Raw genomic sequence first — 115,033 nt, 5'->3', positions numbered from 1 at the left:
GATTGTGCGCCGGCCACGCCGCATCAGGAACAGGATGCGGCGGTGGCCAAGGCCGATCAGATGCTGCGCGGCAAGCATGGCGCCAGAGCGATTGCAGGGCGTCACGCTCGAATGGCGCATCGAGGGATCGTCGCCGTTGACGAGCACGATCGGCTTAGCGAAGCCGGCTGTCAGCGTCAGCACATCGTCATCGTCCAGCGTCAGAAACAGGCAACCGGCGACGCTGTCGTCGCGCTCGGATTCACGCAGCAGCGCGATTTCGTCCTCGGGCGCCGAAACCGGCCGGGTCACCAGTTCGACGCCCAGCAACCCGGCACGCTCGTTCAGTCCATCAAGGACATGGTAGGTGAACTGATTGCGGGCACTGTCCACCATTGCCACGCTGCTTGCGGCCAGGATGACCTTGCGGCCGGCAACCGAGGCGGGAATGGCGTAGTTCATCGACTTCGCCGTTTCGATGATCCTGGTGCGAAGCTCATCCCTCACGCCGCCGACGCCGCTCAGCGCACGGGAGGCGGTGCTGACCGACACGCCGCAACGCGCCGCGATCTCCTCAAGTCGAATGCGGCGGCTGGGGCGGCCGCGCTTGCCCTGGATATTCATCCGCTTCGTTATCTCCGGCAAAGTCATCCGATTAATGCAAAAAATTTTCAGATTGCGCAAGAAAAATGGCTGTGAAACAGTTCTGATGAAGCGGGAGAAACGGGAGGAGTGATGCCGCTATCGGCCGAACGCCTGAATTCCGCGCTTGCCAGCCTCGTGGCGGGCATGACCGGCTTGCGTCATGACGGGCGGTTCCATGAGCCTAATCTCGACGGCACGCCGGGCGACTATGTCAGCTTCGACAGCTGGGAATGGCCACAAGGCGTGGGGCTCTACGGGCTGGTTCGGCTGTGGGCGCAGACCGGCGACGATCGGCTGCTGCAGACGATCGAGACCTGGTATGATCGACGCATCGCTGCCGGTCTCCCGGCGATGAACGTCAACACCACCGCGCCTCTGCTGGCGCTAAGCGAATTGTGGCGACGGCGGCGCCAGCCGCGCTTCGAGCCGGTCCTGCGCGAATGGGCCGAGCAGGTAGTCATCGCCTTGCCGCGGACGCCCGAAGGCGGTTTCCAGCATGATGTTTCGGACCGGGTCAACGACGACGAATTGTGGGACGACACGCTGTTCATGGTGGCGCTGTTCCTCGCATCCTACGGCCAGGCTGCCGGCCAGCGTCGCTTCGTCGAGGAAGCAGAAAGGCAATTCCTGGTTCACGCCCGTTATCTCGCTGACCCGGCATCAGGGCTGTGGTTTCACGGCTGGACGTTCGCGGGACGGCACAATTTCGCCCGTGCGCGTTGGGCGAGAGGCAATGCCTGGATTACCGTCGGTATTCTCGAACTGGTGGAGTTCGCCGAAATTGCACCTTCGGTCCGAGCCTATCTGCTCGGCGTGCTGGACACGCAGATCAACGCCCTGCTCGAGGTGCAGGCAGGTTCGGGCGCATGGCACACTCTGCTCGACGACCCGATGTCTTACGAGGAGATTTCCGCCACGGCCGGCTTCGGCTACGGGTTGATGAAGGCCGCGCGGCTCGGAATCGGCTCGACAGAGTGCCGTGCCGCCGGCCTCCGCGCCTTGGAAGCCGTGGTGGCCAACATCGATGACAAAGGTGTGGTGGCGAACGTGTCCTATGGCACACGCATGGGCGCCGACCTGCAGTTCTATCGCGATATACCCATCCATCCGACGGGCTACGGGCAGGCGCTGGCCATTCTGTGCCTGACCGAAGGGGCGCGGCATCTGCAGTCGAAGGTGGAGGCGGCGTGATGCGGACGCTCTATGGCGCGTCGCCGGGCGATATTGCCGGCATGGACACGGACCGGCTGAGGGCCGAGTTCCTCGTCGACGGCTTGTTCCGGCCTGGCGCGATCGAATTCGTCTACACCCATGTCGACCGCATGATCTTCGGTGGCGCGATGCCGCTGGCCAACCCGCTGGCATTCGGCAACGGGGCCGAAGTCGGCACCCCGCTCTTCTTTGACGCGCGCGAGATGGGCATCGCCAATCTCGGCGGCAATGGCACGGTCGCGGTGGACGGCCGGCGCTTTCACGTGGCTAACCGCGACATCGTCTATGTCGGACGTGGAGCGCGTGAGGTGACGCTGGAGAGCGACGATCCGGAGAGGCCGGCACGCTTCTACATGAACTCGGTGCCGGCCGGCGCCGATGTTGCGCACCGTCTCATCGTCAGCAGCGAAGCCAGGCCGCTTGTGCTCGGCGAGGAGGCCCGCGCGAACAGGCGCACGCTGCGTATGTACATCCATCCCGAAGTGGCCCCGTCCTGCCTCTTGCTGATGGGGATCACCGACCTCGCGCCGGGCAGTGTGTGGAACACCATGCCGCCGCATCTGCATGAGCGGCGCATGGAAGCTTATTGCTATTTCGACCTCGCCGAGGCCGACCGTGTAATCCATCTGATGGGCCGGCCAGACAAGACGCGCCACCTGATGGTCGCTGACGGCGACGTCGTCCTGTCGCCTGCCTGGTCTATCCATATGGGTGCCGGGACCGGCCCCTATGCCTTCGTCTGGGGCATGACCGGCGAGAACCAGGCCTACACCGATGTCGATCCAGTTGCCGTGAAGGATTTGCGATGAGCGAGGCCGCGCAAAGCGTTCGGACGGACTTTACGCTGCGCCGGCCGCTCATGGCGGGGCAGCCAATCGTCTATTGGCGGCTCGGGTCTATCGCCGAGCAACGCTACGACGTGGCCGACCAGCCCATGCAAGGCGAGATGGATCCCTTCTTCTTCCTGACCAAGCACAAGAATTTCATTCCCCATGAATATCCGTGCCGCGCGCAGTTCGCAGCGGAACGACGCGGCAAGCGACCACAGGTCAGCGCCGAATTCGGCGCCGAGCGCATCTGGCTGCCCTTCGCCTCGCCGCGCATCGACCTATCGGGCTTCTGGTTCCGGCCGACGGTGCTTGGAACCTGGGCCGAGACCACCATCGAGGCGGCCTCGACTGGCGAGGCGCTGGTGCGGCTGCGCACATGCGGCGGCGCCACACTCTTTGCCAATGGCGAGGAAGCCGGCTGGATGGCGCCCTACGGCCGCAATCTGGAAAGTGCAGAGCATTTCAAGATCGCGCTGAAGGCCGGCCGCAACGACGTCCGGATATGGTTCGACGATCTCGCAGAGCGCGACGCCCGCTACTATTTCCAGCTCGATTATCTATCCGGTCCGGCTGCTTCGGTGGCACTGCCGATCGAAGTCGAGAGCGGCGTTGCCGATGCGATGGAAGCAGCCCTTGACGACATGCATTTCGACCGTCCCGCCTATGACGGCGGCGAGGTGGCGCTCGTCACCGGCGTGGCCCTGCCGCGCGACGCGCAAGTCGAGATCGAGATCGAAGGCGATTTCATGTCGATCGAGACGCCGGTGCGCTTCGCCTTCGATCTGCCGGCGGGCCAGACGCGGCTGCCGATCGCCGATACCGAGCAGCTGCCGGCCGACTTTCGCCATTTCAAGGTGGCGCTGACGGTCGCAGACCATTCCGTATCGCGTGTCTTCGGCGTCGAGATATGCCACGCGCGCCGTCAGGGCGATGCGCCGGAAACGCTTACCGCGCGTATAGATGAAGCCCTGCGCGAGGTCGCCGGTCACGCCGAGGCCGACACCGTGCGCGCGCTGGCGCGCCTGGCGATCGGGCGGCAGGGCGCCGAGACCGACGCCATGATCTCCGGCACGCTGCCGGCGATCGAGGATTGTCACGATTGCGCCGACTTCATCCTGGTGCCGCTGCTGTGGTGCCGCAAGGCCTATGGCGATCGGCTGGAAGCGAGCCTGCGCGCGCGCGTCGACAACGCCATCCTCGGCTATCGCTACTGGATGGACGAGCCCGGCAATGATGTGCAGTGGTACTTCTCCGAGAACCACGCGCTGCTCTTCCACACCGCCGCCTATATTGCCGGGGGCCTGTTGCCTGATGTGCGGTTCGTGCGGTCGGGCCGCCTTGGCCGCGAACAGTCCGCGGTTGGAGCCGCGCGTGTACGCGCCTGGCTCGACCATTTCGAGGCATGGGAGATGGCCGAGTTCAACTCGGCGCCTTATTTCCCGATCGACCTCAAGGGCCTGTGCGCGCTCTACGCGCTGGCCCCGGACAAGGACATCGCCGAACGTGTCGGCAAGGCAATCATACGCCTGCTTGAACTCGTCGCCCGCTCGGCGCACCGCGGCATTCTCACCGGGGCGCAGGGCCGCTCCTATGAGCACACGCTGCGCGCCGCGCGTTCCCTGGAATTATCCGGCATCTGCCGCATGCTTTGGGGCAAGGGCAATTACGGCATGCGCTTTCACGCGCTGCCGCAGCTGGCACTCTGTCTGCGGGATCACGATTTGAGCGTTCCCGATGGGTTGGCTGCAATTGCTTCCCTCACCGACGATACGGCGTGGGAATGGACTTTCGCGCAGGGACAAGACCGCTTCGCGCGGCTCTACCACTATAAGACGCGCAACCATGCGATGGGCAGCGCCGCTGGCTACCGCTGGAACCAATGGGGCTATCAGGAAACCGTCATTCACGCCCGGCTGGGCAAGAATCCGGATGCGCAGATCTGGATCAACCACCCCGGCGAAGTGCTGCAGTCGGGATATGGCAGACCATCATATTGGGGCGGCTCAGGCACTTTGCCCCGGCTTCACCAATACCGCGACCTCGCCATAGTCAGCTTCTCCTGCTCGGATGAACAGCCCGACTTTTCACACGCCTGGTTCCCCGCAAGTGCCTTCGATGCCGTGCAAGTGGGTGGCGATCGGGCGCTCGCGCAATCTGGCGACGCCTTCGTCATGTTGAAGACGGATGTTCCGCTCACGCAGGTCGTGGCCGGCCCGACCGCCGGCAACGAGTTGCGGGCGGCGGGACGCAGGACGACATGGATCGTCCGCCTCGGTGATCGGAATGCCAATCTGCCGGCGCTCGACGCGTGGGCGGGCGCCTTTGCCGGCCTGTCTGTGCGGTCGGGTCCAGACGGCGAGTTGACCGCCGAGGATCCGGAGTACGGCACGGTGCATTTCCTGGCCGACGCAAGGATTGTGGCTGAGGGACGTACACTCGATCCGGCCAATTGGACCGTGCGCGGTGAGGCGATGCGCATGAAGCAAAGAGAGTAGGGAGGAAATCGGCTGCGACGCTCAAGAGGAGAGGGCGTGGCCGCTTGAACCATCGGGGCGCCGCCCCGCTAAAGGAGGAGACCAAGCATGAATAAGACCCGCACTTTGCTGGCCGCGCTATCGGTCAGTCTGCTCGCATCGACCAGCGCGTTTGCCGGTGACGTGCGCATCATGTGGTATTCGGACGGTGTCGAGGGCGATGTCATCCAGGACATTCTGAACCGCTTCATGAAGGACAATCCCGAGATCCACGTCACGCTCGACAACGTCGCCTACAAGGTGATCCAGGAGCAGCTGCCCATCCAGCTCGAAGCCGGCCAGGGGCCGGACATCGCTCGCGTCACGAACATCAAGGAGCTTGCCCAGCACTGGCTCGATCTCAGGCCACTGGTGGCCGATCCGAAATACTGGGAGGCCAATTTCGCTGACACGCTGGACTGGATGCGCCCCGATGGCTCCAACGCCATCCCGGGTTTCATGACCCAGCTCACGCTCACTGGCGGCTTCGCCAACAAGACGCTGTTCGAACAGGCCGGCGTGCCGCTGCCCGGTGACAAGGCGACCTGGGACGACTGGATCGCCGCCGCCGCCGAGGTGGCGAAGAGCCAGCAGCTTCCGGCTGCCTTCGCCATCGACCGTTCCGGTCACCGCATTTCGGGTCCGAATGTCTCCTTCGGAGCGAACTATATAGGCCCCGATGGCATGCCGGCGAAAGTGGACGACGGCACCAAGGCGTTCGTCGGCAAGCTCGTCGACTGGACCGCCAAGGGCCTGATGCTGAAGGATACCTGGGTGTCGGCGGCAGGCTCGACCTATCGCGCGGCCGCCGACGACTTCATCAACGCCCAGATCCCGTTCTACTATTCGGGCAGCTGGCAGGTCGCCAATCTGTCGACCAAGATCGGCGATAGTTTCGACTGGGTGGCAACCGGCTCGCCCTGCGGTACCGCAGGATGTTCGGGGGTGAAGGGCGGCGCGGCGCTGGTTGCCATCAAATACACCAAAAATCCCAAGGACGTCGCCAAGGTCATGGATTATCTGGCCCGTGAAGACGTGGTGAAAGAATTCAGCGAGCGCACGCTGTTTCTGCCCGCGCACAAGGGCGTCGTAGACAAGGGCGGGCTGAAATGGGTCTCGGCCGACAAGAACGTCGGTCCGGCGCTCGACAAGTTCGTCAAGGCGGCGGGTGAAACCCTGCCGGCGGCCGATGCGCTGCCGCCGTGGAAGTGGGCCAACGCTTACTTCGCCGCGCTGGTGACGCGCGTCAGCCAAGTGATGGCCGGCGAACTCAGCCTCGACGATGCCTGGGGCAGAATCGACCAGGATATCGCCGACAAGGTTGCCGAGGCGAAGTGACCGCCGCCGCGACACTGAAGGCATGGACTGGCGCCGCGCTCGCGGCGCCGGTCGTCTGGCTGGCATCGATCGTCAACGTGCCGCTGAAGTTCTGGCAGCGCGCGACGGGCACCGGTGGCATGGCCGCGTTCTTCCTCGCGCCAAACATGGCGATCTTCGGCATTTTCGTCCTGGTGCCGATGATCATCAACTTCTTCTATTCGGCCACGTCGGGAACGGCCTACTTCCTGCAGGACCGAACCTATGTGGGGCTCGAGCAATACCGCCGCCTGCTCGATTGCGGCAACTACCTGGACACTGCCACTTGCCACGAGGATCTCTTCTGGAAGGCCGTGCACAATACGGGCCTGTTCGTCGTCGTGCAGGTGGCGCTGATGACGGCCGTGTCGATGGCGACAGCGTTGATCCTCAACCGCGAGATCGTCGGGCGCAGCTTCTGGCGCGCGGTGTTCTTCTTTCCGGTGCTGCTGTCGCCCGTCGTCACCGGCCTGATCTGGCGTTGGATCCTGCAGCGCCAGGGCCTGCTCAACCTGATCGTCCATGATCTGGGCGGCGAGCCGCACAACTGGCTGACGGACCGTTTCTGGGCCTTCACCGCCGCCGTCAGCGTTTCGGTCTGGGCACATATGGGCTTTTACACGCTCATCCTGCTTGCCGGATTGCAGGCGATCCCGCGCGACCTTTACGAAGCGGCCGAGATGGACGGCACGAAGCCGGCGCGGGTGTTCTGGCGCATCACGCTGCCGCTGCTGATGCCGAATCTGCTTGTCGTCATCGTACTGACGCTGATCCGCGCCGTGCAGATCTTCGACGAAGTCTATGTGCTGACGGGTGGAGGGCCGGGAACCTCGACCCTCTATATCACGCAGTACATCTATGAGATCGGCTTCGCCTCCCTGTTGCGCAATCCGGGGCTGGCTTCGGCGGCTTCGATCCTGATGGGGTTGGTGCTGGTCGTGCTCACCTTGGTTCAGCTGCAGGTCGGACGCCGGGGTGAGCGGAAAGGAGCCCGCGAATGAGCCGGGTCGTGACATTCCTGACCCGCCGGCGCGGCGGTCGCGGCTGGCACTGGACGGATATCGTGAGCTGGCTGTGGCTGCTCGGCGGTGTTGTCATCATGTTCGGCCCGGCCGTCTGGCTGGTGGGTTCGTCATTCAAGACGCCGGCACAGCTCGCCGAGTTCCCCCCGACCATAATGCCTTATGTCAGCCAACAGGCGACGGTCGAAGGCTACGACAAGCCGCTGGCCCTCTACAGGGTGAAGCTGCCGGATGGTTCGAGCAAGGTGCTGGCCGAGGTGCGGCGCATCGGCATCATGGCGCAGATGGTGGACCCGCAGGCGCCGAAGGATGTCGTCAAGATCAACATCGCCGACCGGCAGCCGGTGCGCGAAATCGGCTTCGCGACGGAGAACTACACCGAGCCCTTCGTCCATTTCGACTTCCTGCGCTATCTGCGCAATTCGATTTTTGTGACGGCAATGGCGACGCTGATCACGCTGCTCACCAATTCGATGGCCGCATTCGCCTTGTCGAAATACAAGTTCCGCGGTCGCGATCTGACGATGCTTGTTATCGTCGGTACGCTGATGGTGCCGCTGTCGGTCATCCTGGTGCCGCTCTATTCGGTGGTGGGCGCCGTTGGGCTGCTCGATTCGCTGTGGGGCGTGATCTTGCCGACCGTGGCGACGCCAACCGGCGTCTTCCTGCTGCGCCAATACATGCTGACCATCCCCGACGAGCTGCTCGATGCGGCTCGCATGGACAATGCTTCCGAATGGCAGATTTACTGGCGCATCGTATTGCCGCTTGCAGCACCGGCGCTCGCCGTGCTGGCGATCTTCTCGGTCGTCTGGCGCTGGAACGACTTTCTGTGGCCGCTGGTGGTGCTGTCGCGCAAGGAACTCTACACACTCCAGGTCGGCCTCAATACCTATGCCGGCCAGCTAAACGTGCAGTGGCACTACATCCTGGCGATGACCGTGGTGACGATGATCCCCGTCGTCCTCGTCTTCGTCTTCCTGCAGCGTTACATCACTTCCGGCATTGCCGGCACCGGGCTGAAGTGAGGATGTCATGGGACGGATAACGCTGACCAACATCGATCGCGCTTACGGCAAGATGAAGATCTTGCACGGCATCAACCTCGACGTCGGTGACGGCGAGATGCTGGTCCTCGTCGGCCCGTCGGGTTGCGGCAAGTCCACGCTGCTGCGGCTGATTGCCGGGCTCGATCGACCGACCGACGGCAAGATCGAGATCGACGGGGTCGACGTCACCAACGTTTCGGCCGCGCAGCGCGGTCTGGCAATGGTGTTTCAGTCTTACGCGCTCTACCCGCACATGAGCGTGCGCCAGAACCTCGCCTTTGGCCTCGAAAACATCCGTATGCCCAAAGCCGAGATCGACGCGCGGATCACGGAAGCGACGCGCATGCTGGAAATTGCTCCCTATCTAGACCGCCGGCCCGGTCAACTGTCGGGCGGCCAGAAGCAGCGCGTGGCAATCGGCCGTGCGGTGGTGCGCAATCCGACCGCCTTTCTACTCGATGAACCGCTGTCCAACCTCGATGCCGAACTGCGTATCACCATGCGCGCTGAACTGGCGGGCCTACACCGGCGGCTGGCAACCACGATGATCTACGTCACCCATGACCAGATCGAGGCGATGACGCTGGCGGACCGCATCGTGGTCATGCGCTCGGGGCGGATCGAACAGGTTGGCCGGCCGCTCGATCTCTACAACGCGCCGGCCAACCTGTTCGTCGCCGGCTTCATCGGCGCGCCGCGGATGAACCTGCTGCCGGTGAAGGTGCGTTCGGCAAGCGGCGCCGAGGTGCGTGTCGAAGGTCCAGGCGGGCTCTCAGCCTCGATCGCGGCCGATGGGGTCGCGCTGAAACCGGGAGACGACGCGACGCTTGGCATCCGGCCACACGACATCCAACTTTCGAATGGCAGCAAGGGATCGGTGGAAGCGCGTGTAATGCTGGCCGAGGCGTTGGGACCGGAAACCGTTGTCCACGCCACCATTGCCGGCGACAGCAAACTGATCGCCGTTCTCAAGCAGCAGGGCGTTGAAACGCAAGGGCCGCCGATCAACCTCGCTCTGCCGCCGGAGCGCATGCATCTCTTCGATGCCGCCGGGCTGCGCGTTCCACAGCGTTAGCCTCACGCGAGGCCATCGTTAGGGGCCTCGTAGTGGCGATATCTCCGCGCAATACATGGATTTCCATGAGATGCAGCCGAGGCATGGCGGAACTAGATTTAGGCGGTGAGTTCGCCTGTCCAGATATTGAAAACAAGTGCTATATCAAGCGCTGACGGTCCCCAGGCTTTTTTGTCCGACAGGAGAAGCCAATGACACCAGCGTCCAACTCACTTGGCGAAATCGACCCCGAAGCAACGCTTGCGCTGCAAATCATCGAGAGCATGCCCGGCCACGCGTGGGCAGCCGATGCCGCCGGAAGATTCACCTATGTCAGCCCAAACACCCTGGCGTTCCTCGGCAACACGCATGAGGATCTCAACACTTCCGAAGACGACGATGAGTTCGGCTGGCGTCGAGCTGTCCATCCCGACGATTATGATCCTGTAGCCGCCAGATGGCGGCATTGCCTCGAAACCGGCGATCCCTATGATACCGAGCATCGTCTGCGGCGCGCCGATGGCGTCTATCGCTGGTTTCGAAGCTCAGGACGACCTTTTCGCGATAGCCAGGGGCGCATCATTCAATGGTACGGCACGACAATAGACATTGAGGATCAGAAGCGGGCCGAGTCAGCATTGCGCGACCGGGAGGGGGAACTCTCGCAGCTCGTGGATATGGTCCCGAGTCACATCTGGCGGCTCGATCCCGACGGCGAGCCGATCTTCTTCAATGGGCGCATGGTTGACTTTCTTGGCCTCGACGTAGCGGATCTGGACCGACCGGGCATGAGCCGGCTGGCGGCGATGATACAGGCCGCCGTTCATCCGGACGACGCGGCAGCATTCGGCGATGCACTCCGCGGTTGCTTCGCTACCGGTGCGAGCTTCGCCATGCGCTATCGCCTGCGCCGTGCCGATGGCGTCTATCGCTGGATGTCGAGCCGGGCGGAGCCGATGCGCGATGACGCCGGCCGCATCGTCCAGTGGTATGGCCTCTGTCACGATATAGACGATCAGATGCACGCCGAAGCGGCGTTGCGGCAGAGCGAGCAACAACTTCGGCACATGATCGACGCCGTGCCGGTCCGTATCTGGAGCGTGATGCCGACCGGCGGGCCGGTCTACTTCAACAAGCGATACCAGGACCATTTCCGCTCCGTTATCGCCAACTTTGACGCGCTCGGCGAGCCGGGAATCGAAACGTTGCTGTACGAGGTGATTCATCCCGAAGATGCTCCCGAGGTGCAGCGCACGTTGCTGAGTTGTTTCGAAACTGGCGGCGGCTCCGCGATGCGGTTTCGCTGGCGCGAAAAAGACGGCACCTATCGCTGGGCTGAGTGCAGGGTCGAGCCGCGGCGCGATGACGACGGAACGGTCGTGCAGTGGTACGGGGTTTCTCTCGACATCGACGATGAGGTGCGCGCGCAGGCGGCGTTGCGCAAAAGTGAGCGGCGCCTTCAGCAGCTTATCGACACCGTGCCCGCTTTGATCTGGAGTACGACACCGGAAGGGACGCCATCCTACGTCAACAAGCGGTTCACCGATGTAACCGGGGCCACGCTCCATGACATCACGGCCCCGGACGGCTCGCCGTCGCTGAGCGTCATCCACCCAGACGATATCGACACCGCACGGCAGGCGATCCGCCATTCATTCGCAACGGGCGTGCCTTACGTTCAGAGATATCGCCAACGGCGGGCCGACGGCGGCTATCGCTGGACCGAGACTCGCGCCGAGCCGCTGCGCGACGAAGATGGCAGCATTCTCCAATGGTACGGTGTGAGCGTCGACATCCATGACCTGGTGACCACGCAAGCGGCGTTGCACGACCGGGAACGAGAGCTCTCGCAACTCGTCAACATGGTTCCGAGCTACCTCTGGCGGCTGTCTCCCAACGGTGAGCCGACCTTCTTCAACAAGCGCCTGATAGATTTTCTCGGCCTGGACATAGCGGACGCGGAAAAACCGGACATGAGCCTGCTGGCGGCCTTCATTGCCACCGTCGTCCATCCCGACGATGCAGCCAGCCTGAAGGAAGCACTCGACAGCTGCTTTGCCACCGGCGAGCGCTTCTTCATGAGGTATCGCCTACGCCGTGCCGATGGCGTTTATCGTTGGATGGAGGGCCGCGCCGAGCCGCTGCGGGATCACGGCGGACGCATTGTCCAGTGGTACGGTCTTACGCACGACATCGACGATCAGCTGCGCGTCGAAGCGGCGCTGCGCGAGAGAGAACGCGCTCTCTGGCAGCTCGTTGAAACGCTGCCGGCAATGATCGATTGCGCCGCGCCAGATGGCGAACCGATATACCGCAGCCAGCAGCTCCGCGAATTCCTCGGATACAATCTTGAGGAATTGGACGAAGCGGGAAAGTCGCGGCTGGCTGGCACACTCGACGCCGGTGTTCATCCCGACGACCTGACAGGCGTCAAAGAAAGATATGCCCATTGTCTGTCCACAGGCGAGCCGTATGCGCGACGGCACCGTCTGCGGCGCTTCGATGGTGAATATCGCTGGGTCGAGACGCGTGCCGCGCCGATGCGCAATGCCGAAGGCGCCATAGTGCAATGGAACGTTATCTGCCTCGACATCGAAAATGAGGTGCGGACACAAGAGGAGCTTCGACTGGCACAAGAGAGACTTGCGCGTGCGAGTCAGGCGGCGAGCCTTGCCGAACTCTCCGCATCCATCGCTCATGAGGTGAACCAGCCGCTGGCCGCCATCGTCGCCAACTCGAACGCATGCCACCGTTGGCTGTCCGCCGAGCCCCCGAACGTCGAGCGCGCGAAGATCACGGCCGAGCGCATCATCCGCGACGCCAATTCGGCGGCGGATGTCGTCAGCCGCATCCGTGCCTTGTTCAGACCTTCGCTTGAAATGAGAACCAGTACGCCGATCCCCAGCGTCGTTGCGGAAGCCCGTGACCTTATGGCCGAGGAAGCCATGCGGCGTCGCGTTCGCATGGACATCGACGTCGAAAGCAACCTTCCGCTGGTTGCGTTCGATCGCGTCCAGATCCAGCAGGTCCTGGTCAACCTCATTCGCAACGGCATGGAGGCGATGGACACCACCGCGGGCGACAAGGTTCTTGGGATGCGCGTGCACCGGATAGAGGACACGATCCAGACCGAGGTCAGCGACCGAGGCCCGGGTATCGAACGTCCTAACAAGATATTCGAGCCGTTCTTTACAACGAAAGGGAACGGGATGGGCATGGGGCTCGCGATCTCCCGTTCGATCATTGAGTCTCACGGCGGACGCCTTTGGGTGGAAAATAGCGTGCCGCGTGGGGCGACATTCATCTTCACTCTCCCGGTTGAAGCGAAAGCTGCGCAATAAGTCGGGCGACACCTCGGCCACCGGCGGCGCTCAGTAAGCGCTTGGTTTTTCGGCTCTCGGTGAAGGGGCGCCGCCGCCCCGTGCAATGCATGGATTTCCATGAGGTGCGGTTGGGGCGTGGCGGGATTAGGGTGGCGACGTGAGTCCGTCAGCCCAGTCCAGCTATCAAGAACAAGTGCTACACGAAGCGCCGACAATCTCCAGATTTTGTTTGTCCGTCAGGGGCACCCGATGACGATAGCGCCCAACTCACTTGGCGAGACCGATTCCAACGCAACGCTCGCGTTAACGCATGAGTTGGACCGATCCGGACCGGGAAGTGGCCGACCTTTCGCGACGAATGAACCGGGCCTGATTCGCGGCAACATGATCAGCGATCTTGAAAGAGGCAGGTTGTCGCGCGTCTGGTCGCACCGTCCTCAATTCTTGCATCTGGGGCTTTTTATTACGGCCTATGTCCTGGGCTGCGGCTTCGCCCAGTCGCTCGCAATCATACCTGGAACAGGGATTTCCATTTGGCCTCCGAGCGGGCTTTTCATCGCTACGCTTGTCTTCGCCTCCAGGTATAGCTGGCCGTGGTGGGTGCTGGGGGCCTGTGTGGCAGAACTGTTCAGCAACTTCTTGTGGTTCCACACTCCGCTGCCCGCGGCCTTCCTGATCTTTGCCGGCAACGCTCTTGAAGCGGTGACCGGCGCATGGCTTGTGAACCAGACCTGCAAGCGCCCAGTTCGGCTGGAAACGTTGCGGGACGTCCTCGCATTCGTCGTACTGGCCGCTGGAGTTGCGCCGGTTGCAAGCGCCACGGTCGGAAGTGCGGCGCTTGCGTGGTTTGGCATACAATCGCAAAGCTTTGCGACGGCTTGGCCGCTGTGGTGGATCGGAGACGCGACAGGAGTCCTGATCGTAGCGCCACTGGCGCTGGTCGTGTTCCAGAACTGGCGCGGCAAGGCGCAGCTCTCGGCAGCGCGGTGGATGGAAGCTTGCGTCCTAGGGCTGATCTTTCTTGGGATCGCCGCCCTTTCCTTGAGCGGCTATCTGCCGTTCGCCTACATCATCATGCCGCCTCTTCTTTGGGCCGCGGTGCGCTTTGAGTTCCGAGGCGCCGCCGTAGCATTGACCGTTCTCGCTCTGATCACGGCAGTATTCACGATATCCGGCGCCAGCCAATTTGCCGGCGATCCCGAGTCCCAGAAGCACAACCAGATCATGCTGCAGCTTTTTCTGGGCATCTCTGCATTTTCGGCGCTCGTCGTGGCCGCCATTTCCAGGCAGCATCAGGCGGCGGTGCTCACTTTGCGCCAAAGTGTGGAGACCTTGCGGGAGCGGGAGCGAGAACTCTCGTTGCTGGTCGAAATGATCCCCGCTCACATTGCCCGCATGGCGCCCAACGGCGAACCAACCTTCTTCAGCAAGCGCACGACAGACTATATCGGCCTCAACGACATCGCGGGCTGGGACAAGCCGGGCACGAGCCGCCTGGCGACCGTAGTCGCGGCAGCCGTCCATCCCGACGATGGACCCAGGATGAGAGAATGGCTCAGCCGCTCACTCGCCACCGGCGAACCCTATCCCATACGGTATCGCCTGCGTCGCGCTGACGGTGTCTACCGCTGGAGGGAGGGCCGCGCCGAGCCGCTGCGGAACCAGAGTGGAGCGATCGTCCAATGGTACACGGCCAGCATCGACATCGACGATGAGGTGCGCGCGCAGGAGGCATTGCGCGACCGGGAGCGGGAGCTCTCGCAGCTTGTCGACATGGTTCCGAGCCACGTTTGGCGCCTGACGCCGGACGGCGAGCCGACCTTTTTCAACAAGCGAATGGTCGACTTTCTCGGCCTTGACGTAACGGATTTGGACAAACAGGGCATCGGCCGGCTGGCGGCGATGATAGCGGCCACCGTCCATCCGGACGACGCAGCAGCATTCGGCGACACGCTCAGTCACTGCCTTGCTACCGGCGAGCGCTTCTCCATGAGGTATCGCCTGCGCCGCGCCGATGGCGTCTATCACTGGATGTCGAGCCGGGCAGAGCCGATGCGCGATCACGCTGGCCTGATCGTGCAGTGGTACGGCCTCTGTCACGACATAGACGATCAGATGCAAGCCGAAGAGGCGCTGCGGCGGAGCGAATTGCAGCTTCAGCAGATGATCGACGCTGTGCCGGTCCGCATTTGGAGCGCGGTGCCGACCGGCGGGCCGGTCTACTTCAACAAGCGATACCAAGACCATTTCCGCGCCGTCATCGCCAATGTCGAAACACTCGGAGAGCCGCGCATCGAGGAATTGCTGCAAGAACTGGTTCATCCCGAAGATGCTCCCGAGGTGCTGCGCACGTTGCTGACTTGTTTCGAAACAGGCGGCGGTTCCGCGATGCGGTTTCGTTGGCGCGAAACAGACGGCTATCGCTGGGCGGAGTGCAGGGTCGAGCCGCGGCGTGATGAAGACGGGGCGGTTGTGCAATGGTACGGGGTTTCCCTCGACATCGACGAAGAGGTGCGCGCGCGGGAAGCGCTGCGACAAGCCTCCGACAAACTCGCGCAAGCCACTCAGGCTGCAAGTCTCGCCGAGCTTTCCGCTTCGATCGCGCACGAGGTGAATCAGCCGCTGGCCGCGATCGTCGCCAATTCCCATGCATGCCACCGTTGGCTGGGCGCCGTCCCGCCGAACGTCGAACGCGCGAAGATTACGGCCGAGCGCATTATCCGGGACGCCAATTCGGCGGCGGACGTCGTCGGCCGCATCCGCGCGCTGTTCAAGCAATCCACCGAGACGAGGACCAATGCCGCGCTCAGCAGTGTCATCGCAGAGGCACGCGACCTCGTGACCGAGGAAGCGATGCGGCGGGGCGTTCGCATCAGCGTTGATGTCGAAAGCGACGTTCCGCTAGTCGCGCTCGATCGCGTCCAGATCCAGCAGGTTCTGGTCAATCTCATTCGCAACGGCATCGAGGCGATGGACTCTGGTGCGGATGACGGAGTTATCAGCATCCGCGTGCGCCATATCGGGGATGTTGTCCAGGCCGAAGTCAGAGATCGCGGCCGGGGCGTCGAGTTTCCCGACCGGATATTCGAACCGTTCTTTACCACGAAAGAGCAAGGGATGGGCATGGGACTGGCGATCTGCCGTTCGATCATCGAGTCGCACAGCGGGCGTCTATGGGTCGAGAAGAACGAACCACGTGGAGCGACGTTTATCTTCACGTTGCCGGTTGAAATGGAAGCGGCGTCATGACGACGGACGGCCAAATTGTCTTTATCGTAGATGACGATGAACGCATCCGGGAGGCGCTTAGTGAACTGCTGGCCGCACATGGCCTGCGTGCCACAGCGTTCGGATCGGCGGGCGATTATATCCGCGCTGACAAGCCGGACGTCCCTGCCTGCCTCATCCTCGATATCGAGTTGCCGGATATTAACGGCCTCGATCTGCAGCGACAGATTGCCGAGGGCGATCATCCGCCGATCGTTTTCCTGACAGGACATGGCGATATCCCGTCCTCGGTGCGTGCGATCAAGCACGGCGCCGTGGATTTCCTGACCAAGCCCTTCAGCGATGCAGACCTCATGGCCGCAATCCATGCGGCGATTGCCCAGGATCGGGTACAGCGATCGGAGCGCGCCGAGCTGGGCGTGTTGAAGCAACGTTATCTTGAGTTGACGCCGCGCGAACGTGAGGTGCTGCCGCTGGTGGTCAGCGGCCTGCTCAACAAGCAGGCCGCCGCTGAACTAGGGATCAGCGAAGTTACGCTGGAAATTCATAGAAGGAACGTCATGCAGAAGATGATCGCGGCGTCGCTCGCCGACCTAGTGCGCATCGCCGAGCGATTGGGAATACCGATCACGCACTCGCGCCGGGCAGGGGGGAGCTGAGGGTGAGCAAGCGGAGGCCTGTCGTTGCGATTGTCGACGATGACCCAAGACTGCTCGAGTCGCTGGAGGACCTCTTGGAGTCCGCCGGCTATGTGGCCCGCAGCTTCTCGTCGCCGGGGGCATTGCTGGTCAGCGGCCTGTCTGGATTGGACATGCTCATCACCGACATCGGGATGCCCGGCATGGACGGCTTTGAACTTCGTGACCTGGTCAAGAAGGCGCGTCCGGACCTGCCTGTGTTCCTGATCACCGGTCGCCACGAGATAGTGGATCAGCACCGCGCCAAGGGCATTGGCGGGCTTTTCTGCAAGCCCTTCGATGGCCAGGCCCTGCTTGCGGCGATCGGCGATGCTTTACGCAACCCAAAAACGGAGCCTAAACATGACAGTTGACCAATTGCCATTACGGAGATCGACGCCGTCATCACAGCAGCGGAGGGCTGAAGCCGAGCAGCCGCTGGTCATTATTGTTGATGATGATGCCTCTGTTCGGGAGGCGCTGTCGGAATTGATCCTGTCGGCGGGTTTCCTGCCGGTCAGCTTTACCTCGACCCGCGAATTGCTTGACGCCGATGTGTTGGAAGGTCCCGGCTGCTTGATCCTCGACGTGCGCATGCCAGGGACGAGCGGTCTCGATCTGCAGCATCATCTTGCGAAAAACGGCAACCCCAAACCCATCATCTTCCTGACCGGACATGGCGATATCCCGATGACTGTCCAAGCGATGAAGGCCGGCGCCGTGGACTTTCTCACCAAGCCGGTGCGGGATCAGACCCTGCTTGACGCGGTGATCACGGGCATTGCGGTGGACGCCAAGCGGCGGGCGGATGCGGTGATCGTCAAGCGCAATGTAGAGCGGGTCGAGACGCTGACGCCGCGCGAGCGCGAGGTTCTGCGAGAAGTGGCGCGCGGACGCCTCAACAAGCAGATCGCCTTCGACCTCGGCATCAGTGAAGTGACGGTCAAGCTGCATCGCGGCAATGTCATGCGCAAGATGGAGGCCGCTTCCATCGGTGAGCTGATCAGGACATGGGAAACGCTGCCCGCGCCGATGCGCCAGGCCTAGAATTTGGCACAAGCCCATCCATGCCCCATCCAATAGGATCGCCCGGCGCGCCCGGCTGCTTCAGGCTGCGGGAAATTGCTACCTCTGCGCGCCCAGGCCTTCCTGCTGTCGGTACGCTCGTGCTGGTGCGGGTGATCCTGATGTACATCGGTGGTCCTGTTGGGTGTTTCGCGGCAAGGCCCGCGCCAACATCGGTTACCATTGAGCGGCGCTCCTTGGCGGCCCAGCCTGACCGACAAACTCGCAACATTCCATGCAACAACAACTGACGCCGGCCATGCCGCGGCGGTCCCCGCGCCGCTACCCAAGCCTAAATTGACGTGTGTCTATAAGAGCTTGCCTTGGCCCGCCCCTATCCTCGGCGTGCCTGCCCTGCACCTTGGCATCGTATGACAGATGCTTCGGTAGAATAGGTTCGCGGCCCGGATCGGTGCATCCTGTTCCTCGCAAGCCATCACGACCGTCGCGTTTCTACCGCTCCTCGCTCGCTCCTCCCCGAACGCGACCGCACAGGCCGACTCGACGGTCGTGATGGTGAGCAGGATGTTCAGAGCACATGGATGGACATGATGAACAAAGACGGACTTTTCTCCGTCGGCGGATCTCGCCGCGATGTCTTGTTGGCAGGCCTGATCTCTACGGTAGCCAACGGACTGCCCCGCGCTGCTTCGGCAACGAGCCGAAAACAAACGCTTTCCTCTTCCCCCTCAATCAAAGGAACCAAGACGATGAGCACCATCACGACCAAGGACGGCACCGAAATCTACTACAAGGATTGGGGCAAGGGTCCTGTCGTCACATTTTCGCACGGCTGGCCGCTGAATTCCGACGCCTGGGACGGCCAGATGCTCTTTCTTGCCCATAACGGCTTTCGCGTCGTCGCGCATGACCGGCGCGGCCACGGCCGATCGAGCCAGGCGACGTCCGGCAACGACATGAACGGCTATGCGGACGATCTTGCAGCCGTGATCGAGGCGCTGGATCTCCGGGACGCCACGCTGGTCGGCCATTCCACCGGAGGAGGCGAGGTTGCTCGCTATATCGGACGGCACGGGACGAAGCGGGTGGCCAAGGCTGTTCTTATCGCCGCTGTTCCGCCGATCATGGTGAAGACGCCGGCCAATCCGGAAGGCCTGCCGATCGAGGTATTCGACGGCATAAGGGCTGGCCTCGTCAAGGATCGTTCGCAGTACTACCGCGACCTCGCACCGTTGTTTTATGGCGCGAACAGGCCGGGCGCCAAGGTTTCCCAGGGGACTCTGGATCAGTTCTGGCTCTGGAGCATGCAGGCGGGTCTCGTCAACGCGTACGAAAGCGTCAAGGCGTTCTCCGAGACCGATTTTACCGAGGACCTCAAAAAGTTCGACGTACCAACCCTGGTCCTGCATGGCGAGGACGACCAGATCGTCCCCGTCAAGGACTCGGCAGTCAAGTCGGCCCGATTGATCAAAGGCGCAAAGGATATCTATTACCCCGGCGCGCCCCACGGGATCACGGCCACACACCAGGATCAGGTCAATGCTGACCTGCTCGCCTTCATCAAAGGATAGTACGCCCTCAGACACGACCGCATGTTGTCCGCACTTCCTTGGAGCCGCCGATGACCACCTTTGGCAATATTTCGCGCGCCCTGAACAGCATTTCAGGTGGCGCGCCAGGTCAAACCTTGTGCGCTCGCATAGCCGAGCGGTGGCCTGAATGCCGGTCTGTCGGCTCATGTCCCGGATTGTGGAACCGAACCACTGCGCCATCGAGTTAGAGCGCTGGCAAAGGCGGCAAACATATGCTGCGACAGGGCTGCCATTCGGGCAACTGCGCCTGTGCAGCGCGGAGGCGATCGCTGGCGTTCGACACTACGTCGCGCTGTCGGGGGTCGCCGCCGCGCCTTGAAGGCCAAAGCGCTCTCGATGACGTCAAACTGGCTAATCGCCGGGAGTTTATCAATCGGTAGCCGTTTGCGATTGCCGCTCATTTTGGCGGTCTCAATTCGGCGTGAAATTTTCTTGGCCAGCAGTTGCGACCATCGCAGCAGCACCGGCACAATTTTTCGAAGGCAGGAACGACATGGGCGCACTCTCAGGTAAGATCGCGGTGGTCACCGGCGGAAACAGCGGGATCGGACTATCGGCTGCTAAAATCTTTGCGGCCGAGGGCGCGCAAGTCGTCATTACCGGCCGCCGGCGGCAGGCGGTCGAGGAAGCGGTCGCACAGATCGGGGCAGGCGCGCTGGGCATTCAGGGAAATGTGGCCGACGTGTCGCACCATGACGAGGTAGCGCAGCAGATCCGCCAGAGGTTCGCGGCGCTCGACATCTATATGGCGAACGCCGGCATAAACACCATCACGCACTCGGCCGACGTCTCCGAGGCAGAATATGATGCGCAATTTGCCGTTAACACGCGAGGCGTCTTCTTCGGCGTCCAGAAGCTGATTCCGATCATGCGGAACGGCGGCGCAATCATCCTCACAGGCTCGCTCGCCAGCGAGAAGGTCCTGGATGGTCATGCTGTATACGCGGGCTCGAAGGCGGCCATAAATGCCTTTGCGCGCGCTTGGGCGATCGAACTGAAGTCTCGCGGCATCCGGGTCAACGTGCTCAGCCCAGGTCCGGTGGATACGGCTATTCTCGATAAGCTAGGTATACCGTTTGAGCAGCGCGGGCTGTTTGAAAAGGCGATGGCGGAGGCAATACCCCTGGGCCGGATGGGGCAGCCGGAAGAGCTGGCAAAAGCTGCTCTGTTCCTTGCCTCGGACGCGAGCAGTTTCGTCACGGGCATCAATCTGCGGGTGGATGGCGGGATGGCAGTGCTCTGAGCCATGACTGCGAGATCGCGCCAATAGACTGCCGGTTATCGGCTGAGCAATCGGTCTTCCTCACGAAAATTTTTTGGGAAGCTGCCGCACGACTCGCGCCAAATAGGTCGGAGGCGACACGTTTTGTCGACGTGGCGCAAATTGAGCCACGTAAATAGCAAGTCGCATTGCAGGGATCGACGCGCAAGAGAAGTCGGATCGCCAGGTCTCGCCACGGCGGCAGCGGCGTCTTGCAAACACAGCTCTCCGGCCGCGCGCCCTCAGTGTCTGTTCCGGCGTCCGCCGACAATGCACACCCGGCATAGATACCTCAATTATGCTGCAGGGCACCTGATCTCCCCGGTGACCTACCCTGCACCTTGGCATTGTATGACAGACCCTTCCGCACAATAGGTTGGCGGGCAGCGTCGGCGCATTCTCTTGAGCATTGGTCACCACAGGCCACACGGGAGAAAGCAAATGCGAAACATAACTCGAGCCCTGGCGCTCACCGCAGCGCTGGCCGCGTCGGGCGGCGGGATGGCGCAGGCCGCCAATTCTCAGCCCAAGCCGACGATCGTACTGGTGCACGGCGCCTTCGCGGAATCGTCGAGCTGGGACGCAGTCATCACCAAGCTCAGTAAAGACGGTTATGTAGCGATAGCCGCAGCTAATCCGCTCCGCGGCGTTGCCAGCGATGCGAAAGCAGTCTCAGCCATCGTCCGGTCGGTTTCCGGGCCGGTCGTGCTGGTGGGGCATTCCTACGGCGGGCCTGTCATCACCGAGGCCGCCAATGGCAATCCCAACGTAAAGGCGTTGGTCTACGTGGCGGGTTTCGCGCCGGATACCGGCGAATCGAGCCTTACGTTGTCCAGCATGTTTCCCGGCAGCACCTTGGGGAGCGCGCTTGCTCCGGTAGCGTTGCCGGACGGCGGGCAAGACCTCTTCATCGAGCCGGCCAAGTTCCGCGCCCAGTTCGCCGCCGACGTTCCGCAAGAGCAGACTTTGCTGATGGCTGCCACTCAACGTCCTGTTGCGCAGGCGGCTCTGGCTGAAACCTCGGGCGTCGCCTCATGGAAGACGCTGCCGTCCTACATGATCTACGGCTCGGATGACCGCAACATCCCGGCAGCCGTCATGAGCTTCATGGCCAAGCGTGCGCACGCGGTAAAGACCGTCGTCATCGAGGGTGCGTCCCACGCGCTCATGGTTTCGCATCCCGACGAGGTCACGTCACTCATCGAGGATGCTGCTGCATCGGTCAGTCAGTAGCAGGCTGGAAGCGCCTGCATCCGATCGAGCAACGAAAATAAACACGCAACACCAGGAGACCAGACATGAAGATCGTCGTCATCGGCGGAACCGGGCTGATCGGTTCAAAGACCGTGGAGAGGCTGCGAAATAAAGGACACGACGTGCTTGCGGCGTCGCCGAATTCGGGCGTCAACACCGTTACGGGAGAGGGTCTGGCGGCCGCGCTTGCCGGTGCGCAGGTCGTCGTCGACCTGGCGAACTCGCCGTCGTTCGAGGAAAAGGCTGCCCTGGAGTTCTTCGGGGCATCCGGGCGTAATCTTTTTGCCGCCGAAACGGCCGCCGGCGTCCGTCATCACGTGGCGCTGTCGGTCGTCGGTACCGACCGGCTGCAGGGCATGGGCTATTTCCGCGGCAAGTTGCTTCAGGAAAAGCTGATCAGGGAATCAGGAATTCCTTACACCATCGTTCACGCCACTCAGTTCTTCGAATTCACCGCCGCCATCGCAAACACGGGCGCCGTCGGGGATACCATTCATATGTCGCCGGCCTACTTCCAACCCATGGCGGCTGATAATGTTGCCGATGCGATGGCGGACGTCGCGCTTGCCGCGCCGTTGAACGGCATGATCGAAATTGCCGGCCCGGAGCGTGTTCGCATGAGCGAACTTGTCGAGCGCTTCCTGAAGGCCACCAACGACCCGCGCAAAGTCGTCCCGGATCCCGGCGCGCTCTACTACGGCCAAGTGGCAATCGACGACCGAACGCTGGTGCCCGGCGAGAATGCGCGCATCGGCGCCGTGCGTTTCGATGATTGGCTCAGCCGATACACGCCACCGAAATAAGCAATCACCGGATAGGCCATTCTCACAATAAGGAGACCAGACATGATCAGAACACTTCTCTGCGCCGCGCTCACCGCCGCTTCCGTCACCGCAGCAATGGCCAATGACGCCGCCAGCGTGAAGCTTGTCTACGACCAGGCCCTTCCAAACGTGCCCGGCAAGAGCATGAAGGCCGTGCTCGTCGAGTACGCGCCGGGGGGTACGTCGCCGGCCCATACCCATCCCAAATCCGCGTTCATCTATGCCACGGTTCTGGAGGGGGCGATCCGAAGCCAGGTCAACGATGGGCCGGTGAAGACTTATCGCGCCGGCGAGAGTTTCTCCGAATTCCCGGGCGACCGTCATGCCGTCAGCGAAAACGCCAGCAAGACGGAAGGCGCTCGTCTGCTTGCTATTTTCGTCGTTGACACCAGCGAGACGGAACTGACGACGAACGCGAAATGAAATCGCGGCCCCCGGACCATCGTATGCGAAAGGACGGTCAGTGACATGAATTCGATCGCCAGCCGCACACTTGCAGGGATTTCGGTCCCCGATACACCGCTTGTTGGCCGAGCGATCGAACATGCCCGCCAGCGATGTGAGCCCTACCTGTTCAACCACGTTGTCCGATCCTGGCTTTTCGCGGCCCGGATCGGACAGATTCAGAATATCCAGCACGACGCGGAGGTTGTTGCCGTTGCAACCCTGTTGCATGACGTCACGCTCAATGAGGACTTCGCCGGGCCGCGCCGTTTCGAAGTGGAAGGCGCCGATCTTGCCCGCACCTTCGTTCGGGAAGGCGGCTTCGACGAGCGGCGCGCCCAATTGATCTGGGACAGCGTCGCCCTCAACTCGACGCCGTCGATCGGCCTCTACAAGGAGGCTGAGGTGGCGCTGTGCACAGCCGGCATCTGCCTCGATGTCGTCGGCTTGCAATACAGCCTCGTTTCGTCAGCCGAGATTGCAAAGATCGTTGGCGAATTTCCGCGCCTCGGGATGAAGCGGCGGATGACGCGATGCTTTTGCCATATCGCCGAGGTCAGGCCGGAAACCACCTACGACAACTTTGCCCGGGACTTCGGCGAGCGCTTTGTTTCAGGCTACAAGGCGACTTCGGCAGTTGATCTTGTGATGAACGCTCCCTTCGAAGCGTGAACGCAGTTTCGATCCAGGTTCAATCGACACCGGTCGGTTCAGCCTCGCCCTTCAAGTGACCCAAACGCTGTGCGCCTGTCGCATGCCTGCGGCAAAGCGAATTGCCGAGGGCAGCGTTCCACCGCTTCCTATACTTCGGTTTAGGCGCGCCGACCTATTGAATGGCAATACATATCATCGGGCACGATAGTAACAATTTGGCTCACCGATCATCCTTACGCTGCAATGGATTGCAAACACCTCAAGGAGATAAAGTAATGAATATTGCAGCGTCACCGGTCGCTCCGAAAGGAAAAGCCGCCGCCCAACGCGCGAGTTATGCTGAGCAGTCGCCCGAACTTCTGAAGAAATTTATTGAATTTCTTGGTGCGACGCGAGAGGGGTCGATCGAAGAGCCAATCCGGGATATTGTTGCCGTCCGAGCCGCGCAGATGAACGGGTGCACCTTCTGCCTCGATATGCACGTCAAACAGGCGAAGATTCATGGCGAGCGCGAACTGCGCCTTTACCACCTGGCAGCCTGGCGGGATTCGACCTTGTTCGTTCCTCGCGAGCGTGCAGCCTTGGCATGGACGGAAGTCTTGACGAAGTTGCCCGAGCAGGGTGTCCCGGACGAGATCTACGATCGGGTCAGGTCGCAGCTTTCCGAGAAGGAAATCTCCGATCTGACCTTCGTTGTCATGGCGGTCAACTCTTGGAACCGTCTGAACATCGGCTTCAAACCCGTCCCGGGCTCGGGCGATGCGAAGTTTGGCCTGAGCAAAGCAGCGCTGAGCTAATCTTTGGAATGGGTCAGAATGGCGGTTGTTTGTGAGCCATTCTGAGCGGCCGGGCAAAGTCGCCGAGCTCGGCGACCAACACTGGAACCGATCTCAGCCTCCCGGCCACGGCCGCGAGGCGCTCTCAGGAGGGCGTCATGCGCATTGACAGTCTGCATCCAGTAATATCGGCCCGTCTCATGGTGGTCGATGTCGACGCTCCACTCCGCAGTGCGGCACTCTCACTTTCCAGGCCCGCAATAGGCCTGGTCGTGGTGTGTCACGGCAGTGGGGAGGCGGCAGGCGTGCTGAGCAAGTCCGACCTTGTCCGCCATCTGGCCAATTCAGGGTCAACAGAAGCGGCGATTGCGGCATTGATGAGCCGGTCCATCGTGTCCTGTGGTCCCGATGATGATCTTCATTCAGTCTGGCAGACCATGGCCGCGCAAGGCCTGCAGAATGTGCCGGTGCTCGGGGCTGACTCGAAACCGCTAGGCGTCCTCGATATCCGTGATGCGATGAAGGCGCTCTTTAAACAAGAGGAACTGCAGGAACGGCTGCTTGCCAACTACATCAGCGGGATCGGCTATCAATAGAGCATGGTCTCGCGATTGAATATACGGAAGTATGCATCGGCGTCTTCTTAGATATAGTAGAAAATAAAGGTCGTAAATTATAGCGTATTGGAGCAAATAGGTGACGACTTAGCCAGCGGGGAATGAAATGTTTCGTCCGGACATAAAGGAAGATGTCTTCGACGGCCCGCCCGATGGCCCTGGCAGTGGTATGTCCGTGCAAATGTCGACGGTCGGCATCGTCCATGACCTGGGCAATCTCATTCAGGTCGCCTCGTCGGCGTTGAACCACCTGGCCCGCGATCCGAACATCCAAGCGGCTCCGGCACTTGGGCCTGTAATTGCCGGCGCCAAAACGGCTTTGGAGCGGGCTGGTGGCCTTGTCCGGCAAACCATCAGCCTGGCCCGAGAGAGCCACGCTGAAATCGAATACACAAACGTAGGTGCTTGCCTGGCTGAGATCGAAACCCTCGTACGGAGCGCCTTGGACGCCAATTTCGGTCTTGAGCTTCGGGTCGGGTCCGACCTGCCTTTGGTGCGATGCGATCGCTTTGGATTGCAAAATGCGGTTCTGAATCTTCTGTTCAACGCGCGCGATGCAATGCCTGACGGCGGTTTCATCTCGATCGATGCCGGCTTGGCCTCTGAAAACTCCGCCGCCAGTCAGGTAGATATCCGTGTCGCGGACAACGGTATCGGGATGACCAGCGAGACGATGGTCTGCGCCTTCGATCCGTTCTTCACCACCAAAAGCGAAGGCCTCGGCGGCGTCGGATTGCCGATGGTGAAGCACTTTGCCGAGCAATCAGGCGGAAGCATCGATATTCAGAGCACACTTGGGGCAGGCACGACCGTCACTCTGCGGTTGCCTGCGATGCGATAGCGGCCCCGCCAATCTGCCTCCGGTGATAAACGTGACATACAATCGAGAGATAAAGATGGATGCACAAGTCGTCGAAAACGTCCAACAGCATCGTTTCGAGCTGCCGATCGCCGGCGATAGGTTTGCGGCGGCCTATTATCGGCTCGAGGGCGGGAAGGTTGCGCTGATACACACCGAAGTCCTGTCGGAATTTTCCGGACAGGGGATCGCGTCGCAATTGGCCCAAGGGACCTTCGAACTGCTCCGCAAAACCGGCCGTAAAGCGATCTTGAAATGTCCCTTCATGAGCCGCTTTTTCGCCAAGCACCCGGACTATGCAGATGTCGTCGGCGGCTAGTCATGGGCACGAATGTTGAGGGTTTCCCAAGGATCTATCCAAATGCCTGACGAGTATGATTTGCAGAGGTTCGTCAGCGCACAGGATCCGGTCTACGACGACGCGCTGGCCATTCTACGTCGAGGGATGATGTGCACTCCCTACATGGAGTTCATTTTCCCAAGGTTGGCCACAAGGCAAAGTGGTGCAGCGCCTGAGCCATATGCAATCACATCGCTCGACGAAGCCAGCGCCTATCTCTCATTTCCGATCCTCGGACGCCGTTATCGGGAATGCGTTGGCACCCTGCAACGGCTCTCCGGCCTGAGCGCTCGCGCTGTCTTCGGTGAGGTTGATGCGAAGAAGTTGCACGCGTCCCTCACGCTGTTTTCCGAAGCAAGCAACGACGAGTTTCTGCTCGAGACAATCTTCGACGTCTGGTTCGACGGTTTGCTCGACGAGGAAACGATGAACGATCTCTACTTGATGTCGTAGTGGTCTGCTCGTGCCAGCGGCGTAAAGCCGTCGCGGCGCAGAGGTCACCATCCGCTGCCTTATCATGCGGTGCCATTTCGAAACCGTGACCTGCGTCGAATATAGCGGGGCCGAAATGGTCGAACAGGACGAAGGGCCCGATCATGAGGCGATTCGAGGAGGGCAATACGCGCCCTACCTTCAGTCCGTCCGCAAAATCAAGGATAGCCGGCTGGATCGATGCCTGTGATATCGCTTTGGCGGATGGTCATGGATCTCTGTCCTTCTGCATGCCTTGTCAGCCAGGTGCTCGAACGCGCTTGAACGGAGCGGCTCGAAAGACCGTCTGAATGGCTTTGAGGAGCGCGAATTTGGAGCTCGTGTGATGCTGTCCCGCGATGCCGCTTTCATTAGAAGCCGACACCCTCATCGACAGGATCGCGGCAAGATCTTCGGCCATTTCGGGCCGGTCGTGCAGCAGCGGTGCAAAGCTTTCCTGGTCTATCTCGTAAACCGTGACAGGGGTCATTGCCCGCAAACTCGACATCTCGCCAATGCCGGCGAGCAAGCCGGTCTCGCCGAAGAAATCGCCAGGTGCAAGCCGGCCGATCTCCTGCAGTTGATCGTCGTCCTCGCCAATTTGCCGGACGATGACGCCCGTCCGTACGATCATGAGCGACGGCAGCATCTCTCCCTGTCGTGCGATGATCTCGCCCTTATGGTAGGTGTGAACCGAGGCCGCTTTGGCGAGCGACTCCTGCTCGGTACCCGTCAGTGCCGAGAACACCGGTATGGAATTGATAAGCTCGATCGGGGTGAAGCCTTGCGAGGCTGCCGTCTCGTCGCTCGGCCGGTTGGTCATGGCAATCGAGCCCGAAAGTGGCTGCGCCAGCAGCATGCCGGTCGACTTTGAATGGCGATAAATGAGATCGAAGATGTCGTTCCGAGCGGCACTTCGCTGGTCAATACTTGCGACGCGAAACGACAACTCGATCTCGATAGCTGCGGCATCCAGGCTTCTGATGGTAACCGAAGGCGAAGGGTCCTGGAGGATTGAATTGCAGCTCAGCAAGACAGTGCGCATGAGATCTACGATGATCGCCGGCGTCTTCGTTGGCGCCACCTTGACGGTGACGGCAAGTCCATGGCTCTCGTCCGGACCACTTAAATTTGTTACCCCGATCTTGGCGAGAAGGCTGTTTGGCAGCGCGACGACATTGTGGGTCGGGGTCAGGAGTTGGGTCGACCGCCAGTTGGTCTCGACAACGCGGCCTTCGGTTCCGTCGCCCAGAATGATCCAGTTTCCAAGCACGTAAGGGCGGCCGAGGTTAAGCGCGATCCCCGAGAATACGTCACCAAGCGTATTCTGGAGCGCCAGTCCCAGGATGACGGCAAACACGCCCGACGTGGCAATGAGCGTTCCGACCGGCACTGCAAAGACGAACGCCAGGATCGACAGGAACATTCCAGCATAGACGATGCCGACCACGACGTCCTGCAGGAGACGTGCCTCGCGCGGCTTTCGCTCAAAGACGAGATAGATACGGACAAATCCGATCAGCGCCCAGGCAAGGTGAACCCACCAGAGCAGCTTGACCGAGCCGATGAGGATCGCTCCTCCGGTTGTCTCGTTGTCCCCTGCGGCCTCGTACGGCACGACGCGCAGGTGGAGAACCATGGCCGACATCGCGACGAAAAAGGCGAGTTGGACGACCAGCTTCGCATTGGCGAAGCGTCTGGGGATGAGAGACCAAACGACGATCCCGGCGAGGCCGAGCAACACGATGTAGACCAGAGGAGAGTTCCACCAGTTCATGAACAATCACCGCAATGCCCAGTTCAACGTTTGGTCTCCGGCCCGGCGATCGGGCCTCTGCCCCTGGCCTTGCCTTTTTCGAGCACTGCTTCGGTGATCGAATTCGGCAGCCGTCGCGGCTTTTCGATCAGCCCGAGCACCGGCATGGCGATGATGAAGAACGCGAAATAGTAAAGCGTCGCCAGTTGGGACATCACGACGTATGCGCCTTCCGCCGGCCGGGAGCCGAGCCAGCCGAGAAAGAGGGCATTGGCAACGAACAGCCAGAAGAGCACCCTGTACCAGGGGCGATAGACTGCCGAGCGCACCTTCGAGGTGTCGAGCCACGGCACCAGGAACAGCACCGCGATCGAGCCGAACATCGCGAGCACGCCGCCGAGCTTGGAATCGATCGGCCCGATATTGAACGTGATGGCCCGCAGGATCGCGTAGAACGGCAGGAAGTACCATTCCGGCACGATGTGGGCCGGCGTCTTCAGCGGATTGGCGATGCTATTGTTGTCGGGATGCCCGAGATAGTTCGGCAAGTAGAAGACGAAGTAGGCGAAGAAGAACAGGAACACGAGGATGCCGAAGGCATCTTTGACGGTCGCATAGGGCGTGAAGTCCACGACATCGGTTTTCGATTTGACCTCGATGCCGGTCGGATTGTTCTGGCCGACGACGTGAAGCGCCCAGATATGCAAGGTCACCACGCCCGCAAGCACAAATGGCAGCAGGTAATGCAGCGCAAAGAAGCGGTTCAGCGTCGGATTGTCGACCGCGAAGCCGCCGAGCAAAAGCTGCTGGAGCCAGTCGCCAACCAGCGGAATGGCCGTGAAGAAGTTGGTGATGACAGTAGCGCCCCAGAACGACATCTGTCCCCAAGGCAGCACGTAGCCCATGAAGGCCGTCGCCATCATCAGCAGGAGGTTGGTGCAACCGAGCACCCACAGCAGTTCACGCGGCGCCTTGTACGAACCATAGTAGAGCGCGCGGCAGATATGGATGTAGACGGCAATGAAGAAGAACGACGCGCCGTTGGAATGGAGATAGCGCAGCAGCCAGCCCGAATTCACGTCGCGCATGATCTTCTCGACCGAATTGAAGGCCAGCCCCGTATCAGGAGCGTAATGCATCGCCAGCACGATGCCGGTCAGGATCTGTGAAACCAGCATGATCGTGAGAATGCCGCCGAACGTATAGGCGTAGTTCAGGTTGCGCGGGACGGGATAGACGATGAAGCTGTCATAGACCAGCCGCGGCAGCGGCAGGCGGGCGTCGAGCCAACGTTCGATTCTGGTTTTAGGCGTATAGGTCGAGTATTTGTCGCCGCTCATCGAAATGCCCCTGCCTCAGCCGATACGGATCTTGGTGTCGGAAACGAATTGGAACACTGGTACCGCCATGTTCTCCGGCGCCGGCCCCTTCCGGATGCGGCCGGCGGTGTCGTATTGCGAACCATGGCAGGAGCAGAACCAGCCGCCGAAATCGCCTTCCTGACCATGCGGGATGCAGCCGAGATGGGTGCAGACCTGGATCATCACCAGCCAGGCCTCCTTGCCCGCAATAGTCCGGTTGGCGTCGGTTGCCGGCGCGTCGGCCGGCAGGTTGGCGTTGCGGGCAATTGGATCCTTGAGCTCGGGGAGACTGACCGCCTCGGCGTCCTTCCTCTCTTTTTCGGAGCGGTTGCGTACGACCACCGGCTTGCCATGCCAGTCGACGATCAGCGACGTTCCCGGCGTCAGCGATGAGACGTCGACCTCGATCGCGGCGGGCGCTTCGACGCGCAATGTGTGCTCGGCTGTGGAGGTTTCGGAAAGGTCGGCCATGGTGGCGACTCCTGTTGCTGGAAGCTGCGTCATCGCGTTGGTGGCAATCGAGCAAAAGCAGGCCATGGCTTTCGCCTTTCCAGTCTGCTCATATCGCCCAAATATGCCGGCCGTGGCCGGGTGTGAGCCATCGTGCCAACGGCACGTGCGTCCAATACTTTCGTTTAGGATTTCCTGAGCGAAGGACTGGCCGGGCTGGCGATGATGCCATCATGGAAGGTCGTGGATTCCTCCAGACAACCGTTGGTCACTGAGCTGGGATATGCCCCGGCATTGCGCACGGCGATCCCAAACTTCAGCCCGACCATACCTCGGCATAGGCACGTCTAGCTGTCGGTGTCGTAGTCGTGGTCTCCGCCAGATGCGAGTTTCTGGAGCGGTTGTCTCGCGTGGCAGGTTTTCCGCCCGGCGAGGACCAATTGCGCAATTCAATCGGGTTCAGAAAAGGGAAAAGCGGTGAAACTCTACTACAGCCCTCTCGCCTGCAGCCTGGCCGACCACATCGCGCTGGAGGAGGCTGGTGCATCCTTCGAGCGCGAAACCGTCAATCTCAAAACCAAGCGGACGGCCTCCGGGGATGATTTCACCACCGTGACGCGCAAGGGGTATGTTCCAGCCCTCGTGCTGGATAGCGGCGAAACGCTGACGGAAAACATCGCCGTCCTCGATTGGCTCGCGTCGCGATACCCGGCACTGGGAGTGGAAGGGCCTTTGGGCCGTACGCGCGTTCTCGAAGCGCTGACCTACGTCTCGACTGAAATACATCGAAGCTTCAAGCCGATGTGGCACCAAAGCAGCGATGCTGAAAAGGCCAAGGCGAGCGCGACGATTACGAGCCAATTCGAGTTCTTCGCTGACGGGCTCAAGACCGACTATCTGTTCGGCGACAAACCCAGCGTCGCGGATTTTTATCTTTTCGTGATGCTGCTTTGGGCGGCCCGCTTCCACGTCCCCGTTCCCGCGCCTTTGCAAGCCCTCCGCGCCCGAATGGCTGCTCGACCGGCCGTGCGCATCGCAATGGATCGTGAGGGCCTCGTCTGAAGCCGAGGGTGGCCGCGAGCGTAAGATCAGACGCAACATATTCTCTCGCCCCAACAGAAGATCAGGAGTCATTCTCATGCTGCCGTTTCTGCGGATGCTACATCCAGCCGCTTCCAAGCGCGGGGACGGCCTACATCTCGAATTTGTCCGAAGGGAAATCGAGGAAACGCTTGACCTTACTGACATTCCGTCAGAGCTCGCCGCACTGCCCCCTGGCCGAGTGGTTGCGAATACCGGATTCGCCGCAGTCACCGTCGAAATAAGCGCAATATTTCCTGTCGGCCGATGAGGCGGGCGGGTCTCGTCGTTCCCGCTTGTTGGTCATCATAGAGCTTCATCATGAATGCGAGTAAGGCTCCGACACGGTCGATCATCGCCGCCGGCGCATTGTCGGTGCGACAGCAATGACGTTCGCCGCCACGATCAGGCAAGCTGAGTGAGCTGCCGATACCTGCGCTGGATGGGCGGCGAGGACATGATGTTTGCGAGCTGAACATCGAGGTGCGGCCCTGGTCCCACATCGACGTTGCGCTTGACTCGTCCATATTATTGGTAATAAATCATACATATTGCCTTCAAAAAAGACGGCAGGACTGGGAGGACCGATGAAAATCACGGCCATCAAGGCGCGCGTCTGCAATGCGGAAATGCGCAACTGGGTCTTCGTTCGGGTCGAAACCGGCGAGCCCGGGCTGTTTGGCTGGGGTGAGGCGACGCTGGAATGGAAGACCCGAGCCGTCGTTGGGGCGCTTCAGGATCTTGAGGCCCTGCTCGTCGGGCAAGATCCGCGCAACGTGGAGCAGTGTTACCAGATACTTACGCGCCACGGCTTTTGGCGTCTTGGCGTCGAGGGAATGTCTGCCGTCAGCGGCATCGAGATCGCGCTCTGGGACATCCTGGGCAAGTCATTGGGCGTCCCCGTCTGGCGCCTTCTGGGCGGCCAGGTCCGCGACTATCTGCGCACCTACACGCATCTCGGCCTCGGGGACATGAAGGCGGTCTATGAGACCGGATCCGCGGATGCGATCGTGGAACGCGGACGCATCGTGACGCAAGCAGGCTATGACGCGGTCAAGGTCGTCTGCGTTCCCTACACCCACTACGTATCGCCCGCCAAGGCAGTCGACTCCGTTGCCAATATGGTTGGCTCGCTTCGCGAGGCGGTGGGCCCGGATATCGACATCATGGTCGATTTCCACGGACGCCCTGCATCGGTTAACGCGGCGATGGATTATCTCAACGCAATCGAGCCGGCCCGCATCATGTTCGCGGAAGAGCCCGTTCCACCCGAAGATGTTGCCGGACTGGCGCATATCACCGCGCGATCAGCCGTGCCGATCGCCTCCGGCGAGCGGCTGATCGGACGTCGCGAATTTACGCACTCGATCGCAGCCCGCGCCTTCAACATTGCCCAGCCTGATATTTGCCACACTGGCGGTCTGCTCGAGACGAAGAAGATCGCGGCCATGGCGGAAACCGCAGGCATCGGCCTTGCGCCGCACAACCCGCTTGGTCCGATCGCCGGTGTGGCTGCTCTTCATTTCGGCATATCGACGCCGAACGTTGTCATTCAGGAGGAGATGTCCGGTGCCGTCGCCTGGTACGACGACGTCGTCACCTGGCCAATTCAGCGTAAACCAGGCCGCTGGGATCTGCCCGAACTGCCGGGCCTTGGCGTTACCGTCAATGAGGACGTGATCGCGCGCCACCCCTTCAAGCAGGAAGTGCTGCATGCCCGTAATGCCGTCATGCCGGACGGCACCGTGGTCGACTGGTGAATGCGATGGCAGGCCGGCTGCAAGGAAAGATCGCAATCGTCACGGGAGCGGGCCAGGGCATTGGTGCCGCCACCGCCCGCGCCTTTGCGATGCATGGGGCAAAGACCGTTATTGCCGAACTGAATGCGGCAAGCGGGAAAGCGATCGCCGACGAACTGCTGGCACAAGGCGCGGACGCTCTGTTCGTCGAGACTGACGTCACCGACGCATCCGCGGTCGCGAACATGGTCGCGCGGACGATCACGGTCTATGGCGGCGTCGACATTCTGGTCAACAATGCCGGTGCCAACGTCTTCTACGAACCATTGATGATGCCGGATGAGGAATGGGAGCGCTGCCTTAATCTCGACCTCCAGGCCGCGTGGTTCTGCGCCAAGGCGGTTTTGCCGACGATGTTGGCGAAGGGCTCGGGGTCCATCGTCAACATAGCGAGCTGTCACGCCTTCCAGATCATTCCCCATACGTTCCCGTACCCGGTCGCCAAGCATGCACTTTTGGGCCTGACCCGTTCGCTGGCCATCGAATACGCCGCACGCGGAATCCGGGTGAACGCGATCGCGCCCGGCTATATCGAGACGCCGATCGCGGAGGCCTACTGGAACACGTTCCCGAACCCCGCCGAGGAGAAGCGGCGAGCCTACGACCTCCATCCGCCCAAGCGCATCGGCCGGCCGGACGAGGTTGCAATGACGGCGGTTTTCCTCGCTTCGGACGAAGCGCCGTTCATAAATGCCGAGACGATCACCATCGATGGTGGGCGCTCGGTTCTCTACCACGACTAGCAATCACCAAAGAGCTCTCAGGGAGGATCTTCATGAAAACCACAACAAAGGCTTTGGCGACATTTGCGGTACTGGCTGCCGGACTGATGAGTGGCGCAGCAAGCGCAGACGAAATCAAGATCGGCTACATCAACAAAATGGGTGACCATCCATGGTTTGTCGCCGAAGTTGGTGGCGCCAGGAAAGCGGCTGAGGCGGCCGGGGCCGCGTTCGTGTCGCAGGACGTCCAGTTCGACGCCAATTTGACGATCACGACCTTCGATACGATGGTCGGCGATGGTGTGAAAGGCATCGCCATCGTCGTCCCCGACAAGGCGCTGGGACCAGTCATCGCGGAGAAAGCAAAGGCCGCTAAAATTCCCTTGGTGGCGGTCGACGACGATATCTACTACCAGGATGGCACCCAGGTCCCCTATGTCGGCATGAATGCCTACAACATCGGTGCGCGGGTGGGCGAAGAGCTCGCCAAGCTCTACAAGGCCGACGGCTGGGCGGGCAAAGAGGTGCGCATCGCCTCGATCGAGGATCGCAAGGCGGATACCTGCATGCAGCGCAACAAGGGCGCGGAAGAAGCGTTCTTGAAGGCGGTGCCCGATTTCAAGCCTGGGAATATCCTGCGCGTCCCCTACGACAACACGATGGTCAACGCCATCGACGTGATGACCACCACATTGACGGCCAATCCCAGCGTCACGAACTGGATATTCTACTCATGCAACGATGATGGCGTGCTGGGTGGTGCGCGAGCACTGGAGTGCCGGCTATACCGCAGACCAGGGCATGGGGATAGGCATCGACGGGAGCCGCGCCTGCGACGCCTTCGGATCAGGAAAGCCATCGGCATTCCGTGGCACGATGTGGCTCAACTCGGAAAATCACGGCGCGCTTGCGGTGAAGATTCTCTTGGCCTCGATCAAGGATGGAACGAAGCTGCCGGTTCAATCCTTCACCGACCCGGAATACATCACCGCCGACAATTTTGCGTCGGACTACAAAGCCAAGCTCTGCCACTGAACCGGCTACGCGTCATGCGCCGCAGGGCGCATGACGCTTTTTGGGCCCGCAGTTGTCAGCGCGCACACGCCACCGACACGGGATCGATCCTCGGGAGTGAGCTTTGATGCAATCGGATTTCTTCTCGCTCGATAGGATATCGAAACGCTTCGGCGTCGTGCAGGCGCTTGACAACGTCTCGATTGCCTTTCGGCCGGGAGAGGTGCTCGCCCTGGTTGGCGAGAATGGGGCCGGCAAATCGACGATGATGCGAATTCTCGAGGGCGTGTTCGGGCCTGACAGCGGCACTGTGCGGCACGGTTCCACGCCGATCGTTTTCGGCGAACCGCGCGACAGCCATAGAGCGGGAATACGCGTCATCCATCAGGAGCCGGAGATCGTTCCGAACCTGACCGTGGCCGAGAACATTTTCGTTGGGGAACTGCCGCGGCTGGCGGGCGTCCTGCTCGACTGGCACAGGCTGGAGGAGCAGACCGATAAGGTGCTTGCGACCTTCGGCATGCAACAGGATATGCGGCCGCGGCAACTCTGCAGCACGCTCGGTCCGGCGCAGCGTCAGATGATCGAAATCATGCGCGCAATACGTGCCGGCGGCCAGTTGATCGCATTCGACGAGCCGACCTCGTCACTGACCGACGACGAAGCGCGCCGTCTGTTTTCAGTAATCCGCCGGCTGCGCGAAGAGGGCACTTCGATCGTCTACATCTCTCACCGGCTGAACGAGATCATCGACCTAGCAGACCGCATTGTCGTTTTACGGGACGGCCGGCTGGTCGACGAATCCCCCGCTGCCGGTGCCAGCGAGCAGACCATAGCCAAGCTCATGGTGGGCCGCGACATCGCCGATCTGTTTACGCGCGAGACGTGGCAATCGGGGCAACCGTTGCTGGAGGTGACGGGCCTGACCACCGACCACGTCACCGATGTGAGCCTCAAGGTCCGCCGCGGGGAGGTGCTCGGCATCGCCGGCCTTATGGGGGCGGGCCGATCCGAACTGGCGAAGGCGATCGTCGGCTATGATCGGCGCCTCGGCGGAACCATAACGATGAATGGCGTGCCCGTTGGCTCTAACAGCCCGCATGCAGCGATCGTGGCGGGCATCGGCTTCGCCCCGGAAGACCGCAAGCACGAAGCCCTGCTGCTGTTCCGCAGCATTCTTGACAACGCTTCGCTTTGCGTGCCCGACAGGACATCGACCTTCGGCTTCTTCAACCGGCGCAAGGCGCTGGAGATTGTCTCACCGCTCGCAGCAAAGATGTCGATCAAGGCGCCTAACCTCGACGAACAGGTTTCGAAACTGTCGGGCGGCAATCAACAGAAGGTCGTTCTCGCGCGCTGGCTTGCGCGGCAGCCGATGCTTCTCCTCCTCGACGAACCGACCCGCGGCATCGACATCGGCGCCAAGGCGGAAATCTATCGCCTGGTCGATGAACTCGCCGCCAGCGGCATCGGCATAATCCTGATTTCCTCGGAAATGCCGGAACTGATCGGGCTCGCCGACAGGGTGCTCGTCATGGCTGGAGGCCGGATCACCGCCGAACTTTCCCGCCCCGACATCGACGAGGCCACGATCCTGAAACACGCAATGCCGCAATCTGTGCCATCGCTCGGAGGACAAATTCAGTGAATAGCCTTGAACTCAGGACAGCAACAGCACAAACCGACAAAAGGCGCGCGTCCTTACGCATCGCGGAGCGCATCGGCATTCACAACATAAGCCTTCTGGTTGTTCTCGCCATCCTCGTGCTCATTTTCGGCATCCTGAGAGGCGACGTGTTCTTCTCCAGCCGAAACCTGCTGAACATCGGTCTAGGTATTACCATCCTGGGCGTTCTGGCGATGAGCCAGACCGTGGTTATTGTCGCCGGAGGGCTCGATATCGCTGTCGGCGCAATTGTCGGTCTGACCACAGTATCGACCGCAATGGCCATCCAGGCCACCGGATCACCCGCGGTGGGCATTGTTGCCGGCCTGGTCCTGGGCGGTCTTGCCGGTCTCGTGAACGGCATCATCATCACCTATGGGCGGGTCAACGCAGTCATCGCGACTCTCGGTACGATGGCGATCTTCCGCGGCATCGCATTCATCATGTCCGATGGACAATCGATCGCGATCTTCAGCGACACATTCCGCTTCATCGGGATCGGAAAAATCCTCGGCTTGCCTCTGCTGATCTGGATTCTTTTGCTGACCGCGATCGTGTTCCATCTCTTCCTTGCCCGCTCGATCGTTGGGCGTAACATCTATGCCCTGGGCGGCAATCCCGTTGTCGCGCGCTTCTCCGGCATCAACATCAACCGCTACCGCGTCGGCATCTACATCATGAGTGGAGTGACGGCCGGATTGGCCGGGATTCTGTTGGCTGCCCGTACCGGCTCGGGGCAGCCCGTATCCGGATCCCAAGGTCTGGAACTCGAGGCCATCACAGCGGCCGTGCTGGGTGGCTGCGCCTTGCAGGGCGGGAAGGGTACGATCATCGGCGCGCTGCTGGGCGTCGCCATCATTGGCGTCCTCAACAACGGGATGATACTGACGTCCGTGCCAACCTTCTATCAGTTGCTTGCCAAGGGCTCGCTGCTGATACTTGCTGTGGTAATTGCCGAGTACCACTTGAACAGGACATGACGATGGACGCGGCGATCGCTTCGACTGGCCAGGGCAAGCAGGACATTCCTGCCGCGGATGGCACCACGTCATCGCTCAAGGATCGCATCGCACGCGATCTAGGACAGCGCATCCTCGCCGGTTCCTACGCGCAGCATTCCGTGCTGCCAACGGAAGCCGAACTTTGCGTCATCTACGGGGCGAGCCGCACTGCACTTCGCGATGCTCTTCTGACGCTTTCGGCGAAAGGACTGATCGAGGCACGCAAGCGGGCCGGGACGCGTGTGCGCGCGTCGAGCGAATGGAACAGGCTGGATGCACAGGTTCTGGAATGGATGCGCGATATCGAGCCCGACCTCGATTTCGTCCGCGGATTGATCGAGGCGCGACTGGTCATTGAACCCGCTGCCGCCCAACTTGCGGCCAAGATGGCGACGTCAGGCGATCTCGCAGTCATCGAAGCGGCCTATGAAGCCATGCGCATTGCTCCGCAGGACGATCTCGCTGCGTGTCTCGATGCCGACGTCAGGTTTCATACCGCCATTCTTCGTGCCAGCCGCAACCCGGTGTTCGCCAATCTCGGCAATATGCTCGCGGCCGCTCTCAGCTTCTCCTTCCGCTTGACCACATCGGCCACCGCCAATTACCAGCAGACGCTCAGCGCGCATGGCGACGTGCTGGAGGCAATTAGGATGCGCAGGGCCGACGACGCTCACGATCAGATGAAGGCGCTCATCGGGATCGCGTCGAACGACCTTCTTGCAGTGGCTCGCAAAGGCCGCCGTCAACAGCCGATCGCCGCTGCCAAGGCCGACACCGTCCGAAACTGATGGTCCGGACGATCAAGATCAGAAGCGGAGACCTGTCCGCTGAAATTGTCCCATCGCTTGGGGCAGGCCTTGCGAGACTGGACTATGGGCGCGTGCCGCTCTTCCGGCCATGGCCGGATGGCGGGAGCAGCAACCCGTTCGACCTTGCCTGCAACCTGCTTTTGCCGTGGTCGAATCGCATCTCGGGCGGCGGGTTCACATTCGACTCCAAATTCCACGAACTGCCTGCCAATGTTGCAGGCGAGCCATTTCCCATCCACGGCAACGGATTTTCCAGCGAGTGGGACGTCGACAGCGCAGCGCAGGACAACGCGAAGCTGTCCCTCATCAGCAACGGGCCCGGCCCATACCGATATCGCGCCGAGGTGAGCTACGCGCTGGCCGGACAGGGGCTCGAGTTGAAGCTTCGCATCGTCAATCAGGCATCGATCAGATTGCCGTTCGGGCTTGGCATCCATCCGTGGTTCCCGAGAACGGCACGAACCGCGCTTCATGCGCTGGCCTCGCAGGTTTGTCTCGAACTGCCCAGCCATCTCCCCGAACGATTTGTGGATGTCAAAACCCATGCCGATTGGGATTTCGGCGCCCCAGTCGTATTGCCGAGTGGATGGATAAACAATCTGTTTGCCGGTTGGAGCGGCGTCGCCACCATATCGTGGCCGGAGCACAGTTGCAGCCTGCGGATTGAAGCTTCATCGCCCTTGAATTTCTACCTGGTCTATTCGCTATCGGACGAGAGCGACTTCTTCTGTTTTGAACCGGTCAGTCATGCTGTCGATGCCCACAATCGTGGTTCGATCGACAAATGGAATGGACTGTCGGTGCTTGCGCCTGGCGAGGGCCTGGTAGCCCGTTGCAGCTTTGCCGTCACTTAGGCGGACCTCAGCTGCGCCCTCGAATTGGCGGATCTCGGCCAGGCTAGCCGTCGGCGATCCAATCCGAGAGGCTGCGGGCAAAACTTCGCGGCACGATAAGTTCACACGCGGTCTCCCCGGTGCGCAGGAAGAGCACGGACACGTGATGGAAGGATGTCAGCACGGCGCGGCCCGGAGCGGCGGCCGGCGCGTGCCAGTCGACGGCAATGCAGCCGGACAGAAGACTTGCGATATCAGGGCCAGCCATTTTCAAACGAACACGACCTTCCCCGAGGGGAACGGAACAGCCGAGATCGGGGTCGACGACGAGGGCAGGCGGTTGCGTGCCTTCGTCGAGAGCCAGCCAGAGGCGGCGAGGTGCAACGCGGATAATTAGAAGCCCCTTGTGGCGAACCGTCTCTCCGACCGAAGCGGGAAGTCTCTTGCCCAGCGGCGCCGAGACGCTCTTTTCGAATTGCGTCAATGTCGCGTCCCAGCCCTCGATCTGGATAAGCGGACAATCTGCCACGGACAGGCTGAAATCCCGAGAAGAGGTCAAGCTAGTCATGCAGCCGTTCTCCTTGTGGATCGACGAATACCGGCGAGACAACGCGGGCGCGAACCGTTTCGGCCTTCATCGGATAAACCGCTACGACCTCGCTTCCTTCTGCCGCGACATCGCCGGCAAGCAGGGCCAGCCCGACATAATGGCCGCGTTCGGGGCTGAAAGTGACGGAGGTGACGCGACCGCGCCCATGGCCATGGGGTTTCTCATCCGGCAGGAACAGGATGGCGCCGCCGCGCAGGCGTTTTCCGTCCTCAATGCATTCCAGTCCGACCAGGCGCTGTCGGTTGGGGGCCTGGAGGGCAGGGCGCCGTCGCAGGACGTTGCCGACGAAGCCGCTGCGCTTGCCCGCCATGCGGCCGAGGCCGAGATCGTCGAGCGTAGTGCGCCCGTCGATCTCCGGTCCGGCGACATGGCCCTTTTCGACCCGCAGCGCGCCAAGCGCCTCGACCCCGTAGGGCTTCAGCCCGAGCAGTCTGCCGGCTTCGACCAGACGGCTCCAGAGCTGTTCACCGGCAGTGGCGCCGACATAGATTTCGTAAGCGCGCTCGCCGGAATAACTGAGACGCAAGATGCGGAGCCCACGGCCCTCCCACTCGCTTTCGAGTAGTCCCATGTGCGGAAGTGCCCCATCGGAAACGTCAAGGGCAGGAAAAGCGGCACCGAGGATTGCGCGGCTGTTAGGCCCGGCAACCGACATTGCCGCCCATTCATCGCTGACCGAGGTGACGGCCACACGCAAATCCGGCCAGGCCGTGTCGAGCAGGAATTCGAGACGCGACAGCACATCGGCGGCCCTGGCGGTCGAGGTCGTCATGAAGAACCGGTTTTCCGCCAGCCGCGTCGTGGTGCCGTCGTCGAAGACGATACCGTCGTCGCGCAGCATGATGCCGTAGCGGGCGCGGCCTACCGCCAGTTTGGCAAAGCCGTTGGCGTAGACGCGGTCGAGGAAGATTGCCGCATCCGGGCCCTGGACATCGATCTTGCCGAGCGTGGAGATGTCCATCAGCCCCGCGGCCTGGCGCACATTCCGCATTTCGGCGACATAGGCGTCGTTCACGTCACGTCCCGACTGCCGGTAGAAATAGGGCCTCATCCAGAGCCCGACCTCGAGCATCTCGGCGCCGTTCGCCATGTGCCAATCGTGCATCGGCGTGCGGCGGATCGGCTTGAAACGATGGCCGATGGCGCGCCCGGCAAGCGCCCCGATGGCAACCGGCGTATAGGGCGGGCGGAAGGTTGTGGTGCCGGTCTCAGGAATCGTTGCGTTGCGCAGCGCTGCCATCGCGGCAAGTGCGGGAAAATTGCTGGTCTTGCCCTGGTCGGTGCCCATGCCGAGCGTGGTGTAGCGTTTCAGGTGCTCGACCGATTCATAGCCCTCGCGATGGGCGAGCTCGATATCCCCGGTCGTCACGTCCATCTGGAAATCGACGAAGGCTTTTCCACGTCCAGCGGGCAGGGCTTCGCGAAGGACGCTCGAGCCGGTCTCACCGAGATCGAGTTTCGATGGAGCGGGCACCGGCGCCGACTTGCCGCAGGAGGCTGCCGCTTCGATGCCGGCGCGATGGCCGTCCTCGATGGCAGCGACTGTCGCATAGGCTCCTATCATTGCACCGGCGCCGAACTGGCTGGCTGAAAGGACGCCCGGCACGAAGCCATCAATGTCGTCGCGATACACGGGTTTGACACCGAGGTGTGAGGTGAGATGCACGGTTGGCGACCAGCCGCCGGAGATGCAGACCAGGTCGCAGGCGGCCGAAGATTGTCCCTCCGGACCATTGAGCGTTACGCGCCTGATCGCATGGCCGCCATGCAGGTCGACGATGCGCGTTGCGGCGCGCACCACCACGCCGAGCCGTGCGGCTTCTGCGGCAAGTGCTGCGGGCGGGACGGGGCGCAGATCGGCAACCGTCACCTCCGCGCCGGCTGCGGCATAGTCGAAGGCGGTGCGCCAGGCACCGTCATTGGTGGTGGCGACGACGATTTTCTTGCCCGGCAGGACGGCGAAACGGTTGAGATAGGTCCGGGCGGCCGAGGCAAGCATGACGCCGGGCCGGTCGTTGTTCGAGAACACCATCGGCCGCTCGATGGCGCCGGTGGCGAAAACGATCGAGCGGGCGCGCAGCATGGTGACTGTTTGCCGTGTCTCGCCATTCGGCTGCGGATTGGTTGGATCGCGCTGTTCGACCAGTCCAAGGACATTGCCGTCATAGCTGCCGAAAGCGGTGGTCCGCTTCATCACCCTGATGGTTTCAAAGCCCTCCAACTCGGCCTCGGACTGCCGCAGCCATGCGGCCGCTGCGCTGTCGGACGGTTCAGCCAGAAGCTGGCCGCCAAGCAGGAAATCCTGCTCGATCAGCGCGACCCGCGCGCCGGCCGCGGCGGCCGCCCGCGCCGCCGATAATCCCGCCGGGCCGCCGCCGACGATGGCGACATCGGCGAAGGCATGACGAACCTCGTAGTGGTCGGGATCCGCGCCGGTGCCGGCCCTGCCCAGGCCGGCCGCCTTGCGGATGAAATGTTCGTAGAACATCCAGGCGCGGTGCGTCGGGCCCATGAAGGTCTTGTAGTAGAAGCCGGCGGACAGAAACGGTGCCAACAGTCCGTTGACGCTTTGCATGTCGAAGGCAAGCGATGGCCAGCGGTTCTGACTCTCCACGACCATACCGTCGGCGAGTTCCAGTGTGGTCGCCGGCAGGTTCGGCTCGCGCCTCCCGGCGGTCCCGAGCGTAACCAGCGCATTCGGCTCTTCGGGGCCGGCGGAAAAAATGCCGCGCGGGCGATGATATTTGAAGCTGCGCCCGACCAGCGTGACGCCATTGGCGAGCAGGGCGGAGGCAAGCGTGTCGCCGCGATATCCAGCCAGCTTGCGGCCGTCGAAGGTAAACTCGACCGGCTGCTCGCGAATGATGCGGGCACCCACCGACAGCCGTTTGCGGTTTGAACTCATTCCGGTGACTTCCTGAGAGTTGATTTCCTGGCCCACAATTTTCTGGCGAAGTCGACGGCTGCGATGGCATGGTTGCGGGTGTCGCGTTCGACCACCAGCCATTGCCGGCAACCGGTCACGTGCTGCCAGAATTCACGGTGCGGGCCGGCCGGGTTTGTCCTGACATAGACATAACGGTACCAGGCCTCCGGATCGGGATCGTCATGGGCCGGACGCTTGACCGAGGCATCGCCGCCATAGCGGAACTCGTCATGGTCACGCGGGCCGCAGCAGGGGCATTCGATGCGCAGCATTTTGTCCCGCCTCCTATTGCAGCCAGGCGGAAGGGCCGGCGCCGGCCTCATCGAGCGTGTGGCCGGTGCGGAAACGATCGAGCCCGTAGGCCGCGATCAAGGGATGCGGTTTGCCGGTGGCGATCGTGTGGGCGAAGCACCAGCCGGAAGCCGGCGTCGCCTTGAAGCCGCCATAGCACCAGCCGCCGTTGAGATAGAGTCCCTCGATCGGCGTCGGGCAGATGATCGGGCTGGCATCGGGGGTCATGTCCATGACGCCGCCCCAATGGCGAAGCAGACGGACGCGCGAAATGCATGGCATCAGCGCAATCGCTGCCTCCGCCACTTCGCGCACGACGCCGAGATTGCCGCGCTGGGCGTATGAATTGTAGCCGTCGAGATTGCCGCCGAAGACCAATCCGCCCTTGTCGGACTGGCTGACGTAGAAATGGTCGGCGCCATAGGCCACGACGTGATCTACCAGCGGCTTCAGCGGCTCGGTGACGAAAGCTTGCAGCACATGGCTTTCGATCGGCAGTTCAAGCCCAGCCTTGGCGCCGAGCACGGACGTGTGGCCAGCGACCGCGAGGCCGACCTTGCCGGCGCCAATCCGGCCTTTCGTCGTTTCGACGCCGACGATGCTGTCGCCGTCACGGACAAAGCCTGTCACCTCGCAGTTCTGGATGATGTCGACGCCATGGCTGTCGGCGGCACGCGCATAGCCCCAGGCGACGGCGTCGTGGCGTGCCGTGCCCGCGCGGCCCTGAAAGATGGCGCCATGGATCGGGAAGCGGGCGGTGTCGGAAAAATCGAGATAGGGCACCAGCCGGCGCACGTCTTCGCGATCGAGGATGTCGGCGTCGATGCCGTTCAGCCGCATGACGTTGGCGCGGTGGCTGAAACCGTCGAGCTGATCGGCCGAATGCGCGGTGACGAGTTGACCGCGCTGGGAGAACATTACGTTGAAATTCAGCGCCTGAGACATGTCCTCCCAAAGCTTCATCGAGAATTCGTAGAACTGGGTGTTGCCGTCGAGCAGGTAGTTGGAGCGGATGACGGTGGTGTTGCGGCCGACATTGCCGCCGCCGACATAACCCTTTTCGAGCACCGCGACGTCACGGACGCCGTGGTTCTCGGCGAGGTAGAAGGCGGTGGCGAGGCCGTGTCCGCCGCCGCCAATAACGATCACGTCATAGGACGATTTTGGCTCCGCGGCCCGCCAGGCTCGTTGCCAGTTCTTCTGGCCTGACAGCGCGTTGCGGAGAACCGAAAATGCCGAGTAGCGCGCCATTCGTGCAGGCCTATCGAACGATCGGGCCGGCCGGCGTGCGGGTAAGCACTTCGGCGCCCGCATCGGTCAACAGCACCGTGTTGGAGACGAAGTCATTGCCGCGACCAGTGCCCATCAGCCACGACAGGATGTGGAAGCTCATCCCGGTTTCGATCTCGAGGTCGGAATCGTGTCGCAAGCCGGTCACCGAATTGCCGCCGGTCCATGACGGCGGCTGGCCGGCGCCGACAAGGTAACCGCAGTGATGGCGGCGATAGTGGGAAAGACCGGCCTCGTCGGCGACGGCCTGCCAGGCGGCGTAGACATCGCGCGCCTTGGCGCCCGGCCGTAGCGCCTCGACGACCGCGTTGAACGCCTTGGCGGTCACCTCCGCCATTGTGGCGTCTTCATCGCTGATGTGGCCTATGCGAACGAGCCGGCCGAGCGGGGCGTGGTAGCGCGAGATGCACCCGGACAGTTCGACAAAGACGGGCTCGCCCTTGCGGTAGATCCCGTCGCCCCAGGTCGTGTGCTCTTCACCCAGGCGCGCGGCCGGGCGGATGAACGGTCCGAAGCCCGGCGCATGACCGCCGGCGCGGATCATTGCCGCAACACATTGGGCGGCGACCTCCTGTTCGGAAGCGCCATCGGAGATCGCAGCGATCGCGGCACCGGCGGCGGCGTCCGTCACTTGTGCCGCCCGCCGCATCAGCGCCTGTTCTTCGGCGCTTTTCACCCGCCGCATTTTGTCGATCAGACCGGAGACATCGCTCCACTTTGCATCGGCTTTCATCTGGAGTGCCACGGCAAGTCCATGGCTAAGGCCGGCTGTCCAGTATTCGAGGCCGATCCGCTTGCCGGATAGGCCGAGCTCTGCCAGCACCCGCGCGGCAAGGTCGGCCGCCGTTTCGCTGTCGGAATGGCCACGGAATTCCGCTGCCTTCACCTGCTTCTCGATCGTCACCTTCTCCATCGAGCGGGTGACCAGGACAGGTTTTCCTCGGAGCGGGACAATCAGCAGGTGAGGGGCAAAATACCCCCAGTGATCAAGCCCGGTGAGATAGAAGACGTTCTCCGGCGAGGCAAACACTGCCGCGTCGAGCTCACGCTCAATCAGTGCAGTACGGACCTTTGCCAGGCGGCCTGCGATTTCGGCTTCGGAAAAAGGATTGCGATCCATCGGGCGTCCTCATGCTTGTTGCCGGCTTGCTGGCGGGCATAGTCTTTTCGGCAGCCGGTTTCCCGGCCCCTATGTCAGTCGATGACGATGAGTTCGCGCGCCACATCGCAGAGGCGTTCGCCGCCGCGTTCCGTGACGACGAACGATTCCGAGATGGCGATGCCGAAATCGTCGAGCCAGACGCCGGCCATGAAATGGAAGCACATCCCAGGCTGCATCTCGGTAGTATCGCCCGGACGAAGGCTTGCGGTGCGTTCACCCCAATCGGGCGGATATGCGAGCCCGACCGGATAGCCGACGCGGCTGTCTTTCTTCAGCCCGTTCCGTCGCAGGACTGCCTGCCAGGCGGCTTCCACCTGTTCGGCGGTGTTGCCGGGGCGCGCGTTCTCGAGGCCAGCGTCGACGCCCTCGACGATCGCCTTGGCCATGTCGAGCATGGCTTGCGGCGGCTTGCCGAAATGTACCGTCCGGGTCAGCGCCGCATGGTAGCGGCGGCGCACGCCGGCGATCTCCAGAATGGCGAGGCCGCTGTCCGGCAGCGGCGCGTCGGACCACGTCAGGTGCGGCGTGCTAGTGCCCTCGCCAACGGGCATCAGCGGACAGATCGCGGCATAGTCGCCGCCTGATCCGGGCACGCCCATGATCTGCGCGTGATAGATTTCCGCAATGGCGTGGTTCTGAGGCACACCGGGCCGCATTTTCTCGATGGCACGGTTCATGGCATGCGTGCAGATCGCACCCGCCTCGCGGATCAGCACCAGCTCGGCTTCGGATTTGATCAGCCGCGCCCAGTTGACGAGATCGTGGTTGTTGGCGAAGTGCGCGTCGGGCAGTCCCTCGACAAGGTGGGCGTGGCAGCGCGCAGTGTAATAATGCGCGTCCATCTCGACGCCGATACTGGCCTTTTCCCAGCCGCGCGACCGGATCAGTCGGGCGAGTTCGTCATAGGGGTGTTCGACGGGCTGCTGCACCAGCCGCTCCGAGAACGGCACGATGTTTGTCTCCGGCAGGCCGGTTGTCAGGCGCGCGCTCTTGGCATCCTGCGCCCTGCCGAACCAGATCGGCCGATCCTCCTCCAGATGGACGAGGACGCACTGCGGAACATAGAACGACCATCCATCATAGCCGGTCAGCCAGCACATGTTGGCTGGATCCTGACAGACGATGAGATCGAAGCCGGCTTTTTGCATGCGTGTCTTCACGCCGGCGAGACGCTGCCCATACTCCGCTTGCGTGAATGTCCCGAACCCGTTCGCGGTCGCCACCGAAATCCTGCCTTCCAGGTACGCCGCTTGCCCTTTGATCAACATGGGCAAATAGGCCAAATTGTGCACAACTCGACGTCAATTTGTTGGCTAACTACGAATTATCGCCGAGTTTTCATGGTTTCTATATCTCTGCTTGCGAAATGTCTAGGGCAGTTGTATACGTCTTATCAAGCAGGCGTCGACCTCGAAGAAGGCCGCGCCCTGGGAACCATCCACAGTTGTCCAATGGGAGAAAAGCATGCTCAATTCATCAATATCGCGCCGCATGGTCGTGAAAGCGGCTGCCTGCATCGCGCTCGCCGCGACGTCATTGACGCCGCTATCCGCTCACGCCGAAACCACCCTCGAACGGGCCAAGAAGGACGGCTACATCCGCGTCGGTTTCGCCAACGAGGCGCCGTTCGGTTACGCCACGCCTGACGGCAAGCTGACCGGCGAGGCTCCTGAAGTCGCCAAGGCGGTGCTCGCCAAGATGGGCATCCCGCAGGTTGACGGTGTGCTGACCGAATTCGGTTCGCTCATCCCGGGTCTCAAGGCCGGCCGCTTCGACATCATCGCCGCCGGCATGTTCATCAACCCGAAGCGCTGCGCCGAGATCAATTTCTCCGAGCCGTCCTACGGCATCGGTCAGGCCATGCTGGTCGCAAAAGGCAATCCGAAAGGCGTGAAGGACTTTTCCAGCTTCAAGGAAAATCCGGATCTCAAGCTCGCCGTGATGGCCGGCGCGGTCGAAGGCGGTTACGCCAAGGACGCGGGCGTCGCCGATGGGCAGATCGTCGCCTTGCCCGACCAGTCCAGCCTGGTCGCGGCCGTCCAGTCGGGCCGCGCCGACGCTGCTGCGCTGACCGCTCTTTCGATCGCCGACATGGCCAAGAAAGCCGACGGCGTCGAATCGACCAAGCCCTTCGGCGAGGTTGCCGGCAAATCGGTGAAAGGCCATGGCGGCTTCGGCTTCCGCAAGGAAGATACAGATCTGCTGGAGGCGTTCAACGCCGAGCTGAAGAAGTTCATCGGTTCGCCGGAGCATATCGCGCTGGTCGAGCCGCTCGGCTTCGGCAAGGACTACCTCCCCAACAAGACCACCGCGGAGCTTTGCGCGGGCAAGTAGGTTCCCAACTGCTGGCGGCGCGAAAGCGCCGCCCTTTTTCCCCGGGGTAATCGCATGGGTATCCGTACGCTCGTTGCCATGCTGGTCATCGCGCTCGTCGTGATCGGCGCGTTGGCAACACAGGAAAGCTATCGAGTGTTCATGCCGGGGCTGCTGCAAGGCGCGGTCCTGACAATCGAGATCGCCGTCCTCGGCAGCCTGCTCGCAATCGTCATGGGCGTGCTTGCAGCACTTGCACGGATGTATGGCCCGGCGCCGCTCAGATGGCTGGCCACGGTCTATGTCGAGATCTTCCGCGGAACGTCGGCATTGGTACAATTGTTCTGGCTGTTTTTCGTGCTGCCGCAATTCGGCGTCACGATCAATGCTTTCGTGGTGGCAGTCCTGGCACTCGGCCTGAACGTCGGTGCCTACGGGTCGGAGGTCGTGCGTGGTGCGATCCTTTCGGTCGCTCGCGGCCAGTGGGAGGCATGTACGGCATTGAACATGAGCCGGCCACAGATGTTGCGCCGGATCATCCTGCCGCAGGCCTTTGTGGCGATGATCCCGCCCTGGGGCAATCTGTTCATTGAGCTTCTGAAATCGACAGCGCTGGTCTCGCTGATCACGCTTTCCGACCTCGCCTTCAAGGCGCAGCAAATGAACCAGAATACGTTCAAGACCATTCCGATCTTCACACTTGTCCTTTTGATGTACCTGGCAATGTCGCTGGTTCTCACCATCGGCATGCGGCTTCTCGAAAGGCGGGCATCGATCGGACTGGCGCGAGGCAAGGCAGCATGATTTGGGACTGGGCATTTGCTTTTGAAATCCTGCCGGTGCTCGCCCGCGCGGCCATCGTCTCCATCGAGGCGACGCTGATCGGCTTTGCACTTGCCGCCTCGCTTGGCCTGGTGCTGGCCGTCGTCCGTATCGCCGTGCCGTGGACCGGCTGGACAATTTCGGTGCTGGTCGAACTGATCCGTTCGACCCCGCTGCTTATCCAGATATTCTTTCTCTATTTCGTCTTTCCGAAATTCGGTGTCGTGCTCGACGCCTTCACCGCCGGGGTGCTGGCCATCGGCATCCACTATGCCGCCTATTGCTCTGAGGTCTATCGCGCCGGTTTCGACAACATCCCTCGCGGCCAGTGGGAAGCCTCGATCGCACTTAATCTTTCGGCTTGGACAACGTTCCGCGACATCATCATTCCGCAGGCGATTCCGCCGATCGTTCCGGCGCTCGGCAACTATCTGGTTGCCTTGTTCAAGGAGACGCCATTGCTGTCCGCAATCGCCGTGCTGGAGCTGATGCAGACGGCCAAGATCATTGGCTCCGAAACCTTCCGCTACACCGAGCCGATGACGCTGGTCGGTCTGTTTTTCCTTGCCATGAGCCTGGTTTCTGCTGCGCTCATTCGCTCCCTCGAAGGCCTGCTCAACCGGAGGACCATGCGATGACGGAACAACCGATGGTTCGCTTCGACAATGTATCGAAACGCTACGGCACGTTAACCGTTCTCGACGGGCTTAATCTGGAAATAGCACGCGGCGAAAAGGTCTCCATCATCGGCCCGTCCGGCTCCGGCAAGACGACGGTGCTGCGCATGCTGATGACGCTGGAGACGATCAATGACGGTGTCATCTGGGTTGAAGGCGAGCCGCTGACCCATATGGAGAGGAACGGCAAACTTGTTCCCGCCGATCTCGCCCACATCCGCAGGATCCGCGCCAAGATCGGCATGGTGTTCCAGTCGTTCAACCTGTTCCCGCACATGACGGCGATGCAGAACTGCATCGAGGCACCGATAACCGTGCTCGGCATGAAGCGGGCCGATGCGGAGGCGCGTGCCGCCGAACTGCTCGACATGGTCGGCTTATCGGATAAGAAGGACCACTATCCCTCGCAGCTCTCCGGTGGTCAGCAGCAGCGTGTCGCCATCGCACGCGCTTGCGCCATGCGGCCCAAGATCATGCTGTTCGACGAGGTGACCTCGGCCCTGGACCCCGAACTCGTCGGCGAAGTGCTTGAAGTCATCCGAAAACTTGGTAGGGAGCATGACCTCACCATGCTGATGGTCACCCACCAGATGGGATTTGCCAAGGAATTCTCCGATCGTGTCTGCTTTTTCCACGCGGGCAAGATCTGCGAGCAAGGGCCGCCAGGCGAGTTGTTCGGCACCCCCAAGAACGAGCGGACACGGCAGTTCCTGCACGCTGTCCTGGAGGCTGGATGACGCTTGAGACAGATGCCACGCCCACAGCCGTGACCGCCGCGCCGCCACGTCCGCTCTCGGCCCGGGAGCGATTTGAACGCATTTACCGGATACTGCGCGACCGCATCTGCCTGCTCGATTATGCGCCGGGAAGCCATCTGTCCGAGGAAGAACTTGCCCAGGAATTCGAGATCAGCCGCACGCCGGTCCGGCGTGTCCTGGCGCGTCTCGAATCCGAGGGTCTGGTTCAATCCGTCCACGGCGTCGGCACGATCGTCACCGATGTCGATATCGAGGAATTGCAGCAGGTCTATCATTTGCGCCTGGAGCTGGCGCTCCTCGTCGGCAAGCTTTCGCCGATCCCGCGCACGGCGGACGAACTCGACCGGATACGGGCGCTCATCGCGCGTTGCGATGCCGATATACTCAATCCCGACCAGCGCGCTTTCCTGCGCCTCAACATGGATTTTTTCTACGAGCTCACGGCGATGACCGGCAACCAGCCGCTGCGCGAGATCAGCGAGCGCCTGTATTTTCAGGTCGCGCGCGTCGTCCTGAAGATGATGCCGCAGTTGGGCCTTGTCGAGGAGTTCACCGCGTTCCGCCGCGAAATGGAAGAGGTCCTTGCCGCCGCCGAGATCGGTGACTGGGAGTCCATAGGGCACATAAGGCGGGCGCACATCTCAATGAGCTTTCGCCGCATGATGCGTCATGCAGGCGAGGCGAATCTGGATAGAGCAACATAGTCAGCCCCTCGGGGTTGTGCTGGCCGCCAAGGTCGGCGACAGCGATAGTCAAAACCGAATGTGCGGTTTCATAGCAGTCTCCTCTGGTCGAAGAACGCGCCGAGGTTTCACTCGCTGTGCAGAAGATGATGAATCCGTCGCGGGGTGCTTCCCGTCAGGCGGCGGCTCTCGCGGACAAGATGCGCCTGGTCGGAATAGCCCGCTTCGGCCGCCAGCATGGCGGTGGAGCTGCTGGAGCGGCTCGAAAGCCGCAGAAAGCGCTGGTAGCGGAGGATACGGTCAAGCGTCTTGGGGCCATAGCCGAAGCTCGTGTCGAAGCGCCGGCGCAACGTCCTTTCGCTCATCTCGAGCGCGCGCATCAACCAAGGGACGAGCGGCGCGTCGGGTGGCGGCCCGCGCTCGATCAAACGATATGCCGCCTGCATGGGAACGTCGGTCGCGGGCGCGGGCACCTCCTCGGCGACGACCTGTTGGAGCGAGCAGGCCAGATCCTCGAGACTGTCGCTGGCGCGCACGCGGCTGGCGAGGCGGCGAGCTCGCGCCCCCCACAGATCGTCGAGCGACAGCCTCTTGCCGACCAGCTCGATTTGCGGCACGCCGAGCCATGCCGCCGCCGCGGCAGGATGGAAGCGCAAGCCGATCACGACCTCGTCCGCCGCTAGAACCTCGGTCTGCGGTTCCTTGTCAGGGCCGGCAATTCGGAAGCTGCCTCCGATCCATTGCAAATCGATCGTTGTGTCGGGCATGATGACGATTGGCGGTGAGCCCGCCGGGTCCATTCGATGCACCCACACCGAAGCAAAGCTCCCGCGAAGCCGCGCCGACGCTGGACGTTGCTGAAATGAACCCGTTGCCTGCGCTGGGACGGGATCGCTCATCTCGCTCCCCTTCGGATTAGCGGCGGTGAACCTACGGCGCAGCGGCTGCGCCCGGCCGTCGCTCGAGACAACGTCTTCCAATCGAGAACGGTTGCAAGAATCGGTTGTTTTCTTCCGGCCGGAACGAAGAGGGCAGTTGGGGGGCGATGCGACGTGCATCGCCAGTGTGCGGCTCATACGTCAATGGCCGTTCTGTTCAATAAGGCAAGCGAGATGCGTGCTTATCTTTCGGCGTCGTACATCACATGAGAGGTATGCGTCATGAGCAACAAAAACGACCAACGGATCGACTACGTCGAATTCAACGTGAAAGACATTCAGCGGTCACGCGACTTCTACGGAAAGGCGTTCGGCTGGACCTTCACCGACTACGGCCCGCAATATTGCGAGTTCAACGACGGGCGCTTGTCAGGTGGCTTTGCTGCTGGCCCAGCGAGGTCCGGAGGAGGCCCGCTCGTCATTCTCTATGCCGATGATCTGCCGGGAACGGTCAAGCGTGTCGAGGAAGCGGGGGGCAAGATCGTCAGGCCGATTTATGGGTTCCCCGATGGCCGGCGCTTTCATTTCGCGGACCCGGACGGTTACGAGCTAGCGGTTTACACCGAAGATGGCAGCAATGAATGATCGCGTTCCTCCCACCTCGGGTTGGTTTTGCTCGGCGGCGTCTTGATTTGGGAGGGCGCCGAGCATGTCCTCAGATTCCGGGCGATTGCAGCGTCCCTGGCCGGGCGGGGCTTCCTGCTCCCAAGCCTCTTCTCGCGGCCGGATCGTTTGCCTCGCAACGGCCTTGGTGGACCCTTTCCCGCCGCGGCCTTGGCCGTATTCACCATTACGGCGTCGTTCATGGCGCTCAACTTCTGGCCTACAGCGGCGATGAACGCGAAGCGCTTCGTACCGGCTTCACCAATGTTGCCGTCTTGGGCGGGTTGATTGTCGCCGCGACCACTAGCCTGTGATCATCATTTCGGGGCGGCGGCTTCGTCTTCATCTGCAATCAGCCGCTGGTCGTTGGTGATCCGGTGTTGTTGCAGCATCCGCCTATCGCTGCCAGAAGGGCAGCTTGGCGATCTCTTCCTCGGCCTGTCGCCTCGTCAGACCGATATCGTCGATCAGATGGGGATTGGTCTGCGCCAATCGCTTGAGATCCCAGCGAAAGCGTGTCGGCTCGCGCCAGGCCGCGATAATGCTTCGCAGCGTCGCCAGGCTGTAGCGCCGAGGCGATGCTTCCGCCGGCCGCGTTGCCTCAAGCGGGGCCGAGGCAAAGGTGGGAATATCGTTCATGGCAACCTCCATATGGTTTGAGGGGGCCCATACGATTTTGGGAGTGTGGGGCCCTCGACCTGAAAGAGGCTGAATTCTGCAGGATACGAACCGCGCCGTAATTAAGCTCTCCCAAATAGTTCTCAAAACTTGCAAACGGGCTATAGATGCGCCGTATGCAGGGATCGCGCTTTGCCTTTGGTCCGTTCGTGCTTGATCCGGGTGCGGGAACGCTTATTCGGAACGATGTCCCCGTTGCCGTTAGCTACCGCGGGCTAAAGCTGCTTGCGGCGCTCGTCGGACGGTCCGGCGAAATCCTTGAAAAGGCTGAGTTGATGGACGCGGCGTGGCCGGGTACAGCCGTCGAGGAAGGCAACCTAACCGTCCAGATCGCGCTGCTGCGGAAGCTGCTTGGCCCGGCCGCCGACGGCGGTGAATGGATCGCCACGGTTCCGCGCGTCGGCTACCGCTTCACGGGAGCCGTCGAACAGCTCGGCGTCGCGAAGCGAAAACCTTTGCCGCTGCCCGACAAACCATCGATAGCCGTGCTGCCCTTCGTCAATGTCAGCAACGATCCCGAGCAGGAATCCTTCGCGGATGGGTTGACCGAAGACCTGATCACCGACTTATCCAGGATCTCCGGCCTGTTCGTCATCGCACGCAACTCGGCCTTTGCCTACAAAGGAAAGGCGATGGACGTGCGCGGGATCGCTGAGGACCTTGGCGTGCGCTACCTGCTGGAGGGTAGCGCAAGGCGCGCCGCAGGGCACGTGCGCATCAACGCACAACTGGTCGACGCGGTGAGTGGCGATCATGTATGGGCGGAACGCTTCGATCGCAGCCTGGAAGATATTTTTGCCGTTCAGGACGAGGTTACCGGCAAGATCGTCGAGGCGTTACTCGGCCGGCTGCGTGCACCGCCGCCGCGCAATCGGCCCCAAAATCTCGAGGCCTACGATCTCTGCGTGCGAGCGCGCAAGCTGATGGATGATTCGCCGCAGACGGCGCAGGAAGCGCATCTGATGCTCACCCGCGCGGTTTCGCTCGATCCGGAATATGCCGAGGCCTATCGCTGGCTTGCCATGAACCACTGGATGGGATGGGTGCATTCCGGCGGACCAACCGAAACATCCCGTAGCGCTGCTTTGGAACTCGCGCGCAAAGCCGTGGCGATCGACCCCAACGATGCCGGCTGCCGCTGGGTTTTGGCTTACCTGCTTGCCTACGAGCGCAGCTTCGCCGAGGCGGATGCGGAATTCGCCAAGGCGATCGAGCTTGACCCGAACGAGGCCGATGCCTGGGCGGCATTGTCCGACATCGCGGTCCTGGCCGGACGGGTCGAGGAGGGTCTTGAGCACATTCGCAAGGCGTTCCGGCTGAATCCGTTTCCGGCAAGTTGGTATTATCTCGCGCTCGGCCAAGCGCAATATGCAGCCGGCGAATACGAATCCGCTATCAAGACACTGCGCAGGGACGAGACCTATCGTACAAGCTCTCGCCGTTTCCTGGCGGCAAGCCTTGCCCAACTCGGCCGGCTCGACGAGGCGCGCGCAGAGGTCGAACTGTTTCTCGTCGGCAACCCGCATTTCACAACCCGCCACTGGGCGGCGACGGAGCCATTCCGCGACGCTGCGACGCTTGAGCATTTCGTTGACGGCTTCCGTAAGGCCGGCCTTCCGGAGTGACGCGCCGGCGCCGTCGCACGGTTCGTGCGACCTATTCCTCAAAGCGACCCGTGGCGTCACGATCGCGCTCGTATCGTCTCGTGAGCGGAAACGGCGGCAACCAGGACTCGCGACGGATGATCCAGCTTTCGTAAGTTGGCATCAGTTGGTCAGGCGCGTCCAGGGATCCGAGGTTCACTTCGACTTCGTCGGCGGTGCGGGCGAAAACGGTCGAGCCGCAGCGGGGACAGAAAAACCGCCCGGCATAGTCGCGTGTTTCGCCGTCGATCGTCACCGCATCTTCGGGAAATATCGCGGAAGCGTGAAAAAGGGCTCCATGATGCTTGCGGCAGTCGAGACAGTGACAAAGGCCGACCCGGTATGGGCGTCCCGAAGCGACAATTCGGACGTTCCCGCACAGGCACCCGCCGGTGAATCGGTCCATGCTGCGTCTCCTCCAAAATCAAGCGGCCGGAATGGTTACAACGACCGGCACTGTTGTTGCAATCGCCGCCGCGGGCGGGGACATGTCGTTCTTCCGTGGCGATGACATTGCAGCCGCCTCTCTATGCCTTATGCGAGCTTGCCGCCGAAAACAGGCTTTGGTTTGTCATATGGAACGAAACGGCGCGTTCCATTGAGCCGCCAACTCGGCGGCCGAGGCGAGCCTGACTCCGCAGTCGGCGAGTATGCGTGCGACCGTCGCTACCGCCTCGGCGTTGGACGAGGCTATGCTGCCGTTCGGAAGGAAAAGGTTGTTTTCGAAGCCGACCCGGACATGGCCCCCAAGCAATGCGGCGGCGGTCGCGCACGCCGCTTCGTTGCGGCCGAAGGCGCAGACGCCCCAATGGTCGAAGCGCGGCATGTTCGCCGCGAGGAATGGCAAGAGATCGGCAGGAACGGACGTCTGTCCCGGCGTGTAGCGGCCCAGCACGTAGAGAACCGGTATGCTTGCCCAGGGGATCAGTCCGCGCTGCTGCATGTCCGAAAGCCTGACGGCCTCCTCGGGCGAATAGAGGATGATCTGTGGCGCAACCCCCTCGGTGTGCAGCCAGGCCATGAAGCGCACGAAGGCGAGTTCCGATCCGGCATCAGGAACGATTTCGCGAAGCGCCAGGGAGACAGCTTGCGGCTTCACATCTTGTACGACGGCCATCTGTTGGGCCGGCGAATAGATACCGAGTGCTTCGGAGGTGATCTGGATTACCAAGCGGTCGCCGGCAGCACCGCGGATGGCGGCGATCGCCTGGCGGTAGGCGTCGGCGTCGAGCAGATGATTGCCGCTTCGGTCGCGGACATGAACGTGGATCATAGCCGCACCGGCATCGGCGCATTCCGCGGCCGTCCTCGCAAGTTCGGCTGGTGTCAGCGGAATCGCCGGATGGTCGGCCTTGCTGCGACGTCCCCCGTTCGGGGCGACGGCTATGGCGATGCGGTCGACACCATGGGCCGGCTTCATGGGAACGTTCTGTAAGCGACAAGATTCATATGAATCAATCTTTGATCACACTGAAACAGACGTTGCAATCGCTGGTCTGGCGAGCTAGCAATATCCATGGACCAGGAAGAGCTTGCTGGACAGATCGTCACTGCCTTCGACGGCATGTCGGCGCAGCTTCGGTCCGCTGCGCGCTATGTCCTTGATAAGCCGTATGATGTCGCGCTGTTGTCCATGCGCGAGCAGGCCCGGCACGCAGGAGTGCAGCCGGCGACGATGACGCGGCTGGCCCAGCATCTCGGCCTTGATGGCTACGAGGCGGTACGCGATATCTACGCCGCCGCGATCCGGGACGGCGAAATCGGTTTCGCCGGCAAGGCGGGCCTTCAGGTCGCCAGCCAAAAGCTCAAGGGCGACCACGCGCTGGCGGCCGATATTCTGGATTCGATTTCCAGCCAGCTTGCCCATCTCGCCGAACGCAGGTCGATCGACCGTCTGGTCGAGACGGCCAGGGCGCTGAGTGCGGCAAGGCGCGTCTATTGCCTCGGCCTGCGCTCGAGCCACGCAGTGGCCTGGCATCTGCATTACATCCTGTCGCTGATCGGCGAGAAATCGGTGCTGCTGCACGGCATCGGCGGAACCGATGGCGACGCTCTGGCCCATGCGACCAGGGACGACGTGCTGATCGCCGCCAGCGTCCTGCCCTACACGCGCTTCACCATCGAGCTTGTCGAGTACGCTGCCGGCCGCGGCGTACCGGTCATTGCGATCACCGACAGCGGGGTAGCGCCCTTGGCGCTGCTTGCCGATCACCTGGTCGTCGTGCCGACCGGCAGCCCGTCCTTTTTCCACACCATGACGCCAGCTTTCATCGTTGCTGAGGTCCTGGGTGCTCTTGTCGCAGGGCAGGCAGGCGAGGGCGCTGTTGAGTCGCTGCGACGTTTCGATGAGCAGGGCGCCGCCCTCAAGACCCATCTGAACCAGCGTCCGCCGAAGAAAATGCCCATGAGGGACCGTCGATGACACACATTCTTCATCGAACCATCCACTCGACGCTGCCGGTCGCCGCTCGCGGCCAAGGCATCGAACTGTTCGATGCCGAGGGCAAGTCCTATATCGACGCGTCGGGCGGCGCTGCCGTGTCCTGTCTCGGCCACGGTCATCCCGACGTGATCGCCGCGCTGCACGCCCAGCTTGACCGCATCGCCTACGCACACACCAGCTTCTTCACCACCGAGGTGGCGGAGCGCTTGGCGGATCGGCTGGTCGAGGACGCGCCGAAAGGGTTGGACCACGTCTATCTGGTCAGCGGCGGCTCGGAGGCGGTCGAGGCCGCGCTCAAGATGGCCAGGCAGTATTTCGTCGAGAAAGGGGAGCCGCAACGGCGCCATTTCATCGCACGCCGGCAGAGCTATCACGGCAATACGCTCGGCGCTCTCGCCACCGGCGGCAACGAATGGCGGCGCGCCCAGTTCAGGCCGTTGCTGATCGAGACCCACCATATCGACCCCTGTTACGCCTATCGCTATCAAAAGCATGGCGAAAGCGACGAAGCCTATGCGGCGCGCGCCGCCCAGCAGCTCGAAGACAAGATCCTTGAACTCGGCCCGGACGAGGTCATCGCCTTTGTCGCCGAGCCGGTGGTGGGTGCCACGCTCGGCGCCGTGCCGTCGGTCCCCGATTATTTCAAGCACATTCGCGCGATCTGCGACCGCTACGGCGTGCTGCTCATTCTCGACGAAGTGATGTGCGGCATGGGCCGTACCGGCACGCTGCATGCGTGCGAGCAGGACGGCATCGCTCCCGACCTGCTGACCATCGCCAAGGGGCTCGGCGGTGGCTACCAGCCGATCGGCGCGGTGCTGCTTGGCCGGCATATCTTCGACGCCTTTGCCCAGGGCTCGGGCTTCTTCCAGCATGGACATACCTATATGGGGCATCCAATGGCGGCGGCGGCCGGCCTTGCCGTGCAGGAGGTCATCCGGCGCGACCGCCTGCTCGACAACGTCAGCGCAATGGGCGCGCAGCTCGACGAACGCCTGCACCAGCGCTTTGATAACCACCATCACGTCGGCGACATTCGCGGACGAGGTCTGTTCAGGGGAATCGAGCTGGTGGTCGATCGCGCCAGCAAGGAACCGTTCGACCAGAGATTTGAACTCAACGCTCGCATCAAGCGCGAAGCAATGGCCCGCGGCCTGATGATTTATCCGATGGCCGGGACGATTGACGGTGTGCGGGGCGTTCATGTGCTTGTGGCGCCGCCTTTCATCATTTCCAGACAGGATATCGATCGGATCGTCGAACGGCTCGGTGAGGCGATCGACGCTGCGATCGCTTCAGCGGCCTGACCCGCACGACGCGGACCGCCTCAATCAGTTCCAACGCGTCATCGGCGATGGGCCGGGACACCCACCAGAGAGGTAGCAACCATGTACAGTTCGATGAGAATCCTGATCGGCGCGGCGGCTTGCATGCTGCTGGCGCTGCCGTCCGTCGGAGCCGAGCAGCGCTTCGTCACGGTCGGCACCGGCGGGGTCACCGGCGTCTACTATGCCGTCGGCGGCGCCATTTGCCGGCTGATGAACAAGGACCGGCAGAAAACCGGCATCCGATGCTCGACGGAGTCGACCGGCGGTTCGGTCTTCAACGTCAACTCCATCCAGACCGGCGATCTCGATTTCGGCTTGACCCAATCGGACGTCCAGTACCAGGCCTATGAGGGGACCGGAAATTTCGAAGGCAAGCCGTTCAAGGATCTGCGGGCCGTCTTCTCCGTCCATCCCGAGCCGTTTACCGTGCTGGCGCGGCCCGATGCCGGCGTCCCAAATTCGAGGACTTCAAAGGCAAACGCTTCAACGTCGGCAATCCCGGGTCAGGCACCCGCTCGTCGATGGAGGAGTTGCTGAAGCAGATGGGCTGGACGCTCGGCGATTTCTCGCTTGCCGCGGAGCTGAAGGCGGACGAGCAGGGCAGCGCGCTGTGCGACAACAAGATCGACGGTTTCTTCTACGGCGTTGGTCATCCTTCCGCCGCGATCCAGGATCCGACCACGGCCTGCGGCGCCAAGCTCATCCCGCTGACCGGTCCGGCAGTGGACGCGCTGTTGGCAGCTCATCCGTACTATTCGGTCGCCACCATCAAGGGTGGCATGTACGCCAACAACCCGGACGACGTGAAGACATTCGGCGTCCGCGCCACCGTGGTGACGAATGCCAGCACGCCCGATGAGGTGGTCTACGAGCTGGTGAAGTCGGTCTTCGAAAATTTCGACGACTTCAAGAAACTGCATCCGGCTTTCGCCAATCTCGATCCCAAGGAGATGATCAAGACCGGTCTGTCGGCGCCAATGCATCCGGGCGCGGAGCGCTATTACAAGGAGAAGGGCTGGCTCTGAGGCTTTCAATGCGAGGCGCCAAGGGCGCCTCGCATCGCAAATAAATGTGGGGAACGATGACAGATCAAAGCCAGCGGGCGGCAGCGCCTGACCAACCCGTTATCGACATCGACAAGCTCAGCGAGATCGTCGCGGAAGCCGACACCGGTGGGCGCAAGCCGACCGGCCGCACCGCGAAGCTGATCCTCGGCGTATCGCTTGCATGGTCGCTGTTCCAGCTTTGGTATGCCTCGCCCCTTCCGTTCATGCTCAATTTCGGCGTTGTCAGCGACGGCATCGCCCGCTCCATCCATCTGGCCTTCGCCCTGTTTCTGGCGATGCTGACGTTTCCCGCCTTCAAGACCTCATCGCGCAGCCGCGTGCCGCTACCCGACTGGGTGCTAGGCATCGCCGGGGCGGCGTCCGCCCTCTATCTGCTGGTCTTTTACAGCGATATCGCCCACCGGCCGGGGCTTCCCACTACCGCTGACCTGGTCATATCTATCGCCGGCGTCCTCATCCTGCTCGAGGCCGCCCGTCGCGCCGTCGGGCCTGCCATCACTGTCATCGCGGCGATCATGCTGATCTATATTTTCGCCGGGCCTCACCTTCCTGGCCTGCTCGGCCACAAGGGCGCGACGTTATCGCGCGCAGCCTCGCAGATGTGGCTGACGTCCGAGGGGGTGTTCGGTGTCGCCCTCGGTGTGTCCACCAATGTCGTCTTCATGTTCGTTTTGTTCGGAACATTGCTGGAGCGCGCCGGCGCCGGCGGCTTTTTCATCCAGCTTGCCTTCTCGCTGCTCGGCAAATACCGCGGCGGTCCGGCTAAGGCCGGTGTCGTGGCTTCCGGCCTGACCGGCATGATTTCCGGCTCTTCGATCGCCAATGTCGTGACCACCGGAACCTTCACTATCCCGCTGATGCGGCGGGTCGGATATTCTGCGGTGAAGGCGGGCGCCATCGAATGCGCGGCCGGCGTCAATGGTCAGCTGATGCCTCCTGTGATGGGCGCCGCCGCGTTCCTGATCGCGGAATACGTCGGCATCTCCTATGCCGAGGTAGTCAAGCACGCCTTCTATCCGGCGCTGCTGACCTATGGATCGTTGTTCTACATCGTCGATATCGAGGCGATGAAGACAGGGATGAAGGGCCTGCCGTCACGCCGCACGCACTCCGCATTTCAGGGTGCGCTGCGCGGGCTGATGGGCATATGCGGCTTCATCGTCCTCGCAGGGCTTGTCTATTACGGCATTGGCTGGACGAAGACCGTTTTCGGCGCGGCCGCGACCTGGATGATCACTACCGCGCTGATCGCCGTTTACATCGGCCTTGTCGCCTACCGGGCGCGCTATCCCGACCTGCCGCTCGAGGATCTGGAGGGCGAGATCGTCAGGATTCCGCACTTCGGCGAGACGGCGCGCACCGGATTGCATTTTCTGCTGCCGGTGATCCTGCTGATCTGGTGCCTGATGGTGGAGGAGCTGTCGCCGGGCCTCTCGGCATTCTGGGGCGTTGTCGCCCTGATGGCGCTGATCGTCACGCAACGGCCGCTCACCGCCTTTTTCCGCAAGGACCGAGCGCTGGCACGGCATTGGCTTCACGGTTTCGACGACCTGGTCGGTGGCCTGTCCGCCGCTGCGCGCAACATGACGACGGTCGGCATTGCCACTGCGACGGCCGGCATCATCGTCGGCACGGTTCTGCTCACCGGCATCGGGCTGGTGATGACCGAGCTCGTCGAATTCATCTCGGGCGGCAGCTTCATCGTCATGCTTTTGTTCACCGCGGTGATCTGCATCATTCTCGGCATGGGCATGCCGACCACCGCGAGCTATGTCGTCGTCGCCACCTTGATGGCGCCGGTCATCGTCGATTTGGCGGCGCAGAACGATCTTGCCGTGCCGCTGGTCGCCGTCCACATGTTCGTTTTCTATTTCGGGCTGATGGCGGACGTGACGCCGCCGGTGGGGCTGGCGGCTTATGCTGCTGCGGCAATTTCAGGCGCCGATCCGGTGAAGACCGGGATTCAGGGTTTCAAGTACGAGATCCGTACCGGCCTCTTGCCGTTCATCTTCATCTTCAACACCGGACTGCTGATGATCGATCTCGAAGGGCCATTCGACTTCGTTGCGATGGTCGTGACATCGACGCTGGCCATGGTCTCGTTTGTAGCAGCGACGCAGAATTGGATGCTCGTGCGCAACCGCTGGTACGAGACGATTGCGTTGCTTCTGGCCTGTTTCATCTTGTTCAGACCGGGATTGTTGCTCGATCAGGTGAGCGAACCTGATCGGGCAGTGCCTGCCTCCGAACTCAGCCGTATCGTCGACAAGACAGCCGAAGGCGGAGCGGTTCGCCTGCGCCTGACGACACTGAAGCTCAACGGCGATGAGATATCGAAGCTGGTTCGGCTACAACTCGGGCCCGCAAATTCATCGGCCGAACGCCTGAAGGCTGTGGGGCTGGACGTCAGCGCGCTCGGCGACAGCGTGACGGTCGGCGTCGTGCGACTGGGCAGCCAGGCGGCCAAATTCGGCCTGCAGCCCGGCGACGAAATCAACCAGGTGCTAGTGCCCGCGGAGCGGCCGTCGCGTTACTGGTTCGCGATTCCAGCCCTGCTGTTGCTCGGTCTCGTCTTCTGGGTTCAGAAGCGGCGAAGGCGGACAGTCGGCCCATAAGCGTCTTGTGAGCAGAAGAGGCTCGCCAGCATGTCAGTAACAAGAGAACCAAACGGCGCCGCGGAACCGGCTAATGCGGAAATGCGCATGACGACGCGCGACCGCCCCTTCGAACCCGTCGACTACGGGCTTTACGCGCTGACGGTCATTGCGTGGAGCGCATCGTGGTTCGCGATCGAACTTCAGGTCGGCAGCGGCATGTCGAACGAGGTCAATCTGGTCTGGCGCTTCGCCATCGCCACGCTGCTGATGTTTGCCTGGGCGGCTTTTTCCGGTCGGCGGCTCGGCTTTCCGATCACCGATCATTTGCGCTTTGCTGTGCTTGGCATCCTCATCTTCTCGTCGAACTTCCTGTTTTCTATTATGGCGCCGGCTATCTCGTCAGCGGCTTGCTCTCGGTCGTCTTCTCGCTCGCCTCGGTCATCAACATGCTGCTCGGTGCCTTGGTCATCGGCGAGCGCCCGGCGCCGCGCATTCTCGCCGGCGGCGTCATCGGCTTCGCCGGCATAGCGCTGATGTTCTTCCCCGAAATCGCTGCCAACGGGCTTTCCGGCGGCACGTTGGTGGGCCTTCTTCTGTGCCTCTGCGGCACCCTGAGCTTCTGCACCGGCAATCTCGTCTCCGTCGCAAACCAGCGCCGCGGACTGCCGCTCGTTTCAACGAGCGCCTGGGGCATGCTTTATGGCACTTGCTGGTCGGCGTTCCTGGCCTTCCTGCTAGGTGAGCGGTTCGTGTTCGCGACGACCGCCTCTTATATCGGCTCGCTGGTCTTCCTCGCCGTCATATCGACGGTCGTGGCTTTCGCCGCCTACCTGACGCTGCTCGGACGCATTGGCGGCGCCCGCGCCGGCTATGCGACCGTCATATTTCCCGTCTTTGCGCTTTTGATCTCCACGGCGCTGGAAGGCTATGCCTGGACTGCGTACGCGATCATCGGGCTCGTCCTCGTCGCCGCCGGAAACGTCCTGGTCATTCGAGGAGGACGACGCTGACGCATGCAATGCGTCGCAATGCGCCGCCTTCCGCTGCGCGGGCCCCGCCACATACGTGCACCGGCTAGATGGGGCAGGGCGCCTTCTTCGTCTGTCTGTTTATCCAGCTTGACTCTCTTGGTCGTCAGTTTAGGCTGCGGTCAATGGGTCAGACCAATGTACCAGGGCGGCCGGGGAGGGGAATTAGACGCGCATGCCGATCCAGGCTGTTGAACCTCGCCGGCTATACCGACAGGTCGCCGATCAGCTCAGGCAGTTGATCGATGCCGGCGAGTTTTCCGTCGGCGACCGTCTGCCGACCGAGCGGGATCTGGCCGACCAGCTCGGAATTTCCCGCCCGACGGTCCGTGAAGCGCTGATAGCGTTGGAGGTCGAAGGCCGCATACGCATCCGCGTCGGCTCGGGTATCTACGTCACCGATCCGCCGAGCGCCGCCGCCTCCGAACCCGAAGTCGAGGAAGGCCCGTTCGAGCTGTTGCGCGCGCGCGAATTCGTCGAAGGCGCGATCGCCGCCGAAGCGGCCCTCCATGTCCGGCCTGCAGATATCGAACGACTCGAGGACGTGCTGCGCCGGATGGAGGCCATGCGTCACCCCAACAAGATGACCATTGCGCTCGACCGGGAATTCCATACCGCGGTCGCCGGCATTCTCGAGAACGCGGTGCTGGTGCGCTTCATCGGCGAGCTTTTCGACCAGCGCATGAACCCGTACTTCGAACGCCTGTCGATCTATTTCGAGACCAGCGATTCCTGGCAGGTCGCGGCAAGGGAACATCGTGCCGTGCGCGATGCAATTGCCGCGCGCGACCCCGAGCGGGCCAAGGCCGCCATGCAGCAGCATCTGCGCCAGTCGCAAATCAGATTCTCACGCAATTTCGATGAGAGAGCCGCAGCCAAGGAGGTTGCGGAATAGCAGTTGGCCTGGGGGAGATCCGGCCGTCAAATTCAACCAGGGAGGAATTAGATGCTGAGAAAATACGCAGTTCTGCTCGGTGCGATCGCCGCAATTGCCTTACCCATGGCGTCGGCCTCGGCGGAAACGGTCCTGAAATGGGCACATGTCTACGAGACGACGGAGCCCTTCCACACCGAATCCGTGTGGGCTGCCGACGAAATCAAGAAGCGCACCCAGGGCCGCTACGCCATCGACGTCTATCCGGCCTCGCAGCTTGGCAAGGAAGCCGACATCAACCAGGGCCTGATGCTCGGCACCGTCGATATCATCATTTCCGGATCGAGCTTCGCGGCGCGCGAATATCCACCGATCGGCGTCACCTATTTCCCGTACACTTTCCGCGATGCCGACCATCTGCTGAAATACACCAAAAGTGACGTCTACAAGGCCCTGACCAAGGGCTATGAGGACAAGACCGGCAATCACATCGTCGCCACCACTTATTACGGGACGCGGCAGACCACCTCGAACCGGCCGATCGCCAAGTGCTCCGACATGCAGGGCTTGAAGATGCGCGTCCCCGACGTGCCGGCCTATCTGGCCATGCCGCGTGCCTGCGGGGCCAACACGGCGCCGATTGCCTTCGCCGAGGTCTATCTGGCTCTGCAGAACGGCACGGTCGAGGCCCAGGAGAACCCGCTGACCACCATCGAGGCGAAGAAATTCTACGAGGTGCAGAAGAATATCGTGCTAACTGGCCATATCGTCGATCATCTCAACACCATCATATCGGCGTCGCGCTGGGCCTCGCTGTCCGACGAGGACAAGAAGATCTTTACCGAGGTGATGCAGGAGGCTGCCGCCCGCGCCACGGCGAAGATCGTCGCCCGCGAAAAGGAACTGGTGCAGGTATTCAAGGACCGCGGCATCACCGTAACGGATGTCGACCGTGCCGACTTCGAGAAGAATGTGTTGGAGAAGGTCACCTTCGAGGAGTTCGGGTACAACAAGGCCGATTGGGAAGCGATCCGCGCTATCAAGTAGAGCATCGGAAACTGGATGCTCTATCAAGAGGATAGAGCGGCAATCGGATTCGCCGCTTTAACCCGCCCATCCGTCCGGCCTCAAATTGCGCCGGACGGCCTTCCAATCCTTGACGATCCAACAGCTTCGGGAGTGCGCGCCAATGGCCGAGGAACACCACACCGAGATCACCGTCGAAGAGATTGCGCATGCCTTCGAGGAAGTGCCGATACGCGTCGACCTGTCGGACCACGGCATCGAGGACTGGGTCACGCTTGCCGTGTTCTGGGGCATGGTCGTCTGTGTCTTCCTGCAGTTCTTCACCCGTTATGCGCTGAACAACAGCTTTGCGTGGACCGAGGAGATCGCCATCAACGCGCTCGTCGTCGTTGTCTTTCTCGGCGCCGCCATGTGCGTGCGCCTTTCGCGCCACATCCACGTCGACGTGCTTTACCACTATCTGCCGGAGCGCGTCGGCCGCTGGCTGGCCCTCGCCGTCGATATCATCCGCATCGCATTCTTCGCCTACGGATCCTGGCTGATGTGGCGCTACGTCACGATCGTGGCGCATGAGCGCATGGTCACCGTCAACCTGCCGCGGCGCTGGTTCTTCTACGCCGTACTGGCCGGCTTCGTGCTGATGCTTCTTCGCTCGATCCAGGTCTTTATCGGCAATTACCGGCGCGGCTATTCGGTGCTCGAGCGTCCTGGTGCGTTCGAGACGGCGGGGGTCTGAGCGATGCTGCTTCTGGTCGGGGGCTTTCTTGTCCTGATGCTCATCGGCGTGCCGGTCGCTGTTTCGATGGCGGCCGCCTCGATCCTTTACCTCGTCATCTACGGCGTTGCGCCCGACATCATCGCAGCCCAGCGCATGATCGCCGGGGTGGAGAGCTTTCCATTGCTCGCCGTGCCCTTCTTCATTCTGGCCGGCAACCTCATGAACATCGCCGGCGTCACCGGGCGTATTTATTCCTTCGCCCTTGCCCTGGTCGGCTGGATGAAGGGCGGCCTGGCGCAGGTCAACATCATCGGATCGGTGATCTTTTCCGGCATGTCGGGTACCGCGCTCGCCGACGCCGCCGGTATCGGCACCATCGAGATCAAGGCGATGAAGGACCATGGCTATCCGATCGACGCCGCGGTTGGCGTCACCGCCGCTTCTGCCACGCTCGGCCCAATCTTTCCGCCCTCGCTGCCCTTCGTCATCTACGGCATGATGGCCAATGTCTCGATCGGCGCGCTGTTCATGGCCGGCATCCTGCCCGGCATGGTCATGACCATGCTGATGATGATTACGGTTGCCATCTTTGCCTACAGTCGCGGCTGGGGCTCCGACACGCCTTTCGAGCTTCGGCGGCTCGCCGAAGCGGCGGGCGAGGTGCTGGTGGTGGCTGCCTTTCCGATTGGCTGTTACGTGCTTGTGCAGCTTGGCCTGTCGATCAACGTCGCGGTCGGCATCGCGCTGCTGCTGCTGATCGCCGCGGACTGGTATTTCGATTTCTCCGCGGTCATGGCGCTGATGACGCCGGTCATCCTGATCGGCGGCATGACGATGGGCTGGTTCACGCCGACGGAGGCGGCAATGGCGGCTGTGATCTGGTCGCTTTTCCTCGGGCTGGTGCGCTACCGCACGATGACGTTGCGCTTGCTTGCCAAGGCCAGCTTTGACACGATCGAGACGACCGCCTCGGTGCTTTTCATCGTCACCGCCGCATCGATCTTCGCCTGGCTGCTTACCGTCAGCCAGGCGGCACAGCTGTTTTCGAACTTCATTTTCGCGCTCACCGAAAACAAGTGGGTCTTCCTGATCCTGGTGAACATCCTGATGCTGGTGGTCGGCTGCTTCCTCGATACGATCGCCGCGATCACGATTCTGGTGCCGATCCTGCTGCCGGTCGCTGCCGTCTACGGCATCAACCCGGTGCATTTCGGGCTGATTATGACGCTCAATCTGATGATCGGGCTTTTGCACCCGCCGCTCGGCATGGTGCTGTTCGTGCTGTCACGCGTCGCCAAGCTCTCGGTCGAGCGCACCACCATGGCGATCCTGCCGTGGCTGGTGCCGCTTATCGTGGCGCTGCTTCTGATCACCTTCATACCCGCCATCACGCTTTGGCTGCCGACCGAGATGGGCTTGATCCGGTGAGTGGCCAGGTGATCGCCGCGACACTATTCGGCCCGCAGGACCTCCGCGTCGTGGAGCATCCGCTCGAACCGCTGGCACCAGGCATGGTGCGTGTGCGCTTCGGGGCCGGGGGCATCTGCGGCTCCGACCTGCATTATTTCCGCCATGCCCGCACCGGCGACTTCGTTGTGACCTCGCCGCTTGTCCTCGGCCATGAAATCTCCGGCGAAATCGTCGAGATCAACGGCGCGGCACCCGGCTTGGGCGTCGGCGACCACGTCGCGGTCAATCCGTCACGCTGGTGCGGGCATTGCGCGCGATGCCTGGAAGGCCGCGCCAATCTCTGCGAAAACATCTACTTCATGGGCTCGGCATCGAAGACGCCGCATATGCAGGGCGGCTTCGCCAGCCTGTTCGACGTCACGCCCGCGCAATGTTTCAAGGTTCCATCTGATGTGGCCTACCAGGCGGCCGCACTTGCCGAACCGCTGGCGGTCAGCCTGCACGCCGTCGCGCGGGCCGGCGACATCAGGGGCCGCAACGTCGTCCTGTTCGGTGCCGGTCCCATTGGCCTCTTGACCATGCTCGCGGCCAGGCTTGCCGGCTGCGCTGAACTGACCGTCGTCGATATCGCCGCCGCGCCGCTCGCCTTCGCCCGCAGGTTGGGCGCCGACAGGACGATCGACCTTGCCAGCGGGGACGCCGAGATCCAGTCGCTCGCGGCCGGCGGTTCGCTCGATGTGGCGTTCGAGATTTCAGGCACTGCCGCAGGCCTTGCCGCGGCAATCGCCAGCGTCCGGCGCGGCGGCACGGTGGTCCAGGTCGGCAATCTTCCCGGTGGCCAGATCCCACTGCCCGCCAATGCGGTGATGGCCAAGGAGATCGACCTCAAAGGCACCTTCCGTTTCGGCAGCGAGTTCGGTCGCGCAGTCGACCTCATTGTGTCGCGGGAGGTGGACGTCCTAAAGCTGGTGACGGCGGAGCGCACGCTTTCCTCCGCCCCCGATGCCTTCCGACTTGGCGCCGACCGCGCTCAAAGTGTCAAGGTTGTGCTGACCGCGGACTGATTGAGGATTCGCAACGTCCCTGTTTTTTACGAGCCCATTGGCGCTTCACGGTGCAGGTACAAACAGAGGATGTGCGACGGAGCGGCGTCGCGCCTTCCAAACGTGGCGTGTGGGCCATGCCGGCGCGCGCGAAGACGCTGGACAGGTTCGAACGACCAGGAGCGATTCGTACCTGATTCTATGTTCCTTTCACGACTCTCGGCTTAATCGGCCGGCGGGATTGGGCCGCGCTCTCGAGTGTCAAGGCCAACCGCTTCTCGTCTTCGATGGCGCGATCGACTGCCTCGATTTCCTCTTGGAGGACCTTCAGCTCGACTCCGTAGCTGGAGCCGTCGCTGTCGCCAATTTGAAAGCCACTTGCCCGCATTGCGTCGCGAGTATGGTGCACGTTACGGACTCCTTCGCGTCGAGTCGCGACCAGAATTTCCCTGAATTCTCTAAGACGTTCAACGTGATTGCGAGCCATTTGCGTTCTCCTATTTCGTCGTCATCGTCGCTGACGGCGATTCAGCCGACAAAAACCTACGGCGCAGAAGGTTTAAGCGCCTCTAAGAGATACGCTCGACAGAGCATGAATGCGGAAGGTCAAATTTGAACGTCTTGCAATAGTTTGAAGCACGGCAGCTGGAGAGACGCTTCGGCCGAGCGCCTCTGCTGCTCGGCGCTCTTGCTGGTTCCTCCGGCTTCAGGATTGCGAGGGTCCATCTGTGAGCGTGCAGCGCCGCATGGTCTCATGTCTGCTAAGCGGCGCAGTCACGACTACAGTTGGCAAATCGCCGGATCGGCCCATCACTCCCAACGGCGCGCCTGAGATCGCCTGCGCTCGGTTTTATTGGTCCGAAAACCTCACGCTCACTCCGCGCTGCCGAAAATAAGCCTGCATCAACTTGCGGCCCGAGCGATTGTTCTGCGCCAACTTGGTCGGATCGAACACCGCCTGTTTTATCCCCTCTCGTGTGAGCGCTGCCTTGAGCGTCGCGATACCTGCGTCGATGTCGGCATTGCCCGCCCGGAGCGAGGCATAGATACTTTCGGTCGCCTCGGCCACGGTCAGTTCGCTCACAGATGTCGTCCTTTCGTACAGGGCGGCGGCTTAGCATGGATTCGCGGCTCGCCGATACCGATGAGACCGTCATTGGAATCCTGTCGGCGGCGCTGACGTAGCGGTATTACTCGACCGGCGACGAGGGCGTGCTGCGGCTCGGCGTGATGACATACCTTTATGGGGACCTAGTCTAACTGCGTGAGAGATCGAAAAGACCTTCCACGCCAGCAATTTACCCCGAACCAACAAATCACTGAGGAGACAATTCCCATGAAAGCGATCGTAGTGACGGACCAGGCTGCAGGAACGGCCGGAATGAAGCTGGGGCAGCGGCCCGAACCGCAGGCGGCAATAAACGATGTCGTCGTACAAGTTCATGCGGCGGGATTCGTCAACACCGAACTGGAGTGGCCTTCGACCTGGGCCGATCGGGCCTTCCATGACCGGACGCCGTCGATCCTCGGCCATGAGCTGGCCGGTGTGGTCACGGCCCTCGGCTACGGCACCACGGGGCTTTCGATCGGTCAGCGGGTGTTCGGCCTCGCCGACTGGCATCGCGACGGCACGCTCGCGGAGTATGTCGCCATGGAGGCACGCAATCTCGCACCGCTGCCCGGCGACGTCGACTTCACGGTTGGCGCAAGCTTGCCGATCTCCGGCCTGACCGCGTGGCAGGGACTGTTCCAGCACGGCCGCCTTCGGGCGGGGCAGAGCGTTCTCGTGCATGGCGCGGCCGGTGCCGTCGGTTCGATGGTGGCGCAGCTTGCAAGGGAGGCCGGAGCTTATGTCATCGGCACCGGACGCGCCGCCGACCGCCAGAAGGCGCTCGACTTCGGTGCAAATGAATTCATCGATCTCGGGAATGACACCCTGGAAGAGGTCGGCGGTGTCGATCTGGTGTTCGATGTCATCGGCGGCAATATTCAGAAACGGTCCGCAACGCTGGTCCGGGCCGGAGGAACGCTTGTGACAGTCGTCGGACCAACGGATATTCGACCTGCAGATGGCCTGACGGTTGACTTCGTCGTCGAGGCTGATCGAGCCCAGCTTTCGGAGATAGTTCAGCGGATCCGGGATGGACGACTGCGGACGAACATCGGCAAGGTCTCGAGCATGGATGATGCCGTCGCCACCTTCAACTCAACCGAGCGACGCACGGGAAAGACAGTCATCAGCGTTCGTCCGTAAGAACTCGGGGAGAGAGGGCGGTTCCTCTCTCCTCGTCTACTCCCATCAGCAAGATACCATCAGCAAGATAATTGCCTCGGCCATGCCAGTCTTCGTCGCTTAGACTCTCCGTGTCGCTCGGTGTATTGGCGCTGTTCCCCTCCGCGAGGCCCCGCGATGGCTGCAGGACTATGCGCCGGACCTCCAGTCGGCCGTGTCGGTGAGCGCAGGGTGGAGCGTCTTCGCGATGGAGGACGGAGCGGTCTACAACACCTACCGCCGCTATCCACCGCTTGTGGGGCCGCCCTACGCGCCGTTGCTCGAGTTCGTGCCAAAGCCGTGACATCCGCAACTTGCGCGCCTGCCTTGGCGAAGCGGGCATTCGCCGATAGAGAGCGTGTCATGCAAGCACGTGACCGCTTCTTATCGCGGGGATGTTCCTAAGGCGGAGGCCCTAAAATCAGCCGCGAGCGAAGAAGACGCAGATGCGGAATTAGCGTGCCGTCCTCGCCGCTTCCGCCTCGGCAGCGCGAGCAAGGTCTTCGACCCACTGCTGATGATAGCGGTAGAGCCCACCGGGGTGCTTGTGTCCGAGCACGTCGAGGAACCAAGGGCCCTGCTGCGTCTCTTCCGTCAGCACATGGCAACCCGTGTCCTTGGGAGTGATGACCCAACCGTGATAGGCGGTCGAGCCGGTCTCGTCGCCGTCGACCACCGTTTTCCACGCGAGCCTGTGGCCGGGCTCGCACTCCGTCACGACAAGGCTCATCGGAAATCCAACCGTCACCCGACTGAATCTGGTTCCGAGCGCCAGTTTAGGTTCACCGGTCAGGATCTTGACCTGATCCTCTGGAGGAAAGTAGCTCGACCAGTTCTCGGCGTCGACCAGCAGCTCCCACACCACTTCAGGCGGCGCTTTCACGTCAATGTCATTGAGCGCGTAGATCGACGAAATCTTCGGGTCGAAATGGTCAGGCCATTTTACACGATCATACATGGCTCAAGCCTGCTTCTTGAAGAGATCTTTGAAAATTAAAGGCGCCCAGGTGTTTCCTCGCGCCTGAATGAGCAGCCCACCCTCTGCGAGCCTTCCAAGGTTGACCGGTGCATAGCCGAGTTGCTCGACCAGCGTGGGCACCACCGGAAGGGCGCTGTCATTGTCGCTGGAGAGAAAAACCACTCGCCGCCACCGCCGATGGAGGGCTCCTGAGCAAGGACGCCTGCAGGCAGGTGGTTGAACGCCTTGACAAGCGCGGCAGCGCCAAACGCCTTGGCGATTACGGCCGAAGACGGGAGGCTGCCCAAATCGTTTGGTGAGACGCCGTAGGCGTTCGTCACATCGATAATGATCTTGCCCCGCCAGTCCTTGGCAGTGTTCGCAATCTCCCCGTGCGCCCAGAACGGAACAGCCAGCAGGATAATGTCGGCCTTGAGCGCTTCGTTCAGGGAGCTGGGGATGACCGTGGTTCCGATGGCCGTTGCGAGCGGCGCGAGCGCCTTGGGCGCACGTGTGCTTGCTATGGCCACTTCGATACCCTTGCGGGCGAACCTTTTCGCGAGCGCCTGACCGACGGCCCCGGCGCCTATGATTGCGTAAGTCATTTCATATCTCCAGATCGGCGAATTGCCGGTACGTCCTGGAGCTTAGCTAAGGTCGTGGAGCCTCAACCGGGATTGACGATTTCTCAACAGCGGCTGTGCATCGGCGCACCATTCACGGATTGGTCGCGCTTCGGCGTCCCAGTGGAGCTCGACACCCGTGGCCAAGGACAGCGAACTCGAGGACTCCCTCACCCGCATCCGTGAGACGATAGCCTGAGGGTAGCTTCTCGAACAGGTACGCGCCGAGGCGCTGTTCCAGTTGGGCAATGCGTCGCAGCACAGTCGAGTGGTTACCTTGAGGCGCTCAGCGGCGGCCCGAACCGAACCTTCGCGCGAGATGACAAGAAAGTAGCGAACGTCGTCCCAGTCGATCATGTGGTGCAACCTTGCACCGCAAGGTGCGGTGTTGAAACACGTATTAAATAGCATGAATGGTGCGAACCTCTTCGTCGACCTCCACAGTTCTAGTTTCGCTGCAGCTCCCATACCTCGGCAATCGGCTATTCTGCGGCATTCGCAGCCAGTGCGAACACCATCCCCTGGGAACAGGCGGTGCGCCAACGCACAGCCGCTGTCGAGAAATCGTCAATCCCGCCTGAGCGCGTTCGATCCCATTTGCTTGCGAGGGGGCGAGATGATCGTCGGCCCTGGACGAACGAAAAGGAGAAACCGACATGGGAAGACTTGATGGTCGGATAGCCGTTGTCACAGGTGCGGCAAGCGGCATCGGCCTTGCCACCGCGAAGCGGTTTGCGGCCGAGGGCGCAGTAGTCGTGATGGTGGACCAGCACGGCGAGAAGGTTCGACGTGCCGCGCAGGCGTTGGGGCGGGGCCTGGATCCGGTCCTCGCCAACATCACGAAGATGGCAGATCTCGCTGCTCTTCGCGACCACGCCGCCAAGACCTACGGCTTCGCCGACGTCCTGTTTGCCAATGCCGGCGTCGCTACGTTCGCGCCGGTCGGCGAAGTGAGCGAAGAAGCGTTCGATCGAACCGTCACGACCAATTTGAAGGGCACATTCTTCACCGTGCAAACGCTGTTGCCGGTGCTCCGCGACGGCGCCTCGATCATTCTCACGTCGTCCGTGTCGGGCTCGAAGGGCGCTCCGGCTTTCAGCGTCTACTCGGCCACCAAGGCTGCGGTCCGCTCCGTCGCGCGGACCCTCACCTCGGATCTGAAAGCCCGTCATATCCGCGTAAACGCGCTCGCCCCCGGCAACACCGAAACGCCTGTCGGCATAAATGCCGGTCTGTCCCAGGAGCAGAGCGATGCCTTTTTCGCGCACACTGCCCTCGACACGCCGCTGGACAGGAACGGTCAAGCCAACGATATCGCTGCGGCCGCGCTCTACCTCGCGTCCAACGACAGTTCGTTCGTGACCGGCATCGAGCTGACCGTCGACGGGGGCTTCGCGCAGGTGTGAGCCCGGGCCGCTGGCGCTGAGGGGCCGCCGCTAATGTCGGCATCGGTCGACCACTTCGCGCAGGCAGGTACGGCACTTTTCTCGCTTTTGTCCCAACACGGAGAACAACATGTTCGAGGCAATCAAATGGCCGGCAGACCTGACGCCCAGCCGATCCCCGATCCATTTCACCAACGAACTTGAGGTCGCGGCCTCTGCTGAAACGATCTGGTCGTTGCTCGTAGATCCCGCCGCTTGGCCTGGCTTCTACCCGGGCGTCGAACACGTGCAGTTGCTTGATGGGCACGAATCGCTTCGCCTTGGCACACGGTTCGAAACCAACCTGGCCGGCCAGGACGTCTTCGCGTCAGTGCAGGAGTTCGAGCCCATGACGCGCATCGCGTGGGGCGGCTACCCCAAGGCGGCGGTGACTTCGAAGGCCTATCACGCATGGATTATCACACCCACGGCGAATGGATGCCACCTCTGGACCGAGGAGACGATGCAGGGCCCGTTCTGGATCGAATTGGCCAAGAAGGCCCCCGACGTTTTTTGGCGCACGCACGAGAAGCTCCTTGAGGATCTCGCCAAGGTCGCAACCGAACGCACTGCCTCACACATCAAGTAAAACAGCCGTCGCTGTCGCAGTCCGAAATTGAAGGAATAGACTCATGAATATCGATCTTAAGGGCCGCAAGGCCGTTGTAACGGGTTCCACGGCGGGCATCGGTCGCGCCATCGCCGAAGGACTGGCGCGCGCGGGCGCTTCGGTTGTGATCAACGGCCGCGGCGAGGAACGCGTCGCCACAGCGCTTCGCGAGATTCGCGAGCTTTTCCCACAGGCTGGTCTGACGGGCGTTGCGGCTGATCTGGAGACAGCCGAAGGGGCCGGAGCTCTGTTCGCACAGGCGCCCGATGCGGATATCCTCGTCAACAATGTGGGGACAGCGCGCCCGAAGACTTTCTTCGATCTCGCCGATGACGACTGGCTAAGCCTCTTCCAGCTCAACGTCATGAGCGGCGTTCGCGCCGCACGCCACTATGTGCCGAAGATGACAGCGCGGGGTTGGGGACGGGTCGTATTCATCAGCAGCGAATCCGCACTCAACGTCCCGAAAGAGATGATCGACTATGGCATGACCAAGACGGCGCAACTCGCTATTTCGAGGGGGCTTGCCGAAGCGGTCGCCGGAACGGGTGTCACAGTTAACGCGGTCCTCCCCGGCCCAACGAGGTCCGAAATCCTGTCGAATATGATGAGTGAGCTGGCGCACTCGCAAGGCATCAGCCAAGAGGAAGCGGAGCAAGTGTTCTTGACGACGATGCGCCCGACAACACTGATCAATCGATTTGCGACGACCGAAGAAGTAGCCAACATGGTTGTTTACGTTTGTTCGGAGCAAGCGTCAGCGACGAGTGGCGCCGGTCTGCGCGTCGACGGCGGTGTACTTCGGTCAATCGTCTAAAGTGTACGGATTATAAACCAGCTTCCCTAGCGCGAGTCGACGTCGCCAGTGAGTTCCGTCGCGGCCGAGATCACTTTCACCATCTCGCGCATCCGACCCTGCAGGCGCTCGATGACGGGTTACGGAGTGTGTTGCGGTGGACACCGTCAACTGGGCCAGGTTGGCCACCTTCACACCCAGTGCCTGCGACAGGTGCTTCGGCGAGATATAAAGCGTGCGCGGCTCCTCAAGGCTATCGACAAAGCCTGAAACCACCGTGGAATGTGCGAGCTGTGCTTGGCAAGTGAACAGAGGCCTGACGCCTTCCAGCGCACTGCTGTCCGTCCTCATCCGTAGCGGTTGTTAGCGCACCACTACCACACTGCGGAACTCGACCAGTGCGCCATCGCCTGTGCGCTTGATCAGGCGTCCGTTGTGGACTGCGATGGTCGGGTCGATCAGGTCGCTGCGCAGTGCCCGCGACCTGGCCAAAGTACGGTCTTCATCCGCGCTCGCCGGCCGGCTGTACCCGACCACGTCGGCGGCGAGGATCGCGGCTAACTTGCGGTTCTCGCTCATAGGGGGGCATCTTCTCGTGTCCATAATAACGGGAAGACACGTGATTACTGAAGGCCCGCTTCTGATAATCCGAGCCTCGAAGCTGCCAATCCGCCTCCGGCTCCAAATCGAGACCCTCCTTGCTTGTCGCGAAGTATCGTCAATGCGCCATGCGACCTTCCAACTTGAGACTGAAACACGTCATGGCCCTCTCTTTTCCGTTAACGGTGAGCGAGGCGTTTGATCGGGTGGAATCTAGCGCCGTAGATAGGACAAAACATCGAAAAACATTGGAATTGAATGCCGCGAAGCCCCAAACGTCGTCCGGGCCCACCATTACCATTATTTATCAATGCTTTATAGCATGGTCGCCACGAGGTTCGCCGATTCGTTCAGGCCTCTACTACTATTGTCGGCGCGCCGGGCCTGGCATGGCCGATGATGCGAGCCGAAGGGTAGCCGTCCGCGACGATCCTCTCGACGAGCGCGGCTGCGCAGTCGGTCTCGCAAGCAACCAGCAACCCGCCCGAAGTCTGTGGGTCCGTGAGAAGGTGGCGTCGCCACTCGGGCATGCCGGGAGGTAAGCTTACCGCGTCGCCATAACTCGCCCAGTTGCGCCAGGATGCGCCGGTAACGTGGCCGTCGACCGCGAGCGAGGCAGCCTCGGAAAACAGCGGCACGTCGCGGCTGCAAATTATCAGCGTGCACCCGGAACCGCGTGCCATCTCGAGGGCATGTCCGAGCAAGCCAAATCCGGTCACGTCGGTGACCGCGTGGACGCTCGCGTCCTGCGCCAGCTCCGCTCCGATCCGGTTGAGAAGGGTGGTGGAGGCGATCATTTCGCGATAGCCGCTCTCGGAAAGCGCCTGCATCTTGATGGCGGCGGAATAGATGCCGACACCGAGCCCTTTCGTCAGGATCAAGGTGTCGCCTGGCCTGGTATCAGAATTGCGTCGGATATCCTCGGGTCGGCATGTGCCGATGACTGCAAGGCCGTAAATCGGCTCCGGCGAGTCGATTGAATGGCCGCCGGCAACCGGGATTCCGGCGTTGGCGCAGACAGCTTCGCCACCTTTCAGGATTTCGCGGACCATGAGCGTCGGGATCTTGTCGAGAGGCATGCCGAGTATAGCCAACGCCATGATCGGCCGGCCACCCATCGCATAGATATCGGACAGGGCGTTGGTTGCGGCAATCCGGCCGAAATCGTAGGGGTTATCTACCATCGGCATGAAGAAGTCGGTGGTCGCAATGACGCAAGTCGCGCCGTCGAGCTGCCAGACTGCCGCATCGTCGCCGGTCTCCGTGCCGACGAGAAGCTGATGATAGGGACTGGCAGCCGCCGGATCGGCGAGAAGCTGCTGCAGCACTGACGGCGCCAGCTTGCAGCCGCAACCGCCGCCATGGGCGAGGCTGGTCAGGCGCACAACGGGCGCTTCCGTGACTTCAGGCGAGAGGGCGATTGCCATGGTCGTCGAGCCTCCTCTGCTGCCACGCTTTAGTAGGGATCAAAGTCAACCGGAATGGAAAATACGATCGCCCGACGCACGGCACGTTTGGAGCACGCTTACTCTCAGCGGATTTTGTTGAGTTAGGAAAGGCAAGGACCGTATCCAGCGTGCGAGGCACCGCCGTCATTGGGTATAGATCGAAAGGCGCCCCGACCCGCGGGAGCTGTTTCATCGCCACGCTTTACTTTATGATAATACGTTCGTTTTCGTCAATCGCAGTCGCGGTCACGAAAACAAGACAACAAATTCGACAATAATACACAGTGCCGATTTGCGGGCACAAACCTGCTGCGGGAAGGCCGTTCGGAGGGCACTTTTGCTGCACCGTACGCATCTCGTTCTTTGGCATTGATTTTATTTGGTCCGAGACTAGTTACCCGGATTGAACCGTTGGTTCGAGTTGCCTTGTGGGGCATCGGCTTCGGGAGGAACCCATGAACATCGATCTTTCTCGACGCGCGTTCCTGCAAACAGCAGGCGCGGGTCTCGCCGGTACTACGCTCGGAGCCCTCGGCTTCGGCGATAGCGAGGCCGCACACGCGGCGGCCATACGGTCCTTCAAGCTCGCGAACACCATCGAAACACGCAATACCTGTCCATACTGCTCGGTGGCTTGCGGCATAATCTTGTATTCGAAGGGCGATCTCAGAAAGGGCGAGCCAGCCGAGATCACCCATATCGAGGGTGACACTGATCATCCGACCAATCGCGGCACCTTGTGCCCCAAAGGGTCGGCCCTGCTCGGATTTGTCAAGTCGCCGACCCGTCTGCAACATCCGATGATCCGCAAACCGGGCTCGGACAAGTTCGAGCCGATAAGCTGGGAAGACGCACTCGGCCGCATCGCCCGCCTGATGAAGGACGATCGCGATAAGAACTTCGTCGCGACGAACAATGACGGCGTGACGGTCAACCGGTGGATCACCACCGGCTTCCTCGCCGCCTCGGCTTCGACCAATGAAACCGCGTTCGCGACCTACAAGGTGGTCCGCAGCGCGGGCATGCTGGTGTTCGACAACCAGGCACGTGTCTGACACGGCCCGACGGTGGCGAGTCTCGCCCCAACATTCGGCCGCGGCGCAATGACGAATTCCTGGACCGACATCAGGAACACGGATCTCGTCGTCATCATGGGCGGCAATGCCGCCGAAGCGCATCCTTGCGGCTTCAAATGGGTCACGGAGGCGAAGGCCAACCGCGGCGCCAAGCTCATCGTCATCGACCCGCGCTTCACACGCTCGGCTTCGGTATCGGATCTTTACGCGCCGATCCGCCAGGGAACGGACATCGCCTTCCTGCTCGGGCTGATCAACTACTGCATCCAGAACGACAAGGTGCAATGGGACTATCTGAAGGCCTTCACCAACGCGACATATGTTGTGAAGGAGGGCTTCACCTATCAGGACGGCCTCTTCTCCGGCTATAACGAGGCGAAGCGAGACTATGACAAGTCCAGTTGGGACTATGACATAGGCTCGGACGGCTTTGCCGTTGTCGACACGACATTGGCCAATCCCCGCTGCGTCTGGAATCTGCTCAAGAAGCATGTCGCGGTCTACACGCCGGAGATGGTCGAGCGCATCTGCGGCACACCGAAGGACCGGTTCCTGAAGGTGGCCGCGATGGTCGCCGAGACGTCGTCTCCGACCAAGGCGATGACCTCGATGTACGCGCTCGGCTGGACGCAACACTCGAAGGGCTCGCAGAACATCCGCGCCATGGCGATGCTGCAGCTTGTTCTCGGCAACATCGGTATACGCGGTGGCGGCATGAACGCGCTTCGCGGTCACTCCAACATCCAGGGGCTGACCGACCTCGGGCTGATGTCGAACCTGCTGCCCGGCTATCTGACGCTGCCGACTGAGAAGGAGGTCGATCTGGCAGCCTACATGTCGACCCGGGGCTTCAAGCCGCTCCGGCCGAACCAGATGAGCTACTGGCAGAACTACAGGAAGTTCTTCGTAAGCTTCCAAAAGTCGATGTGGGGCAACGCGGCAACACCGGAGAACGATTTCGCCTATGACTTCCTGCCGAAGCTCGACCTGCCGGGCTACGATCTGCTGCGGGCTTTCGAGCTTATGCACCAGGGCAAGATGAACGGCTATTTCTGCCAGGGCTTCAACCCACTACAGGCAGCTCCGAACAAGAAGAAGGTGATCGAGTCCCTCTCGAAGCTCAAATACCTCGTCATCATGGATCCGTTGGACACGGAGACGGGCCGGTTCTGGGAGAACCACGGGCCGTACAACGATGTCGATCCGTCGCAGATTCAGACGGAAGTCTACCAGCTTCCCTCCACCTGCTTCGCCGAGGATGACGGGTCGCTGGTCAATTCGGGGCGCTGGCTGCAGTGGCATTGGGCCGGCGGCACGCCCCCCGGCGAGGCCAAACGCGATACCTGGATCATGGCGCAGCTCTATTTGCGCCTGAAGGAACTCTACACCAAGGAAGGTGGTGCCTTCGCCGATCCCATCGTCAAGCTCAATTGGCCTTATGCCGATCCCGGCGATCCGAAGGCCGAGGAGCTTGCCCAGGAGATCAATGGCAGGGCGCTCGCCAGGGTAACCGATACGGCCGACCCGACAAAGGTGCTGGCCGAGGCCGGAAAGCTCTTGCCGGGCTTCGCCGCGCTGCGCGACGACGGCTCCACCTCCTGCGGCTGCTGGATCTATTCCGGCTGCTTCAACGAAAACGGCAACAACATGGCCAGGCGGGACACCGCCGATCCTGACGAAACCGGCGCCTATTCCAAATGGGCGTTCTCATGGCCCGCCAACCGCCGCATTCTCTACAACAGGGCGTCGGCTGACCTCGCCGGAAAGGCTTGGGATCCAAGCCGCAAGGTGATCGAATGGGACGGCACGAAATGGTCGGGCTACGATGTCCCCGACATCTTGCCAACGGCAAAGCCCGATCAAGTAGGCCCGTTCATCATGAATCCGGAAGGCGTCTCGCGCCTCTTTACCCGGGGCATGATGCGCGACGGACCATTCCCGGCGCATTACGAGCCATTCGAGTCGCCCATCGCGAACCCGATAGCTCCCAAAGTCCGCGGCAACCCCGCAGCGCGGGTGTTCGAAGGCGATATGGCCCAGTTCGCCGAATCGGCTTCGCAGGAGTTCCCCTACGCGGCGACCTCCTACCGACTGACCGAGCATTTCCACTTCTGGACCAAGCACGTCATCACCAATGCGGTGATGCAGCCGGAGTTTTTCGTGGAAATTTCGGAACAGCTTGCGGCCGAGAAGGGCATCACCAAAGGCGGCTGGGTGCGCGTCTGGTCGAAGCGCGGTTCCGTTGTGGCGAAGGCCATGGTGACCAAGCGGATCAGGCCGCTGACCTGCGATGGCAAGACCGTCCACATCGTCGGGATACCGCTGCACTGGGGCTTCACGGGAGCGGCGAAGAAAGGCTTTGGCCCGAACATGCTCACCCCCTTTGTCGGCGACGCCAACATCGAGACGCCGGAATACAAGGCGTTCCTTGTCAACATCGAGCCCATCGCCGGGCCGGTAGCGTAGGAGGCGTAAGCGATGTTTCCTCCACTTCCAAATCCTTCGACGACGAATACCGCACCGCGTTTTTCCGACAAGGACCTCATCCGCCGCTCTGCCTCGAGGGTTCCCGCACCCGAGCAGCACTTGACGGAGGTCGCCAAGCTCATCGATGTTTCGAAATGCATCGGCTGCAAGGCGTGTCAGACGGCCTGCATCGAGTGGAACGACACGCATCCGGAGATCGGCTTCAATGCCGGCGTCTATGAGAATCCTGCCGATCTCACGCCGGACATGTTCACGCTGATGCGCTACAGCGAATGGGACAATCCCGAGACGAACGAACTCGAATGGCTGATCCGCAAGGATGGCTGTATGCACTGCGCTGACCCGGGCTGCCTCAAGGCTTGTCCGGCGCCGGGCGCCATAGTGCAGTATTCGAACGGCATCGTCGATTTCGTCCATGAGAACTGCATCGGCTGCGGCTATTGCATCAAGGGTTGCCCGTTCAACATTCCGCGCATCTCCAAAGTCGATCACACGGCCTACAAATGCACGCTCTGCTCCGACCGCGTGGCTGTCGGCCAGGGACCAGCCTGCGCCAAGGCCTGCCCGACCCAGGCGATCGTGTTCGGCACGAAAGACGAGATGAAACAGCACGCCGACGGCCGCATCAAGGACCTGAAATCGCGCGGCTACTCGAATGCCGGCCTCTACGATCCGCCCGGCGTCGGAGGGACGCATGTGATGTATGTGCTGCACCATGCCGACCAGCCGGAACTCTATTCTGGTCTGCCGAGGGAGCCGAAGATCAGCCCGCTCGTGGAGGCGTGGAAGGGCGTGACCAAATATGCCGGCCTCACCATTCTCGGCGTGGCGGCCGGCGTCGGCCTGCTTCACCATCTGGTCATGGGACCGAACAGGGTCTCCGAGACGGATGAGGAGCATGCCGAAGAGCTGACGGAAGGCGACTACGATGGCCGCGTATGACGTGAAGCCGAACGAGCAGGTACATCCCGGCAAGCCAGTGATCGTGGACCGCTACACGGTTGGCGCGCGGATCAACCATTGGATCACGGCGGCCAGCCTGATCCTGCTCGCCTTGTCGGGCCTTGCCATGTTTCACCCGAGCCTGTTCTTCCTGTCGGGGCTGTTTGGCGGCGGCCAGTTCACGCGCTTCATTCACCCGTGGATCGGCGTCTTGCTCTTCTTCAGCTTCCTTGGGCTTTTCCTTCGGTTCTGGAAGGCCAATTTGTGGAGGCCCGAGGACGGAACGTGGCTCGCACGTTTCCGTGACGTATTATCCAATCACGAGGACAACGTCCCCGAAGTCGGCAAGTACAATGCCGGCCAGAAGCTCGTCTTCTGGTCAATGTCGATCCTCATCATCATCCTGATTTCGAGCGGCATTGTCATCTGGCAACAATATTTCGCCGCTTACACCACGATCAGTCAGCAGCGGGTGGCGCTGCTTGTTCATTCGATCGCTGCCGTGGCGATCATCGGCGTGTGGATTATCCATTTCTATTCGGCCATCTGGGTACGCGGCACCATTCCCGCCATGACGCGCGGACGGGTGACCGGCGGCTGGGCTTGGCGGCATCATCGCAAATGGCTGCGTGAACTGATCGCACGCAAACCGGACGGACGTTCGGGATCGAATCCCGCCGAATGAGCGGGCATTTATTTTTGCGCAATTCCGGACGGAAAGCCGTTATACTTTTCGTGGAATTGCTCTGGAGCAGTATCAAGCCGACCACGTGGCCCGTGAGGTTCGTGAGGTTGAAATGCCAAAGCAACAAGATCCGTCACGCCCTGACCCGACTGTAATCGGCGAGGTCTCGGCCCCACCCTTTGCGCGCCTGCCTGATCCGCGGACCTTGTTCATTCGCCGCTCCGAGCGATTGAATGTGTTGGCGGATGACCACCAGCTCGGCCCCTATCTCCGCTTCCTCGCTGCACTGACGGATGCGCAGCACCGCATCCAGGACGGCTTGCCGGATGTCGAATTGCCGACCGCGGAGGCGCGCGAGCGTGCACGAACCTTCGGTATGCCGCCGCTCGATCGCAACCAATTCACTTCGGATGCCGCCGTTGGAATGACGCTCGGCCGCCTGTTCGAAGTGGCAGCCACGATCGAAAAACCCGAGGCGGCCGCAGCCGCCTTGGACAGGCTGGCGGATATCGATGCGTTCGGGGTCGAATCCATGGTGCGCAATGTGCTCACCGATGCGATCCCAATGAACGCGCTTGCCGAGCATGTCTATGTCGCGGCCGCGCTGCAGGTTCACTTCGCCCGCCTCGCGGCATGTCTCGACAGCTCGAAGCTGGTTCCGGTTGCCGACGGCGCCTGTCCGGCCTGCGGTGGGCCGCCCGTATCCTCGATCATCGTCGGTTGGCACGGCGCACACGGGGCGCGGTTCTGCGCCTGCGCGCTGTGTGGAACATTGTGGAACCACGTCCGCATCAAATGTACGCTGTGCGGCTCGACCAAGGGGATAGGCTATCAGGAAATCGAGGGAGGCTCTGGCACGGTCAAAGCCGAGACCTGCGATGCATGCGGCTGCTATGTAAAGATCCTATCCCAGCACAAGGATCCGGCTCTCGATCCGGTCGCCGACGACGTGGCGACGCTCGGCCTCGACCTGCTCGTCCGCGAGGGTGGCCATCGCCGCGGATCGTTCAATCCGTTCCTGGTTGGCTACTGACGATACGATGACCGCTTCATCCGCAAACCCTTTACGCAATCTTCCGTCGGTCGACCAGGTGCTGAGGACCCCGCTGGCGGTGGCCGCAATCGAGCGCTTCGGGCGGCAGGCCGCGACGGAGGCCATTCGCCGAGCCGTCGCCGATGCGCGAATGGCCTCCCGCAATGCTGGAGCGATCGTGCCGGAGGCAAACGATCTTGCCGGCGACGCACTCTTGCAGCTCAAGGATGGCGAACGACCTTCCCTGCGCCCCGTTTTCAACCTGACCGGAACGGTGCTGCATACCAATCTCGGACGTGCCCTCCTTGCGAAGGAGGCGGTCGATGCTGTTCGGCTGGCAATGAGCGAAGCGGTGGCTCTCGAATTCGATGTCGAGAACGGCGGGCGCGGCGAACGGGACGATCATCTTCGATCGCTCGTTTGCGAGCTGACCGGAGCCGAGGATGCAACCGTCGTCAACAACAACGCGGCCGCCGTTCTTCTCGTCCTCAACACGCTGGCGCTCGGTCGCGAAGCGATCGTTTCGCGGGGCGAGTTGATCGAGATCGGCGGCTCTTTCCGGATGCCCGAGATCATGACGCGCGCCGGCGCCAGGCTTGTCGAGGTCGGCACCACCAACCGCACGCATCGCAAAGACTATGTCGCGGCGATCGGCCCGGAGACCGGGCTCATCCTCAAGGTGCACACATCGAACTACCGGGTCGAAGGATTCACGGCCGAGATCCGGGCACCCGAGCTCGCTTCAATCGCCAAGGTGCATGGAATACCGCTGGTCCATGATCTCGGTTCGGGCACGCTGGTCGATCTAGCCCGCTACGGCCTTCGGCGCGAGCCGACCGTGCGCGAGGCGGTCGCCGACGGCGCCGATCTCGTCACATTCTCCGGCGACAAGCTGCTCGGCGGTCCGCAGGCGGGTTTCATCGTCGGCTGCAGGGACCTGCTCGCAGCGATCCGCCGCAACCCGATGAAGCGGGCGCTCAGGGTCGACAAGCTTCGTTTGGCCGCGCTCGAAGCGACGTTGAAGCTCTACCGCGACCCAGACCGCTTGGCCGAGCGCCTGCCGACGCTAAGGCTGCTCTCGCGCTCGGTGAGGGAGATTGCAGCGCAGGCAAAGCGCCTTGCTCCCCTGGTTGCTGACGCCGTGGGCGAAGCCTTTGCGGTCGACACGGTGGAGTGCCGGAGCCAAGTCGGATCCGGCGCGCTGCCGCTCGAAACTGTGCCAAGCGCCGGGCTTGCACTCAAGCCGCGCTCAGGGAGCGGCCGGGCGCTCGAAGCGCTTGCGGCTGCGCTGCGTGGGCTGGGCGTCCCCGTGATCGGGCGCATCGAAAACCAGGCGCTCGTGCTCGATTTGCGCTGTCTGGAAGACGAGGCGAACTTCATCGCCAATCTTGCCGGCTTAAATCCGGGAGGAACCGATGCGCTGGCTTGATCGCCTTGCGCGCCGCCCAGCCGAGACGCCTGTGGCCGCACGCATGACCGAGGCCCTCGAAGCCGCGCGGCGAGGCGACCATGCCGTGGCTCTCTCCATATGGGAGCCGCTCGCTCACCGGGGCGTTGCCCGCGCTCAGAACAATATCGGCGCCTGCTTCGCCGAAGGGCTCGGCGTCAAGCGTGATGCGGAAATGGCCTTTCGCTGGCTGGCGCTCGCCGCCGAGGCAGGGGATCCTGTCGGGCAAAGAAATTTGGCGTCGCTTTATTTCCGCGGCGAAGGCGTCGAGCAGGACTTTCGCCGGGCGGCCGAGCTCTATCGGGCCGCAGCGGAAACTGGCGACGGACCGGCGCAGGATATGCTGAGCTGGATGCTGCTGGAGGGCGAAGTGATGCTTCCCGATGTCGGCGAGGCGCGACGCTGGGCGCTTGCCGCGGCCGATCAAGGCATCGCATCCGCGATGACCCGGATCGGCATGCTTTATCACAATGCGCTCGGCGTGCCGCGCGATCCCCACGAGGCTGTCCGCTGGTGGCGCCGTGCTGCCATGCGAGGAGACGCGGAAGGGCAGGCAATGCTCGGTGCCGCCTGCCATCTTGGCACGGGCGTGCCGGCTGACGCGGTCGAGGCGCTGGTTTGGCTCCTGCGTGCCCAGGCAGGCGGCAGCGCCCTTGCCGGCCGCTATCTGGCTGCGGTGCGGGCCGAATTGAGCGCGGGCGATGCCGCCGAGGCCGAGCGTCGCGCCGCCGCGCCGTGGCCGGAGGCCGCATCATCATGATCGTTGGCACGGCGGGACATGTCGACCATGGCAAAACTGCGCTGGTGTATGCGCTGACCGGTATCGACACCGATCGTTTGCAGGAGGAAAAGACACGCGGCATGACGATCGATCTCGGCTTCGCCTATTTGCCGGTGCCGGGTGGGGATAGCATCGGTTTCGTCGATGTTCCCGGGCACGAGCGTTTCGTACACACGATGCTCGCCGGCGCCAGCGGCATCGACTTCGTGTTGCTGGTGGTGGCCGCCGATGACGGCGTCATGCCGCAAACTCGGGAGCATCTCGCCATCATCGATCTGCTCGGTGTCAAGCGCGGCGCCGTCCTGCTCACGAAATGCGATCTGGCCGGTCCCGAGCGCCGCACTGCGGTGGCGAACGATATCCGCTCGGTGCTTGCCGGGACGATGCTTGCCGAGGCCCACCTGATTCCCGTCTCGGTCCTTACGGGCGAAGGTATCGATGAACTCAGGTATCTCTTGTTCGAGGAGGCGTCGCATCTTGCCCGGCGTACAGATTCGGGCCGTTTTCGATTACCGGTGGACCGCTCGTTCACGCTGCGCGGCGTGGGCACCGTCGTGACGGGCACCGTGCTTTCGGGTTCTCTCGGTATTGGGGACAACGTGGTCGTAAGCCCCTCGGGATTGCTTGCGCGAGTTCGATCGATCCACGCCCAGAACCGGCCGGCCGAACGTAGTCGGGTGGGAGACCGGTGTGCGCTCAATCTGACCGGCGAAAGGGTTTTCAAGGAGGCGATCCGGCGCGGCGACGTGATTGTCGATCCGGAGCTTCACGCGCCGTCGGGCCGGATCGACGCAAGCCTTCGCGTTCTGCCGGGGGAACGCAAGCCGATCGGCCAATGGTTTCCGGTGCGGCTCCACCATGCCGCGACGGAGGTCGGGGCACGCATCGTACTCCTCGGAGACGAACCGATCGGGCCTGGCGGCACGGCCAATGTTCAATTGGTGCTGGACAGTCCGATCGCGGCCGCTGCCGGCGACGTTTACGTGGTGCGGGACACCTCCGCGCAGCGAACCATCGGCGGCGGACATTTTCTCGATCTGCGGGCGCCCAGCCGCAAACGCCGCGCGCCGGAACGGCTGATCCAACTCGATGCCCATGCGCTATTGGCGCCCGAACTGGCCGCCGCCGCACTCCTTGATGCGCCGCCCCACTATTTCGACCTGAAGGCTTTTGCGCGCGACAGGGCGCTTAGTGACTGCGAGACGGAAGGCCTGATCGATCAACTCGGGCTTGTCCGTTTTACCGTTGGAGAAATGCTTCTCGTGCTGTCGCCGGAGCGCTGGTTGCGATTTAAGCGCGACTTGGCCGCGACCCTGGGGACCTTCCATGCCGACAATCCGGATTTGCCCGGCGTAGGAATGGAGAGACTGCGTATTGGGCTTGATCCACGTCTGCCGGCCTCCTCTTTCATAGCAGTTCTGCGGAGCCTTTCGCACGCTGGAGAAGTTGCCTTGGACGGCGCCTGGGTGCGACTACCCGGTCATGAGGCGCACTTGACGGCAAAGGATGAAAATCTCTGGCTACAGATCCAGCCTCTCATTGGCGGACCCGAACGATTCCATCCGCCGAGGGTGTGGGATATTGCCGAGGTGCTGGGCTCGCCGGACACCGAAATCCGCCGGCTTCTGAAGCTTGCCGGCCGCATGGGGAAGGTCCACGAGGTCGCTCATGACGACTTCTTCCAGCGCGAGGCATTGGCGCAAATCGTCGAGATCGCGCGCGACCTCGCTGCGTCGATGCCCACAGGGCAGTTCACCGCTGCTCAATTTCGCGATCGCGTGGGCAGCGGACGCAAGGTCGCCATCCATATCCTCGAATTTCTCGATCGGCACGGCGTGACGCTGCGGCAGGGAGACTTGCGCCGTCTGAACAGGCGCAGGCTGGACCTGTTCCGCCTGACAGGCGAGGGTGAGCCGCCGATGGCGCAAATTTCTGGAGGAGCATCGTCCCCGGTGGGGCGTCCGGACTTCAAATCCGGGAGGGGCCGCGAGTCGGTCTCTGGTGGGTTCGACTCCCACTCTCTTCCGCCATCCTAGTGAGCCAAGATGAACCCGACGGCTTCCTTTCTGAATGACCTGAAAACGACGGCTGAGACCGCCAGGACAACCGAGGCAAGCTTCAGGCGACAAGCGGCCAATCAGATCGCGGTTCTGGAACAGGAGCGCGCTTTCGCCTTCAGGCGGCTCAACCTCATGCAGGATATCTCCGACGCCGTGGCCTCGGCCGAAAGTGAGGAGATCGCTGTGGCCAGCGCTTTGGCCGTCTTGCGCTTGCGGCTCGGCTGGAATGCGGACAGCGAGGCGCGCACGGAAGCGATCACGCATTTTGGCCCGGTTGCGCTTGCGTTGTTCCAGGCCGCGAAGTTGCCCGACGTCGAACCCGCCACCAATATCGGCGAGGCCCTTGCGATTTTTGAGCATTGGTACTCCGAATCCCAGGGATCGCCGTTCTGGGCGCTGTTCGAGCACCAGATCGTTGACACGCCGCTGGTCGACTTTTGACCGACGGACTTTTCGGCATACCCGGATGTGGAAGCAGAGAGCGCAACGTCGCTTTACCGACAAGATACGGTAACTGGCGCCTCGGCCACCGCCGTAAGCAACTGCTTTGGGCGCGGATGCCGGAAGGCGTTCACTCCCATGACAGACGCGGCGTAGTGCGGTCGCGTGGCCAAACGGCCATGCCGGTGGCGAAGGACATCGGCCGCTTCCAGCTATATCAGCATGAGAGCGGCGTACTGCATGGTCAGATCGAAGCCTCTACCCGAAGCCAGGGCGAGCGATACCGCCGCCGCCGGACCGCCCAGCGGCAAGCGCGTCTATGATACGGCCCCAGACACCAGCCCGACGCCACCTAACGAAGTGGTTGTAGCAAGTGGCAATATCCCGCTCCTTGGGTGATGAGCACAGTTACATATATAGAAGCATAACCAATATCCTCACAGAACCCCTTGAGGGGGCTGCGCTGGATAAAGGTAGGCAGCGGGGGAATTCGCGTCGGATTCGCCGATAAACAGATAGCTTCAGAACGCGGCTATCAGCGTAGCTCCGTTATGCTCACCAGCGCGTCCCAATGACAGCCGGGCGGATGCCGGCAGTGCCGCCGACGCTATCCCTTGATCGCCGAACCGACGATCGAATCCACGAAGAAGCGCTGCAGGAAAACGAACAGCACCAATGGAGGCAGCACAGCAAGTGTGGCGCCGGCCATCACCAGTCCAGTATTGAGGGCGCCTCTGTTTTAGCTGAGCAGGCGGCTGAGGCTGATGACGATCGGATAGTCGTGTGCATTACCCTGTAGAACCGTCAGCGGCCAGAGATAGCTGTTCCAATGATAGACGAAGGCAAACAGCGCCAATGCTGCGATCGCGGGCGCCACGCTCGGCGCGACGATCTTGAACAGGATCACAAGTTCCGACGCCCCATCCATCCGTGCCGCGTCGATCAAATCGTCCGGCACGCCGGCGATGAACTGGCGCATCAGAAAGATGCCGAAGGCATTGGCGAGGTTGGGCACGATGATGCCGGCAAGGCTGGCATTCAGGCCGATCGATCCGACGAGCCGGTACAACGGGATCAGCGTGACGATCGGCGGCAGAAACATGGTGGCGATCAGCACGGAAAACAGCAGCGAGCGACCGGGAAAGTGGTGCTTGGCGAAGGCGTAGCCAGCCATCATGCTGGTGACCAGAATGCCTGCGGTGGTGATCGAGGCGATCACCAGCGAATTCCACATCGAGCGGCCGACATTGATGACGCCGGAGACTTTCTCATAGGCTTCGAGGCTCGGCGTGCGCGGTATCCACACCGGCGGCACCTGCATGGTTTCGGCCGGCGTCTTCAGGCTGGAGAGTACCATCCACAAGAGCGGGAAGGCGGAGGCCACGGCAACCAGCAGCATCAGCGTGGCGAGCAGGGCTCTGCGGCCCGCCAGGCGTTTGCGCGCCCACAGGCTCGATCCTGAGCGGCCCCGCGCGCTCATTGGTCATCCTTCCGGTTGGCAAATGCAAACAGCGCGCACACAACGACGATCAGCGCCAACATCAGCATCACCGCCATGGCCGAGCCCAATCCGCCTTGCGCGCGCTCGATGCCGACACGGCGGATGTGATAGGTCAGCACGTTGGTCGAGCCGACCGGCCCGCCTTGGGTGATCAGCGCGACCGGCTCGAATACCTGCACGGCGTTGATGATGGCGATGACGGCGCTGAACAGAAGCGTGCGCCGCAGTAGTGGCAAGGTGATGAAGCGGAACTGTTCGCGCCGGTTGGCGCCGTCCAGAGTCGCCGCCTCATAAAGACTGCCCGGGATCTGGGTCAGCCCGGCAACCGCCAGCACCGTAAAATAGCCGATCTGCTGCCAGACATTGAGCACGACGATCGAGATCAACGCCGATCTTGGCGAGGACAGCCACGGTTGCGGGCCGATACCGGCCAGGCCGAGTATCTGGTTGAGGGGCCCTTCGCTCGGCGAATAAAGCTTCGACCAGACCAGCGTCACGGCGATCATCGGCACCATGTAGGTGGAAAACAACACGGTCCGCAGCGCCGCGCCGCCTGCGACATCGCTCTGGTGGACCAACAAGCCGAACACTACCGAAAGGGGCAGGATGAGCATCATCGACAATGCCGTGTAGATCGCCGTGTTGAGCAGTGCTCGCTTGAAATCCCGCCCGACCGAGGTCGGTCCGAATATTTCGCGAAAATTGTCGAAGCCGATGAAGCTCGCACTGGAAAAAGGTGTTTGCGTCGACCAGTCCTGGAATGACAGCCAGATGGTGAGCAGCATCGGCAGCAGGATGAAAACGCCGATCAATGTCACGGCGGGCGCCAGCATGATGCCCGCCGAGGCACGATAGGTCTTGATCATCGCTCTGCTTCCAAAGCGTCGGGCTCACGAAACGGCGCCTTCGCTATTTGGCGGCACGCTCCAGGATCGAGACGGCATCGGCCTGCGCGTTCGCCTGCGCATCCTTGGCCGAGAGCTGCCCATACTGCAACGCCTCGAGCGTCTGCTGGAGCGATTCGCTGAACTCCTGCCCTCCCGGGACGACAGGGAAGGGCTTGGCGTCGGCAAGCACGCTGACATAGCCGGACAGGAACTCGGAACCGAGCTTGTCCTTGTGGGCTTCGATGTCGGAGGTCCGCGTCGGCAGGATGCCCATCGACATCAGAATATCCGACATTGCCGAGGCGCCGTTCTTGCCGGACTTCGGACTGTTCAGCCATGCCAGGAAATCCCATGCCGCTTTTTGCTCGGCCTGACCGGCATTGGCGTTGACGACGGTCATCCACGAATAAGAGATCGAGTGCGGTTTGTCGCCGCTCGGGCCGACCGGGATGGGTGCGGTGGCGATATTGGAGAACTTGTCGCCCATGCCGCTCTTCAATGCGCTTTCCCACCAGTTGGCCATGATGATCATGCCGGTCTTGCCGGAGACGAAATTGTCTAGGAAGGGGCCGGTGGTGTTGGCGTCGGCGGTGGCCATCGCCGGATCGCTGGCGCCCGACTTGATCAGATCCTCGTAGAGCTGGAAAGTCTCGCCGGCTTGAGGACTGTTGAGCATCGGTTTGCCGTCCTTGACCAGCTCGCCGCCATTGGAGACCAGCAGCGAGGCGAACGGGTGGACGACGCCAGCCGCCCAGGAGTTGATCATGCCGAAACCTTGCTGGCCGGCGTCTTTCCGGGTCAGCTTCTGGGCGGCATCCTTCAATTCGGACCAGGTCTTCGGTGCGGCCGTAATGCCGGCCTGCTTAAACAGCTCCTTGTTGTAGTTCAACGCATAGACGTCGATCTCGTTTGGAATGCCGTAGAGCGTGCCGCCGACAGAGGCCGCACTGACGACACCGGCCGGCCACGCACTCTTGACCTCGCCGGCAACCGTATCGGGGGCCGGCGCGACCAGCTTGTCTCGCGCCAGTTCGGGCAGCCACAAATCGTAGATGCCGCCGATCGTCGGCCCATCGGAACTGCCGCCCTGGGAACGCAGTGTCGTCAGGAGGTCGCCGAAGGGGACGGCGCGGATGGTGACGGTCACATCCGGATTGCTCTTGGCGTAGTCCTTGGCCGCGGCGTCCAGCAAAGCGACCGTTTCGGGCGACCAGTGGGTCAGATAGGAGATGCTGACCGATTGCGCCCATCCAGCGGTGGGCGAGGCTAGTAGCCCTGCAGCCAATGCCAGTTTCGAAATCCAAGCCAAAGACATCCGGGATCCTCCGCGTAGGCGCACAGCGATATGAACGACGTTATGACAACTTGAAGCAACGATGCAAGGGCTATCTTCGCGGAGAGTTCCTGGCCGGCGCCGTGGGAGATTTCTTATCTGGCCTGTGAGGGAGAGATATGTCATTGAAAACAGATAATTAGCTGCGATAGCTAGGGTTGTTTATCACTGCCGGAAATGCCCAAACGTGCCGCAAGAGCTCTTGCGAACAAAGTCATGTCGTTATAATGACACTTACCCCGCCGCAAAGGAAGCCGATGTCGAATGAGAGACGGATCATGGTTCATCGACGCGCTGCGCCCAGCCTGATCGGCGGCTTCGCCGTCGCGTGCACCGGGGTCTGTATCGCACTGCCGACCAGAGCCGACGACACCGTGAGGAACTGGCGCGCCGAGGACCGGGCGGCTGCCAATCGGAGCCGCTCTCGATGACACGCGTTCTGGCCATCGATCTTGGCGGCACCAATTTGCGCGCCGCAATCCATACCGGCGATGTTCGCTGGCTGGAGATGCTCAGCCGCGAGCCTGCGCCGGCAAGCCTTGATGCCTTCGTCGCCCGTATCGGCGCGTTGCGCGCCGAGGCCGGTCCGGTCGACGCCCTTGGCCTGGCGGTGCCGGGGCTTGTCGAAGGCTCGGTCTGTCACTGGGTTCCGAACCTGTCCTATCTCGACGGTGTCGACATCGCGGCGTTGTTTCCTCGTCTGCGCTTGTCCGTTGGCAATGACGCACAGATGGCCATGCTGGCCGAAGCGGTCGAAGGTGCTGCAAAGGGCCTGTCCGATGCCATCCTGCTGGCAATCGGCACCGGCATCGGCTCCGCCGTTCTGGCCAATAATCGCATCGTCGCCGGCGCACGTGGCGGCGCCTGCTCATTCGGCTGGGCCTGCGCCGACATCGAGGATGAAGGCGAGGACCGCAGCGGCTGGCTGGAGCGCTTCGCTTCCGGGCGGGCGTTCGACGCCGCGGCGCGCCAGATCGGGCTGGCCAATGGCGGCAGGCTGGTCGAGGCCGCCCGGGCCGGCAAGACGGCCGCCCTTGACGCATTGGAGTTGCCGGCGCGCCGGCTGGGCACCGCCCTTGCGAGTGCGGTCGCGCTGCTCGATCCCCAGGCAGTCCTGATTTCCGGCGGCCTTGCCGATGCGCTGGACGTGGTAGGGCCGCCGCTGCTTGCGGCATTGCGGCGTCAGCTGCCGCCGCATCTGCGCGGCGTCGTTCTGCGGTCCGGCGAATTCGGTTCCCGCGCCGGTCTCGTCGGCGCCTCGCTGGCCGGTCTCGCCGGAGCACAGTGGAGGCAGATAAGATGAGCGAGCCGAGCTTTCAGCAACCGGACCGCAAAAGGCCCGAGCCGCTCTGGTATCAGGTGGAAGAGGCCATCCGCGCCATCGTCAAGAGTGGCGAGTGGGCGACCGGCGACCAGATTCCGGCCGAAGACAGACTGTGCGCCCTGTTCGGGGTGAGCCGCATCACGCTGCGCCACGCGCTGCGCAATCTGGAGGAGCACGGGCTGCTCAGGCGCGAACATGGCCGTGGCACCTTCGTGCGCTCCACCACGCTGGTCGCCGGCACCCGCGAACTGACCAGCTTCACGCAGGAAATGGGCAATATGGGCGTGGTCGCGGGCTCGCGCTTGCTCGACTGCAGCCTGACCACCGCCAATGCCGCCGCGGCCGGAGCGCTGGAGATCGAGGAAGGCGACCCGGTGGTGCGCGTCCGCCGGCTCAGGCTCGGCAACAACGAGCCGATCGGTATCCAGACGGCGCAGCTCTCGGCCGCGCGCGTGCCCGGCTTTCTCGATGCCGGCCTGCTGCAGGGCTCGCTCTACGAAGCGCTGGAGCGCCATTACGGCATCGTGCCGGTCGCGGCACGCGAAAACTACCGTGTCGGTGCGGTCGGGGCGGCGGATGCCGAGTTGCTCGATCTGCCCGCGGGGAGTCCCGCTTTCGTGGTCGAGCGCATCACCACCGACGAGCGCGGCCCGTTCGAATTCACCGTCTCGGTCATGCGTGGCGACCGCTACGAAATCCGCTCGACGCTGCGTGCCGGTCGCGCCGCGCCAACCGCAAGAAGCTGAGCCATACCCAAGCCGACCCATAACAGGAGTACCGACGTGTCCGATCTTTACATACCTCGCCTTGCCGCCCTCATCGAACAGGCCTCGAAAGCCAATGCCGAAGCTTTTGGTGAGGCGGCCAGCCGCTTTGCCGACACACTCGAGAGCGGTGGCTTGGTTCATCTCTACGGCTCTGGCCACTCGGTGTTGCCGGTTCAGGAAGTGTTTCCGCGCTACGGCAGCTATGTCGGCTTCAATCCGCTGACCGACCCGCGTGTCATGTGGCATAATGTGCTCGGCGCCGGCGGCGTGCGCGAACTTCTGTGGCTGGAGCGGACCGAGAAATACGCCGAGAAATTCCTAGATCACCAGCCGCTCAACAAAGGCGATTCGATCATCATCTTCGGCCACAGCGGCCGCAATTCGTCCGGCATCGACACCGCGCTTTACGCGAAAAAACGCGGCATCTTTGTCGTTGCGGTGACCAGCAAGAACAATCTCGACAAGCCGGCGACGCACTCTTCCGGCAAGCGGCTTGCCGATGCCGCCGACCTTGTCATCGACACCTGCTCGCCGATCGAGGATGCCATCGTGCCGGTCGAGGGCTGGAGCCGGCCGGTCTCCGGTTCGTCGACCGTGCTTGCCATGATCCTGGCGCATGAGTTGATCGCCCGCACCGCCGAGGCGCTTTCGAAGCGCGGCATCGAGCTGCCGGTTTTTGCCTCGCCGACGATTGCCGGCGTCACACTGCACGACACCGACGTCATCTATGGCGTCTATCGCGAGAAAATGCTCGAGGCGCAGAAGAAGCACCTGCCCACCTTCCAGGCGACCATGCGCGGCGAATAACCGGGGAGGGCACGCAAATTTGCGAGGCCTTCCGAAGGGCGTAGTCAGGTCACGAGGCGGCGACACCCCCGCGCACCGCTGGAGCCGATCAGTTTCGGAGTGCAGGATCAGGAGGAGCTGTTTTTGGGGACAGCGGTGAACCGTCGACCAGGTCTGGGCCGCCAGATTGCCCGCCATTCTGAATCGCTTGTTCGCGGCTCGTATCATGGTGCAGCTCCGGAACGGTGAAAACCGGCACCTCACCCTTGAAACCCTGGAGCTCAAAGGCGCCCGCCTGGACGACTGGCATCGATGCTCCCTTCGCAAAGCCGGGACCAAGCACCAGGGGGATGCGCAGCTTCTTGGTCGTCGATTCGAGCCGTGCCGTGCGGTTCACCGGCGAGCCGATCGCGGTGTAGTCGAAGCGCCGCTCGGAGCCGAAATTGCCTACCGAGCAGATGCCGGTCTCGATGGCGACGCCGATTGCGATAGAGGGGTGGCCGTCGGCGGTGAAAGCAGCGTCTTCGCGCTTTACCCGTTCTATCAGGGCTAGCCCCGCGTCGAGCGCGCGCTCGCGATGATCCGGCTGATCAAGCGGCGCGTTCCAGAAGGCCAGCACGGCATCGCCCATAAATTTGTCGATGGTGCCGTCGCGCTTGAGGATCTCATCGGTCGCAATGCCGAGGAAGTGGTTGACCACCTTTGCGATTTCCTGGGTATCGAGTTGTTCGCTCATCGTCGTGAAGCCGCGTATGTCGCTGAGCAGGATTGTGATCTCGCGCTTCTCGCCGGACAGGATGGCTTCGGTGTCCGAGCTTGCGAGGCGCTGCACCACGGAAGGCGACAGATACTGGGAGAACTGCCGTGCCAGGGTGGACCGGCGCTGCTCGCTGCGCCTGTAGAGGACATAGCCTTCGAAGCTGGCTACCAGGATCGTCGCAAGCGCCGGCTGCAGCGGGTCATAGAGTGTACCCTGCATATTATATTCGAGAGCACCGAACACGAACGGCGTGACGGCCAGCAGCGCGAGAGCCAGGGCACCAAGCACGACACGTTCGGCGAGCATTCCGGAAAGCCCGATGAACATGATGGCAGTGAGGACAAACCAGAGCCGCTCCACCGTGCGCGCGTGCATTGGCTCCGCCAGGTAGCGCCCGGCAAGCAACTGGCCGATTGCATCGGCGTGGATGTCCGCGCCTGGTCGCGCTGGACGTGTCGGGGTGGGCAGGTACTGCGTCAGTCCCACGGCCGACAGATCCACAATGACAATGGCATCCCGCAGCCGCTGATCGCTGTCGCCCGAAAGGATAGTGCTGGCAGATATGCGTGGCGTATCGGTGCTGGTTTCCCAAAGGCGGATGGTCCCCTCTGGCTCGAGCGGCACGATGGCGCCGGCCATCCTGAGCGCGTCGAACCCGGCGGCATTCAGGCGGGCTATGTAGCCGTCCTGTCCGGCATAAAGGCGCAGGAGTTCGAGTGCGAAGGACGGCCACAGCTGCACGCCTTGAGCGGTGTTGCGAAGCCAAAGCAGCGGCACATGGCGCAGTACGCCGTCTGGATCTGGCAGGGTGCGAATGACGCCGAGGCCCGCGGCCGCGTTCGAGAATTGGGCAAGCGAGCCGGTCAGGCCGGTGAAGCCGGGAAGTGTGTCGGGTACCTGCCCGACGATCGACCAGCCGGCTTTGGGCTCTGCTTCTGAAACTGTCGCCTCGTTGCCCAGGCTGACGGCAAGCGCCGTTCGGTTTTTGGCCAGCGCCGCTGCCAGGCGCTTGTCTCCGGCGATGCCCTCAGGCGAGGTGTCGGCCTCGGGCAGCACCAGCGCAAGCCCGATCACCGCGGCGCCGGATGTGGTGATGCCATCGACCAGATCGGCCAGGAGGCCACGGTTCCAGGGCCATCGCCCATGTGCCTTGAGGCTGGCGTCGTCTATCGAGACGATCACGACAGGATTGCTCGTCGCTTGGCGCGGGGCGAGAAACTGGTAGAAGTCGTATGTGCGTTCGCGGAGGCGCGACAGCGGCCCGTCGAAAGCCAAATGGCAAGCGAGCAGCAGGAGCACGACCGCAAGACCGGATATTTTGCGCCTGCCAGCTTGCCGCCAATCAGCCCAGCGCCAACCGACCAAGAGGCTCATGTCGTGCGGCCAGGCCTAATTGCAGTAGTAGCAGCAACCTTCACCCTCACACTCGCCATCATCCTTCACCCCGCCGCCCACAGGTGGCGTTAGGCTGTCGGGGAACTCCATGACCACTCCCGGTAATGCGCCGTCGGTGGACTCGCAGACTTTGAGCGAGCCGCCGAGTGCCGACGCACAAATCGCGCTTACATCCAGTCCAGGACCCGGTGCGCCTGGCAGGCCGGTGCCGGCTATCCGGTCGATGCTGTCCAATATCGGGAATGTGTCGATGCCGCCGTAGCCGGTCAGCAGCTTGCCATCGTCCGATGTGCAGGCGTAGCCCGGGTTTGTGATGACCAGCCGTTTGCCATTGATCGTGCAGGTCATGCGGCCGGCGCGCAGTATGCCGACGGTCTGGCCGGCTGCCACCAGCACTTCGATGATGCCGCCTCTGGCGCCGAGCACCATATGCGGCGTCGCAACCTGCATGACGCCGCCTTTCGAAACCTGGCCGCCATAAAAACGGGCCAGGCCGCTGTTCATCCCGATGTCGATTTTTCCAGATACGGAGCCCGGATTGTAGACGAATTCATCGATCGTCAGGCTGGTGTTCGGACCAATCTTGGCGCTCGATTCGTCCCGGAACACCAGCATTCCAAGACCGGTGGGATCGCTGCGCAACTGATCGCCGAGTTCCACGCCGGCACCGACGTTCATTGTCCCGCCGTTGTTGCGGACGATGTTGGTCTGGTAGGCCGTCATCGACCCGATCGTTTCAGCGGCGGATGGTGCCGCGAAGGCAAGGCAGGCGACAAAAATGGCGATCTGACGGTACGGGGTCCTCATCGCGGCCTCTTTCAATTGAGCGTCAACGTGTAGCTCATGAGCATTTCGAACGATTTCCGGTCGCGGTTGGCGATGTCGAAGTTGGTTTCGCGATAGGCGAGATCGACGCTGATCTTCTGCGACTCCGTCAGCTGAAAATCGCTTTCCGAGGCAATGCGCCAGAAGTCGCTCTTGATATTTGTGCCGATGCCAACGGACAGATCGGGAGTGTTGCTGTGGCCGGCCGAGAACGCGACCTGGTGCGACCATGCGAAAAGATCCGGTACGGTCATCAACAGGCCGCCATAGCGGATCTCGCCCGTGTAGCTGTGGCCGATTTCGCCAGATCCGGAGGCGAAGTCATTTGACCCGACAAAGCGCAGTCCGAGCGCCTGGCCATTGCGGAAGCGGTAGCTGCCGCCTGCCTCATAGAAAACCCTGCTATCGGCGAAAATGCCTTGCGAGGCGCTTAGATCGATGTAGCCGCCGCCTGCAAAAAGCGTCGTCTCGACCGTCGGGCGCACAAGAAAGCGTCCACTGAGGCCGATGCCGGTTTCTTGGATATCGCTGTCGAAACGATCTGTAAAAGTAAACGCCGAAAGCAGCAGGCGCAGCGAATCGATCCCACTATTGGGCAGCCCCTTGTCCCAGGTGATAGCGGCGTTGCCGTGGACGAAAGTCTCCTTGCTACCCGGAACCGACAGGTCTTCCGTGAAAAAGCGCTGTGTCGCAGTCAACGACCCCGAAAGGACCAGGGCGTCGGCGCTTGGCGTGCCGAGGTCCCATCGCACAAAGCCTTCCGCCCGCCCATAGGGCGAGACGAAGCTGTCCTCGTCCTGCGCCCCACCCGGCTCAAAATCGGTGAATGCGCTGAACACGCCGCCGGTCAGGGCGAGTTCCCAGGTGACGCCACGCAACGCGCGCTCGATGCGGGCAAGCAGGCGAGCAGCTTCCTGCTGCTCAGCCGCGGACAGCCCCCCAACCTCGATGCCGTACTGCACCTGCCGTCGGGCCAATTCATAGGAGCCGACATGATAGTACAACCGGCTGGCCGCCAGCCGGGCGCGCGCATCGCGGGGATATTTGATCAGATACTGCTCGATTGAGGAGATCGCCTGATCGTATTGTCCTGCATTGACGGCAACCGTGACGAACTGGGCGAGCGTTCCGTTGTCGGCCGGACTGGCGATGCGGGCTGAAAACGCATCGTCATAGGCCGAAAAAAGACCCTGCGCGCCAGCCGGCAATGCGCTGCTACAAAGCAGCGCCGCGGCGCAGCCGACGATTGTTCGAAACGAAGATTGCATGCCGAGAACCACCCCAAACCCGACCAGTGCGAAGGACTTAGCACGACCACAAGAAAAAAGGCGACTGAACTTTGGCGAAATCGTCCGAGTTTTCAACAGCTGTTGCAGCCGCGCAACAAACTATCGGGTCCATTCGTATTTCGGCTGCGCTGGTTGTCAAAACATCTTCTCAGCGTTTCTGTAACAATGGAAGTATTCGTCACCAGCGGCAACTAATTCAATCATCACCAATCGTGGATCGCACACCCGACAAGATTAATATTCTCTGCGCGTATCTGGTCACCGCCCGACACATATAGCTCATCCAAAGGTCTTCCTTGGGCGTTGCGCAAGCGGTCGGAAGCTGCAGGGCCGATGCTTGTCGCAACGGCCTGTGCGATTGCGGGCTGGTCTTCGCAATTTCGTCCGCCGCCGACGTAGTCAGCTTATAGGAACCCATCGCCCAGGGAATGCGTCACCGGACGCGCCCTTGCTACAGCACGAGCATAGTGGCCAGCCCCAGCATCAGGCCCATGCCTACGATATCGGTCACGGTGGTGAGAAAGATCGCCGAAGCGACCGCCGGATCGGCGCCGACCCGGCGCAGGCCCAGCGGGATCAGCACGCCGGAGATTCCGGACATGAGGCACGATCCGGACATGGCGAGCAGGATCACGAGTGCCAGCATGGGCGCCTGGGCCGCCGACTCCGGTTGCCGCGAGGCGTAGAACCACATCGCCGCAGCCGCCACAAGACCGACGAGCACACCGTTGGCGATCCCGAGCGCGCCCTCCCTCATCACCAGGTGCAGCTTCGATCGTTTGTCCACATCGCCAAGGGCAAGGCCACGCAGCGTCATAGCCAGTGCCTGGCAGCCGGTGTTTCCGCTCTGCCCGGCCAAGACCGGGAGGAATGCCGCCAGGGCGACGATCTTCTCGATCGTGCCTGTGAACGAGCTGACCACGAAAGCGGCCATGAAGGCCGTCAGTAGGTTGAGCTGCAGCCACGGATGCCGCTTCAAGAAGGCTGAAAACAGGGGCGTAAAAGAACGCTCCTCCTTCTGGACACCCACCATCTGGCCCGACTGGGCAGAAATCTCGATGATTTGCTGCTCGAACAGCCGCCAGCCGCGGACCTGCCCGAGCAGCCGGTTCTCCGCGTCCACCACCGGATAGACAGGGTAGTGACGGCGTACCGCCGCCTTGCATGCGTCGCTCAAAGAGAGATCGGCGGGGAGGGCGAACGGCTTCGGCAGCATGATCTGATCCACCGTGGCGTCCGCTTCGCTCAGCATCAGATCGCGCAGGACCACGAGGCCAACCAGTTTATCGCCCTGGTCGGTGATGTAGAGATAAGTGAGCTCGGTCGGCACCGGGGTGCGTCTGACGGCCTGCACTGCGGCGGCTACTGTCGTGCCGACGGGAACGCTGGCGGGAATCGGGTCCGTCAGTTCGATGAGCGACTCGGGGACCGCGACGTCCTTGCCATCGCCATGAGGCTTGACGGGCCGCATATGCGGCGGCAAATGCTCCGCCACCTTGCGGGCGTGCCGGTCTGGCAACAACTTTAGTGTGTCCCGGATGAACTCGGGAGACTCTCGGGCCAGCAATACCGCCGCGTCATCAGGTGCTCGAGCACGCAGCGTGCGTACCAGCTTCTCAACGTCGTTCTCTTCCTTCATCTGTTCCCCCAATTGCGAGTGTCTTGCCTCTGACGGTATGACACGGATCGGATCGCTCTGTCCTGGCGCAGTGGCCCATGCGCCTCGATCCGGAAATTTCGCCTCTTTGGGTACCGAGTGGACCGAACCGAGACAGATCTGAGCCATTGCGGGGTGCATACAGGCGGGCTGTAACGTCAGAGTGTCGCCGAGAATTTGACGTGTTGCGAACTTCACCGGTCTTCCGGGCTTTGCGATCACGCCGCAGCAATAAGACTTAAACCCGGAAATTCTGCAGAGGCAGGATCTCGGGCGTTCGAACCTGATTGCCTCATCCGGCGCATCTTGCCAGGTTCACCAGCTATTGACGCCAGCAGACATCTACCGGTAACTATCTGGGTCCTTGGCCTTCGCGGCCTGGCAAGCAACCTTACTCAAAGCAGCCTTACGGTAAGCGCCTTCAAACACGCGGATAGCCCTCTCGAATTTAGCCGGATTAGGCACCAAGTGTTTATCTAGCCCGTCGTACAAAAGTATGGAGACGGCCATCATGGCTTTTCCACTTTCGCTTCGTCTCAGCGCCGGGCACGCCATAGATGTTACCTGAAATTGCTGCAGCCCGATGCAATTTGCTATCTGACATACGTGCCAAGTAATTGATGTTTTGCTGCTCTCCCTGCCCGGCTGAAGCAGTCGATATTGTGAAGCAGATTGCTGCGATGACCGTTACCAAAATGCGGGTCAAACGTTTCCCCTCTTCTTGCAGTCAACTCGCCCTACTAATCACCCCTTATCATAGCTTAGCCTGAGCCTCAAAAGCTCGCCAACCGACGCCAGCGGGCGCAAACGCCATTTTGCTCGATGTCTGCGGATCGGACCCGCGTACGCTTGGCTGGGGCGCCAGGATTCGAACCTGGGAATGTCGGTACCAAAAACCGATGCCTTACCACTTGGCGACGCCCCAACAGCCGGAGCGTGCCCGCTGTGCGCGCGGCCTTATAGGACGAGCCGCGAGAAAGCTCAATGCCGACATATCGACTATGCGCGACCGACCCGCCAGTTTTGCAATCGTCACTTTGAACGGACCTATTCACCCCAAACCGCCATTTCATTGCCGGCCGGATCGACGAAATGGAACCGCCTGCCGCCGGGGAATGAAAAGATCGGCTTGAGGACGGTGCCGCCGGCATTCTCGACGGCGCTTAGTGTTTCCTCCAGCCTTTCGGAATAGAGCACGGGCAGCGGCTTGGCCGGCGCATCTTGGCCATCCGCCTGAAAACCGCCGTCCAGCCCTTCGGCAAAAGCTGAATAGGTCGGCCCGTAATCGGTGAACGACCATGAGAAGGCTGCGCTGTAGAAAGCCTTCACGCTGTCCAGCGTTCCGCCTGTCGCCGGCATTTCCAGATAATCGAGCTTTCCGGCCATTCTCATCGTTCTGCCCTTTTGTTCTTGTTATGTTCTACAACAAAGCTTTCCAAAAAGCAAGTCTTTTCTGTGCCGCTTTTCCTTAATCGATTGTAGAGGCCGGCCGGCTTGGCCGATGCCTTGCCTTTCGCACTGCAGCATCATATCGCTCGATTTGCCGATCTTTCCAATCTCCTGCAACCGGGGAGCAAGCATGACCAAGTGGGTCTACACCTTTGGCGATGGCGCGGCGGAGGGCCGTGCCGGCGACCGCAATCTGCTCGGCGGCAAAGGCGCCAATCTGGCCGAAATGTGCAGCCTAGGCCTGCCGGTGCCGCCAGGGTTCACCATCACCACCGACGTTTGCAACGCCTATTATGCCAACGGCCACACCTATCCGACTTCGCTGGAGGCGGACGTTGCGGTCGCGCTCGACCATATCGGTCGGCTGACCGGACGCCGTTTCGGCGATCCCTCGAAACTGCTTTTGGTGTCGGTTCGCTCAGGGGCGCGCGCCTCGATGCCAGGCATGATGGACACCGTGCTCAATCTCGGCCTCAACGATGAGACGGTGGAAGCCCTGGCCGCGGATTCAAGCGATGCGCGGTTCGCCTATGACAGTTACCGCCGTTTCATCCAGATGTATTCCGATGTCGTCATGGGTCTCGACCATGAGGTGTTCGAGGAAATCCTCGAGGACCAGAAAGGCGGCCTCGGCCATGAGCTCGACACCGAACTGACGGCGATCGAATGGCAAGGCGTGATCGCGCTCTACAAGGCCAAGGTCGAGGAGGAGCTTGGCAAGCCCTTTCCGCAGAATCCGCACGAGCAGCTCTGGGGCGCCATCGGCGCGGTGTTTTCCAGCTGGATGAATAACCGCGCGATCACCTACCGGCGCCTGCACGATATCCCCGAAAGCTGGGGCACGGCGGTCAACGTCCAGGCCATGGTCTTTGGAAATATGGGCGACACTTCGGCCACCGGCGTCGCCTTCACCCGCAATCCGTCGACCGGCGAAAAGCAGCTCTATGGCGAGTTCCTGGTCAATGCCCAGGGCGAGGATGTCGTTGCCGGCATCCGTACGCCACAGAATATCACCGAGGCCGCGCGCATTGCCGCCGGTTCCGACAAGCCGTCGCTGCAGAAGCTGATGCCGGACGCCTTCCAGGCTTTCGTCAGCATCTCCGACCGCCTGGAAAACCATTACCGCGACATGCAGGATCTGGAATTCACCATCGAACGCGGCAAACTGTGGATGCTGCAAACCAGGTCCGGCAAGCGCACCGCCAAGGCGGCGCTGAAGATTGCCGTCGACATGGCCAGGGACGGACTGATTTCAAAGGAGGAGGCCGTCGCCCGCATCGACCCGGCCTCGCTCGACCAGTTGCTGCATCCGACAATCGATCCGAAGGCGGCGCGCGATGTGATCGGCGTCGGCCTGCCGGCCTCCCCGGGCGCTGCGACCGGCGAGATCGTGTTTTCCTCGAACGACGCCGAAGAGGCCAAGACGCAAGGCCGCAAGGCGATCCTGGTCCGCATCGAGACCAGCCCCGAAGACATCCACGGCATGCATGCGGCCGAAGGCATCCTGACGACGCGCGGCGGCATGACCAGCCACGCCGCCGTGGTGGCGCGCGGCATGGGCAAGCCTTGCGTATCAGGAGCCGGCTCGCTGCGCGTCGACTACAAAGCCGGCACGCTGATGGCGATGGGAGCGACCTTCCGCAAGGGCGACGTGATCACCATCGACGGCGGCAACGGCCAGGTGCTGAAGGGCGCCGTGCCGATGCTGCAGCCGGAACTCTCGGGCGATTTCGCCGCCATCATGGAATGGGCCGACGGCGCGCGCCGCATGAAGGTGCGCACCAACGCCGAGACGCCGCTCGATGCGCGTATGGCCCGCTCCTTCGGCGCCGAAGGCATCGGGCTTTGCCGCACCGAGCACATGTTCTTCGACGGCGACCGCATCGTTGCCATGCGCGAGATGATCCTGGCCGATACGGAAAAGGACCGCCGAACGGCGCTGGCCAAGCTGTTGCCGATGCAGCGCTCGGATTTCCTCGAGCTGTTCGAGATCATGGCCGGCCTGCCGGTGACGATCCGCCTGCTCGATCCGCCGCTGCACGAATTCCTGCCGAAGACCGAGGCGGAGGTGGCCGAGGTCGCCGCAGCCATGAACGTATCCCCGGACAAGCTCCGGCGGCGCACCGAAGCGCTGCACGAGTTCAATCCGATGCTCGGCCATCGCGGCTGCCGGCTTGCCGTCTCCTATCCCGAAATCGCAGAGATGCAGGCGCGCGCCATTTTCGAGGCAGCCGTCGAGGCCGGCAGGAAGGCCGGCGCGCTGGTGGTCCCGGAGATCATGGTGCCGCTGGTCGGCCTGGCGAAGGAGCTCGAATTCGTCAAGGCGCGCATCGATGCCGTCGCCAAGAGCGTGATGGAGGAAACCGGCGTCAAGATCACCTATCTGACCGGCACTATGATCGAACTGCCGCGCGCTGCGATCCGTGCCCACGTCATCGCTGAGGCGGCCGAATTCTTCTCCTTTGGCACCAACGATCTGACCCAGACCACCTTCGGCATCTCGCGCGACGACGCGGCCTCGTTCCTCGAGACCTACCGGCAAAAAGGTATCATCGAGCAGGATCCGTTCGTGTCGCTCGATATCGAGGGCGTCGGCGAACTGGTGCGTATGGCGGCCAAAAAAGGCAGGGCAACGCGGCCGGAGATCAAGCTCGGCATTTGCGGCGAACATGGCGGCGATCCAGCGTCGATCCATTTCTGCGAGGAGGTCGGCCTCGACTATGTCTCGTGCTCGCCCTATCGGGTCCCGATTGCCAGGCTGGCCGCCGCGCAGGCGGCAGTACAGGCGGCAAAGAACGGCCGCGGATAGAAGTTGGAGTCCACCGGCGTCTGACCTTACCGATTTGTAACCAAATTCACGCGAACGTGCGCGTGACGGCTCCAAATCCCGACATCGTTTCTGCCCAGTTTCCGGCTCCCGAACCCGTCCCGGTGCCAGAAACAGATGTTGCAGAACCCGCCCGCGCACGTCCGCTCGATTCTTATCCTCCAGACGAAATTCATCGGCGATCTTGTCCTCGCCTCCGCGCTCGCCAGAAACCTGCGCCTCGAATATCCAAAGGCCAGGATCGTGTTCCTTTGCGAGGCGAGCTTTGCCAGTTTCCTGACGGCTCATGGCATCGCCTCGGACGTGGTGGCGTTCCGGCGCGCCCGGATGCGTGGCACCCCACTGGAGCGTGGCCGCGAGCTTTACGCGATGGTGCGCGCTCTGCGCCGGTTCCGGTTTGACCTGACCATCGACCTAGCCGATTCCAAAACCTCACGCATCATCGTCAGGCTCGTCAACGCCAAGACCCGCGTCGGATATGATCCTCCCGAAAAACCGTTGCGCTGGATGGAACGCCAGCCCGCCAACGTCCTGGCCAAGCCGTTTGGCTTTGGTGGCCGGCATTATCTCTACCGCTATCTATCGCCGCTTGAGGCGCTTGGCGTAGAGTTGCGCGCGCCGGTCCCAAAGATTGAGCCGCTGCCGCTGGAGACCGCCAAGGCATTGGCGCTTCTCGACCGGCATCATCTGCGGCGCAACGCCTTCATAGCCGTTCATGCGGGAGCGAGCTTCCGGGGCCGGCAATGGCAACCGGAACGTTTTGCGCTGGCGATCGACGAGCTCTCGCGACAGACCGGGTTGGACTTCCTGCTTGTCGGCGGCCCCGGTGAACAGGCATCTGCCGAGCGCATCGTCGCCAAGGCCGTTTCGCCGGTCGTCAATTTGGTCGGGGCGCTGTCGCTGGCAACGCTGCTGGCGGTCCTCGGCCAGGCACGCCTGTTTCTGGGGAACGAGAGTGGCCCGATGCACATGGCGGCCGCCGCCGGAACGCCGGTTGTCGGCCTCTTCGGCCTGACCGACCCCGCCGTCTGGGGTCCTGTCGGCGTGGCCAGTGTTACGCCGCGGCCCTCCATGCCTTGCGAGTGCATAGCCAGGGACCTGTGCCGCCGTCCCGATCCGAGCAAGGCTTGCTGCGTCTGGCGACTAGAGGTTAAAGCGGTTGTCGACGCGGTGCGCGCGATCCTTTCACGTACGGTTAAGGACGTCGAGCACGCATTGTGACCTCGTGCTTGCCAAAGGTCAGGCCGGTGGTCAAATTGCCGCTGCCGACGCTTTTGCAGGGGCATCGTCCCGATTTCCGCCTTGATGCCGGTCTTGGGGTCGCCGCTTCAACTTTGATCCGGCGACCTGGAAATAGTCAATGCGCCTGTTCCAAAAGCATTTTTGCGCCATTGCGATATCGCTGTGGGCTGCTTCTCCCAGCAACGCCCAGTTGCTCATCGAACCGACGCTGCACATCAAGGCCGAGGCGGGCGGCGGCCGCGTCGCGCTGACGCTCGATGCCTGCGGCGGGCGGACCGATACAAGGATTCTCTCGGCGCTGGTGGAAAACAAGATTCCCGCTACCATTTTCGTCACCGGCATCTGGCTGAAACACAACGCCGCCGCCGTCGAGATCATGCGGGCGCATCCCGAACTGTTTGAATTGGAAAACCATGGCGGCCGCCACGTCCCGGCCGTCGACACGCCGCAAAAGATCTACGGCATTCGCAGTGCCGGTAGCCCGCAGGCCGTGCTGGCCGAAGTCGAATCGGGTGCTGCCGCTCTTGCCGCGACCGGCGAACCGGCGCCGAAATGGTTTCGCGGCGCAACCGCCGAATACAGCCCGTCGGCAATCGCGATGATACGCAAGCTTGGTTTCAAGATCGCCGGATTCTCGATCAACGGCGACGGCGGCTCATTGCTCGGTCCAAAAGAGACCGCCCGGCGCATTGCCGCGGCAAAGGACGGCGACGTCATCATCGCTCACATCAACCAGCCGACCCATGCGGCCGGCGAAGGCGTGGTCCAGGGACTTCTGGCGCTGAAGGCGAAGGGCCTCACCTTCGTGCGGCTCGACGACGCTGACGGCATCGGCGATGAAGGCACCACCGACTGATCAGCCGGGCGTGGCCTCGATCGTCACCTTGTTTGGATAGAACGCGCCGTAATCGCGGATAGCGGCCATCTCGTCGAACGGCCGTTCATAGGCCCACATCGCGTCCTTGCCGGCATCGCCGGCGGGCAGCACGCTCCAATAGCTGGCATCGCCCTTGTAGGGGCAATGGGTCGAGTGTTCGGTCTTGCCAAGCTGGTTGAAGTCGATGTCGTCGAACGGAATGTAGAAAACCGGAGGGTAGGGCGATTCGGTCAGCACTTTGACCTTGCTGGACGAGGCGATGACGGTATCGCCGGCGCGCACCGTCACGGTGCCCTTATAAGGCTTGACGGTAATGACCTTGTCCGGATTGCGTTGAAAGCCGGGTGCCGGGTTTGCGATCTGGTCCATGTCGGATCTCCTTGCCTCAACCCAAGATGTGTCTGGCAAGAGCCTCGCGCAAGAGCTGCCTGCCACCTGGCGGGGTCGCCCGCAGTTGGCAAGTCTTGCGCTCGCCTCCGGTAGCCCGCCTGGAAATCAGGCCGCGGCCTGGAATGCGTCCATCAGCCCGGCATAGGCGGCGGCAATGCCGGCCACCGGATTGGTGCTTTTCGAGGTGGTCTCGACCTTCAGCGCACCACCGCTGGTCGGCAAGGTGAGCAGCAGGAATTGACGATTGCCGCCATCGCCGACGCAGGCGGCAGCGACGTGCTGGGCTTCGCCCTGGTTCTCGACGCACATCTTGAACAAGAGCGTGCCGCCGACCGCCTCGAGGGCGCCACCGACGACCTCGACGAATTCATCTTCGGAAACGGTTTTGGCGTCGGGCACCAGATCGGCCTGCGCGACATCTGCTGCAACCAGATCGGCCAGACTTTCAGCAAGCGTATTTTCGAGGGCTTCGTCGTCGAGCTGCGCGTCCATGCGACACCTCTTTCATTAGCCAATCGCGCTCCGCCCGTTAATCAACGTTAACGCCGAGGATGGCCGGATTGTGGCGAATTCGGCCTCATTTCGCCCTATGCACCGCTCCAGCCCGGTCACCGCTGGACAATCCGCCGGTTCGTCCCACAATGGCGCAAAAAAATAACGGGAGGAACAAGATGCTCGGGTTGATGCAGGAATGGCCGCTGCTTTGCCATAAGCTGATCGACAACGCCGAGAGGCAGCACGGCAGACGCGAGATCGTGTCGCGCTCGATCGAGGGGCCGATCGTGCGCAGCACATATGCCGAAATCCATCATCGTGCCCTGAAGGTCGCCGAGCGGCTCGAGCGTGATGGTTTCGGGCTTGGCGACCGCATCGCGACCCTGGCCTGGAACACCGCGCGCCACATCGAGGCCTGGTACGGCATCATGGGTGTCGGCGCGATCTATCACACGCTCAACCCGCGGCTCTTTCCCGAGCAGATCACCTGGATCATGAACAATGCGGAGGACAAGGCGATCTTCGTCGACCTGACCTTCCTGCCGCTGCTCGAAAAGATCGCCGGTGCGGTCAAGTCGCTGAAGCAGGTTATTGTGCTGACCGACACGGCGCATATGCCGGAGACTGCGCTGCCCAATGTGGTTGCCTATGAAGAATGGCTTGCTGAAGCCGACGGCAACTTCGCCTGGAAGACATTCGATGAAAACACGGCCGCCGGCATGTGCTACACCTCGGGTACGACGGGCGACCCGAAAGGCGTCCTCTACAGCCATCGTTCGAACGTGCTGCACGCCATGATCGAGGCGATGCCCGACGCCATGGGCCTGTCGTCGCGCGATACCATACTGCCGGTCGTGCCGATGTTTCACGCCAATGCCTGGGGCCTTGCCCAGAGCGCGCCGATGATTGGCGCCAAGCTGGTCATGCCCGGCTGCAAGATGGATGGCGCTTCGCTCTACGAGCTGCTCGACACCGAGCAGGTGACCTTCAGCGCCGCTGTGCCGACGGTGTGGATGATGCTCCTCCAGCATCTGGAAGAGACCGGCAAGAAACTGCCCTATCTGCAGAAAGTGGTCATAGGCGGCGCGTCTTGTCCACGCGCGATCACGACGAAGTTCCAGGACAATTACGATGTCCAGGTCGTCCACGCCTGGGGCATGACCGAGATGTCGCCGCTCGGCACGCTGTGCACCCTGAAGCCGGACTACGCCGGGCTGAAGGGCGAGGCCCGCCTCGGCGTCCAGCAGAAGCAGGGCTTTACACCGTTCGGCATCGAAATGAAGGTGACGGACGACGCCGGCAACGAACTGCCATGGGACGGCAAGACCTTCGGCCGGCTCAAGGTCCGCGGGCCGGCCGTCGCGCGCGCCTACTATGGCGGCATCGGATCCGAACAGTTCGATCAAGACGGCTGGTTCGATACCGGGGACGTCGCGCACATCGATCCCTGCGGCTATATGCAGATCACCGACCGCGCCAAGGACGTGATCAAGTCGGGCGGCGAATGGATCTCGACCATCGAGCTCGAGAACGTCGCGGTCGGCCATCCCGATGTGGCAGAGGCCGCCGCCATCGGCATTCCGCATTCCAAATGGGGCGAGCGGCCTTTGCTCGTGGTCGTCCGCAAGCCGGGCAGGGAGCCGACCAAGACGGACATCCTCGCCTTCATGGACGGCAAGGTGGCGAAGTGGTGGATGCCGGACGACGTCGCCTTTGTCGGCGAAATCCCACACACCGCTGCCGGCAAGATCCAGAAGATTACCTTGCGCCAGCAGTTCCAGGATTATCACCTGCCGACGGATTGACCGGAGATGCGGCGTCTTTGCGCCTTCAAGCCGCCGCTGAAAGGCACTATGCCTTTGTTCGGGTTGGGGCAGCGCGGAAAACAATGACGGGAATTCCCGAGCGACAAACGTCGAGGGCTGCCGGTTGGTCGCGGCGCGCCGGCGCGTTTTCGGCAGTCCTGCTGCTGACCGCTCTCGTCGGCCATCGCTATGACTTCGTCGAGACCCCAGCTTTCCTATGGGTGCTTGGCATTGTCGCCTTGCTGGCCGCATTTGCGCTTCTGTTTGCCGGATTTGCCTTTGCGCGATTGTGGAATTTCGGCGATCGGGGCGGCCACGACCTGACCGCCGGCGCCTTGCTGGCGCTTCTGGTGCTCATTCCTTACGGCGTCGCGGCCTATTGGGCGGCGACTTATCCGCCGCTGCGCGACATCTCGACGGATCTGGACGACCCGCCGGTGCTCGATATTTCTACCCGATCAAAGGACATGAACGAGCTTTTGCCGCCGACGCCCGGCGAGCAGCGCCTGCAAATCGAAGCTTATCCGCTCGTTACCGGACGCAGCTACACCTTGCCTTTCGATCGCGTTCTGGAGGCGGTCAAAACCGTGCTCGATCGGCGCGGCTGGCAGCTCACGGCGCCATTCCCCGACGCAGCAGGGCAAAGCGACGTGACGGTCGATGCGCTGGCCAAGAGCTTGCTGCTCGGCCTTCCCGCCGATGTCGCCATCCGCGTGACCGACGACGGCGACGTGGTCATCGTCGATATGCGCTCGGCCTCGCGTTACGGCCGCCATGATCTTGGCGACAATGCAGCGCGCATCACGGACTTCCTTGCCGAACTCGACCAGGAAGTCGCCGGCCAGGTGGGCGTGGCGCCGGCGGAATGATATCGGGAGGGTACTACTTTACCGGCGAATAGATGCCGTCGATAGCCGGCGCGCCGTCGGTGTGGACCAGGCCGCGCGCCACCAGGTCTTCCAGATGGGCAAGTACCGACAGGCCGGCCGCGCCATGCAGGCGCGGGTCGGTGTCTCGATAGATCACCTCCACCATGTCCTTGATTGCCCGGTCGCCGCTGTTGATCCGCTCCAGAATTGCCCGTTCGCGCATTTTGCGATGCGTTTTCAATCCGCGCATGAAGTTGCGCGGCTCGGTCACCGGCCCGCCATGGCCGGGCAGCAGCAGCCGGTCGTCGCGTTCGATCAGCCGGTCGAGCGATGTCATGTAGTCCGCCATCGCGCCGTCCGGCGGCGCGACGATCGTGGTTGCCCACGCCATGACGTGGTCGGCCGAGAAAAGGATGCCGGTTCCCTCCAGCGCAAAGGCTGCGTGGTTGGCGGTATGGCCGGGCGTCAGCACCGTCCGGATCGCCCAGCCGTCGCCGTCGATCACCATATCGTCTGGCAGCGCGATGCCAGGAGCAAAGTCGGTGTCGGCGCTGGCATCGAGCGGACTGACCTCGCCGGTACGCAACGGCCGCGCCGGACGATGTCGGCCTTCCGCCAGAACCGCCGCACCCGTATGCTGCTTCAGCCGCGCCGCCAGCGGCGAATGGTCGCGATGCGTGTGGCTGACGAAGATATGGCTGACCGGCCTGGTCCCGATCGCTTCGAGCAGTGTTCTAAGATGTGCCTCGTCATCCGGTCCGGGATCGATCACCGCCAGTGTCTCACGTCCGACGATATAGCTGTTGGTTCCGTGAAAGGTGAACGGGCTTGGGTTCCTGGCGGTGATCCGAAGGACGTCGGGTGCAACGGCTACGCCCTGGCCGTAGGCAGGGTCGAAGTGTGTGTCGAATTTCAGTGCCATGCGAACGTCGCGACCTTTTTTGGGGCGAGGGCAAAACCGATTGCCGCTTAGCACGGAAGCCAATATAGGAAAACGCAAGGCCGCGTTCGGCGGCAATCCGGAACGGGGAAGACCATGGCAATTGCAACGACGATGCGTCCGCTCATTTCTCTCGCTTTGCCCGAAAAGGGCGCAGCCCGCCTGGCGGGACAGCTTCTGCTGGCGTTCGCCGGAACGCTGCTGCTGGTCTTGTCGGCCAAGACCAAGGTCATGCTCGGTCCGGTCGATATCTCAATGCAGACGCTCGCCGTCTTCCTGATCGCTGCCTCCTTCGGCATGCGCCTCGGCGTCGCAACGCTGCTTCTCTACATGGCTGAGGGCGCGATGGGCTTTCCGGTCTTCCAGAGCACGCCGGAAAAAGGCATCGGCATCGCTTACATGCTGGGTTCGACCGGCGGTTATCTAGCCGGCTTCGTCGTCATGGCGGCGATCGTCGGCTGGGCTGCCGACCGTGGCTGGGATCGCCATCCTATCAAGCTCTTCAATGCCATGCTGGTGGCCGAGATCGTCATGATGGCAATGGGCTTTGCCTGGCTGGCGCTGTTGATCGGCCCGGAAAAATCCTGGCAGTTCGGGGTGGTGCCCTTTATCGTCGGTGATCTGATCAAGGTTGCGCTGGCCGCGAGCCTGGTGCCAGCTGTCTGGTCGCTGCTGAAGCGTTCGTGAAGCCGGTCGAGCGGAACTTAAGTCAAAAACGGACCTGCATGTTGCATCGCTGTCGCCATGTTATTGCCTGAAGCCCCATGACTCGATGGTGACCCGTTCTGCGCGAAAATCTGCCGAATGGTTTTCGCCGTAGTTGGTGCGGCCGTGCAGGATCTTTGTCGCTGGCGGCAGGCTTGTGCGCGACGCCATCCGTCACATTAGCTTCAAGTCGACGGACTAAGTACCAGAACCAACGGGCGATTCGTCACGACCAGCGTAACCAAGCACTTCCGTATGGAAATAAATTGCTCGACATAGCATCTCAGCCAGCTGAAAAAGAAAGCGGCTCGGTGATTATTTAGGCACAGCTAAATTTCTGGGCAATGTGTAGGAAATTCTTAACCCAACCGCCTTGACTCTAGTGGCTTGGTTGTTTGCTGGTATCCACACACTGTCGTAACCGTTGAGCTGAGATCATGCCGCCGACCGCCGAAGGGAGACACGTGAGTAGCGCGGAAAAAACAACGAGCAAGGCAACAATCCCGTCGCCTGAGCCGACCGCCGCGCCGGCAACCCGCTGGTATGCGGCCAGCGTCTTTCCCGGAAAGGAGCACGTTGCCGAGCGGCATCTCCGGATCCAGGGGTTCCAGCCCTTTGTGCCTCGCTGCGAGAAAACCGTGCGTCATGCCAGGCGGCTCGAAACACGAGTTGCGGCTTATTTCCCCGGTTACATGTTCATCGCCCTTGACGTCGCGCTGCAACGTTGGCGCTCGATCAACGGAACGTTCGGTGTGCGCTCCCTCGTCATGCAGGGGGACCGGCCTTTGCCTGTCCCCTCCGGTCTGGTAGAGCGCTTCATTGCATTGACCGGCAGGCATGGCCTGCTTGATTTCAGCGGCGGCCTCGCAGCCGGCGCTTCGGTTCGGATCCTTTCCGGCCCTTTCGCAGAAATGATCGGTCGCCTTGACCGGCTCGATCCAGCCGGAAGAGCTCGGGTTCTGGTTGCCATCATGAATGGCGAGATACCTGTCGATCTGGATACCAGGGATCTCGTCGCCATCGCATAGCCGTAAGCACCGAGGTGCGGCGAGGCGATGCAAATTGTTGTAGGATCGGCTCTCGGGTTTTTCACCCGGGAGTGCGGTAGCCGTTCTTCGGTGGGACTAGGCGCTGTGTGGCGAGATCGTCTCGTCGGCGCTGATTGAGGGTGCGCGGTATGCGAATAACAATGATTGGTGCCGGCTATGTAGGGCTCGTCTCGGGCGCCTGTTTCGCCGACTTTGGCCATCAGGTCTGCTGCGTCGACCGGGATGCGGAAAAACTTGCCATGCTCAAACTAGGCAAGATACCGATCTACGAGCCAGGGCTTGACGACCTCGTCACCACCAACGCCGCGCAAGGCCGCTTGCGTTTCGACGACAACCTGGCCGACGCCGTTTCTCAATCGGATGTCGTCTTCATTGCCGTAGGCACGCCATCACGGCGTGGCGATGGCCATGCCGACCTGTCCTTCGTCTATGACGCGGCCGCCGAAGTTGGTCGCGCGCTCAAGGGGTTTACGGTCGTGGTGACGAAATCGACCGTCCCCGTCGGGACCGGCGATGAAGTGGAACGGATCATCCGCGAGCAAAATCCCACCGCCGATTTTGCGGTGGTCTCCAATCCGGAATTTCTTCGCGAGGGATCGGCGATCGAGGATTTCAAGCGGCCCGACCGCATCATTGTCGGCACCGATGCCGACCGGGCCAAAGCCGTCATGGGCGAGATCTACCGCCCGCTCTCGCTGAATGTCGCGCCGATATTCTACACGAGCCGGCGTACGGCTGAGCTTACGAAATATGCCGGCAACGCATTTCTGGCCATGAAGATCACCTTCATCAACGAAATAGCCGATCTCTGCGAGCGGTTGGGAGCCGATGTGCAGGACGTCGCGCGTGGCATCGGCATGGACAACCGCATCGGCGCAAAGTTTCTTCATGCCGGGCCGGGCTATGGCGGTTCCTGTTTCCCGAAAGATACGCTGGCACTGGTCAAGACCGCGCAGGACGCGGCAAGCCCGGTGCGGCTGATTGAAACGACTGTCTCGATAAACGACCAGCGCAAACGGGCGATGGCGCGCAAGGTGGTCGAGGCCTGCGGCGGCTCGGTTCGCGGCAAGACCATCGGTATCCTGGGCCTTACGTTCAAGCCGAACACCGACGATATGCGCGATGCCCCCTCATTGGCCATCATTCAGGCCCTCAAGGACGCCGGCGCCTCGATCAAGGCCTATGATCCGGTCGGCATGGAGCAGGCACGCAAGATGATAGAGGGCATTGAATTCGGAGAGAGCGCTTACGCGGCGGCCGAGGGCTCGCATGCGATCGTCATCGTCACCGAGTGGAACGCGTTTCGGTCACTGGATCTGAAGCGGCTCCGCGCACTCATGGCGACGCCGGTGATGGTTGACCTGCGAAACGTCTATCGCGGCGAGGACGTCGTGAAGGAAGGCATAGCCTATTCGAGCGTCGGCCGAGAGCGGCTTGTTGTCAGGTGAACGTCCAGCAACTTGGAGTTCGAGTTGCCAGGGTTGTGCAGAGAACAATGAAAGCAGCCAAAACGCATTTGGAAGAAACTTAGATCCAGTAGCCCGCAAGAGAGCGTTTTAACTTGAACATAGTCATGATGAATCGGCCGAGACAGCGGCACCTTGTGCACAGGGTCAGGTTTCAACTCCTGGGCGGTTTGGCGTTCGCAATCCTGCTTCCCGCGCTGATCCGGATTCTGGTTGACCCATCCCTTGCGTATTATACAAACCTGCAGATTACGATCTTTGCGGGCATCGTTGCTCATACAATAGGT

Annotated in this window: 100 protein-coding genes, 2 tRNA genes and 6 pseudogenes (2 of these 108 only partly in view); 74 read left to right on the top strand and 34 right to left on the bottom strand. The window is 62.0% G+C overall.

The features are described from left to right. Window positions 1-603, bottom strand: the 5' portion of a protein-coding gene (locus tag NKH78_RS08740; RefSeq protein WP_352777246.1) for a LacI family DNA-binding transcriptional regulator. Its footprint begins 465 nt before the window's first position; 603 of the gene's 1,068 nt are visible here — the first part of the coding sequence; its start codon is at window positions 601-603; its stop codon lies beyond the left edge, outside the window. Window positions 604-714: 111 nt separating this feature from the next. Between NKH78_RS08740 and bglB the strand changes: the two genes are divergently transcribed. The 23 genes from bglB to NKH78_RS08625 all read left to right on the top strand — a co-directional run bounded on the left by bglB (window position 715) and on the right by NKH78_RS08625 (window position 26,988). Next, a complete protein-coding gene (gene bglB, locus NKH78_RS08735) occupies window positions 715-1,815 on the top strand; it encodes a beta-galactosidase BglB (protein ID WP_352701578.1) in 1,101 nt (366 codons plus the stop codon). Then, a complete protein-coding gene (gene kduI / locus NKH78_RS08730; protein WP_352701577.1) occupies window positions 1,815-2,645 on the top strand; it encodes a 5-dehydro-4-deoxy-D-glucuronate isomerase in 831 nt (276 codons plus the stop codon). Before bglB ends, kduI begins: the two co-directional genes overlap by 1 nt. Next, window positions 2,642-5,161 carry a hypothetical protein gene (locus NKH78_RS08725; RefSeq protein ID WP_502899788.1) on the top strand — a complete coding sequence of 840 codons (2,520 nt, stop codon included), beginning with the start codon at window positions 2,642-2,644 and terminating at the stop codon, window positions 5,159-5,161. The genes kduI and NKH78_RS08725 overlap by 4 nt, the downstream gene beginning before the upstream one ends. Before the next feature lie 87 nt (window positions 5,162-5,248). Beyond that, window positions 5,249-6,517, top strand: coding sequence for an ABC transporter substrate-binding protein (locus NKH78_RS08720; RefSeq protein ID WP_352701576.1), 1,269 nt, complete (start codon window positions 5,249-5,251; stop codon window positions 6,515-6,517). Beyond that, window positions 6,514-7,536, top strand: coding sequence for a carbohydrate ABC transporter permease (locus NKH78_RS08715; RefSeq protein ID WP_502896023.1), 1,023 nt, complete (start codon window positions 6,514-6,516; stop codon window positions 7,534-7,536). Before NKH78_RS08720 ends, NKH78_RS08715 begins: the two co-directional genes overlap by 4 nt. Next, complete coding sequence (locus tag NKH78_RS08710) at window positions 7,533-8,585, top strand: carbohydrate ABC transporter permease (RefSeq protein ID WP_352777248.1); 1,053 nt, start codon at window positions 7,533-7,535, stop codon at window positions 8,583-8,585. Before NKH78_RS08715 ends, NKH78_RS08710 begins: the two co-directional genes overlap by 4 nt. A 7-nt stretch (window positions 8,586-8,592) precedes the next feature. Continuing rightward, a complete protein-coding gene (locus tag NKH78_RS08705; RefSeq protein ID WP_352737040.1) occupies window positions 8,593-9,681 on the top strand; it encodes an ABC transporter ATP-binding protein in 1,089 nt (362 codons plus the stop codon). A gap of 191 nt (window positions 9,682-9,872) precedes the next feature. Continuing rightward, entirely contained in the window at window positions 9,873-13,001 is a 3,129-nt protein-coding gene (locus NKH78_RS08700; RefSeq protein ID WP_352737039.1) for a PAS domain-containing protein, read from the top strand. A 366-nt stretch (window positions 13,002-13,367) separates the two neighbouring features. After that, entirely contained in the window at window positions 13,368-16,232 is a 2,865-nt protein-coding gene (locus NKH78_RS08695) for a sensor histidine kinase (RefSeq protein ID WP_502899796.1), read from the top strand. Next, complete coding sequence (locus tag NKH78_RS08690; RefSeq protein ID WP_352505175.1) at window positions 16,229-16,870, top strand: response regulator transcription factor; 642 nt, start codon at window positions 16,229-16,231, stop codon at window positions 16,868-16,870. Before NKH78_RS08695 ends, NKH78_RS08690 begins: the two co-directional genes overlap by 4 nt. A 2-nt stretch (window positions 16,871-16,872) precedes the next feature. Beyond that, window positions 16,873-17,262 carry a response regulator gene (locus NKH78_RS08685; protein ID WP_254818501.1) on the top strand — a complete coding sequence of 130 codons (390 nt, stop codon included), beginning with the start codon at window positions 16,873-16,875 and terminating at the stop codon, window positions 17,260-17,262. Next, a complete protein-coding gene (locus NKH78_RS08680; protein WP_352505448.1) occupies window positions 17,252-17,935 on the top strand; it encodes a response regulator transcription factor in 684 nt (227 codons plus the stop codon). Before NKH78_RS08685 ends, NKH78_RS08680 begins: the two co-directional genes overlap by 11 nt. 566 nt (window positions 17,936-18,501) lie before the next feature. Continuing rightward, complete coding sequence (locus NKH78_RS08675; RefSeq protein ID WP_502899795.1) at window positions 18,502-19,485, top strand: alpha/beta fold hydrolase; 984 nt, start codon at window positions 18,502-18,504, stop codon at window positions 19,483-19,485. Between the two features lie 514 nt (window positions 19,486-19,999). Next, window positions 20,000-20,749, top strand: a complete 750-nt coding sequence (locus NKH78_RS08670) for a glucose 1-dehydrogenase (RefSeq protein ID WP_352688887.1) — start codon at window positions 20,000-20,002, stop codon at window positions 20,747-20,749. A gap of 459 nt (window positions 20,750-21,208) precedes the next feature. Next, window positions 21,209-22,000: an alpha/beta fold hydrolase gene (locus NKH78_RS08665; RefSeq protein WP_352688884.1), complete on the top strand. Its 792-nt coding sequence runs from the start codon at window positions 21,209-21,211 to the stop codon at window positions 21,998-22,000. A 65-nt stretch (window positions 22,001-22,065) separates the two neighbouring features. Beyond that, entirely contained in the window at window positions 22,066-22,824 is a 759-nt protein-coding gene (locus tag NKH78_RS08660; RefSeq protein WP_254818504.1) for an SDR family oxidoreductase, read from the top strand. A gap of 42 nt (window positions 22,825-22,866) precedes the next feature. Further along, window positions 22,867-23,268 (top strand): cupin domain-containing protein, encoded by a 402-nt coding sequence (locus tag NKH78_RS08655; RefSeq protein WP_352646006.1) that lies wholly within the window; start codon window positions 22,867-22,869, stop codon window positions 23,266-23,268. Between the two features lie 45 nt (window positions 23,269-23,313). Beyond that, window positions 23,314-23,961, top strand: coding sequence for an HD domain-containing protein (locus NKH78_RS08650; RefSeq protein ID WP_352688881.1), 648 nt, complete (start codon window positions 23,314-23,316; stop codon window positions 23,959-23,961). Between the two features lie 257 nt (window positions 23,962-24,218). Beyond that, window positions 24,219-24,740, top strand: coding sequence for a carboxymuconolactone decarboxylase family protein (locus NKH78_RS08645; RefSeq protein WP_352688878.1), 522 nt, complete (start codon window positions 24,219-24,221; stop codon window positions 24,738-24,740). Window positions 24,741-24,877: 137 nt separating this feature from the next. Continuing rightward, window positions 24,878-25,315 carry a CBS domain-containing protein gene (locus NKH78_RS08640; protein ID WP_352688875.1) on the top strand — a complete coding sequence of 146 codons (438 nt, stop codon included), beginning with the start codon at window positions 24,878-24,880 and terminating at the stop codon, window positions 25,313-25,315. Window positions 25,316-25,442: 127 nt separating this feature from the next. Beyond that, window positions 25,443-26,177: a sensor histidine kinase gene (locus NKH78_RS08635; RefSeq protein WP_352688872.1), complete on the top strand. Its 735-nt coding sequence runs from the start codon at window positions 25,443-25,445 to the stop codon at window positions 26,175-26,177. Between the two features lie 55 nt (window positions 26,178-26,232). Next, window positions 26,233-26,514, top strand: coding sequence for a GNAT family N-acetyltransferase (locus NKH78_RS08630; protein WP_352777253.1), 282 nt, complete (start codon window positions 26,233-26,235; stop codon window positions 26,512-26,514). Between the two features lie 42 nt (window positions 26,515-26,556). Beyond that, window positions 26,557-26,988 (top strand): DUF1810 domain-containing protein, encoded by a 432-nt coding sequence (locus tag NKH78_RS08625; protein ID WP_352777256.1) that lies wholly within the window; start codon window positions 26,557-26,559, stop codon window positions 26,986-26,988. A gap of 277 nt (window positions 26,989-27,265) precedes the next feature. Here NKH78_RS08625 and NKH78_RS08620 read toward each other — a convergent pair whose 3' ends face one another. The 3 genes from NKH78_RS08620 to petA are packed head-to-tail and all read right to left on the bottom strand — an operon-like array spanning window position 27,266 to window position 30,660. After that, window positions 27,266-28,783, bottom strand: coding sequence for a mechanosensitive ion channel family protein (locus NKH78_RS08620; RefSeq protein ID WP_352777258.1), 1,518 nt, complete (start codon window positions 28,781-28,783; stop codon window positions 27,266-27,268). A 23-nt stretch (window positions 28,784-28,806) separates the two neighbouring features. Beyond that, window positions 28,807-30,102 (bottom strand): cytochrome b, encoded by a 1,296-nt coding sequence (locus NKH78_RS08615; protein WP_352777260.1) that lies wholly within the window; start codon window positions 30,100-30,102, stop codon window positions 28,807-28,809. A gap of 15 nt (window positions 30,103-30,117) precedes the next feature. Beyond that, on the bottom strand, window positions 30,118-30,660 hold the full coding sequence (gene petA / locus NKH78_RS08610) for a ubiquinol-cytochrome c reductase iron-sulfur subunit (protein ID WP_502899787.1): 543 nt from the start codon (window positions 30,658-30,660) through the stop codon (window positions 30,118-30,120). A 390-nt stretch (window positions 30,661-31,050) separates the two neighbouring features. Between petA and NKH78_RS08605 the strand changes: the two genes are divergently transcribed. From NKH78_RS08605 to NKH78_RS08570, 8 genes are all read left to right on the top strand, one after another. Beyond that, the gene (locus NKH78_RS08605) at window positions 31,051-31,635 is read left to right on the top strand and encodes a glutathione binding-like protein (protein WP_352777262.1); all 585 of its coding nucleotides are present in this window, start codon (window positions 31,051-31,053) and stop codon (window positions 31,633-31,635) included. A gap of 605 nt (window positions 31,636-32,240) precedes the next feature. Further along, the gene (gene dgoD / locus NKH78_RS08600; RefSeq protein WP_352777263.1) at window positions 32,241-33,413 is read left to right on the top strand and encodes a galactonate dehydratase; all 1,173 of its coding nucleotides are present in this window, start codon (window positions 32,241-32,243) and stop codon (window positions 33,411-33,413) included. Between the two features lie 5 nt (window positions 33,414-33,418). Next, window positions 33,419-34,195 carry an SDR family oxidoreductase gene (locus tag NKH78_RS08595; RefSeq protein WP_352701559.1) on the top strand — a complete coding sequence of 259 codons (777 nt, stop codon included), beginning with the start codon at window positions 33,419-33,421 and terminating at the stop codon, window positions 34,193-34,195. A gap of 32 nt (window positions 34,196-34,227) precedes the next feature. Beyond that, the gene (locus NKH78_RS08590; RefSeq protein WP_352882666.1) at window positions 34,228-35,316 is read left to right on the top strand and encodes a substrate-binding domain-containing protein; all 1,089 of its coding nucleotides are present in this window, start codon (window positions 34,228-34,230) and stop codon (window positions 35,314-35,316) included. Continuing rightward, a complete protein-coding gene (locus NKH78_RS08585) occupies window positions 35,316-36,836 on the top strand; it encodes a sugar ABC transporter ATP-binding protein (protein ID WP_352701557.1) in 1,521 nt (506 codons plus the stop codon). The genes NKH78_RS08590 and NKH78_RS08585 overlap by 1 nt, the downstream gene beginning before the upstream one ends. Further along, window positions 36,833-37,834, top strand: a complete 1,002-nt coding sequence (locus NKH78_RS08580) for an ABC transporter permease (RefSeq protein WP_352777269.1) — start codon at window positions 36,833-36,835, stop codon at window positions 37,832-37,834. Before NKH78_RS08585 ends, NKH78_RS08580 begins: the two co-directional genes overlap by 4 nt. Before the next feature lie 2 nt (window positions 37,835-37,836). Then, entirely contained in the window at window positions 37,837-38,643 is an 807-nt protein-coding gene (locus NKH78_RS08575; RefSeq protein WP_352688840.1) for a FadR/GntR family transcriptional regulator, read from the top strand. Continuing rightward, window positions 38,643-39,518, top strand: a complete 876-nt coding sequence (locus tag NKH78_RS08570) for an aldose 1-epimerase (protein ID WP_352688837.1) — start codon at window positions 38,643-38,645, stop codon at window positions 39,516-39,518. The genes NKH78_RS08575 and NKH78_RS08570 overlap by 1 nt, the downstream gene beginning before the upstream one ends. Window positions 39,519-39,561: 43 nt before the next feature. On the opposite strand, the gene NKH78_RS08565 is transcribed toward NKH78_RS08570, so the two are convergent. The 6 genes from NKH78_RS08565 to NKH78_RS08540 form a co-directional block, all read right to left on the bottom strand. Beyond that, entirely contained in the window at window positions 39,562-40,065 is a 504-nt protein-coding gene (locus tag NKH78_RS08565; RefSeq protein ID WP_352701555.1) for a sarcosine oxidase subunit gamma family protein, read from the bottom strand. Next, window positions 40,058-43,012, bottom strand: coding sequence for a sarcosine oxidase subunit alpha family protein (locus tag NKH78_RS08560; RefSeq protein ID WP_352882662.1), 2,955 nt, complete (start codon window positions 43,010-43,012; stop codon window positions 40,058-40,060). Before NKH78_RS08560 ends, NKH78_RS08565 begins: the two co-directional genes overlap by 8 nt. Further along, the gene (locus NKH78_RS08555; RefSeq protein ID WP_352646036.1) at window positions 43,009-43,305 is read right to left on the bottom strand and encodes a sarcosine oxidase subunit delta; all 297 of its coding nucleotides are present in this window, start codon (window positions 43,303-43,305) and stop codon (window positions 43,009-43,011) included. Before NKH78_RS08555 ends, NKH78_RS08560 begins: the two co-directional genes overlap by 4 nt. Before the next feature lie 13 nt (window positions 43,306-43,318). After that, complete coding sequence (locus NKH78_RS08550; protein ID WP_352777272.1) at window positions 43,319-44,575, bottom strand: sarcosine oxidase subunit beta family protein; 1,257 nt, start codon at window positions 44,573-44,575, stop codon at window positions 43,319-43,321. A 10-nt stretch (window positions 44,576-44,585) separates the two neighbouring features. Beyond that, window positions 44,586-45,734, bottom strand: coding sequence for a M24 family metallopeptidase (locus NKH78_RS08545; protein ID WP_352777274.1), 1,149 nt, complete (start codon window positions 45,732-45,734; stop codon window positions 44,586-44,588). A gap of 74 nt (window positions 45,735-45,808) precedes the next feature. Further along, entirely contained in the window at window positions 45,809-47,005 is a 1,197-nt protein-coding gene (locus NKH78_RS08540; RefSeq protein ID WP_502899794.1) for a M24 family metallopeptidase, read from the bottom strand. A gap of 235 nt (window positions 47,006-47,240) precedes the next feature. Between NKH78_RS08540 and ehuB the strand changes: the two genes are divergently transcribed. The 5 genes from ehuB to NKH78_RS08515 are packed head-to-tail and all read left to right on the top strand — an operon-like array spanning window position 47,241 to window position 51,050. Further along, window positions 47,241-48,110, top strand: a complete 870-nt coding sequence (gene ehuB / locus NKH78_RS08535; RefSeq protein ID WP_254818528.1) for an ectoine/hydroxyectoine ABC transporter substrate-binding protein EhuB — start codon at window positions 47,241-47,243, stop codon at window positions 48,108-48,110. 54 nt (window positions 48,111-48,164) lie between these two features. Continuing rightward, complete coding sequence (gene ehuC, locus NKH78_RS08530; protein WP_254818529.1) at window positions 48,165-48,893, top strand: ectoine/hydroxyectoine ABC transporter permease subunit EhuC; 729 nt, start codon at window positions 48,165-48,167, stop codon at window positions 48,891-48,893. Then, the gene (gene ehuD / locus NKH78_RS08525) at window positions 48,890-49,549 is read left to right on the top strand and encodes an ectoine/hydroxyectoine ABC transporter permease subunit EhuD (RefSeq protein WP_254818530.1); all 660 of its coding nucleotides are present in this window, start codon (window positions 48,890-48,892) and stop codon (window positions 49,547-49,549) included. The genes ehuC and ehuD overlap by 4 nt, the downstream gene beginning before the upstream one ends. After that, window positions 49,546-50,325 carry an ectoine/hydroxyectoine ABC transporter ATP-binding protein EhuA gene (gene ehuA / locus NKH78_RS08520; protein ID WP_352882657.1) on the top strand — a complete coding sequence of 260 codons (780 nt, stop codon included), beginning with the start codon at window positions 49,546-49,548 and terminating at the stop codon, window positions 50,323-50,325. Before ehuD ends, ehuA begins: the two co-directional genes overlap by 4 nt. Continuing rightward, on the top strand, window positions 50,322-51,050 hold the full coding sequence (locus NKH78_RS08515) for a GntR family transcriptional regulator (RefSeq protein WP_352777278.1): 729 nt from the start codon (window positions 50,322-50,324) through the stop codon (window positions 51,048-51,050). The genes ehuA and NKH78_RS08515 overlap by 4 nt, the downstream gene beginning before the upstream one ends. Window positions 51,051-51,157: 107 nt before the next feature. Here the strand turns inward: NKH78_RS08515 and NKH78_RS08510 are convergent, their stop codons facing one another. Beyond that, window positions 51,158-51,928, bottom strand: coding sequence for a helix-turn-helix domain-containing protein (locus NKH78_RS08510; RefSeq protein WP_502899793.1), 771 nt, complete (start codon window positions 51,926-51,928; stop codon window positions 51,158-51,160). Window positions 51,929-52,189: 261 nt separating this feature from the next. Between NKH78_RS08510 and NKH78_RS08505 the strand changes: the two genes are divergently transcribed. Beyond that, the gene (locus tag NKH78_RS08505) at window positions 52,190-52,552 is read left to right on the top strand and encodes a VOC family protein (protein ID WP_352508685.1); all 363 of its coding nucleotides are present in this window, start codon (window positions 52,190-52,192) and stop codon (window positions 52,550-52,552) included. Between the two features lie 414 nt (window positions 52,553-52,966). On the opposite strand, the gene NKH78_RS08500 is transcribed toward NKH78_RS08505, so the two are convergent. After that, window positions 52,967-53,209 carry a DUF1127 domain-containing protein gene (locus NKH78_RS08500; RefSeq protein ID WP_352476747.1) on the bottom strand — a complete coding sequence of 81 codons (243 nt, stop codon included), beginning with the start codon at window positions 53,207-53,209 and terminating at the stop codon, window positions 52,967-52,969. 155 nt (window positions 53,210-53,364) lie between these two features. On the opposite strand from NKH78_RS08500, the gene NKH78_RS08495 reads away from it, so the two are divergent. Next, window positions 53,365-54,873 carry a winged helix-turn-helix domain-containing tetratricopeptide repeat protein gene (locus NKH78_RS08495; protein WP_352777431.1) on the top strand — a complete coding sequence of 503 codons (1,509 nt, stop codon included), beginning with the start codon at window positions 53,365-53,367 and terminating at the stop codon, window positions 54,871-54,873. 31 nt (window positions 54,874-54,904) lie between these two features. Here NKH78_RS08495 and NKH78_RS08490 read toward each other — a convergent pair whose 3' ends face one another. Further along, entirely contained in the window at window positions 54,905-55,297 is a 393-nt protein-coding gene (locus NKH78_RS08490; protein WP_352508686.1) for a GFA family protein, read from the bottom strand. A 165-nt stretch (window positions 55,298-55,462) separates the two neighbouring features. Further along, window positions 55,463-56,311, bottom strand: a complete 849-nt coding sequence (locus NKH78_RS08485; protein ID WP_352508687.1) for a beta-keto acid cleavage family enzyme — start codon at window positions 56,309-56,311, stop codon at window positions 55,463-55,465. A 96-nt stretch (window positions 56,312-56,407) separates the two neighbouring features. Here NKH78_RS08485 and NKH78_RS08480 point away from each other — a divergent pair, with 96 nt between their 5' ends. The 11 genes and pseudogenes from NKH78_RS08480 (at window position 56,408) to NKH78_RS08430 (ending at window position 68,446) form a co-directional block, all read left to right on the top strand. Then, window positions 56,408-57,313 (top strand): MurR/RpiR family transcriptional regulator, encoded by a 906-nt coding sequence (locus NKH78_RS08480; protein WP_352508688.1) that lies wholly within the window; start codon window positions 56,408-56,410, stop codon window positions 57,311-57,313. After that, window positions 57,310-58,641, top strand: coding sequence for an aspartate aminotransferase family protein (locus NKH78_RS08475; protein WP_352777281.1), 1,332 nt, complete (start codon window positions 57,310-57,312; stop codon window positions 58,639-58,641). Before NKH78_RS08480 ends, NKH78_RS08475 begins: the two co-directional genes overlap by 4 nt. A 93-nt stretch (window positions 58,642-58,734) precedes the next feature. Beyond that, window positions 58,735-59,687 (top strand): annotated as a pseudogene (locus tag NKH78_RS08470) (TAXI family TRAP transporter solute-binding subunit). A gap of 56 nt (window positions 59,688-59,743) precedes the next feature. Further along, a complete protein-coding gene (locus NKH78_RS08465) occupies window positions 59,744-62,344 on the top strand; it encodes a TRAP transporter permease (protein WP_352882652.1) in 2,601 nt (866 codons plus the stop codon). Between the two features lie 87 nt (window positions 62,345-62,431). Then, a complete protein-coding gene (locus NKH78_RS08460) occupies window positions 62,432-62,854 on the top strand; it encodes a DMT family transporter (RefSeq protein WP_352508691.1) in 423 nt (140 codons plus the stop codon). Next, window positions 62,773-63,336 (top strand): DMT family transporter, encoded by a 564-nt coding sequence (locus NKH78_RS08455; RefSeq protein ID WP_352508692.1) that lies wholly within the window; start codon window positions 62,773-62,775, stop codon window positions 63,334-63,336. Before NKH78_RS08460 ends, NKH78_RS08455 begins: the two co-directional genes overlap by 82 nt. A gap of 193 nt (window positions 63,337-63,529) precedes the next feature. Next, complete coding sequence (locus tag NKH78_RS08450) at window positions 63,530-64,249, top strand: FadR/GntR family transcriptional regulator (protein ID WP_352882649.1); 720 nt, start codon at window positions 63,530-63,532, stop codon at window positions 64,247-64,249. Window positions 64,250-64,300: 51 nt separating this feature from the next. After that, window positions 64,301-65,275, top strand: a complete 975-nt coding sequence (locus NKH78_RS08445) for a sialic acid TRAP transporter substrate-binding protein SiaP (protein WP_502899786.1) — start codon at window positions 64,301-64,303, stop codon at window positions 65,273-65,275. A 142-nt stretch (window positions 65,276-65,417) separates the two neighbouring features. Further along, a complete protein-coding gene (locus NKH78_RS08440) occupies window positions 65,418-65,990 on the top strand; it encodes a TRAP transporter small permease (RefSeq protein WP_352508693.1) in 573 nt (190 codons plus the stop codon). A 3-nt stretch (window positions 65,991-65,993) separates the two neighbouring features. Next, window positions 65,994-67,400, top strand: a complete 1,407-nt coding sequence (locus NKH78_RS08435; protein ID WP_352882647.1) for a TRAP transporter large permease — start codon at window positions 65,994-65,996, stop codon at window positions 67,398-67,400. Beyond that, the gene (locus NKH78_RS08430; RefSeq protein WP_352777288.1) at window positions 67,397-68,446 is read left to right on the top strand and encodes an L-idonate 5-dehydrogenase; all 1,050 of its coding nucleotides are present in this window, start codon (window positions 67,397-67,399) and stop codon (window positions 68,444-68,446) included. The genes NKH78_RS08435 and NKH78_RS08430 overlap by 4 nt, the downstream gene beginning before the upstream one ends. Window positions 68,447-68,624: 178 nt before the next feature. Here NKH78_RS08430 and NKH78_RS08425 read toward each other — a convergent pair whose 3' ends face one another. Continuing rightward, window positions 68,625-68,912 carry a hypothetical protein gene (locus NKH78_RS08425; RefSeq protein WP_254818635.1) on the bottom strand — a complete coding sequence of 96 codons (288 nt, stop codon included), beginning with the start codon at window positions 68,910-68,912 and terminating at the stop codon, window positions 68,625-68,627. A 363-nt stretch (window positions 68,913-69,275) separates the two neighbouring features. Further along, the gene (locus NKH78_RS08420) at window positions 69,276-69,509 is read right to left on the bottom strand and encodes a hypothetical protein (RefSeq protein WP_352507602.1); all 234 of its coding nucleotides are present in this window, start codon (window positions 69,507-69,509) and stop codon (window positions 69,276-69,278) included. Window positions 69,510-69,761: 252 nt separating this feature from the next. On the opposite strand from NKH78_RS08420, the gene NKH78_RS08415 reads away from it, so the two are divergent. Next, window positions 69,762-70,679: an NADP-dependent oxidoreductase gene (locus tag NKH78_RS08415; protein ID WP_352689896.1), complete on the top strand. Its 918-nt coding sequence runs from the start codon at window positions 69,762-69,764 to the stop codon at window positions 70,677-70,679. 472 nt (window positions 70,680-71,151) lie between these two features. On the opposite strand, the gene NKH78_RS08410 is transcribed toward NKH78_RS08415, so the two are convergent. From NKH78_RS08410 to NKH78_RS08400, 3 genes and pseudogenes are all read right to left on the bottom strand, one after another. Beyond that, the gene (locus NKH78_RS08410; protein ID WP_352750972.1) at window positions 71,152-71,655 is read right to left on the bottom strand and encodes an SRPBCC domain-containing protein; all 504 of its coding nucleotides are present in this window, start codon (window positions 71,653-71,655) and stop codon (window positions 71,152-71,154) included. 3 nt (window positions 71,656-71,658) lie between these two features. Beyond that, window positions 71,659-72,260: pseudogene (locus NKH78_RS08405) on the bottom strand (NADPH-dependent F420 reductase). A 169-nt stretch (window positions 72,261-72,429) separates the two neighbouring features. Next, a pseudogene (locus NKH78_RS08400) lies at window positions 72,430-72,635 on the bottom strand (helix-turn-helix domain-containing protein); the annotation flags it as partial. A 299-nt stretch (window positions 72,636-72,934) separates the two neighbouring features. On the opposite strand from NKH78_RS08400, the gene NKH78_RS08395 reads away from it, so the two are divergent. From NKH78_RS08395 to NKH78_RS08385, 3 genes are all read left to right on the top strand, one after another. Next, on the top strand, window positions 72,935-73,684 hold the full coding sequence (locus tag NKH78_RS08395) for an SDR family oxidoreductase (RefSeq protein WP_352777290.1): 750 nt from the start codon (window positions 72,935-72,937) through the stop codon (window positions 73,682-73,684). 109 nt (window positions 73,685-73,793) lie between these two features. After that, window positions 73,794-74,291, top strand: coding sequence for an SRPBCC domain-containing protein (locus NKH78_RS08390; RefSeq protein ID WP_352750968.1), 498 nt, complete (start codon window positions 73,794-73,796; stop codon window positions 74,289-74,291). Between the two features lie 43 nt (window positions 74,292-74,334). Next, window positions 74,335-75,129, top strand: coding sequence for an SDR family NAD(P)-dependent oxidoreductase (locus NKH78_RS08385; RefSeq protein ID WP_352882644.1), 795 nt, complete (start codon window positions 74,335-74,337; stop codon window positions 75,127-75,129). Window positions 75,130-75,167: 38 nt separating this feature from the next. Here the strand turns inward: NKH78_RS08385 and NKH78_RS08380 are convergent. From NKH78_RS08380 to selD, 3 genes and pseudogenes are all read right to left on the bottom strand, one after another. Continuing rightward, window positions 75,168-75,459, bottom strand: a pseudogene (locus tag NKH78_RS08380) (hypothetical protein); the annotation flags it as partial. Between the two features lie 24 nt (window positions 75,460-75,483). Then, a pseudogene (locus tag NKH78_RS08375) lies at window positions 75,484-75,687 on the bottom strand (adenylate/guanylate cyclase domain-containing protein); the annotation flags it as partial. A gap of 371 nt (window positions 75,688-76,058) precedes the next feature. Then, window positions 76,059-77,135 (bottom strand): selenide, water dikinase SelD, encoded by a 1,077-nt coding sequence (gene selD, locus NKH78_RS08370; protein WP_352701538.1) that lies wholly within the window; start codon window positions 77,133-77,135, stop codon window positions 76,059-76,061. A gap of 476 nt (window positions 77,136-77,611) precedes the next feature. Here selD and fdnG point away from each other — a divergent pair, with 476 nt between their 5' ends. From fdnG to NKH78_RS08325, 9 genes and pseudogenes are all read left to right on the top strand, one after another. Beyond that, the gene (gene fdnG, locus NKH78_RS08365; RefSeq protein WP_352882642.1) at window positions 77,612-80,698 is read left to right on the top strand and encodes a formate dehydrogenase-N subunit alpha; all 3,087 of its coding nucleotides are present in this window, start codon (window positions 77,612-77,614) and stop codon (window positions 80,696-80,698) included. 12 nt (window positions 80,699-80,710) lie between these two features. Next, window positions 80,711-81,661, top strand: a complete 951-nt coding sequence (gene fdxH, locus NKH78_RS08360) for a formate dehydrogenase subunit beta (protein WP_352777297.1) — start codon at window positions 80,711-80,713, stop codon at window positions 81,659-81,661. Further along, complete coding sequence (locus tag NKH78_RS08355) at window positions 81,648-82,346, top strand: formate dehydrogenase subunit gamma (protein ID WP_352507612.1); 699 nt, start codon at window positions 81,648-81,650, stop codon at window positions 82,344-82,346. Before fdxH ends, NKH78_RS08355 begins: the two co-directional genes overlap by 14 nt. A 112-nt stretch (window positions 82,347-82,458) precedes the next feature. After that, window positions 82,459-83,379 (top strand): formate dehydrogenase accessory protein FdhE, encoded by a 921-nt coding sequence (gene fdhE, locus NKH78_RS08350; RefSeq protein WP_352777299.1) that lies wholly within the window; start codon window positions 82,459-82,461, stop codon window positions 83,377-83,379. Window positions 83,380-83,386: 7 nt separating this feature from the next. Then, the gene (gene selA / locus NKH78_RS08345; protein WP_352777301.1) at window positions 83,387-84,808 is read left to right on the top strand and encodes an L-seryl-tRNA(Sec) selenium transferase; all 1,422 of its coding nucleotides are present in this window, start codon (window positions 83,387-83,389) and stop codon (window positions 84,806-84,808) included. After that, window positions 84,795-85,586: a tetratricopeptide repeat protein gene (locus NKH78_RS08340; protein ID WP_352777303.1), complete on the top strand. Its 792-nt coding sequence runs from the start codon at window positions 84,795-84,797 to the stop codon at window positions 85,584-85,586. Before selA ends, NKH78_RS08340 begins: the two co-directional genes overlap by 14 nt. Further along, window positions 85,583-87,418: pseudogene (gene selB / locus NKH78_RS08335) on the top strand (selenocysteine-specific translation elongation factor); the annotation flags it as partial. The gene NKH78_RS08340 and the pseudogene selB, both read left to right, overlap by 4 nt. Before the next feature lie 123 nt (window positions 87,419-87,541). Beyond that, window positions 87,542-87,637 (top strand) — tRNA-Sec (locus NKH78_RS08330). A gap of 183 nt (window positions 87,638-87,820) precedes the next feature. Further along, window positions 87,821-88,108, top strand: a complete 288-nt coding sequence (locus tag NKH78_RS08325) for a hypothetical protein (RefSeq protein ID WP_352777306.1) — start codon at window positions 87,821-87,823, stop codon at window positions 88,106-88,108. A gap of 739 nt (window positions 88,109-88,847) precedes the next feature. Here the strand turns inward: NKH78_RS08325 and NKH78_RS08320 are convergent. From NKH78_RS08320 to NKH78_RS08310, 3 genes are read right to left on the bottom strand one after another with little or no spacing between them, the layout of a single operon-like run. After that, complete coding sequence (locus tag NKH78_RS08320; RefSeq protein WP_352882637.1) at window positions 88,848-89,588, bottom strand: carbohydrate ABC transporter permease; 741 nt, start codon at window positions 89,586-89,588, stop codon at window positions 88,848-88,850. Next, entirely contained in the window at window positions 89,585-90,475 is an 891-nt protein-coding gene (locus NKH78_RS08315; RefSeq protein ID WP_352882635.1) for a carbohydrate ABC transporter permease, read from the bottom strand. Before NKH78_RS08315 ends, NKH78_RS08320 begins: the two co-directional genes overlap by 4 nt. Before the next feature lie 43 nt (window positions 90,476-90,518). Continuing rightward, entirely contained in the window at window positions 90,519-91,811 is a 1,293-nt protein-coding gene (locus NKH78_RS08310) for an ABC transporter substrate-binding protein (RefSeq protein ID WP_352701529.1), read from the bottom strand. 445 nt (window positions 91,812-92,256) lie between these two features. Between NKH78_RS08310 and NKH78_RS08305 the strand changes: the two genes are divergently transcribed. Genes NKH78_RS08305 through NKH78_RS08295 form a run of 3 tightly spaced genes read left to right on the top strand, consistent with a single transcriptional unit; the run spans window position 92,257 to window position 94,727 of the window. Next, on the top strand, window positions 92,257-93,132 hold the full coding sequence (locus NKH78_RS08305; protein WP_352777314.1) for an ROK family protein: 876 nt from the start codon (window positions 92,257-92,259) through the stop codon (window positions 93,130-93,132). Then, entirely contained in the window at window positions 93,129-93,899 is a 771-nt protein-coding gene (locus NKH78_RS08300) for a GntR family transcriptional regulator (RefSeq protein ID WP_254820103.1), read from the top strand. Before NKH78_RS08305 ends, NKH78_RS08300 begins: the two co-directional genes overlap by 4 nt. Window positions 93,900-93,935: 36 nt before the next feature. Then, window positions 93,936-94,727 (top strand): sugar isomerase domain-containing protein, encoded by a 792-nt coding sequence (locus NKH78_RS08295; protein ID WP_023678721.1) that lies wholly within the window; start codon window positions 93,936-93,938, stop codon window positions 94,725-94,727. Window positions 94,728-94,815: 88 nt separating this feature from the next. On the opposite strand, the gene NKH78_RS08290 is transcribed toward NKH78_RS08295, so the two are convergent. The 6 genes from NKH78_RS08290 to NKH78_RS08265 form a co-directional block, all read right to left on the bottom strand. After that, window positions 94,816-96,840, bottom strand: a complete 2,025-nt coding sequence (locus NKH78_RS08290; protein WP_352882632.1) for a CHASE2 domain-containing protein — start codon at window positions 96,838-96,840, stop codon at window positions 94,816-94,818. Between the two features lie 15 nt (window positions 96,841-96,855). Continuing rightward, window positions 96,856-97,668 carry a FecR family protein gene (locus NKH78_RS08285; protein ID WP_352750934.1) on the bottom strand — a complete coding sequence of 271 codons (813 nt, stop codon included), beginning with the start codon at window positions 97,666-97,668 and terminating at the stop codon, window positions 96,856-96,858. Window positions 97,669-97,679: 11 nt separating this feature from the next. Beyond that, a complete protein-coding gene (locus NKH78_RS08280; RefSeq protein ID WP_352777319.1) occupies window positions 97,680-98,954 on the bottom strand; it encodes a tetratricopeptide repeat protein in 1,275 nt (424 codons plus the stop codon). A gap of 472 nt (window positions 98,955-99,426) precedes the next feature. Beyond that, window positions 99,427-100,614: a magnesium transporter gene (locus NKH78_RS08275; protein WP_352646122.1), complete on the bottom strand. Its 1,188-nt coding sequence runs from the start codon at window positions 100,612-100,614 to the stop codon at window positions 99,427-99,429. Window positions 100,615-101,482: 868 nt separating this feature from the next. Next, window positions 101,483-101,557: transfer RNA gene (locus NKH78_RS08270), tRNA-Gln, on the bottom strand. A 122-nt stretch (window positions 101,558-101,679) separates the two neighbouring features. Further along, the gene (locus NKH78_RS08265) at window positions 101,680-102,024 is read right to left on the bottom strand and encodes a VOC family protein (RefSeq protein ID WP_352750862.1); all 345 of its coding nucleotides are present in this window, start codon (window positions 102,022-102,024) and stop codon (window positions 101,680-101,682) included. 187 nt (window positions 102,025-102,211) lie between these two features. Here NKH78_RS08265 and ppdK point away from each other — a divergent pair, with 187 nt between their 5' ends. The 3 genes from ppdK to NKH78_RS08250 all read left to right on the top strand — a co-directional run bounded on the left by ppdK (window position 102,212) and on the right by NKH78_RS08250 (window position 107,006). Then, window positions 102,212-104,890: a pyruvate, phosphate dikinase gene (gene ppdK / locus NKH78_RS08260; protein ID WP_352753037.1), complete on the top strand. Its 2,679-nt coding sequence runs from the start codon at window positions 102,212-102,214 to the stop codon at window positions 104,888-104,890. A 135-nt stretch (window positions 104,891-105,025) separates the two neighbouring features. After that, window positions 105,026-106,129, top strand: a complete 1,104-nt coding sequence (locus tag NKH78_RS08255) for a glycosyltransferase family 9 protein (RefSeq protein WP_352750856.1) — start codon at window positions 105,026-105,028, stop codon at window positions 106,127-106,129. A 139-nt stretch (window positions 106,130-106,268) separates the two neighbouring features. Next, a complete protein-coding gene (locus NKH78_RS08250) occupies window positions 106,269-107,006 on the top strand; it encodes a polysaccharide deacetylase family protein (RefSeq protein WP_352750854.1) in 738 nt (245 codons plus the stop codon). Here NKH78_RS08250 and NKH78_RS08245 read toward each other — a convergent pair whose 3' ends face one another. Next, window positions 107,007-107,396: a DUF427 domain-containing protein gene (locus NKH78_RS08245; protein WP_352750851.1), complete on the bottom strand. Its 390-nt coding sequence runs from the start codon at window positions 107,394-107,396 to the stop codon at window positions 107,007-107,009. A gap of 126 nt (window positions 107,397-107,522) precedes the next feature. Further along, window positions 107,523-107,909: a hypothetical protein gene (locus NKH78_RS08240; protein WP_352750848.1), complete on the bottom strand. Its 387-nt coding sequence runs from the start codon at window positions 107,907-107,909 to the stop codon at window positions 107,523-107,525. A 179-nt stretch (window positions 107,910-108,088) separates the two neighbouring features. Between NKH78_RS08240 and NKH78_RS08235 the strand changes: the two genes are divergently transcribed. Both NKH78_RS08235 and NKH78_RS08230 read left to right on the top strand, forming a co-directional pair. Then, window positions 108,089-109,717: a fatty-acid--CoA ligase gene (locus tag NKH78_RS08235; RefSeq protein WP_352777323.1), complete on the top strand. Its 1,629-nt coding sequence runs from the start codon at window positions 108,089-108,091 to the stop codon at window positions 109,715-109,717. 83 nt (window positions 109,718-109,800) lie between these two features. Next, window positions 109,801-110,586 (top strand): DUF1499 domain-containing protein, encoded by a 786-nt coding sequence (locus NKH78_RS08230; RefSeq protein WP_352777326.1) that lies wholly within the window; start codon window positions 109,801-109,803, stop codon window positions 110,584-110,586. A gap of 13 nt (window positions 110,587-110,599) precedes the next feature. On the opposite strand, the gene NKH78_RS08225 is transcribed toward NKH78_RS08230, so the two are convergent. After that, a complete protein-coding gene (locus tag NKH78_RS08225) occupies window positions 110,600-111,508 on the bottom strand; it encodes an MBL fold metallo-hydrolase (protein ID WP_352701510.1) in 909 nt (302 codons plus the stop codon). A 114-nt stretch (window positions 111,509-111,622) separates the two neighbouring features. Between NKH78_RS08225 and NKH78_RS08220 the strand changes: the two genes are divergently transcribed. The 4 genes from NKH78_RS08220 to NKH78_RS08205 all read left to right on the top strand — a co-directional run. Continuing rightward, on the top strand, window positions 111,623-112,213 hold the full coding sequence (locus NKH78_RS08220; RefSeq protein ID WP_352478465.1) for a biotin transporter BioY: 591 nt from the start codon (window positions 111,623-111,625) through the stop codon (window positions 112,211-112,213). A 455-nt stretch (window positions 112,214-112,668) separates the two neighbouring features. Further along, window positions 112,669-113,259 carry a transcription termination/antitermination protein NusG gene (gene nusG, locus NKH78_RS08215; RefSeq protein WP_352777328.1) on the top strand — a complete coding sequence of 197 codons (591 nt, stop codon included), beginning with the start codon at window positions 112,669-112,671 and terminating at the stop codon, window positions 113,257-113,259. A gap of 149 nt (window positions 113,260-113,408) precedes the next feature. Further along, entirely contained in the window at window positions 113,409-114,728 is a 1,320-nt protein-coding gene (locus NKH78_RS08210; RefSeq protein WP_352777330.1) for a UDP-glucose dehydrogenase family protein, read from the top strand. 125 nt (window positions 114,729-114,853) lie between these two features. After that, window positions 114,854-115,033, top strand: the start of a protein-coding gene (locus NKH78_RS08205; RefSeq protein ID WP_352882627.1) for a sugar transferase. It continues 1,089 nt past the right edge of the window; only the first 180 of its 1,269 coding nucleotides appear in the window; it begins with the start codon at window positions 114,854-114,856; its stop codon lies beyond the right edge, outside the window.

The organism is Mesorhizobium sp. M0910, from assembly GCF_040319465.1.
Taxonomy (GTDB): Bacteria; Pseudomonadota; Alphaproteobacteria; order Rhizobiales; family Rhizobiaceae; genus Mesorhizobium.
This window is presented reverse-complemented; position numbering and strand designations above follow the sequence as displayed.

Bases quoted from the DNA above. Each gene is read 5' to 3' on its own strand.
- bglB (WP_352701578.1), top strand. From the start codon at position 715: ATGCCGCTATCGGCCGAACGCCTGAATTCCGCGCTTGCCAGCCTCGTG.
- kduI (WP_352701577.1), top strand. From the start codon at position 1,815: ATGCGGACGCTCTATGGCGCGTCGCCGGGCGATATTGCCGGCATGGAC.
- NKH78_RS08725 (WP_502899788.1), top strand. From the start codon at position 2,642: ATGAGCGAGGCCGCGCAAAGCGTTCGGACGGACTTTACGCTGCGCCGG.
- NKH78_RS08720 (WP_352701576.1), top strand. From the start codon at position 5,249: ATGAATAAGACCCGCACTTTGCTGGCCGCGCTATCGGTCAGTCTGCTC.
- NKH78_RS08710 (WP_352777248.1), top strand. From the start codon at position 7,533: ATGAGCCGGGTCGTGACATTCCTGACCCGCCGGCGCGGCGGTCGCGGC.
- NKH78_RS08705 (WP_352737040.1), top strand. From the start codon at position 8,593: ATGGGACGGATAACGCTGACCAACATCGATCGCGCTTACGGCAAGATG.
- NKH78_RS08700 (WP_352737039.1), top strand. From the start codon at position 9,873: ATGACACCAGCGTCCAACTCACTTGGCGAAATCGACCCCGAAGCAACG.
- NKH78_RS08695 (WP_502899796.1), top strand. From the start codon at position 13,368: ATGATCAGCGATCTTGAAAGAGGCAGGTTGTCGCGCGTCTGGTCGCAC.
- NKH78_RS08690 (WP_352505175.1), top strand. From the start codon at position 16,229: ATGACGACGGACGGCCAAATTGTCTTTATCGTAGATGACGATGAACGC.
- NKH78_RS08680 (WP_352505448.1), top strand. From the start codon at position 17,252: ATGACAGTTGACCAATTGCCATTACGGAGATCGACGCCGTCATCACAG.
- NKH78_RS08675 (WP_502899795.1), top strand. From the start codon at position 18,502: ATGATGAACAAAGACGGACTTTTCTCCGTCGGCGGATCTCGCCGCGAT.
- NKH78_RS08670 (WP_352688887.1), top strand. From the start codon at position 20,000: ATGGGCGCACTCTCAGGTAAGATCGCGGTGGTCACCGGCGGAAACAGC.
- NKH78_RS08665 (WP_352688884.1), top strand. From the start codon at position 21,209: ATGCGAAACATAACTCGAGCCCTGGCGCTCACCGCAGCGCTGGCCGCG.
- NKH78_RS08660 (WP_254818504.1), top strand. From the start codon at position 22,066: ATGAAGATCGTCGTCATCGGCGGAACCGGGCTGATCGGTTCAAAGACC.
- NKH78_RS08655 (WP_352646006.1), top strand. From the start codon at position 22,867: ATGATCAGAACACTTCTCTGCGCCGCGCTCACCGCCGCTTCCGTCACC.
- NKH78_RS08650 (WP_352688881.1), top strand. From the start codon at position 23,314: ATGAATTCGATCGCCAGCCGCACACTTGCAGGGATTTCGGTCCCCGAT.
- NKH78_RS08645 (WP_352688878.1), top strand. From the start codon at position 24,219: ATGAATATTGCAGCGTCACCGGTCGCTCCGAAAGGAAAAGCCGCCGCC.
- NKH78_RS08640 (WP_352688875.1), top strand. From the start codon at position 24,878: ATGCGCATTGACAGTCTGCATCCAGTAATATCGGCCCGTCTCATGGTG.
- NKH78_RS08635 (WP_352688872.1), top strand. From the start codon at position 25,443: ATGTTTCGTCCGGACATAAAGGAAGATGTCTTCGACGGCCCGCCCGAT.
- NKH78_RS08630 (WP_352777253.1), top strand. From the start codon at position 26,233: ATGGATGCACAAGTCGTCGAAAACGTCCAACAGCATCGTTTCGAGCTG.
- NKH78_RS08625 (WP_352777256.1), top strand. From the start codon at position 26,557: ATGCCTGACGAGTATGATTTGCAGAGGTTCGTCAGCGCACAGGATCCG.
- NKH78_RS08620 (WP_352777258.1), bottom strand. From the start codon at position 28,783: ATGAACTGGTGGAACTCTCCTCTGGTCTACATCGTGTTGCTCGGCCTC.
- NKH78_RS08615 (WP_352777260.1), bottom strand. From the start codon at position 30,102: ATGAGCGGCGACAAATACTCGACCTATACGCCTAAAACCAGAATCGAA.
- petA (WP_502899787.1), bottom strand. From the start codon at position 30,660: ATGGCCTGCTTTTGCTCGATTGCCACCAACGCGATGACGCAGCTTCCA.
- dgoD (WP_352777263.1), top strand. From the start codon at position 32,241: ATGAAAATCACGGCCATCAAGGCGCGCGTCTGCAATGCGGAAATGCGC.
- NKH78_RS08595 (WP_352701559.1), top strand. From the start codon at position 33,419: ATGGCAGGCCGGCTGCAAGGAAAGATCGCAATCGTCACGGGAGCGGGC.
- NKH78_RS08590 (WP_352882666.1), top strand. From the start codon at position 34,228: ATGAAAACCACAACAAAGGCTTTGGCGACATTTGCGGTACTGGCTGCC.
- NKH78_RS08585 (WP_352701557.1), top strand. From the start codon at position 35,316: ATGCAATCGGATTTCTTCTCGCTCGATAGGATATCGAAACGCTTCGGC.
- NKH78_RS08575 (WP_352688840.1), top strand. From the start codon at position 37,837: ATGGACGCGGCGATCGCTTCGACTGGCCAGGGCAAGCAGGACATTCCT.
- NKH78_RS08570 (WP_352688837.1), top strand. From the start codon at position 38,643: ATGGTCCGGACGATCAAGATCAGAAGCGGAGACCTGTCCGCTGAAATT.
- NKH78_RS08565 (WP_352701555.1), bottom strand. From the start codon at position 40,065: ATGACTAGCTTGACCTCTTCTCGGGATTTCAGCCTGTCCGTGGCAGAT.
- NKH78_RS08560 (WP_352882662.1), bottom strand. From the start codon at position 43,012: ATGAGTTCAAACCGCAAACGGCTGTCGGTGGGTGCCCGCATCATTCGC.
- NKH78_RS08555 (WP_352646036.1), bottom strand. From the start codon at position 43,305: ATGCTGCGCATCGAATGCCCCTGCTGCGGCCCGCGTGACCATGACGAG.
- NKH78_RS08550 (WP_352777272.1), bottom strand. From the start codon at position 44,575: ATGGCGCGCTACTCGGCATTTTCGGTTCTCCGCAACGCGCTGTCAGGC.
- NKH78_RS08545 (WP_352777274.1), bottom strand. From the start codon at position 45,734: ATGGATCGCAATCCTTTTTCCGAAGCCGAAATCGCAGGCCGCCTGGCA.
- ehuB (WP_254818528.1), top strand. From the start codon at position 47,241: ATGCTCAATTCATCAATATCGCGCCGCATGGTCGTGAAAGCGGCTGCC.
- ehuC (WP_254818529.1), top strand. From the start codon at position 48,165: ATGGGTATCCGTACGCTCGTTGCCATGCTGGTCATCGCGCTCGTCGTG.
- ehuD (WP_254818530.1), top strand. From the start codon at position 48,890: ATGATTTGGGACTGGGCATTTGCTTTTGAAATCCTGCCGGTGCTCGCC.
- ehuA (WP_352882657.1), top strand. From the start codon at position 49,546: ATGACGGAACAACCGATGGTTCGCTTCGACAATGTATCGAAACGCTAC.
- NKH78_RS08515 (WP_352777278.1), top strand. From the start codon at position 50,322: ATGACGCTTGAGACAGATGCCACGCCCACAGCCGTGACCGCCGCGCCG.
- NKH78_RS08510 (WP_502899793.1), bottom strand. From the start codon at position 51,928: ATGAGCGATCCCGTCCCAGCGCAGGCAACGGGTTCATTTCAGCAACGT.
- NKH78_RS08505 (WP_352508685.1), top strand. From the start codon at position 52,190: ATGAGCAACAAAAACGACCAACGGATCGACTACGTCGAATTCAACGTG.
- NKH78_RS08500 (WP_352476747.1), bottom strand. From the start codon at position 53,209: ATGAACGATATTCCCACCTTTGCCTCGGCCCCGCTTGAGGCAACGCGG.
- NKH78_RS08495 (WP_352777431.1), top strand. From the start codon at position 53,365: ATGCAGGGATCGCGCTTTGCCTTTGGTCCGTTCGTGCTTGATCCGGGT.
- NKH78_RS08490 (WP_352508686.1), bottom strand. From the start codon at position 55,297: ATGGACCGATTCACCGGCGGGTGCCTGTGCGGGAACGTCCGAATTGTC.
- NKH78_RS08485 (WP_352508687.1), bottom strand. From the start codon at position 56,311: ATGAAGCCGGCCCATGGTGTCGACCGCATCGCCATAGCCGTCGCCCCG.
- NKH78_RS08480 (WP_352508688.1), top strand. From the start codon at position 56,408: ATGGACCAGGAAGAGCTTGCTGGACAGATCGTCACTGCCTTCGACGGC.
- NKH78_RS08475 (WP_352777281.1), top strand. From the start codon at position 57,310: ATGACACACATTCTTCATCGAACCATCCACTCGACGCTGCCGGTCGCC.
- NKH78_RS08465 (WP_352882652.1), top strand. From the start codon at position 59,744: ATGACAGATCAAAGCCAGCGGGCGGCAGCGCCTGACCAACCCGTTATC.
- NKH78_RS08460 (WP_352508691.1), top strand. From the start codon at position 62,432: ATGACGACGCGCGACCGCCCCTTCGAACCCGTCGACTACGGGCTTTAC.
- NKH78_RS08455 (WP_352508692.1), top strand. From the start codon at position 62,773: ATGCTGCTCGGTGCCTTGGTCATCGGCGAGCGCCCGGCGCCGCGCATT.
- NKH78_RS08450 (WP_352882649.1), top strand. From the start codon at position 63,530: ATGCCGATCCAGGCTGTTGAACCTCGCCGGCTATACCGACAGGTCGCC.
- NKH78_RS08445 (WP_502899786.1), top strand. From the start codon at position 64,301: ATGCTGAGAAAATACGCAGTTCTGCTCGGTGCGATCGCCGCAATTGCC.
- NKH78_RS08440 (WP_352508693.1), top strand. From the start codon at position 65,418: ATGGCCGAGGAACACCACACCGAGATCACCGTCGAAGAGATTGCGCAT.
- NKH78_RS08435 (WP_352882647.1), top strand. From the start codon at position 65,994: ATGCTGCTTCTGGTCGGGGGCTTTCTTGTCCTGATGCTCATCGGCGTG.
- NKH78_RS08425 (WP_254818635.1), bottom strand. From the start codon at position 68,912: ATGGCTCGCAATCACGTTGAACGTCTTAGAGAATTCAGGGAAATTCTG.
- NKH78_RS08415 (WP_352689896.1), top strand. From the start codon at position 69,762: ATGAAAGCGATCGTAGTGACGGACCAGGCTGCAGGAACGGCCGGAATG.
- NKH78_RS08410 (WP_352750972.1), bottom strand. From the start codon at position 71,655: ATGTATGATCGTGTAAAATGGCCTGACCATTTCGACCCGAAGATTTCG.
- NKH78_RS08395 (WP_352777290.1), top strand. From the start codon at position 72,935: ATGGGAAGACTTGATGGTCGGATAGCCGTTGTCACAGGTGCGGCAAGC.
- NKH78_RS08390 (WP_352750968.1), top strand. From the start codon at position 73,794: ATGTTCGAGGCAATCAAATGGCCGGCAGACCTGACGCCCAGCCGATCC.
- NKH78_RS08385 (WP_352882644.1), top strand. From the start codon at position 74,335: ATGAATATCGATCTTAAGGGCCGCAAGGCCGTTGTAACGGGTTCCACG.
- selD (WP_352701538.1), bottom strand. From the start codon at position 77,135: ATGGCAATCGCCCTCTCGCCTGAAGTCACGGAAGCGCCCGTTGTGCGC.
- fdxH (WP_352777297.1), top strand. From the start codon at position 80,711: ATGTTTCCTCCACTTCCAAATCCTTCGACGACGAATACCGCACCGCGT.
- NKH78_RS08355 (WP_352507612.1), top strand. From the start codon at position 81,648: ATGGCCGCGTATGACGTGAAGCCGAACGAGCAGGTACATCCCGGCAAG.
- fdhE (WP_352777299.1), top strand. From the start codon at position 82,459: ATGCCAAAGCAACAAGATCCGTCACGCCCTGACCCGACTGTAATCGGC.
- selA (WP_352777301.1), top strand. From the start codon at position 83,387: ATGACCGCTTCATCCGCAAACCCTTTACGCAATCTTCCGTCGGTCGAC.
- NKH78_RS08340 (WP_352777303.1), top strand. From the start codon at position 84,795: ATGCGCTGGCTTGATCGCCTTGCGCGCCGCCCAGCCGAGACGCCTGTG.
- NKH78_RS08320 (WP_352882637.1), bottom strand. From the start codon at position 89,588: ATGAGCGCGCGGGGCCGCTCAGGATCGAGCCTGTGGGCGCGCAAACGC.
- NKH78_RS08315 (WP_352882635.1), bottom strand. From the start codon at position 90,475: ATGATCAAGACCTATCGTGCCTCGGCGGGCATCATGCTGGCGCCCGCC.
- NKH78_RS08310 (WP_352701529.1), bottom strand. From the start codon at position 91,811: ATGTCTTTGGCTTGGATTTCGAAACTGGCATTGGCTGCAGGGCTACTA.
- NKH78_RS08305 (WP_352777314.1), top strand. From the start codon at position 92,257: ATGACACGCGTTCTGGCCATCGATCTTGGCGGCACCAATTTGCGCGCC.
- NKH78_RS08300 (WP_254820103.1), top strand. From the start codon at position 93,129: ATGAGCGAGCCGAGCTTTCAGCAACCGGACCGCAAAAGGCCCGAGCCG.
- NKH78_RS08290 (WP_352882632.1), bottom strand. From the start codon at position 96,840: ATGAGCCTCTTGGTCGGTTGGCGCTGGGCTGATTGGCGGCAAGCTGGC.
- NKH78_RS08285 (WP_352750934.1), bottom strand. From the start codon at position 97,668: ATGAGGACCCCGTACCGTCAGATCGCCATTTTTGTCGCCTGCCTTGCC.
- NKH78_RS08280 (WP_352777319.1), bottom strand. From the start codon at position 98,954: ATGCAATCTTCGTTTCGAACAATCGTCGGCTGCGCCGCGGCGCTGCTT.
- NKH78_RS08275 (WP_352646122.1), bottom strand. From the start codon at position 100,614: ATGAAGGAAGAGAACGACGTTGAGAAGCTGGTACGCACGCTGCGTGCT.
- NKH78_RS08265 (WP_352750862.1), bottom strand. From the start codon at position 102,024: ATGAGAATGGCCGGAAAGCTCGATTATCTGGAAATGCCGGCGACAGGC.
- ppdK (WP_352753037.1), top strand. From the start codon at position 102,212: ATGACCAAGTGGGTCTACACCTTTGGCGATGGCGCGGCGGAGGGCCGT.
- NKH78_RS08255 (WP_352750856.1), top strand. From the start codon at position 105,026: ATGTTGCAGAACCCGCCCGCGCACGTCCGCTCGATTCTTATCCTCCAG.
- NKH78_RS08250 (WP_352750854.1), top strand. From the start codon at position 106,269: ATGCGCCTGTTCCAAAAGCATTTTTGCGCCATTGCGATATCGCTGTGG.
- NKH78_RS08245 (WP_352750851.1), bottom strand. From the start codon at position 107,396: ATGGACCAGATCGCAAACCCGGCACCCGGCTTTCAACGCAATCCGGAC.
- NKH78_RS08240 (WP_352750848.1), bottom strand. From the start codon at position 107,909: ATGGACGCGCAGCTCGACGACGAAGCCCTCGAAAATACGCTTGCTGAA.
- NKH78_RS08235 (WP_352777323.1), top strand. From the start codon at position 108,089: ATGCTCGGGTTGATGCAGGAATGGCCGCTGCTTTGCCATAAGCTGATC.
- NKH78_RS08230 (WP_352777326.1), top strand. From the start codon at position 109,801: ATGACGGGAATTCCCGAGCGACAAACGTCGAGGGCTGCCGGTTGGTCG.
- NKH78_RS08225 (WP_352701510.1), bottom strand. From the start codon at position 111,508: ATGGCACTGAAATTCGACACACACTTCGACCCTGCCTACGGCCAGGGC.
- NKH78_RS08220 (WP_352478465.1), top strand. From the start codon at position 111,623: ATGGCAATTGCAACGACGATGCGTCCGCTCATTTCTCTCGCTTTGCCC.
- nusG (WP_352777328.1), top strand. From the start codon at position 112,669: ATGCCGCCGACCGCCGAAGGGAGACACGTGAGTAGCGCGGAAAAAACA.
- NKH78_RS08210 (WP_352777330.1), top strand. From the start codon at position 113,409: ATGCGAATAACAATGATTGGTGCCGGCTATGTAGGGCTCGTCTCGGGC.